This window comes from Ideonella flava, from assembly GCF_051857595.1.
In the GTDB taxonomy this organism is placed as follows: Bacteria; Pseudomonadota; Gammaproteobacteria; order Burkholderiales; family Burkholderiaceae_C; genus Ideonella.
The window spans coordinates 166,855-282,197 of the sequence record NZ_JBPZHD010000007.1 but is presented as its reverse complement, the minus strand read 5'-3'; the positions used below and the strand labels follow the sequence as shown (position 1 = coordinate 282,197).

The 115,343-nt window shown below is 69.3% G+C and carries 94 protein-coding genes (2 of these 94 only partly in view); 27 read left to right on the top strand and 67 right to left on the bottom strand.

Features of this window, described 5'->3' with window-relative positions; translation table 11 throughout:
• The 14 genes from ACS5PM_RS17105 to ACS5PM_RS17040 form a co-directional block, all read right to left on the bottom strand.
• Positions 1-26: the start of an aminotransferase class I/II-fold pyridoxal phosphate-dependent enzyme gene (locus ACS5PM_RS17105; protein ID WP_439388863.1), read on the bottom strand. 1,177 nt of this gene lie to the left of the window's left edge; 26 of the gene's 1,203 nt are visible here — the first part of the coding sequence; its start codon is at positions 24-26; its stop codon lies beyond the left edge, outside the window.
• Complete coding sequence (gene bioD, locus ACS5PM_RS17100; protein ID WP_439388862.1) at positions 23-700, bottom strand: dethiobiotin synthase; 678 nt, start codon at positions 698-700, stop codon at positions 23-25. Before bioD ends, ACS5PM_RS17105 begins: the two co-directional genes overlap by 4 nt.
• Entirely contained in the window at positions 690-2,063 is a 1,374-nt protein-coding gene (gene bioA / locus ACS5PM_RS17095; RefSeq protein WP_439388861.1) for an adenosylmethionine--8-amino-7-oxononanoate transaminase, read from the bottom strand. Before bioA ends, bioD begins: the two co-directional genes overlap by 11 nt.
• Positions 2,063-2,464, bottom strand: coding sequence for an aspartate 1-decarboxylase (gene panD, locus ACS5PM_RS17090; RefSeq protein ID WP_439388860.1), 402 nt, complete (start codon positions 2,462-2,464; stop codon positions 2,063-2,065). The genes bioA and panD overlap by 1 nt, the downstream gene beginning before the upstream one ends.
• 31 nt (positions 2,465-2,495) lie before the next feature.
• On the bottom strand, positions 2,496-3,425 hold the full coding sequence (locus ACS5PM_RS17085; protein ID WP_439388859.1) for a pyridoxal-phosphate dependent enzyme: 930 nt from the start codon (positions 3,423-3,425) through the stop codon (positions 2,496-2,498).
• Between the two features lie 21 nt (positions 3,426-3,446).
• Positions 3,447-4,466 carry a biotin synthase BioB gene (gene bioB / locus ACS5PM_RS17080; protein WP_439389020.1) on the bottom strand — a complete coding sequence of 340 codons (1,020 nt, stop codon included), beginning with the start codon at positions 4,464-4,466 and terminating at the stop codon, positions 3,447-3,449.
• 8 nt (positions 4,467-4,474) lie between these two features.
• Positions 4,475-5,314 (bottom strand): pantoate--beta-alanine ligase, encoded by an 840-nt coding sequence (gene panC, locus ACS5PM_RS17075; protein WP_439388858.1) that lies wholly within the window; start codon positions 5,312-5,314, stop codon positions 4,475-4,477.
• A gap of 16 nt (positions 5,315-5,330) precedes the next feature.
• Positions 5,331-6,197, bottom strand: a complete 867-nt coding sequence (gene panB, locus ACS5PM_RS17070) for a 3-methyl-2-oxobutanoate hydroxymethyltransferase (RefSeq protein ID WP_439389019.1) — start codon at positions 6,195-6,197, stop codon at positions 5,331-5,333.
• Positions 6,198-6,384: 187 nt separating this feature from the next.
• A complete protein-coding gene (locus ACS5PM_RS17065) occupies positions 6,385-7,527 on the bottom strand; it encodes a hypothetical protein (RefSeq protein ID WP_439388857.1) in 1,143 nt (380 codons plus the stop codon).
• A gap of 19 nt (positions 7,528-7,546) precedes the next feature.
• Positions 7,547-8,611 carry a hypothetical protein gene (locus ACS5PM_RS17060; protein ID WP_439388856.1) on the bottom strand — a complete coding sequence of 355 codons (1,065 nt, stop codon included), beginning with the start codon at positions 8,609-8,611 and terminating at the stop codon, positions 7,547-7,549.
• 27 nt (positions 8,612-8,638) lie between these two features.
• Positions 8,639-9,751, bottom strand: a complete 1,113-nt coding sequence (locus ACS5PM_RS17055) for a S49 family peptidase (protein ID WP_439388855.1) — start codon at positions 9,749-9,751, stop codon at positions 8,639-8,641.
• 68 nt (positions 9,752-9,819) lie between these two features.
• On the bottom strand, positions 9,820-10,188 hold the full coding sequence (locus ACS5PM_RS17050; protein WP_439388854.1) for a Rieske (2Fe-2S) protein: 369 nt from the start codon (positions 10,186-10,188) through the stop codon (positions 9,820-9,822).
• Complete coding sequence (locus ACS5PM_RS17045) at positions 10,181-10,846, bottom strand: HAD-IA family hydrolase (RefSeq protein WP_439388853.1); 666 nt, start codon at positions 10,844-10,846, stop codon at positions 10,181-10,183. The genes ACS5PM_RS17050 and ACS5PM_RS17045 overlap by 8 nt, the downstream gene beginning before the upstream one ends.
• Positions 10,843-11,841 (bottom strand): RluA family pseudouridine synthase, encoded by a 999-nt coding sequence (locus ACS5PM_RS17040; protein ID WP_439388852.1) that lies wholly within the window; start codon positions 11,839-11,841, stop codon positions 10,843-10,845. Before ACS5PM_RS17040 ends, ACS5PM_RS17045 begins: the two co-directional genes overlap by 4 nt.
• 688 nt (positions 11,842-12,529) lie before the next feature.
• Between ACS5PM_RS17040 and ACS5PM_RS17035 the strand changes: the two genes are divergently transcribed.
• Positions 12,530-15,517, top strand: coding sequence for an Rne/Rng family ribonuclease (locus ACS5PM_RS17035; RefSeq protein ID WP_439388851.1), 2,988 nt, complete (start codon positions 12,530-12,532; stop codon positions 15,515-15,517).
• Between the two features lie 64 nt (positions 15,518-15,581).
• Here ACS5PM_RS17035 and ACS5PM_RS17030 read toward each other — a convergent pair whose 3' ends face one another.
• Positions 15,582-16,010 (bottom strand): hypothetical protein, encoded by a 429-nt coding sequence (locus tag ACS5PM_RS17030; protein ID WP_439388850.1) that lies wholly within the window; start codon positions 16,008-16,010, stop codon positions 15,582-15,584.
• A gap of 262 nt (positions 16,011-16,272) precedes the next feature.
• Here ACS5PM_RS17030 and ACS5PM_RS17025 point away from each other — a divergent pair, with 262 nt between their 5' ends.
• The 3 genes from ACS5PM_RS17025 (at position 16,273) to arfB (ending at position 20,575) form a co-directional block, all read left to right on the top strand.
• Positions 16,273-19,404 (top strand): S8 family serine peptidase, encoded by a 3,132-nt coding sequence (locus tag ACS5PM_RS17025; RefSeq protein WP_439388849.1) that lies wholly within the window; start codon positions 16,273-16,275, stop codon positions 19,402-19,404.
• A 150-nt stretch (positions 19,405-19,554) separates the two neighbouring features.
• The gene (locus tag ACS5PM_RS17020) at positions 19,555-20,049 is read left to right on the top strand and encodes a single-stranded DNA-binding protein (RefSeq protein WP_439388848.1); all 495 of its coding nucleotides are present in this window, start codon (positions 19,555-19,557) and stop codon (positions 20,047-20,049) included.
• A 127-nt stretch (positions 20,050-20,176) separates the two neighbouring features.
• Positions 20,177-20,575 carry an alternative ribosome rescue aminoacyl-tRNA hydrolase ArfB gene (arfB, locus tag ACS5PM_RS17015; protein ID WP_439388847.1) on the top strand — a complete coding sequence of 133 codons (399 nt, stop codon included), beginning with the start codon at positions 20,177-20,179 and terminating at the stop codon, positions 20,573-20,575.
• Positions 20,576-20,590: 15 nt separating this feature from the next.
• Here the strand turns inward: arfB and yihA are convergent, their stop codons facing one another.
• Positions 20,591-21,274 carry a ribosome biogenesis GTP-binding protein YihA/YsxC gene (yihA, locus tag ACS5PM_RS17010; RefSeq protein ID WP_439388846.1) on the bottom strand — a complete coding sequence of 228 codons (684 nt, stop codon included), beginning with the start codon at positions 21,272-21,274 and terminating at the stop codon, positions 20,591-20,593.
• A gap of 53 nt (positions 21,275-21,327) precedes the next feature.
• On the opposite strand from yihA, the gene ACS5PM_RS17005 reads away from it, so the two are divergent.
• From ACS5PM_RS17005 to msrQ, 5 genes are all read left to right on the top strand, one after another.
• Positions 21,328-21,957: a c-type cytochrome gene (locus tag ACS5PM_RS17005; protein WP_439388845.1), complete on the top strand. Its 630-nt coding sequence runs from the start codon at positions 21,328-21,330 to the stop codon at positions 21,955-21,957.
• A 267-nt stretch (positions 21,958-22,224) separates the two neighbouring features.
• Positions 22,225-24,285: a cytochrome c biogenesis protein ResB gene (locus ACS5PM_RS17000; RefSeq protein ID WP_439389018.1), complete on the top strand. Its 2,061-nt coding sequence runs from the start codon at positions 22,225-22,227 to the stop codon at positions 24,283-24,285.
• A complete protein-coding gene (ccsB, locus tag ACS5PM_RS16995; protein ID WP_439388844.1) occupies positions 24,282-25,640 on the top strand; it encodes a c-type cytochrome biogenesis protein CcsB in 1,359 nt (452 codons plus the stop codon). The genes ACS5PM_RS17000 and ccsB overlap by 4 nt, the downstream gene beginning before the upstream one ends.
• Before the next feature lie 108 nt (positions 25,641-25,748).
• Positions 25,749-26,750: a protein-methionine-sulfoxide reductase catalytic subunit MsrP gene (gene msrP, locus ACS5PM_RS16990; RefSeq protein WP_439388843.1), complete on the top strand. Its 1,002-nt coding sequence runs from the start codon at positions 25,749-25,751 to the stop codon at positions 26,748-26,750.
• A 118-nt stretch (positions 26,751-26,868) separates the two neighbouring features.
• A complete protein-coding gene (msrQ, locus tag ACS5PM_RS16985) occupies positions 26,869-27,537 on the top strand; it encodes a protein-methionine-sulfoxide reductase heme-binding subunit MsrQ (RefSeq protein WP_439388842.1) in 669 nt (222 codons plus the stop codon).
• On the opposite strand, the gene ACS5PM_RS16980 is transcribed toward msrQ, so the two are convergent.
• Entirely contained in the window at positions 27,524-28,312 is a 789-nt protein-coding gene (locus ACS5PM_RS16980; protein WP_439388841.1) for an isocitrate lyase/PEP mutase family protein, read from the bottom strand. The genes msrQ and ACS5PM_RS16980 overlap by 14 nt on opposite strands.
• Positions 28,313-28,421: 109 nt before the next feature.
• Between ACS5PM_RS16980 and ACS5PM_RS16975 the strand changes: the two genes are divergently transcribed.
• Both ACS5PM_RS16975 and ACS5PM_RS16970 read left to right on the top strand, forming a co-directional pair.
• Positions 28,422-29,471 (top strand): cation diffusion facilitator family transporter, encoded by a 1,050-nt coding sequence (locus tag ACS5PM_RS16975; protein WP_439388840.1) that lies wholly within the window; start codon positions 28,422-28,424, stop codon positions 29,469-29,471.
• 67 nt (positions 29,472-29,538) lie between these two features.
• A complete protein-coding gene (locus tag ACS5PM_RS16970) occupies positions 29,539-30,303 on the top strand; it encodes an intradiol ring-cleavage dioxygenase (protein WP_439388839.1) in 765 nt (254 codons plus the stop codon).
• 27 nt (positions 30,304-30,330) lie between these two features.
• Here the strand turns inward: ACS5PM_RS16970 and ACS5PM_RS16965 are convergent, their stop codons facing one another.
• From ACS5PM_RS16965 to ACS5PM_RS16935, 7 genes are read right to left on the bottom strand one after another with little or no spacing between them, the layout of a single operon-like run.
• Positions 30,331-31,371, bottom strand: coding sequence for a glycoside hydrolase family 5 protein (locus tag ACS5PM_RS16965; RefSeq protein WP_439388838.1), 1,041 nt, complete (start codon positions 31,369-31,371; stop codon positions 30,331-30,333).
• A gap of 32 nt (positions 31,372-31,403) precedes the next feature.
• Positions 31,404-33,620 (bottom strand): GDSL-type esterase/lipase family protein, encoded by a 2,217-nt coding sequence (locus tag ACS5PM_RS16960; RefSeq protein WP_439388837.1) that lies wholly within the window; start codon positions 33,618-33,620, stop codon positions 31,404-31,406.
• On the bottom strand, positions 33,617-35,392 hold the full coding sequence (locus tag ACS5PM_RS16955; protein WP_439388836.1) for an ABC transporter ATP-binding protein: 1,776 nt from the start codon (positions 35,390-35,392) through the stop codon (positions 33,617-33,619). Before ACS5PM_RS16955 ends, ACS5PM_RS16960 begins: the two co-directional genes overlap by 4 nt.
• On the bottom strand, positions 35,389-36,645 hold the full coding sequence (locus ACS5PM_RS16950; RefSeq protein WP_439388835.1) for an AGE family epimerase/isomerase: 1,257 nt from the start codon (positions 36,643-36,645) through the stop codon (positions 35,389-35,391). Before ACS5PM_RS16950 ends, ACS5PM_RS16955 begins: the two co-directional genes overlap by 4 nt.
• A 2-nt stretch (positions 36,646-36,647) precedes the next feature.
• Complete coding sequence (locus ACS5PM_RS16945; RefSeq protein WP_439388834.1) at positions 36,648-37,553, bottom strand: carbohydrate ABC transporter permease; 906 nt, start codon at positions 37,551-37,553, stop codon at positions 36,648-36,650.
• Complete coding sequence (locus tag ACS5PM_RS16940) at positions 37,550-38,458, bottom strand: carbohydrate ABC transporter permease (protein ID WP_439388833.1); 909 nt, start codon at positions 38,456-38,458, stop codon at positions 37,550-37,552. The genes ACS5PM_RS16945 and ACS5PM_RS16940 overlap by 4 nt, the downstream gene beginning before the upstream one ends.
• A complete protein-coding gene (locus ACS5PM_RS16935) occupies positions 38,455-39,669 on the bottom strand; it encodes an extracellular solute-binding protein (protein ID WP_439388832.1) in 1,215 nt (404 codons plus the stop codon). Before ACS5PM_RS16935 ends, ACS5PM_RS16940 begins: the two co-directional genes overlap by 4 nt.
• A 219-nt stretch (positions 39,670-39,888) precedes the next feature.
• Between ACS5PM_RS16935 and ACS5PM_RS16930 the strand changes: the two genes are divergently transcribed.
• The 3 genes from ACS5PM_RS16930 to ACS5PM_RS16920 all read left to right on the top strand — a co-directional run bounded on the left by ACS5PM_RS16930 (position 39,889) and on the right by ACS5PM_RS16920 (position 46,620).
• Positions 39,889-40,962: an ABC transporter ATP-binding protein gene (locus ACS5PM_RS16930; RefSeq protein WP_439388831.1), complete on the top strand. Its 1,074-nt coding sequence runs from the start codon at positions 39,889-39,891 to the stop codon at positions 40,960-40,962.
• Positions 40,963-40,980: 18 nt separating this feature from the next.
• Positions 40,981-43,479, top strand: coding sequence for a glycoside hydrolase family 2 protein (locus tag ACS5PM_RS16925; RefSeq protein ID WP_439388830.1), 2,499 nt, complete (start codon positions 40,981-40,983; stop codon positions 43,477-43,479).
• Positions 43,480-43,581: 102 nt separating this feature from the next.
• Positions 43,582-46,620, top strand: coding sequence for a TonB-dependent receptor (locus ACS5PM_RS16920; RefSeq protein WP_439388829.1), 3,039 nt, complete (start codon positions 43,582-43,584; stop codon positions 46,618-46,620).
• A 123-nt stretch (positions 46,621-46,743) separates the two neighbouring features.
• Here the strand turns inward: ACS5PM_RS16920 and ACS5PM_RS16915 are convergent, their stop codons facing one another.
• Positions 46,744-48,141, bottom strand: coding sequence for a GH1 family beta-glucosidase (locus ACS5PM_RS16915; RefSeq protein ID WP_439388828.1), 1,398 nt, complete (start codon positions 48,139-48,141; stop codon positions 46,744-46,746).
• A gap of 130 nt (positions 48,142-48,271) precedes the next feature.
• Between ACS5PM_RS16915 and ACS5PM_RS16910 the strand changes: the two genes are divergently transcribed.
• Positions 48,272-49,279, top strand: a complete 1,008-nt coding sequence (locus ACS5PM_RS16910) for a LacI family DNA-binding transcriptional regulator (protein ID WP_439388827.1) — start codon at positions 48,272-48,274, stop codon at positions 49,277-49,279.
• Between the two features lie 25 nt (positions 49,280-49,304).
• Here the strand turns inward: ACS5PM_RS16910 and ACS5PM_RS16905 are convergent, their stop codons facing one another.
• From ACS5PM_RS16905 to ACS5PM_RS16875, 7 genes are all read right to left on the bottom strand, one after another.
• The gene (locus ACS5PM_RS16905) at positions 49,305-49,625 is read right to left on the bottom strand and encodes a type II toxin-antitoxin system RelE/ParE family toxin (RefSeq protein WP_439388826.1); all 321 of its coding nucleotides are present in this window, start codon (positions 49,623-49,625) and stop codon (positions 49,305-49,307) included.
• Positions 49,622-49,933, bottom strand: coding sequence for a YlcI/YnfO family protein (locus tag ACS5PM_RS16900; protein ID WP_439388825.1), 312 nt, complete (start codon positions 49,931-49,933; stop codon positions 49,622-49,624). Before ACS5PM_RS16900 ends, ACS5PM_RS16905 begins: the two co-directional genes overlap by 4 nt.
• 50 nt (positions 49,934-49,983) lie before the next feature.
• Positions 49,984-51,141 (bottom strand): acyl-CoA dehydrogenase family protein, encoded by a 1,158-nt coding sequence (locus ACS5PM_RS16895; protein WP_439388824.1) that lies wholly within the window; start codon positions 51,139-51,141, stop codon positions 49,984-49,986.
• A gap of 10 nt (positions 51,142-51,151) precedes the next feature.
• Complete coding sequence (locus tag ACS5PM_RS16890) at positions 51,152-52,012, bottom strand: enoyl-CoA hydratase family protein (RefSeq protein ID WP_439388823.1); 861 nt, start codon at positions 52,010-52,012, stop codon at positions 51,152-51,154.
• Positions 52,013-52,079: 67 nt separating this feature from the next.
• Positions 52,080-52,550 (bottom strand): MarR family winged helix-turn-helix transcriptional regulator, encoded by a 471-nt coding sequence (locus ACS5PM_RS16885; RefSeq protein WP_439389017.1) that lies wholly within the window; start codon positions 52,548-52,550, stop codon positions 52,080-52,082.
• Between the two features lie 50 nt (positions 52,551-52,600).
• Positions 52,601-53,347 carry an SDR family NAD(P)-dependent oxidoreductase gene (locus tag ACS5PM_RS16880; protein WP_439388822.1) on the bottom strand — a complete coding sequence of 249 codons (747 nt, stop codon included), beginning with the start codon at positions 53,345-53,347 and terminating at the stop codon, positions 52,601-52,603.
• Positions 53,344-55,764 carry a bifunctional salicylyl-CoA 5-hydroxylase/oxidoreductase gene (locus tag ACS5PM_RS16875; RefSeq protein WP_439388821.1) on the bottom strand — a complete coding sequence of 807 codons (2,421 nt, stop codon included), beginning with the start codon at positions 55,762-55,764 and terminating at the stop codon, positions 53,344-53,346. The genes ACS5PM_RS16880 and ACS5PM_RS16875 overlap by 4 nt, the downstream gene beginning before the upstream one ends.
• 128 nt (positions 55,765-55,892) lie before the next feature.
• On the opposite strand from ACS5PM_RS16875, the gene ACS5PM_RS16870 reads away from it, so the two are divergent.
• Positions 55,893-56,720: a class I SAM-dependent methyltransferase gene (locus ACS5PM_RS16870; protein ID WP_439388820.1), complete on the top strand. Its 828-nt coding sequence runs from the start codon at positions 55,893-55,895 to the stop codon at positions 56,718-56,720.
• A gap of 95 nt (positions 56,721-56,815) precedes the next feature.
• Positions 56,816-59,200 (top strand): DUF6600 domain-containing protein, encoded by a 2,385-nt coding sequence (locus ACS5PM_RS16865; RefSeq protein WP_439388819.1) that lies wholly within the window; start codon positions 56,816-56,818, stop codon positions 59,198-59,200.
• 33 nt (positions 59,201-59,233) lie between these two features.
• Here ACS5PM_RS16865 and ACS5PM_RS16860 read toward each other — a convergent pair whose 3' ends face one another.
• A complete protein-coding gene (locus tag ACS5PM_RS16860; RefSeq protein ID WP_439388818.1) occupies positions 59,234-60,655 on the bottom strand; it encodes an FAD-binding oxidoreductase in 1,422 nt (473 codons plus the stop codon).
• Positions 60,656-60,771: 116 nt separating this feature from the next.
• Between ACS5PM_RS16860 and ACS5PM_RS16855 the strand changes: the two genes are divergently transcribed.
• Together ACS5PM_RS16855 and ACS5PM_RS16850 are read left to right on the top strand one after the other, a co-directional pair.
• Positions 60,772-61,464, top strand: coding sequence for a winged helix-turn-helix transcriptional regulator (locus tag ACS5PM_RS16855; protein WP_439388817.1), 693 nt, complete (start codon positions 60,772-60,774; stop codon positions 61,462-61,464).
• Between the two features lie 138 nt (positions 61,465-61,602).
• Positions 61,603-62,724, top strand: coding sequence for a lactonase family protein (locus tag ACS5PM_RS16850; protein ID WP_439388816.1), 1,122 nt, complete (start codon positions 61,603-61,605; stop codon positions 62,722-62,724).
• Positions 62,725-62,733: 9 nt separating this feature from the next.
• On the opposite strand, the gene ACS5PM_RS16845 is transcribed toward ACS5PM_RS16850, so the two are convergent.
• Complete coding sequence (locus tag ACS5PM_RS16845) at positions 62,734-64,740, bottom strand: PEP/pyruvate-binding domain-containing protein (RefSeq protein ID WP_439388815.1); 2,007 nt, start codon at positions 64,738-64,740, stop codon at positions 62,734-62,736.
• A 165-nt stretch (positions 64,741-64,905) separates the two neighbouring features.
• On the opposite strand from ACS5PM_RS16845, the gene ACS5PM_RS16840 reads away from it, so the two are divergent.
• Positions 64,906-67,611: a DUF3857 domain-containing protein gene (locus tag ACS5PM_RS16840; protein WP_439388814.1), complete on the top strand. Its 2,706-nt coding sequence runs from the start codon at positions 64,906-64,908 to the stop codon at positions 67,609-67,611.
• A gap of 2 nt (positions 67,612-67,613) precedes the next feature.
• Here the strand turns inward: ACS5PM_RS16840 and uvrA are convergent, their stop codons facing one another.
• The gene (uvrA, locus tag ACS5PM_RS16835) at positions 67,614-73,250 is read right to left on the bottom strand and encodes an excinuclease ABC subunit UvrA (protein ID WP_439388813.1); all 5,637 of its coding nucleotides are present in this window, start codon (positions 73,248-73,250) and stop codon (positions 67,614-67,616) included.
• A 153-nt stretch (positions 73,251-73,403) separates the two neighbouring features.
• Between uvrA and ACS5PM_RS16830 the strand changes: the two genes are divergently transcribed.
• Complete coding sequence (locus ACS5PM_RS16830; protein ID WP_439388812.1) at positions 73,404-74,516, top strand: ABC transporter substrate-binding protein; 1,113 nt, start codon at positions 73,404-73,406, stop codon at positions 74,514-74,516.
• Between the two features lie 48 nt (positions 74,517-74,564).
• Here ACS5PM_RS16830 and ACS5PM_RS16825 read toward each other — a convergent pair whose 3' ends face one another.
• The 23 genes from ACS5PM_RS16825 to ACS5PM_RS16715 all read right to left on the bottom strand — a co-directional run bounded on the left by ACS5PM_RS16825 (position 74,565) and on the right by ACS5PM_RS16715 (position 94,939).
• Entirely contained in the window at positions 74,565-75,491 is a 927-nt protein-coding gene (locus ACS5PM_RS16825; RefSeq protein WP_439388811.1) for a carbohydrate kinase family protein, read from the bottom strand.
• A gap of 47 nt (positions 75,492-75,538) precedes the next feature.
• Positions 75,539-76,603, bottom strand: a complete 1,065-nt coding sequence (nagZ, locus tag ACS5PM_RS16820; protein ID WP_439388810.1) for a beta-N-acetylhexosaminidase — start codon at positions 76,601-76,603, stop codon at positions 75,539-75,541.
• Positions 76,596-76,991, bottom strand: coding sequence for a holo-ACP synthase (gene acpS / locus ACS5PM_RS16815; RefSeq protein ID WP_439388809.1), 396 nt, complete (start codon positions 76,989-76,991; stop codon positions 76,596-76,598). Before acpS ends, nagZ begins: the two co-directional genes overlap by 8 nt.
• The gene (locus tag ACS5PM_RS16810) at positions 76,988-77,782 is read right to left on the bottom strand and encodes a pyridoxine 5'-phosphate synthase (RefSeq protein ID WP_439388808.1); all 795 of its coding nucleotides are present in this window, start codon (positions 77,780-77,782) and stop codon (positions 76,988-76,990) included. The genes acpS and ACS5PM_RS16810 overlap by 4 nt, the downstream gene beginning before the upstream one ends.
• Positions 77,779-78,576 carry a DNA repair protein RecO gene (recO, locus tag ACS5PM_RS16805; RefSeq protein ID WP_439388807.1) on the bottom strand — a complete coding sequence of 266 codons (798 nt, stop codon included), beginning with the start codon at positions 78,574-78,576 and terminating at the stop codon, positions 77,779-77,781. Before recO ends, ACS5PM_RS16810 begins: the two co-directional genes overlap by 4 nt.
• Positions 78,577-78,580: 4 nt before the next feature.
• On the bottom strand, positions 78,581-79,540 hold the full coding sequence (gene era / locus ACS5PM_RS16800) for a GTPase Era (protein ID WP_439389016.1): 960 nt from the start codon (positions 79,538-79,540) through the stop codon (positions 78,581-78,583).
• Positions 79,541-79,566: 26 nt separating this feature from the next.
• Positions 79,567-80,259 carry a ribonuclease III gene (gene rnc, locus ACS5PM_RS16795; RefSeq protein WP_439388806.1) on the bottom strand — a complete coding sequence of 231 codons (693 nt, stop codon included), beginning with the start codon at positions 80,257-80,259 and terminating at the stop codon, positions 79,567-79,569.
• Positions 80,260-80,299: 40 nt separating this feature from the next.
• Positions 80,300-80,692, bottom strand: coding sequence for a DUF4845 domain-containing protein (locus ACS5PM_RS16790; RefSeq protein WP_439388805.1), 393 nt, complete (start codon positions 80,690-80,692; stop codon positions 80,300-80,302).
• A 32-nt stretch (positions 80,693-80,724) separates the two neighbouring features.
• Positions 80,725-81,690, bottom strand: coding sequence for a signal peptidase I (lepB, locus tag ACS5PM_RS16785; protein ID WP_439388804.1), 966 nt, complete (start codon positions 81,688-81,690; stop codon positions 80,725-80,727).
• Positions 81,691-81,718: 28 nt separating this feature from the next.
• On the bottom strand, positions 81,719-83,527 hold the full coding sequence (lepA, locus tag ACS5PM_RS16780; protein WP_439388803.1) for a translation elongation factor 4: 1,809 nt from the start codon (positions 83,525-83,527) through the stop codon (positions 81,719-81,721).
• Between the two features lie 552 nt (positions 83,528-84,079).
• The gene (locus tag ACS5PM_RS16775; RefSeq protein WP_439388802.1) at positions 84,080-85,558 is read right to left on the bottom strand and encodes a DegQ family serine endoprotease; all 1,479 of its coding nucleotides are present in this window, start codon (positions 85,556-85,558) and stop codon (positions 84,080-84,082) included.
• Between the two features lie 68 nt (positions 85,559-85,626).
• Positions 85,627-86,688, bottom strand: coding sequence for a MucB/RseB C-terminal domain-containing protein (locus tag ACS5PM_RS16770; RefSeq protein WP_439388801.1), 1,062 nt, complete (start codon positions 86,686-86,688; stop codon positions 85,627-85,629).
• A gap of 20 nt (positions 86,689-86,708) precedes the next feature.
• A complete protein-coding gene (locus ACS5PM_RS16765) occupies positions 86,709-87,350 on the bottom strand; it encodes a sigma-E factor negative regulatory protein (RefSeq protein WP_439388800.1) in 642 nt (213 codons plus the stop codon).
• Positions 87,351-87,386: 36 nt separating this feature from the next.
• Positions 87,387-87,998, bottom strand: a complete 612-nt coding sequence (rpoE, locus tag ACS5PM_RS16760; RefSeq protein WP_439388799.1) for an RNA polymerase sigma factor RpoE — start codon at positions 87,996-87,998, stop codon at positions 87,387-87,389.
• Positions 87,995-88,495, bottom strand: a complete 501-nt coding sequence (locus ACS5PM_RS16755) for a hypothetical protein (RefSeq protein WP_439388798.1) — start codon at positions 88,493-88,495, stop codon at positions 87,995-87,997. The genes rpoE and ACS5PM_RS16755 overlap by 4 nt, the downstream gene beginning before the upstream one ends.
• Positions 88,496-88,523: 28 nt before the next feature.
• Complete coding sequence (fabF, locus tag ACS5PM_RS16750; protein ID WP_439388797.1) at positions 88,524-89,768, bottom strand: beta-ketoacyl-ACP synthase II; 1,245 nt, start codon at positions 89,766-89,768, stop codon at positions 88,524-88,526.
• A 25-nt stretch (positions 89,769-89,793) separates the two neighbouring features.
• Positions 89,794-90,033 (bottom strand): acyl carrier protein, encoded by a 240-nt coding sequence (acpP, locus tag ACS5PM_RS16745; RefSeq protein WP_324153546.1) that lies wholly within the window; start codon positions 90,031-90,033, stop codon positions 89,794-89,796.
• 71 nt (positions 90,034-90,104) lie between these two features.
• On the bottom strand, positions 90,105-90,854 hold the full coding sequence (fabG, locus tag ACS5PM_RS16740; RefSeq protein WP_439388796.1) for a 3-oxoacyl-ACP reductase FabG: 750 nt from the start codon (positions 90,852-90,854) through the stop codon (positions 90,105-90,107).
• A complete protein-coding gene (fabD, locus tag ACS5PM_RS16735) occupies positions 90,851-91,789 on the bottom strand; it encodes an ACP S-malonyltransferase (protein ID WP_439388795.1) in 939 nt (312 codons plus the stop codon). The genes fabG and fabD overlap by 4 nt, the downstream gene beginning before the upstream one ends.
• Positions 91,790-91,843: 54 nt before the next feature.
• Positions 91,844-92,848 (bottom strand): beta-ketoacyl-ACP synthase III, encoded by a 1,005-nt coding sequence (locus tag ACS5PM_RS16730; RefSeq protein WP_439388794.1) that lies wholly within the window; start codon positions 92,846-92,848, stop codon positions 91,844-91,846.
• Positions 92,845-93,954, bottom strand: a complete 1,110-nt coding sequence (gene plsX, locus ACS5PM_RS16725; RefSeq protein ID WP_439388793.1) for a phosphate acyltransferase PlsX — start codon at positions 93,952-93,954, stop codon at positions 92,845-92,847. The genes ACS5PM_RS16730 and plsX overlap by 4 nt, the downstream gene beginning before the upstream one ends.
• A 106-nt stretch (positions 93,955-94,060) precedes the next feature.
• Complete coding sequence (rpmF, locus tag ACS5PM_RS16720; protein ID WP_439388792.1) at positions 94,061-94,243, bottom strand: 50S ribosomal protein L32; 183 nt, start codon at positions 94,241-94,243, stop codon at positions 94,061-94,063.
• Positions 94,244-94,393: 150 nt separating this feature from the next.
• Positions 94,394-94,939, bottom strand: coding sequence for a YceD family protein (locus ACS5PM_RS16715; RefSeq protein WP_439388791.1), 546 nt, complete (start codon positions 94,937-94,939; stop codon positions 94,394-94,396).
• 47 nt (positions 94,940-94,986) lie between these two features.
• On the opposite strand from ACS5PM_RS16715, the gene ACS5PM_RS16710 reads away from it, so the two are divergent.
• Both ACS5PM_RS16710 and ACS5PM_RS16705 read left to right on the top strand, forming a co-directional pair.
• Positions 94,987-95,616: a Maf family nucleotide pyrophosphatase gene (locus ACS5PM_RS16710; RefSeq protein WP_439388790.1), complete on the top strand. Its 630-nt coding sequence runs from the start codon at positions 94,987-94,989 to the stop codon at positions 95,614-95,616.
• A complete protein-coding gene (locus ACS5PM_RS16705) occupies positions 95,613-96,401 on the top strand; it encodes an SAM-dependent methyltransferase (protein ID WP_439388789.1) in 789 nt (262 codons plus the stop codon). Before ACS5PM_RS16710 ends, ACS5PM_RS16705 begins: the two co-directional genes overlap by 4 nt.
• A gap of 12 nt (positions 96,402-96,413) precedes the next feature.
• Here ACS5PM_RS16705 and ACS5PM_RS16700 read toward each other — a convergent pair whose 3' ends face one another.
• Positions 96,414-96,767 (bottom strand): VanZ family protein, encoded by a 354-nt coding sequence (locus tag ACS5PM_RS16700; RefSeq protein ID WP_439388788.1) that lies wholly within the window; start codon positions 96,765-96,767, stop codon positions 96,414-96,416.
• On the bottom strand, positions 96,764-98,242 hold the full coding sequence (locus ACS5PM_RS16695; RefSeq protein ID WP_439388787.1) for a DEAD/DEAH box helicase: 1,479 nt from the start codon (positions 98,240-98,242) through the stop codon (positions 96,764-96,766). The genes ACS5PM_RS16700 and ACS5PM_RS16695 overlap by 4 nt, the downstream gene beginning before the upstream one ends.
• Before the next feature lie 111 nt (positions 98,243-98,353).
• Between ACS5PM_RS16695 and rfbB the strand changes: the two genes are divergently transcribed.
• The 4 genes from rfbB to ACS5PM_RS16675 are packed head-to-tail and all read left to right on the top strand — an operon-like array spanning position 98,354 to position 102,597.
• A complete protein-coding gene (gene rfbB, locus ACS5PM_RS16690; protein ID WP_439388786.1) occupies positions 98,354-99,418 on the top strand; it encodes a dTDP-glucose 4,6-dehydratase in 1,065 nt (354 codons plus the stop codon).
• Between the two features lie 7 nt (positions 99,419-99,425).
• A complete protein-coding gene (rfbD, locus tag ACS5PM_RS16685; protein WP_439388785.1) occupies positions 99,426-100,307 on the top strand; it encodes a dTDP-4-dehydrorhamnose reductase in 882 nt (293 codons plus the stop codon).
• On the top strand, positions 100,304-101,383 hold the full coding sequence (locus ACS5PM_RS16680; protein ID WP_439388784.1) for a glycosyltransferase family 4 protein: 1,080 nt from the start codon (positions 100,304-100,306) through the stop codon (positions 101,381-101,383). Before rfbD ends, ACS5PM_RS16680 begins: the two co-directional genes overlap by 4 nt.
• On the top strand, positions 101,374-102,597 hold the full coding sequence (locus ACS5PM_RS16675) for a glycosyltransferase (RefSeq protein ID WP_439388783.1): 1,224 nt from the start codon (positions 101,374-101,376) through the stop codon (positions 102,595-102,597). Before ACS5PM_RS16680 ends, ACS5PM_RS16675 begins: the two co-directional genes overlap by 10 nt.
• Here ACS5PM_RS16675 and ACS5PM_RS16670 read toward each other — a convergent pair.
• From ACS5PM_RS16670 to ACS5PM_RS16640, 7 genes are all read right to left on the bottom strand, one after another.
• Entirely contained in the window at positions 102,587-103,669 is a 1,083-nt protein-coding gene (locus ACS5PM_RS16670; RefSeq protein ID WP_439388782.1) for a glycosyltransferase, read from the bottom strand. The two genes, ACS5PM_RS16675 and ACS5PM_RS16670, sit on opposite strands and share 11 nt — an antisense overlap.
• The gene (locus ACS5PM_RS16665) at positions 103,666-105,486 is read right to left on the bottom strand and encodes a polysaccharide pyruvyl transferase family protein (protein ID WP_439388781.1); all 1,821 of its coding nucleotides are present in this window, start codon (positions 105,484-105,486) and stop codon (positions 103,666-103,668) included. Before ACS5PM_RS16665 ends, ACS5PM_RS16670 begins: the two co-directional genes overlap by 4 nt.
• Positions 105,476-107,428 carry a glycosyltransferase gene (locus ACS5PM_RS16660; protein ID WP_439388780.1) on the bottom strand — a complete coding sequence of 651 codons (1,953 nt, stop codon included), beginning with the start codon at positions 107,426-107,428 and terminating at the stop codon, positions 105,476-105,478. Before ACS5PM_RS16660 ends, ACS5PM_RS16665 begins: the two co-directional genes overlap by 11 nt.
• A gap of 159 nt (positions 107,429-107,587) precedes the next feature.
• Positions 107,588-108,565, bottom strand: a complete 978-nt coding sequence (locus ACS5PM_RS16655) for a right-handed parallel beta-helix repeat-containing protein (protein ID WP_439388779.1) — start codon at positions 108,563-108,565, stop codon at positions 107,588-107,590.
• A 62-nt stretch (positions 108,566-108,627) separates the two neighbouring features.
• Positions 108,628-109,899: a hypothetical protein gene (locus ACS5PM_RS16650; protein ID WP_439388778.1), complete on the bottom strand. Its 1,272-nt coding sequence runs from the start codon at positions 109,897-109,899 to the stop codon at positions 108,628-108,630.
• A complete protein-coding gene (locus tag ACS5PM_RS16645; RefSeq protein WP_439388777.1) occupies positions 109,896-114,440 on the bottom strand; it encodes a glycosyltransferase in 4,545 nt (1,514 codons plus the stop codon). Before ACS5PM_RS16645 ends, ACS5PM_RS16650 begins: the two co-directional genes overlap by 4 nt.
• A gap of 453 nt (positions 114,441-114,893) precedes the next feature.
• Positions 114,894-115,343 carry the 3' portion of a right-handed parallel beta-helix repeat-containing protein gene (locus ACS5PM_RS16640; protein WP_439388776.1) on the bottom strand. It continues 552 nt past the right edge of the window, so 450 of the gene's 1,002 nt are visible here — the last part of the coding sequence; its start codon lies beyond the right edge, outside the window; its stop codon occupies positions 114,894-114,896.

The following is a 115,343-nucleotide window of genomic DNA, read 5'->3' as shown; positions in this document are numbered from 1 at the left end:
CCGTCGAATTCATCAAGCCAGGTCATGCAAGGGCAGGAAAGTTCAGTTCGATGTTTCGCGGATCCGGCGAAGGCGACCAGGGGACGTCGCCCAGGAGCGGAGCGCCAAGGCATTGGCGCAGCGTCGCGAGGTTCTCGTCGGCGCAGGCCATCTGCGGATCGACGCGGTTGGCGATCCAGCCCGCGATCTGCAGGCCATCGGCGCGGATGGCCTCGGCGGTCAGCATCGCGTGGTTCAGGCAGCCCAGGCGCAGGCCCACCACCAACACCACCGGCGCGCCCAGCGCTCGCGCGAAGTCGGCCAGCGTCTCACCTTCGTCATTGAGCGGCACGCGCCAGCCCCCGGCGCCTTCGACGACCAGGGCGTCGCTCATCTCGGCCAGCGCCTTCGCAGGCGCCAGCAGATCCGCCACACGGACAGTGACGCCGGCCCGGCGCGCGGCGAGGTGTGGCGACAAGGGCTCGGGCAGCGACACCGGGTTGTCGAGCTCGGGTGCCACCGCCAGCGTCGAAGCCGCGCGCAGTGCCAGCACGTCCTCGCTGACCAGTCGGCCCTCATGCTCGATCAGTCCGGCGGCGACCGGCTTCATGCCGACCACGCGGGCGTGACGGCGTGCCAGCGCGTGAAGCATCGCGGCGCTGCACAGCGTCTTGCCGACCCCGGTGTCGGTGCCGGTGACGAAGAAGATTTCAGACGCCATCGACGGTGCCTCGCTCGTTCGCCACCGCACTGCCCTGCTCTTCTGCCAGCGTAGCCTGCAGCGCCGCCAGCGCGCCGCGCGCCAGCTGTTCGCCTTCGGACTCGCTGATCACGTAGGGTGGCATGGCATACAAGGTGTGCCCGATCGGCCGCAGCACGAGCCCTTGCGCGAGCGCGTGGCGCGCATACCGGCGCGCGAAGTCCGGCAGGCTGGTCGCGATGTCCCAGGCGAAGATCATTCCCCGCTGCCGGGCATGCCGGATCCGAGGATGGGCCGACAGCGGAGCGAACTGCGCAACCAGCCGTTCGGCCGTCACCCGGTTGCGGGCGATCGCATCCGTCTGCTCGATCAGGTCCAGCGTCGCGAGCGCCGCGCGGCAGGCCAGCGGGTTGCCGGTGTAGCTGTGCGAATGCAGGAAGCCCCGCGCCACCTCATCGTCGTAGAAGGCGGCGTAGACGGCGTCGGTCGTCAGCACGGCGGACAAGGGCAGCGTGCCGCCGGTCAGGCCCTTGGACAGGCACAGGAAGTCGGGGCGGATGCCGGCCTGCTCGTGGGCGAACAAGGTGCCGGTGCGGCCGAAGCCGACGGCGATCTCGTCGAGCACGAGGTGGATCTCATGCTTGTGGCACAACTCGCGCAGCCGCTTGACGTACAGCGGGTCGTGCATCGCCATGCCCGCCGCGCACTGCACCAGCGGCTCGGCGATCAGCGCGGCCGTCTCGTGGGCATGGTCCGCGAGCCACGCATCCAGCGCCGCGGCCGCACGCTCGGCCACATCGTCCGCGGACTCGCCGGTCATCGCTTGGCGCGCATCGGCGCTGGGCACGATCGCCGCCAGCCGCACCAGCGGCGCATAGGCCTCGCGGAACAGCGCGATGTCGGTCACCGCCAGCGCGCCCACCGTCTCGCCGTGGTAGCCGCCGGCGATGCCGACGAACTTGCACTTCTGGGGCCGGCCTGCATTGCGCCAGTAGTGCGCGCTCATCTTCAGCGCGATCTCGGTCGCGCTGGCGCCGTCGCTGCCGTAGAAGGCATGCCCCAGACCGGTCAACACCGACAACCGTTCGGACAGCTCGACCACCGGCGCATGGGTGAAGCCCGCCAGCATCACATGGTCCAGCGTGTTCAGCTGGTCGACCAGCGCCGCGCGGATGCCGGGATGGTTGTGGCCGAAGAGGTTGACCCACCAGGAGCTGATGCCGTCGAGGTAGCGCCGGCCTTCGTGGTCATGCAGCCAAACGCCCTCGGCGCGGGCCACCGGGATCAGCGGCTGCGCGTGCGCGGCGTCGTGCAGCTTCATCTGCGTGCACGGGTGCCACACCGCCGCCAGGCTGCGGCGGCGCCAGTCGTCGTTCAAGCTCATCAGGCTTCGTCGGGTTCCACACCGGACTGCGGCCCGGCCGGCTCGTGCCGCACTTCCTTGATCCGGTTGCCTTCGTCGACGAAGACCAGCTTCGGCACATGCTCGTCCACCTTGTCGTCATGCACCGAGGCGAAGGCCGCGATGATGACCAGGTCGCCCACGCTGGCGCGGCGCGCGGCCGAGCCGTTGAGCGAGATCACGCCCGAGCCGCGCGGCGAGGCGATGGCATAGGTGATGAAGCGCTCGCCGTTGCTGACGTTCCAGATGTGCACCTGCTCGTTGGGGCGGATGCCGCTGGCTTCCAGCAGGTCCTGGTCGATGCCGCAGGAGCCCTCGTAGTGCAGCTCGCAGTGGGTCACCGTCGCGCGGTGGATCTTGGCGTGCAGAAAGGTCTTGAACATGACGGCAAGGCGGCCGCGGGGCCGCTGAAAGCTAACGGGAAAGAGATGCGGACCAGGCCAGCAGCTGCGCCGCGGTGACGGTGGCCCCGCCGCAGACGACGACCAGCAGGTCCTCGACGCCAGCGAGCGCCGGATGCGCGGAATAGGCCGGCGCGAGCGCGGCACCGCAGGCTGGCTCGACGACGAGCCGGTGGTCGTCCATGAAGCGGACGCAGGCCTCGACCGCCTCGGCGTCGCTGACCACCAGCGAGGTCAACGGATGCTCCCGTGCCAGATCGAAGGCCCGCTGGCAACCCTGCTTCGCGCCCAGCGAAGTGGCGATGGAGGTGATGGCCGGCAGGCTGACGCGCTCATCGGCCGCCAGGGCCGCATGCAGTGACGCCGCGCCTTCGGTCTCGACGGCGAACACCGGCACCTGGCCCAGGCCATTGCGGCGCAGGCCCTCGATGACGCCGGCCAGCAGCCCGCCGCCGCCCACCGCCACCAGCACGCCGCCCGGCCTCACGCCAGCTGCGGCGACCTCGTCGATGAGGGTGGCGTGGCCCGGCCACAGCAGCGGATCGTCGAAGGGGTGGATGAAGGCGTCATGCGGGCCCAGCAGCGACTGCGCGAGGGCGTTGGCCTCTTGCCAGGAGTCGCCATGGACCGTGACCTCGGCACCCTCGGCGGCCAGCAACTCGCGCGCTCGGGCCGTGCTGCTGGTGGGCACGACCACCCGAACCGGCACGCCGAGGCGCCGGCCGGCATACGCCACCGCCAGGCCGGCGTTGCCGCCCGACGAAGACACGAAGCGTTTCGCACCCCGCTCCAGCTGGGCCTGGCAGGCTGCGCCGATCCCCCGGATCTTGAACGAGCCCGGCGGCTGCAAGGCCTCCAGCTTCAGCCAGACGCGGCGGCCGCCGAGCGCACGCGACAAGGCCGCGGATTCGACCTGCGGCGTGTGCAGGTGCAGTGGCTCCATCCCCCGCCTTTCGGGTAAGGGTCAGCCCTGCAGCGCGTGGCGGGCGCGCAGGCCCAGCCGCGACAGCAGCGCGCGGTCGCGCTCGACCTCGGGGTTGCCGGTGGTCAGCAGCTTCTCGCCGTAGAAGATGGAGTTGGCGCCGGCGACGAAGCACAGGGCCTGCAGCGCCTCGTCCATCTGCTGCCGGCCGGCCGACAGGCGCACCCGCGCCTTGGGCATGGTGATGCGGGCCACGGCGATGGTGCGGACGAACTCGAACGGGTCGATCTTGTCGGTGTCGGCCAGCGGCGTGCCTTCGACCCGCACCAGCTCGTTGATGGGCACCGACTCGGGATAGGGCTCGAGGTTGGCCAGCTGCGTGATCAGCGCGGCGCGCTCGGCGCGGCTCTCCCCCATGCCCACGATGCCGCCGCAGCAGACCGACATGCCGGCCGCGCGGACATGGTCCAGCGTGTCGAGCCGGTCCTGGTAGTCGCGCGTCGTGATGATGCGGCCGTAGGCCTCGGGCGCGGTGTCGAGGTTGTGGTTGTAGTAGTCCAGGCCCGCGCCCTTGAGCGCCTGCGCCTGGCCTTCGCTCAGCATGCCGAGCGTGCAGCAAGCTTCGAGGCCGAGGGACTTCACTTCGCGCACCAGTTCGGCGACCTTCTCGATGTCGCGGTCCTTGGGCTCGCGCCAGGCGGCGCCCATGCAGAAGCGTGTCGCGCCGGCGGCCTTGGCGGCCTCGGCCGCCTCGCGCACCGCGCCGGCATCCATCAGCTTGCCGGCCTCGACGCCGGTGTCGTAGTGCACCGACTGCGGGCAGTAGCCGCAGTCCTCCGGGCAGCCGCCGGTCTTGATCGACAGCAGCGTGGCCAGCTCGACCTCAGTCGGATCGAAGTGCTCGCGGTGAACCAGTTGCGCGCGGTGCATCAGCTCGGTCAGCGGCAGCGCCAACAGCGCTTCGACGTCGGACACCTTCCAGCGGGCGTTCGGCGCCGCGTCGGCAGGCTTCGGAGCACGGTGCAGGCGCACCGGTTGTTCGGCAGTCGTTACTTCGGTCATGGTCGTGGTCAACATTCGACGTTGTCGATCAGTCGCGTGGCGCCCAGTCGCGCCGCGCCCAGCGCCACCAGGGGCTCGTGGCCCAGGCGCTGTTCCTCGGTCGGCGGCAGCAGGTCGCTGCGCCGCCGCAAGGTCAGGTAATCGGGCTTCCAGCCGCGCTGGCTCAGCTCATCCATCGCGGCCTGCTCCAGCGCTTGCAGCGTGGTGTCGCCGTCGCGGCATTTGTCGGCCATCGTGCGCAGGGCATACGGCAGCGCCACGGCCTCGGCCCGCTCGTCTTCGGCCAGGTAGCCGTTGCGCGAGGAAAGCGCCAGGCCGTCGTCGGCGCGCACCGTGGGCGCCCCCACGACCTCGATAGGCAGCGCGAACTGACGCGCCATGTCGGTGATGACCTTGAGCTGCTGGTAGTCCTTGCGGCCGAACACGGCGACCGCCGGCTGCACGCACTGGAACAGCTTGAGCACCACGGTGCAGACGCCGGTGAAGAAGCCGGGGCGGAACTCGCCCTCGAGGATGTCGGCCAGGGCGGGCGGCGGGGCCACCTTGTAGGCCTGCGGCTCGGGATAGAGCTCGGCCTCGTCGGGCGCGAAGACGAAGTTGCAGCCGGCGCCGGTCAGCAGCTCGACGTCACGCGCCAGCGTGCGCGGGTAGCGGTCGAAATCCTCGTGCGGCAGGAACTGCAACCGGTTGACAAAGACGCTGGCGACCACCGGGCCGCCCCAGCGCTTGGCCTCGCGTACCAGCGACAAGTGGCCTTCGTGCAGGTTGCCCATCGTGGGCACGAAGACGGTCTGGTTCTGGCGCGCCAGGATTCGCCGCAGCTCGGCGATCGTGTGGATGACTTGCATGAAGAGAAGAAAGGCGTCAGTAGCCGTGGACGGTTTCGTCGGGGAATGAGCCGTCTTTCACCGCGGCCACGTAGGCAGCCACGGCCTGCGCGATGCCCAGCCCCGGGGCATCGGCGGCGCTGCCCGGCAGGCGGGTGAAGTCGCGCACGAAGCGGGGCCGCTTGCCGGACGTCAGGCCCAGCATGTCGTGCAGCACCAGCACCTGGCCGGTGGTGCCGGCGCCGGCGCCTATGCCGATCGTCATCAGCTGCGGCAGTTGTTCGGTGATGCGGCGGGCGAGCGTGGAGGGCACGAGTTCCAGCACCAGCATCGCGGCACCGGCCTCGGCCAGCGCGGTGGCGTCGGCTATCAGCACCTGGGCTGCGGCCTCGTCCCGGCCCTGCACGCGGTAGCCGCCGATCGCATGCACGCGCTGCGGGGTCAGCCCGAGGTGGGCGCAGACGGGAATGCCGCGCTCGACCAGGAAGCGCACCGTGTCGGCCGTGTAGCCGCCACCTTCGAGCTTGACCATCTGGGCACCGGCGCGCATCAGCGCCGCCGCCGAGGCAAAGGCCAGCTCCGGACTCGACTCGTAGCTGCCGAAGGGCATGTCGGTGACGAGGAAGGCGCCGCGCTTGCCTTGGGCCACCGCACGGGTGTGGTATGCCATCTGTTCCACCGTCACCGGCAGCGTGCTGGTCTCGCCCTGGATCACGTTGCCGAGCGAATCGCCGACCAGCAGGATCTCGACCCCGGCGTCGTCCAGCACCCGGGCGAAGGTGGCGTCGTAGGCGGTCAGCATCGTCAGCTTCTCGCCGCGCGAGGCCGCCTCGCGCAGGCGGGGCAGCGTCATCGCAGGGCGGGTGGCCGGGGTGTTTTCGGCTGGCGCGGAGTGAACACTCATGGTCGGGAAGGTGAGACGGTCGGCGCGGGCGGAGCCCAGCTTGCTGCGACGCAGCAAGGGGCGCATTCTGCCTGCAACGCCTGAACGGGCACCGGGCTTGTCCCCAGGCAACGCTCGGCGTTGAGCGCAGGCTCGCACTCTGCCACCTTCGCGCCGGGTGCGCTCGCGCGGCGTCGCGACGATGCCTCTACTGCTCGATCAGCTTCAGCGTGATGCCCCGGGCGGCCAGGCGGCGAGCCACCCGCTCGGCCTCGGCCTGGTCCGGCAGCGGCCCGACGGACAGGGCGTCGCCCTCGGGCGTGCCGATGACGTCCATGCGCAGGCGGGAGCCCGTCTGGCCCATGGTCGACAGGACGGACTGCAGTTGCGTGGCCTGGTTGCGCAGGACCGCGGGGTCGCGTTGAGGAGCGCCGACGAGGCGGAAGCTGGTCGGCCCGGCGGCGCGGGTCTCCTGGCCCTCCACTGGCACGCCGGTCCCGACGCGCGGGCCGCGCCCGCCGGCGGCGGTGCCGGCATGGGGCAGATCGGCCGGCGTGAACAGCGGCGGATCGGACGGCGAAGGGGCGAACGGCTTGGGTGCGGGCGCGGTGGCGCGCGGCATCACCGAGCCGACCGGCGGCGCGCCGGGCGCGGTGGCGACGGTTTCATTGCGCGGCGCCGTCGCGACGATGGGCGCCTGCGGGCTGCGCTGCACGCCTGCGGGCCACAGTTGCTTGAGCATCCAGCCCGCGAGCAGCACCGGCACCGTCAGCGCCAGCGCCAGCAGGCCCATCTTCGGCCGGCTCAACAGGCGGTGGCCCACGACGCCGGTGACCTCGGCCGAGCCCGCGCCGCGACCGATGAGCAGGCGCAGCGGCTGCCGCCCGCGCCCGCGCTTGAGGGCCACGGTGAGCAGGTGGATGGGCCGGGTCTGGGCGGGATCCCAGCCCTTGGCCACCGGCACCTTGCGAAGCGGCCATTCGGGCGCGCCGGGCCGGTCGTCCCAGCCCTGCGCCAACGCCAGCGCGACCACCTTCTGGCGCGACAAGCCCGGCAGGAGCGCCAGGTCGTCGAACATGGGAAAGCGTGCGGGCGCCCCATCGCCCTGGGCCACGGGCGGCGAGAACGGCAGGCTCACGACGCCATAGCCCCCCAGCTGACGCCGGCCTATGCGGCGCGCGAGCGGATGCTTGTTGTGCCACGACACGACCTGCGCGGCCAGCACCCGGCGCGGCGAAGGCAGCCCGTGCGCGCGACCCGCATGCACCCGCGCCGGCACGTGCGTGCGCGCCGCTGCCGAACGCGTGTGACGGACGCGCGGTGGCTTGGCGGGGGCGTCGGTGGCGCTCACGATGGTCCGCAGGGCTTTCTCAGAACTCCATCCACTTCATGGGCACGCCCCTTCGGGCGAGCACCTCCGCCAGGCGCTCGGCGTCCGCCTGCGTCGGCAGGGGCCAGATCGTCACGACGTAACCCTGGGGCGACGGCATGACCTGTGCCTGCATAGGCCCCAGGGCGGGACCCAGCAGTCGACGCACCTGCTGCAGAGTAGCCTCTGCCGACTCCTGTTTCTTCGCCGGCGCCGAAATGAGGGCGTAGTGCGGCTCGGCAGGGACGGGCGGCATGTCCCGGTCCGGCATCGGGCGGCTGGCCGGCGACGAGGCCTCGCCTGCGAGCCGCCTGGGCACGAGGGGCACGCTGGCAGGTGCCTGCGGCACGCCAGCGGCGCCCGAGGCGCTGGCGTCGGCCTCGCCCGTGGCCGAAAGGGCGGAGGGCGGGGCGGCAGGCACCAGGGCAGAGGCTGGCTTCGGCACCGCTTCCGGCCCCCGGGCCTCGGCTGCGGCGCGCGGCTGGGTCGCCGCCCGCCCCTGCATGAACGCCGCCGCAAGCACGGCGCCGGCCAGCAGCAAGGCCGCGCCGGCAGCCAGCGCCACGCGAGGGCGGCTCAACTCCCGGTGGCCCCAGATCTCCTTTCCAGCCGGCGCCAGCAGCAGCCGGCGCGGCGAAATGCCGTGAGGACGGGCGTCGCTGACCGCTGCCGTCAGCAGGTAGCGCGTCTGCGGGGCAGGCTCGCTGGAGCCGTCGGCCCGCGCGACCTCGCGCCTGGCCCAGTCGGCCGGCCCGGGCGGCTGCTCCACGCCATGCCGGGCCGCGAAATCCAGCAGGGCCTGATGCGACAGGCCGGGCAACAGCCGCGGCTGTTGGAACAGCGGATGAATCTCACCGGGTCGCGCGCCCGGCGCAGCGCTCGGCGCATAGGGCAAGGCGACGATCCCGACGCCGACCACCTCCCGGGCGGAGATGCGCCGGGCCAGGGGATGTCGGTGCTGCCAGTCCCGCACCCGCTCGACGATGCACCGCAGTGCCTCCTCGCCGGATCCTTCGGCGGGCGACGCCAGCACCGGCGCTTCGCCAGGCAAGGGCAGGTCGACCATCGCGCGCCGCGGGCCGATCCGCCCGCCTCAGCGCAAGGGGGCGAGGTTGCGCAGGGTGCGCACGGCCCCTTCTCCGATCGAGGCGCCGAAGCGCTTGGCCAGGCGTTCCGCGACGTTCTCCTGGGGCGTGTAATCGACCACGTCCTCGTAGCCGACGACCTCGCGCGCCACGTAATCGAGGTTGCCGAACTGGTCGGCCAGGCCGAGCTTGACCGCCTCCTCGCCGTTCCAGAACAGGCCGGAGAAGGTCTCGGGCGTCTCCTTCAAACGGCTGCCGCGGCCTTCGCGGACCACCTTGATGAACTGCTGGTGGATCTGCTCCAGCATGGCCTTGGCGTAGGCCGTCTGCTTCGGATCGGCGGGCGAGAAGGGATCCAGCATGCCCTTGTTCGCGCCTGCGGTCAGCAGGCGCCGCTCGACGCCCAGCTTGTCCATCAGGCCGACGAAGCCGAAGCCGTCCATCAGCACGCCGATCGAGCCGACGATGCTGGCCTTGTCGACGTAGATCTCGTCGGCCGCGACCGCGATGTAGTAGGCACCGGACGCGCAGGTCTCTTCGACCACGGCGTAGACCTTCTTCTTGTGCTTGGCCTTCAGGCGCTTGATCTCGTCGTTGACGATGCCGGCCTGCACCGGGCTGCCGCCGGGCGAGTTGATGCGCAACACCACGGCCTTGGCGCCCTCGTCCTCGAAGGCGCTGCGGATGGACGACACCAGCAGCTCCGCGCTCGCATCGGTGTCGGCCGCGATCTCGCCGCGCACCTCCACCAGCGCGGTGTGCGGGCCGGCCGGCGCGGAGGGATGGCCGCCGCGCTGCGTGGCCAGTGCCCAGACGATCGCCAACACCAGGCCGAACCAGCCCAGCCTGAGGATGAGGTTCCAGCGACGCGCGCTGCGCCGGTCGCGCAGCACCTCGGACGAGACTTGCCTCAGCAGGCTTTCCATGCCCGTCAGCGTGTGAGCCGCATCGGCCGGCGCGGGTGCAGCCGCTGCCGCTGCAGGGGCGGGCGCAGGAGCCGGGGCCCCAGCCGGCTCCGGTGCCGTGACGCGCTCGCTCGTGACGGGGCTGTCGGCGGGACTGTCGGCGCGGCTGTCGGGATGTTCGGCCGGTTCGCCCGCAGGGTCGTTCGGAAGGCTCATCGAAAGCTCGAAAAGGGGTTCGTGGGAAGGGCAACGAGGGGGAAGACGGGGGCAGGCGGGCCGCGAACTCAGTCGAAAACGACGGGCCGGATGTCCGGGCTAGGATACCAATACACCTGCCCCTCGCGCTCGACGACGTCCAGGGCCATCAGGCGCTCGCCGCGGCACGGGCCGGCGATGCAGTGGCCGTCGGCCGGCTCGTAGGTCGCGCCGTGGATCGAGCAGATGATCCAGCGCTTGTCGAGATCCAGGAACTCTCCCGGCTGCCAGTCGAGCTCGGTCGGCACGTGGGCGCAGCGGTTCATGTAGGCCACCACCCGCCCGTCGAAGCGCAAGGCAAAGGCGCGGGCCGGCTGGCCCCACAGCAGCACGTCGAACAGCACCGCCTTGCCGCGTTCGTCCAGGTCCGCACTGGCGCAAAGGGGTTGTTCAACCATGGGTGAGAAGCCATTCGTGGAGTTCGCGGGTCGAATGCACGACGGCCACGGGCGACAGGGGCTGGAACGACTCATGGTCGTGGGCACCGAAGCTCACTCCTAGGCAGGGTGTGCCGGCGTTGACCGCCATCTGCAGGTCGTGCGTGGTGTCGCCCACCATCAGCGTGCGCTCCGGCTCGACGCCCAGCTCGGTCATCAGCTCCTGCAGCATCAGCGGATGGGGCTTGGACAGGGTCTCGTCGGCGGTGCGGCTGGCGTCGAAGACGCCGCGCAGCTCGGTCGTCTGCAGCACCTCGTCCAGCCCGCGGCGGGTCTTGCCGGTGGCCACCGCCAGCAGGTGCTGGCGGGTCTTCAGTGCCTGCAGCATCTCCAGCGTGCCGGGGAACAGGGTCAGCGCATGCTGGCTGCCCAGGTAATGGCGCCGGTAGGCGGCGCCCAGCTCGCCATAGCGCTCGGCCGGCAGGCCGGGCACGGCGTACTCGAGGGCATCGCGCAGGCCGAGGCCGATGACGTAGGCGGCCCTTGCGGCGTCGGGCACGGGCGCCCCGATGTCGGCGCAGGCCTGCTGGATGCAGCGCACGATCAGGGCGGTGGAGTCGAACAGGGTGCCATCCCAGTCGAAGGCGATGAGGTCGAAGCGGCGTTGACGGGAGCTCATGAATCGAGGGGGCGCAGACAGCCCAGAAGTGTCCGGCATTCGGTGGGCAAAGACGCCTCCAGCTCGATGCGCTCCCCGCTGGCGGGGTGATCGAAGGCCAGGCGGCGGGCGTGCAGGAACATGCGGTCGAAGCGGCAATCCGGCACCGCGCGCCCCGTGGCCAGCGCCTTGTTGAGCGCGAAGACGCCGTACTTGTCGTCGCCGGCGATAGGGTGGCCCTCGGAGGCCAGGTGGACGCGGATCTGGTGCGTGCGGCCCGTCTTGATGGTGACGTCGAGCAGGGTGAAGCCGGGGGCGGGGGAGGCGAAGGCCTCGACGACCCGCACCAGCGAGATCGAACGCTGGCCCTGCTCGTGGTCTGCCGCGACGGCCCTGACGCGCCGCTCGCCCGCGGCGTCCAGGTACTTGTGCAGCGCGACGTCGACCACCTTCTTGCTGGCCGGCCAGGCGCCGCTGACCAGCGCGGCGTAGGTCTTGCCCGTCTCCCGCTGGCGGAACTGGTCCTGTAAGGCGGTGAGCGCGCTGCGGCGCTTGGCCAGCATCAGCAGGCCCGAGGTCTCCTTGTCGAGCCGGTGGACCAGCTCGAGGAACTTCGCCTCCGGCCGCGCGCGGCGCAGCTGCTCGATGACGCCGAAGCTGACGCCCGAGCCGCCATGCACGGCCACGCCGGCCGGCTTGTCGATCACCAGCAGGTGGTCGTCCTCGTAGACCAGCGGAAACTCGCGCGGCGGCGCCGCCTCGGCGGCCCGGGCCGGGTCCGGCGCGGCCTGGCGCACCGGCGGCAGGCGGACCTCGTCGCCCGGTTCGAGCCGGGTATCGGCCGCCGCCCGGCCCTTGTTCACCCGCACTTCGCCCGAGCGGATGATGCGGTAGACGTGGGTCTTGGGAACACCCTTGAGCTCGCGCAGCAGGAAGTTGTCAAGGCGCTGGCCGGCCGACCGTTCATCGACCACGACGCGCCGTACGGCCGGGCCGGCGGCGGAAGGATTTTCCACTGGCTCGGTTTTGGCCTTTATAATGGTCTGCGCCACGATTGAGCCGTAAGTGCTTGATTTTCAAGAGTTTACCCGGGCACCGAGGGTCATGCGTGGCGGCAGGCGGAGTTTGACGCCTGCTTTTTCATAGGTGATGCAACGCATTCACGCGCCGTGGAATGGCGAGCCCCAAAGCGGCTCGCCGGCCTGGGCGCCGAATGCGGCAGAGAAACATCGGACGTGCCGCCCTGCCCTCGTTTGTGCAGGGATCCACCAAAGGTTTTTGGCATGAGACGCCGGGCGCCATCCGCTGCCCGGCGGCTCGAAGCCAGCGACAACAACAAAGCGCTGCTCGCGCAATGTGCCTCCTCCTTCCCCTGGACGACTGCCCCCTGGCCCCGGCGATGAAACGCCGGAGCGGCCTCGGCGTGCGGCCGTCCGGACGCCGGCCTCGCGTGCCGACAGGGGGCCGGGCATGAGAACCGAGCCGCGTCAGCCTGCCGTCGCACGCGCCAACGCTGCCCCGCTCACGCCGCCTACGGCGGCATAGCGCACCGGCAGTCCAGGGCGATTCCTTCTCCCGGCCCAACCGTCGTTTCCCGTGCATCGGTCGAGGCATCGGCGGGTTTCGCGTTCGGCGAGCCGCCCGAGGCCTCATGGGCTCGCGCCCGGTCCGTCGCTTCGGACCGGGTGCCGATGAGGAGTGCACATGAAGCGAATGCTGATCAACGCGACGCAGCCGGAAGAGCGGCGTCTCGCGATCGTCGACGGCCAGAAACTGCTCGATTTTGAAACCGAGATCGAGGGCCGCGAACAGCGCAAGGGCAACATCTACAAGGCGGTCGTCACGCGGGTGGAGCCCTCGCTCGAGGCCTGTTTCGTCGACTACGGCGAGGATCGCCACGGCTTCCTGCCGTTCAAGGAAATCTCCCGCCAGTACTTCAAGGAAGGCGTCTCGGTCCGTGACGCCAAGATCCAGGACGTCATCTCCAACGGCCAGGAACTGCTGGTTCAGGTCGAGAAGGAAGAGCGAGGCAACAAGGGCGCGGCGCTGACCACCTTCGTTTCGCTGGCCGGCCGCTACCTCGTGCTGATGCCCAACAACCCGCGCGGCGGTGGCGTCTCGCGCCGCATCGAGGGCGAGGACCGCGAGGAGCTCAAGGAGAACCTCGACCAGCTCGAATATCCCAAGGGCATGTCGCTCATCGCCCGCACCGCCGGCATCGGCCGCTCGGCGGCCGAGCTGCAGTGGGACCTGAACTACATGCTCAAGCTGTGGGACGCCATCGACGGCGCCTCCTCGGCCGGCAAGGGCGCCTTCCTGATCTACCAGGAGTCGTCGCTGGTGATCCGCGCGATCCGCGACTACTTCACCGCCGACGTCGGCGAGATCCTGATCGACACCGACGACATCTTCGAGCAGGCGCATCAGTTCATGAACCACGTGATGCCGGAGACGGCCAATCGCGTGAAGCGCTACCGGGATGACGCGCCGCTGTTCTCGCGGTTCCAGATCGAGCACCAGATCGAGACCGCCTTCAGCCGCACGGTGAACCTGCCGTCCGGCGGCGCGATCGTGATCGACCACACCGAGGCCCTGGTCGCTGTGGACGTGAACTCCGCCCGCTCCACCCGCGGCGGCGACATCGAGGAGACGGCCACCCGCACCAACCTCGAAGCCGCCGACGAGATCGCCCGCCAGTGCCGGCTGCGCGACCTCGGCGGCCTGATCGTCGTCGACTTCATCGACATGGAGGAGTCGAAGAACCGCCGCGAGGTGGAGCAGCGCCTGCGAGACGCCCTGCGCCAGGACCGCGCCCGCGTGCAGTTCAGCTCGATCAGCAAGTTCGGCCTGCTGGAGCTCTCGCGCCAGCGCCTGCGCCCGGCCCTGTCCGAAGGCAGCCACATCACCTGCCCGCGCTGCAACGGCACCGGCCACATCCGCGACACCGAATCCTCGGCGCTGCAGATCCTGCGCATCATCCAGGAAGAGGCGATGAAGGAGAACACCGCCGCCGTGCACGTGCAGGTGCCGGTGGAGGTGACCTCGTTCCTGCTGAACGAGAAGCGCACCGAGATCACCAAGATCGAGCTCAAGCAGCGCACCACCGTGCTGCTGGTGCCCAACAAGCACCTGGACACGCCGAACTACAAGCTCGAGCGGCTGCGCCACGACGACCCGCGCCTGGAGAACCTGCAGGCCAGCTACACGATGATCGAGGAGCCGGACGAGGAGGTCTCGATCTCTCGCCGCGAAAAGGCCAAGGCCAAGCAGGAGCCGGTGATCAAGGGCGTTCTGCCCGATCAGCCGGCGCCGGTGGCCATGGCGCCGACCCCTGCCCCCGCTCCGGTGGCTCCGGCGCCTGCCCCTGAAGCACAGCCCCAGTGGGCGCGTACGCCGGCGGCCGCACCGGCCGGCGGCGGCTTCTTCGGCTGGCTCAAGCGCGTCTTCGGCGGTGCCGAGCCGGCTCCGGCGGCGGCACCCGCCGCGGCGCCGGCGGCGCCCGCGGCAGAGCCTTCGGCCCGCCCGGGCCGCGAGGGCCAGTCGCGCGAAGGCGGCCGTGACGGTCGAGGCGACCGAAAGGGCGGCCGCCGCGGTGAGCGTGGCGGAGAACGCGGTGCAGAGCGTGGCGAACGCAGTGACCGCCCGGGCCGCGATGCGGCTCGCGATTCCGGCCGCGAGGCCGGCAAGCCGGCGGGCGAGGCACGCCAGGGTGGCCGCGGTGAAGGCGGACGTGAAGGCGGACGTGAGGGCGGCCGCGAAGGCGGCCGCGGTAGCGAGGGCCGCCAGGAAGGACGTCCCGAAGGCCGCCAGGACCGCCGCGACGGGCGTGGCGGCGAAGCACGAGGCGAAGCACGAGGCGAAGGGCGCGGCGAGCGGCGTGACAACCGTCGCGGCGCGAACGCGCCGGCGACTGCCGAGTCCGAGCGCGTCGAGTCCACCCAGGCCCTGCCCGCCGCGCGAGCCGAGGAAGGCGGCCGTCGTCCGCGCCCCGAGCGCGAACAGCCGGCCTCCACCGAGGTCGAACTGGTCGAAGGCCTGACGCCCGAGACCGCTGCCGTTGTCGCTGAAGGCGAGCAAGGCGAGCGCGGCGACAGCGAAGGCCGCCGCCGTCGCCGCCGCCGCGGCCGTGGCGGCCGCGACGAGGCGCGTGAAGGCCAGCGTCCGGAAGGCGAAGGCGAAGAACTCGCGCCTGAAGCCACCGCAGAGGCCGGTGCGCCAGCCACTGTCGAAGCGGCGGCGCCTGAAGCCCTCGCCGAAACGCAGGAGGCGCGTGAGCGCAGGGAGCCGCGCGAACCGCGCCCACGCCGCGAGCGTGAGGAGCGCCGCGAGCCGGTCGAACCGGCCCCGGCTTTCGCGCAGGAGACCTTCGCCGAGGTGGTCGCCGCCCCGGCACCGGCCGTGGCCGTGCCCGCACCGGCGCCCTCGCGACCGGTCGTCGAGCCGTACGTGCTGGCGTTGGACGAGTTGCAGCACATCGCCGAAGGCGCCGGGCTGACCTGGGTGAACTCCGACGCCGAGAAGATCCGCGCCGCACGGGAGGCCATGGCTGCCGAGCCCCGGCCGGTGCATGTGCCTCGCGAGCGCGTGCCCCTGGTGCTCGTCGACGAGGGCCCGCTGGTGCTGGTCGAGACCCGCAAGGACCTGAGCCAGCTGGACCTGCCCTTCGACCGACGCAACGCCAACAACGGCTGAGCCCGCTTCGGCTCCGCACGAAAACGCCACCTCCGGGTGGCGTTTTTCTTTCCGGAAGCGGTCCTTACATCACGGCCGGCGACGCCCGGCCCGCCGGCACGCAGCGGCCCGCGTCGCAGCGGGCGCCCGGGTCGGCCATCATCGAACAGTCGGACACGCGGCCCGATTGCTGCACATCCCGCTTGCGGGCCTGGTTGTACTGATCGACCAGACCGCGCAGCACGCCCTCGGACGTGCCCGCGCTGGACCACACCAGGTAGCCCTCCGGACCGCCGCAGGCCTTGTGCCCTATCGGCAAGGTGCGGCACTGCGCATTCGACGTGCAGGAGGCGTCTCCCACCACCTCGCGGATCCGCTGGTGCAGCGTTTCCGTGTCGCGTGCAGGCGCCGATGCGCCGGAAGCGGGCGGCGGCGGCGTCTGAGCCACCGCGCAGCCCGTCAGGACCAGCGGCACCACCCGGCGGACCAGCCGCCACCATCCATCACAGATCATCGTCGCGCTCCTTTCTTCCCGCTGGGCAAACGCCGTCCCCGTCCTTCGACTTAGGGGGAAAGTGTGGCACCCCCGGGCGATGTCCCTACCCCGCTGCGGCCCTAAGCGCTAGGGTCCGGGACGGCCGAATTGGAAACGGTCTCGACTGACCCGTGGCATTCGCCAGGCCAGCCTCCTTGTGCACGCTGTGATCCCGCGGCGGCCCCATCCGGGCCGCGCCTGCGGGCCTTGTTTTCTGCCCTGATCCACGAGGTATAGACACATGGCTTCACCCTTCAAGAGAGCTCCGGTCGGATTGGCTTGCCTGCTGGCCGTGGCCGCCGGCACGGCCCATGCGGCGGGCGCCCAGGCGCGCTCCTACATCGTCCAGCTGACCGAACCGCCGGCAGCCACCTACCGCGGCGGCGTGCCCGGACTGCCGGGGACGCAGGTGGCCGAGGGCCAGCGCCTGCGCGCCAACGCGCCGCAGGTGCGTGCCTACGTGGCCCACCTGGACAGGCAGCAGCACGCCGTCCTGGCCCGGCTGAAGAGCCCGGCGCGTGTGCTTCACACCTACCACTACACCTTCAACGGCTTTGCCGCCGTGCTGAGCGAGGCGCAAGCCCGGCAGCTGGCCAGGACGCCTGGCGTGCTGTCGGTCCACCTGGACACCAAGCGCGAGCCGGTGACGAACCACACGCCGCATTTCCTCGGCATGGACCTGCCCGGAGGCATCTGGTCGTACGCCCGCAAGGGCACCAAGATCCTCGGCGACGACGTGATCATCGGCATGGTGGACACCGGCTTCCAGCCGGAGAACTCGTCCTTCTACGACCAGGTCGACGCCAACGGGCGCCCGGTCAAGAACGGCGGCACCCTGGCCTACGGGCCGCCCCCTTCCGGCTGGACCGGCGCCTGCATCGCGGCCCCGGGTTTCGACCCGGCAGAGGCCTGCAACAACAAGGTCATCGGCGCGCGCGCCTACGACGCTTCGTTCAAGGCCTCCGGCAACCCGCCGGCCTGGTACGAGTTCCCGGGCGCCCCGCGGGACGTGGTCGGCCACGGCAGCCACACCAGTTCCACGGCGGGCGGCAACTCGGGCGCCTACGCGCCGGTGCACGGGCAGGATGTCGGCCCCATCTCCGGCATGGCGCCGCGCGCGCGGCTGGCCGAGTACAAGGTCTGCTGGAGCTGGCTCGACAGGGACTCGCTGTCCTACCAGAACAACTGCTGGGAAGGCGACTCCGTGGCGGCGATCGACCAGGCCGTGGCCGATGGCGTCGACGTCATCAACTTCTCCATCAGCGGCTCGCAGAACGACCTGATGGACCCGGTCGAGATCGCCTTCCTGAACGCGACGGCCGCCGGCGTCTTCGTGGCGGCGGCCGCAGGCAACTCCGGCCCCGGCCAGGCAGTGGCCCACCCCAGCCCCTGGCTGACGACGGTCGCGGCATCCACCCATGACCGCTACCTGACCGCCGACGCCATCCTGGGCAACGGCGACAAGTACCACGGCGCCTCGCAGTCGCACGGCGTGCCGACCAGCACGCTGATCCTGTCCACCGACGCCATCCCCAAGGGCGGCATCGAGGAAAACGCGCGCCTGTGCAAGCTCAACTCGCTCAGCCCGGAAAAGGTCGTCGGCAAGATCGTCGTGTGCGACCGCGGCATCAACGCGCGGGTCGAGAAGAGCCAGGAGGTGCAGCGGGCCGGCGGCGTCGGCATGATCCTGCTGAACACGCCGGCCGACCTGCCCGGCGGCGGTGCCACGACGCTGAACGACGACGCGCACTACGTGCCCACGGTCCACCTGCCTTTGGCCAATCGGGATGCGGTGCGCGACTATGCCGACGGCTCCAAGCCCAAGGCCGAACTCGGTGTCGCCGCGCAGGAGCCCGGCGTCGTCGCCCCGGTGATGGCCGAGTTCTCGTCACGCGGGCCCAACATGGCCACCTCTTCGGTGATGAAGCCCGACATCAGCGCCCCGGGCGTGGCGATCGTGGCCGCGGTCGCCGCCGCCCAGCCGGACCAGGCCTACCACGACGGCATCCTCGACGGCTCCATCCTCCCCGACCCGGCGGCCGACTACCTCGACGGCACGTCGATGGCCACGCCGCACGTGGCGGGCATCGCGGCGCTGATGAAGCAGAAGCACCCCAACTACTGGGGCCCGGCCTCGATCAAGTCGGCGCTCATGACCAGCGCCGGCCTGATCAAGATGGCCGACGGCACGACGGACACCCGCTTCGTCGGCTACGGCGCGGGCCACCTGAACCCCAACGGCGCCATCGATTCGGGCCTGATCTACCAGATCGACCCGACCGACTACTGGCGCTACCTGTGCGGCGAAGGCTGGATGCGCAATGACTCGCAGACCTGCCAGACGGTCGGCTCGATGAAAGCGAGCGACCTGAACCTCGCGTCGTTCAGTGCCGACGTCCCGGGGCTGATCACCTTCAACCGCACGGTGCGCAACCTCGGCAACTCGACGGTGACCTACAACGCCACGATCCAGGTCGACGGCTTCACCGCCACGGTCAACCCGCCGAGCCTGACGCTGGAGAAGGGCCAGAAGGGCCGCTTCCAGGTCAACCTGACGGGCAATGGCGCGGCGCTGAACGAGTGGAAGCAGGGGGCGCTGGTCTGGAGCGACGGCACCCACCAGGTGCGCAGCCCGATCATGGCGAGGCTCGTCTACATGACCGGCCCGACCAACCTGGCGAGCGCAGCCAACGCCGACACGCTGCGGGTGACCTTCCAGTTCGGCTACTCCGGCGACGTGAGCTACCAGTCCGACGGCCTGTATGCCGCCACCCGGAACGACGCAGTGGTGACCAAGTCGCCCGTGCGCGATGGCGACGCCGCCTGCAAGGCCAACGCCGCAGGCACGGTGAAGTTCACCTTCAACGCGCCCGGCAACACGGCGGCGGTGCGCTTCGCCACCTACGACGCCGACACCAACGGCAAGGGCAACGACGACCTCGACATGTTCGTCTACGACGCGGGCGGCAACCTGGTGGGCTCGAGCGCCGGAGCCACCGCCGAGGAGCGCGTGACGCTGATGTCGCCCACCGCGGGCGACTACACCGCCTGCATCCACGGCTTCGCGCCGGCGGACGGCGTGAGCACGCAGTTCACGCTGTCGTCCTGGGTGCTGACCCCGGGCGGCGACGTGCCTCTGCACGTGCGCGGCATGCCCACCAGCGTCGTGCCCGGCCAGTCGGCCAAGGTCAAGCTGGGCTGGCACGGCGCGCAGGACGGCACGCGCTACCTGGGCGCGGTGCGCGTCGTACAGGGCTCCGATCCGAACACCGGCGCCACGCTGGGCGTGACGATGCTTTCGGTCGAGCCCGGCATGACGCAGGGCGTGCGCGTGCCCAGCGCGCGCAAGTCGGCGCTGTTCCGGCAGCGATAGACCCCGCGGCGCAAGCACCAAGGAGAGGGAGGTCCTGCAAGGGCCTCCCTTTCTTCTTGGCGGGTGCCATCGGGCACAATTCCGGTTCGGACACCTCTTCTCGTCCACCCCTCTTCCCCCGATCCCCCGTTTCTTGCGCAGGAGCGCCCCATGGCCTCGATCAACAAAGTCATTCTCATCGGCAACCTGGGGCGCGACCCCGAGGTGCGCTACACCCCGAGCGGGGCGGCGGTGTGCAACCTGCGCCTGGCCACCACCCGCAACTGGAAGAGCCGCGACACCGGCGAGCGCCAGGAAGAAACCGAATGGCACTCGGTCGTGCTGTACGACCGCCAGGCCGAAGTGGCCGGCGAATACCTCAAGAAGGGCCGCCCCGTCTACATCGAGGGCCGCCTGAAGACCCGCAAGTGGCAGGACAAGGACGGCAACGACCGCTACACCACCGAGATCGTGGCCGACAGCATGCAGTTGCTGGGCGGGCGCGAGGGCGGTGGCGGCGGCGGGGACGAGGGCTACAGCCGCGACAGCGAAGGCGGCGGCTCGCCGTCGAGCCGGCCGGCACCGGCGCCTCGCGCACCCGCTCCGCGCCAGGCGCCCAAGTCGAGCGCGGGCATCGACGAGATGGATGACGACATTCCGTTCTAAATGGAGCCCCCACGGCCCCTGCCGGGGCCTGCCCCCCAGGGGGCTCGCGCAGCGGACCGGCAGAGCCGGATCCGCGCACGCCCTTGAAGGGGAGCGGCGCGCAGCGCGCTCCTGAATACGCGTAGCGATGCCGCCCACCATCCCTGAGCACGAGGTCGAGTTCAGTGCGGTTCGGGCGCAGGGGCCGGGCGGGCAGAACGTGCACAAGGTGTCGAGCGCGGTTCATCTGCGCTTCGATATCCGCGCGTCGTCGCTGCCGCAGGAGGTCAAGGACCGGCTGCTGGCCTTGGCGGATCAGCGCATCACCAAGCAGGGCGTGGTCGTCATCAAGGCCCAGACCTCGCGCAGCCAGGAGCAGAACAAGGTGGAAGCCTTGGTGCGCCTGGAAGAACTGGTGGCCCAGGCCTCGCACACGGAGCGCGCACGCCGGCCCACGAAGCCAACCTACGGGTCCAAACAGCGTCGCCTGAAAAGCAAGACGTTGCGCGCCGGGATCAAGGCGGGACGGGCCCGCCCCTCCGAATAGGAATCGCCGAGCAGCTCAGCCGGCGTGGATCCACGAATGGACGGTTTCGGCCAGGTCGTCCAGGCCCTGGCGCTTGGGCGCCGAGAACAGCAGCAGGCCGACGTCGCTGGCCTCGGTGGCCAGGTCGGCGAGGCCCTCCTGGCCCGCGGCCAGCGCGGCCGCCTGCTCCTTCTTGGAAAGCTTGTCGGCCTTGGTCAGCAGCACCAGCAGCTTCACCTCGCCGGTCGTCACCCGCGGCGCGACGAACTCGAGCAGCTGCCGGTCCAGCGGCGTGAAGCCCAGGCGGCTGTCCACCAGCAACACCACGCCGGCCAGGTTGCGGCGCACCTCCAGGTAGTCGGCCATCACCTTCTGCCACCGCAGCTTGGCGGTACGCGCGACCGTGGCATAGCCATAGCCCGGCAAGTCGGCGAGATAGGCATCGGGCGCTTCCTTGGGCCCAAGTTCGAACAGGTTGACGTGCTGGGTGCGGCCGGGCGTCTTCGACGCAAAGGCGAGTTGCCTGCGCTGCGCGAGCGCGTTGATGGCGGTGGATTTGCCGGCGTTGCTGCGGCCGACGAAGGCGAACTCGGGCAGGTCGCCCTGGGGCAGCTGGTCGAGCTGGCTCGCGGTGGTGAGGAAGCGCGCGCCGTGGGCCCAGGCCAACGCGGCCTTGGCTTGCTCTGTCGCCTCAGCCTGGGGGCGGGTGGTCGAAGTCATGGAGCATTGTAAAATCCGGCGGTTTTGTTCGAACAACCCCAAGGCCTGACCCGATGAAGACCCCTGCCGCCTTCGCCATCACCGTCGCCCTGGCTGCCACGTTGGCGCTGCCTGCGTATGCCAACGAGCCGGCGGTCGCGCCGAAGGCGGATCTCGCGAAGGGTCAGGCGCTGTCCACGAGCGTGTGCGCCGCCTGCCACACCAGCGACGGCTCGCGCGGCTCGCCGGCCAACCCCATCCTGCAGGGCCAGCATCCCGAGTACCTCGCCAAGCAGCTGGCCGATTTCAAGGCCGGCAAGCGAGCCAACCCGATCATGCAGGGCATGGCCGCCCCGCTGTCGGACGCCGACATGACGAACGTCGCCGCCTTCTACGCGGGCAAGCAGGCCAAGCCCGGCTTCGCCAAGCACAAGGACACGGTCGCGCTCGGCGAGAAGATCTACCGCGGCGGGATCCCCGACAAGCATGTGCCCGCCTGCGCCGGCTGCCACAGCCCGACGGGCGCCGGCATCCCGGCCCAGTACCCGCGCCTGGGCGGCCAGCACGCCGACTACATCGCCGCCCAGCTGCAAGCCTTTCGCGACCACAAGCGCCTGAACAACGCGCCCATGCAGCAGATCTCGGCCCAGATGAACAACGAGGAGATCGCGGCCGTCTCCGACTACATCTCGGGCCTGAAGTAGGCTCCCCCGCCCCCTAGGGCTCTTGCAGCCGCCCGGCCAAGCCGGATCCGCGCAAGTCCCTTGGTTGGCGAAGCGTCCCGCGACGAGGCCGGTCCCCTGTGACCGGCCTTTTGCTTTTCGCAAAGGCACACACCGCCACCCCGGGATAATCCGCCCATGAATGCCCCGACCGAGCTCGTCGAGCCGCTGGACACGCCGGACGCCACGAACCCGCCGCGCCCCCCCGCGACCGGCCGCTGGCGCGAAGCGCTGGAGCTGCTGTCGTCCATGCGCTTCGCGATCACCCTGCTGGCGGTCATCTGCATCGCCTCGGTGATCGGCACGGTGGTGCAGCAGAACGAGCCCTTCAACAACTACGTCAACAAGTTCGGCCCGTTCTGGGCCGAGGTGTTCGGTCGCTTCCAGCTGTTCACCGTCTACTCGGCGCCGTGGTTCCTGCTGATCCTCGCCTTCCTGGTCCTGTCGACCAGCCTGTGCATCGCGCGCAATGCGCCCAAGATCGTCATCGACCTGCGCAGCTACAAGGAGCATGTGCGCGAGCAGTCGCTGGCGGCCTTCCACCACAAGGCCGAGGCGAACCTGCCGGTGGGCCGCGAGGCCGCGCTGGCCCAGGTGGCCGGCGTGCTGGGCCGCAGCGGCTGGCGCGCCCGCGCCCAGGTGCGCGAGAACGGCACGATGGTCGCGGCGCGTGCGGGCCGGGCCAGCAAGATCGGCTACCTCGCCGCGCACTCGGCCATCGTGCTCGTGTGCCTCGGCGGCCTGGCCGACGGCGACCTCATCGTGCGGCTGCAGATGCTGTTCACCGGCAAGTCGACCTTCGACGGCGGCTACCAGTTCATCAAGGACGTGCCGGCCGAGCACCGCCTGCCGGCCGGCAATCCCACCTTCCGCGGCAACCTGATGGTGCCCGAGGGTCAGCGCTCCGGCGTGGCGATGCTCAGCATGCCGCAGGGCATGGTGCTGCAGGAGCTGCCCTTCGACGTCGAGCTGAAGAAGTTCATCGTCGAGTACTACGAGACCGGCATGCCGCGGCTGTTCGCCAGCGACATCGTGATCCACGACCACGAGACCGGCGAGGCGATCCCGACCACGGTCAAGGTCAACGAGCCGGCCATCCACCGCGGCATCGCGATCTACCAGAGCAGCTTCGAGGACGGCGGCTCGCAGTTGCAGCTGAAGGCCCTGCCGCTGACCACCGGCGGCGGTGCCTTCGACCTCAAGCTGCGCGTGGGCGACAACACCACGCTCGCCAGCAGCGACGGGCAGAGCAAGCTCACGCTGGAGATGACCGGCCTGAAGGTCATCAACGTCGAGAACCTGGCCGACGCCAGCAGCAAGCCGGACGGGGCCACCGATGTCCGCAAGGTCGATCTCGCCAGCACGCTGGACAAGCACCTCGGCGCGGGCATCAACCCCGACAAGGCCAAGACGATGCGCAACGTCGGCCCCGCCATCACCTACCGTCTGCGCGATGCGGCCGGCCAGGCCCGCGAATTCCACAACTTCATGGTGCCGGTGGAGCTGGACGGGCAGCGCGTCTTCCTGGCCGGTGTGCGCGATAGCGGCAACGAGAACTTCCGCTACCTGCGCATGCCGGCCGACGAGAACGGCAGCCTGGACGGCTGGCTGCGCCTGAAGACGGCCCTGAACGACACCGCGTTGCGCGACAAGGCGACCCGCCGCTACGCCGACCAGTCCACGCCCGAAGGCCGGCCCGAGATGAACGAGCAGCTGCGCGTCACCGCATCGCGGGCTCTCACGCTCTTCGCCGGCCTGGAGAACGTGCCGGGCACCAAGCCGGGCGAGAAGCTCGGCGGCCTCAATGCGCTCAGCCAGTTCATCGAGGTCAGCGTGCCCGAGGCCGAGCGCTCGCGGGTGGCGGAGGTGATGCTGCGCATCCTCAACGGCGCGTTGTTCGACCTGAACCAGCTGGTGCGGGAACAAGCCGGCCTGAAACCGCTCGAACCGGGCCCGGCGACGGAATCCTTCATGACCCAGGCCGTGCTTTCGCTGTCGGACAGCTACTTCTACCCCGCCCCGGTGCTGCTGCAGCTGCAGGATTTCACCCCGGTGCAGGCCAGCGTGTTTCAGGTCGCCCGGGCGCCCGGCAAGACATTGGTGTACATCGGCGCCGTGCTGCTCATCCTGGGCGTGTTCTTGATGCTGTACGTGCGTGAACGGCGGCTGTGGATCTGGCTGGCCGATGGCGAGCCGCCCGGCACCACCCGTTTGCAGCTGGCCATGTCCACGCCGCGCCGCACCCTCGACATCGACGCCGAGTTCGAAACGCTTCGCCAGCAGTTGCTGGCGGGAGGCCAGACCCCATGAACACGACCACCACCACGCTGGACCTGGGGCGCCCCAGCCTCATCGGCCGGCGCTCGACGCTGGATTGGGCCTTCGCCGCGATGGTGATCGCCGGTGCCGCCTATGCCTTCCGCCGCTACGGCGCCGCGATGGACGGCTACGAGAAGGGCATCCTGCTGGGCGCCGTGCCGGCCCTCATCGCCCTGGGCTGGTTCTGGGGCGCGCTTCGGCTGCTCGCCGTGGGCGTGGGCGCCGCCAGCCTGCTGGCCATCAGCCTTTATGCAGGCAAGACGGACAGCTTCGGCGCCGACCTCGCGGCCGGCAGCCAGGTGTTCCTGCTGAAGTACCTGCTGTCCAGCCAGAGCGCGATCCTGTGGATGGGCACGCTGTTCTTCATGAGCACCCTGTTCTACTGGGGCGGGCTGTTCAGCTCCAGGGGGAGCAGCGATGCGGCAGGCCTGCGCATAGGCTCCGGCCTGGCCTGGGCCGCCGTCTTCATGGCGCTCACCGGCACCATGGTGCGCTGGTACGAGAGTCACCAGATCGGCCCGATGATCGGCCACATCCCGGTCAGCAACCTGTACGAAGTCTTCGTGCTGTTCAGCTGGCTGACGACCCTGTTCTACCTGTACTACGAGTCGCACTACAAGACCCGGACGCTGGGCCCCTTCGTGATGCTCGTCGTCAGCGCGGCGGTCGGCTTCCTGCTCTGGTACACGGTGGCACGCGAGGCGCAGGAGATCCAGCCTCTGGTGCCCGCGCTGCAGAGCTGGTGGATGAAGCTGCACGTGCCGGCCAACTTCATCGGCTACGGCACCTTCGCGCTGGCGGCCATGGTGGCGCTGGCCTGTCTGCTGAAGACCGAGAGCTCGCGCGCGCTGTGGATAGGCCTCGTCGCCGTGCCGGGCATCGTGCTGGTGCTGATGGGGCTGTACGCCCTGGCCGGCGCGCCGGACGAAGCGATGAAGGGCGCGCTCGCCAAGGGCGGCCGCCTGCTCGGCGGCACCGTCGCCTTCTTCGCGCTGATGATCGGCCTGCGCAGCCCGGTGAACGCCCGCACGCCGGCGCTCGAGCTGATGGACGACCTGATGTACAAGGCCATCGCCGTCGGCTTCGCCTTCTTCACCATCGCCACCGTGCTGGGCGCCTTCTGGGCCGCGGAGGCCTGGGGCGGCTACTGGAGCTGGGATCCGAAGGAGACCTGGGCCCTGATCGTGTGGCTCAACTACGCGGCCTGGCTGCACATGCGGCTGATGAAGGGCCTGCGCGGCGCGGCCTCGGCCTGGTGGGCGCTCGGCGGGCTGGTGGTCACGACCTTCGCCTTCCTCGGCGTGAACATGTTTCTCTCGGGCCTGCACTCGTACGGCACCTTGTGACGGTTCGAGGCCGCGGCGGAACCCGCCGCGGCCCGTAAGGTCTCACGGGTCTGGACCGACCCACGGTGGAAGGTGTCCGCCGGACACCACGCCGTATCGAGAGCTTGCATGCACCTGCTGAAGGACCGCGGTTTCATCCACCGCACGCCGTCGGAAATCACGCCCCCCGCCGTCTACCACTCGCGGCGTGAATGGATGCAGCGGGCGGCCGCGCTGGGCCTCGCGCCCTGGGCCGCCTCCGGCGCCTTCGCCCAGGCGGGCATCCCACGTCCAGGCAAGCTGGCGCCGCTGCCCGGTGCGAAGAGCGCCGTGGCCGGCGCGCTGGTGATGGACAAGCCCACCGCCTACGCCGATGTCACCAGCTACAACAACTTCTACGAGTTCGGCACCGACAAGGCCTCGCCTGCGCACTACGCCGGCACGCTGAAGACCCGTCCGTGGACGGTCAGCGTCGAGGGCGAGGTGAAGCGGCCCAAGGTCTACGACCTCGAGGAACTGCTCAAGCTCGCGCCCATGGAGGAACGCATCTACCGCCTGCGCTGCGTCGAGGGCTGGTCGATGGTCGTGCCGTGGGTGGGCTACTCGCTGGCCGAGCTGATCAAGCGCGTCGAGCCCACCGGCAACGCGAAGTTCGTGCAGTTCACCACCTTGGCGGACAAGGCCCAGATGCCCGGCCTGCGCGCCTCGGTGCTCGACTGGCCCTACACCGAGGGCCTGCGGCTGGACGAGGCCATGCACCCGTTGGCGCTGCTCGGCTTCGGCCTGTATGGCGAGGTGCTGCCCAACCAGAACGGCGCGCCGGTGCGGATGGTGCTGCCCTGGAAGTACGGCTTCAAGAGCGCCAAGTCGATCGTGAAGATCCGCTTCGTCGAGAAGCAGCCGGTGAGCAGCTGGGAGCGCGCCGGGCCGGACGAATACGGCTTCTATTCCAACGTCAACCCGCAGGTCGACCACCCGCGCTGGAGCCAGGCCACCGAGCGCCGCATCGGCGAGGGCGAAGGCGGCTTCTCCAGCCTGTTCACCAAGCGCCGCCCGACGCAGATGTTCAACGGCTACGAGGCCCAGGTCGGGCAGCTCTACGCCGGCATGGACCTCAAGAAGTATTTTTGAAGCCCCCGCGCTCCCTTCCGGTCGCTGCCCCCCGGGGGCGCTTTTGCAGCGGACCGGCAAAGCCGGCTCCGCGCAAACGACTTGGTTTGGCCACCTTCGCGAGCGACGGAACAACTGCATGAACACTCTCGGCTCGAAGACGATCAACCGCTGGCTGGCCCACCCCGCGGCCAAGCCGGTGCTGTGGACCCTGCTCGCGCTGCCGCTGGCCTCGCTGGTCTGGCGAGCCTTTCAGGACGCGCTGGGGGCCAACCCGGCCGAGGCGCTGATCCGCTCGCTGGGCGACTGGACGCTGCGGGGCCTGGTGCTCACGCTGGCCATCAGCCCCCTGCGCCAGTGGACGGGCTGGCAGCAGTTGCTGCGCCACCGGCGCGCCATCGGCGTAGCCACCTTCTTCTACGCCACCCTGCACTGGCTCGCCTACGCGTGGCTGGACCAGGGCCTGGTCTGGGACGACCTGGTGAAGGACGTCGCCAAGCGGCCCTTCATCCTGGTCGGCACGACCGCCTGGCTGCTGCTGCTGCCGCTGGCCGCGACCTCGTTCAACCGCGCCATCAAGGCCCTGGGCGCCAAGCGCTGGCAGGCCCTGCACCGCGCTGTCTACGCGATCGCGGTGCTGGCCATCCTGCACTTCTTCTGGATGCGCTCGGGCAAGCACCTGTACGGCGAGGTCGCCGTCTACGCGGCCATCATGGCGGTGCTGCTGGGCTGGCGGGTGCGCGAGCGCTGGATGAAGCGCACGACGACGCCGGCGCCTCGCCGATCGACCGCCGTCACGCCCGGTTGAGGTAGTCGAAGGTCCCCTTGTCCAGGACCTCCTGCGCGGCCGACTTCAGCCCCTTCATCGCCGCCCCGTACAGCGAGGTCGCCAGGCTGATGCGCCTGACGCCCGCCGCTTCGAGCTCGGCCACGCTGAACGACTTGCCCGGGATGCCCACCATGAAGTTGACGGGCTTCTTGAGCGCACTGCACACCGCCCTCACGGCCTCCAGCGTCGGCAGGCCGGGGGCGAAGAGCACATCGGCACCGGCCGCCTCGTAGGCCTGCAGCCGGCGAATGGTGTCGTCCAGGTCGGGGCGGCCATTCAGGAAGTTCTCGCAGCGGGCCGTGAGCGTGAAGGGCCGGCCGAGGGCACGCGCGGCTTGCACCGCCGCGCCGATGCGCTCGACCGCCTGGCCGAAGTCGTAGATCGGCTGGCCCTGCTCCTGCGTCGCATCCTCGATCGAGCCGCCCGCCAGGCCGGTCTCGGCGGCCAGCCGGATCGTCTCGGCCACGATTTCGGGCGTGTGGCCGAAGCCGTTCTCCAGGTCGGCCGACACCGGCAGCACGGTGGCGGCCACCAGTGCGCGGGCGTGGGCCAGGGCATCGTCGCGGCCGATCTGGTAGTCGGTGCGGCCCAGCGCCATGGCGGAGGCGGCGCTGGAGGTGGCCAGGGCCTCGAAGCCCATGTCGGCCAGGATGCGCGCGGAGCCGGCGTCCCAGGGGTTGGGGATGACGAAGGCGCGGTCACGCTGGTGCAGGGCGGCGAAGGCGGCGGCCTTGTCGGCCACGGATGGGCTCATCGGGATCTCCTTGCGTTGTGGATGTGAGGGGCGGATGCTGCCCCGGCACGGCCCTTCCCGCTGGCCGGAGACGGACATCCACCTGCTGCCACATGGGACACTCGGCCGCATGGCTTCCTCGCACGATCACGGCCACGGGCATGCCCATGGCCACCACGGCCACGCCCATGGCGACCCCCAGCAGGCCGGTCGCGCCTTCGCACTCGCGATCGGGCTGAACGCGGTCTTCGTAGGGATCGAATTCGGCTACGGCCTGGTGGCCAACTCCACCGCCCTGCTGGCCGATGCCGGCCACAACCTGTCGGACGTGCTGGGGCTGCTCCTGGCCTGGGGCGCAGCCGTGCTGTCTCGCCGGCCGCCCAACGAGCGCTTCACCTTCGGGCTGCGGGGCAGCTCGATCCTGGCGGCGCTCGCCAACGGCACGCTGCTGTTCGTGGCGTGCGGCGGGATTGGGTGGGAGGCCGTGCGGCGCTTCGGCTCACCGCCTGCCGTCGCGACCGACGTGGTGATGGCGGTGGCGGCCGTGGGCATCGTGGTCAACGGCGCCTCGGCCTGGCTCTTCGCCAGCGGCAGCCGGCATGACATGAACCTGCGCGGCGCCTTCCTGCACCTCGCGGCCGATGCGGCGGTGTCTCTCGGCGTGGTGGTCGGCGGCCTCGTGATGCGCCAGACCGGCTGGTACTGGGTCGACCCGGTGCTGAGCCTGGCCATCGTGATCGTCATCCTGGCAAGCACCTGGGGCCTGCTGCGGACGTCGCTGAATCTGGCGCTGGCCGCCGTGCCGCCGCACGTCGACAGCGCCGCCGTGCGCAACCACCTGCAATCCCTGCCCGGCGTGACCGACGTGCACGACCTGCACATCTGGGCCCTGTCGACCACCGAAAGCGCGCTCACGGTGCACCTGGTGATGCCGGGCGGAGCACCGGGCGACGCCTTCATCGACGAGGTGGCCGCCGAACTGGAGAGCCGCTTTTCGATCCACCACAGCACGCTGCAGATCGAGCGCGGCGAGACCCGCCACGCCTGCCGGCTGCACGCGACGAACCGGCCTGCCGCGGCCCATCAGGATCACGATCACGCCCACGGGCATGACGACGGGCACGACCATGACCATGACCACGCCCATGGTCATGCGCATCCTCCGCACGAACACCGCTAGGCTCTACACGTTCCAGCAACGTGCCAGTCCCAGACTGCGCTCCCACCCCCGCCTGGAGGACGCGTCGATGAAGCAGCCGCCCGACACCACCCAGCCGCCCTCCCCCGCCCGGCGAGAGGCCCTGGGCGCCTTCGGAGTGCTGTCCGCGGCACCGCTGATGGCTCTGGCCAGCTCGGGCGATGCCGAGGCCGCGTGGGCCGAGCAGTTCGACGCCTTCGACTACGCCGCCGCCCGGACCTGCGCCCTCATCCCGCAGGAGACCGCCGGCCCCTACCCGCTGCTGGACGTGCTGGGCGACCCCAGGATGCTCCGGCGCGACATCACCGAGGGCAAGCCGGGCGTGGCGCTGGCGCTGACGCTCAAGCTGGTCAACGTGAACGCCGCCTGCGCCCCGATCAGCAATGCCGCGGTCTACATCTGGGCCTGCGACAAGGACGGCGTCTACTCCGGCTACCAGCAGCCCGGCCACGACACCCGCGGCCAGACCTTCATGCGCGGCATCCAGCTGAGCAACGCCAACGGCGTGGTGCGCTTCGCGTCCGTCTACCCCGGCTGGTACCCGGGCCGCATCACGCACATGCACTTCCAGGTCTACCTCAACGCCAACACCGGCGGCTCCGCCAGCGCGACCTCGCAGCTGGCCTTCCCGCAGAAGGTGACCAAGGCGGTGTACGACTCGGCGCTGTATGCGGGGCGCGGTCAGAACACCTCGGTCAAGGACTTCGAGCACGACGGGGTCTTCAGCGACGGCGTGAGCCTGCAGCTGTGCAAGACCAAGGGCGCGGTCGACACCGGCTTCGCGGCCAAGCTGCTGGTGGGCGTAGCGGCTTGAATCGGCCCCTGCGCCGCCTTCGCCGCCCTACTTCAGGTGCGGCTCCAGCCAGCGCATCTGCGGCTTTTCGCGCCCGTCGGCGGCCGGCTCCAAGGACATGAAGTAGTCGCCCCACAGCGGTCCGCCGGCCCACCAGAGCCAGCCGGCCCAGACATCCGTGTTGGACTGAAGGTAGGCCAGCGCCCCTTCCACGGCCTGCTCGCAGACCGGGTTGTTGCCGCCACCGATTTCGCCGAGCACCGCCCGGCGGCCGTTCTGGCGCAGCCATTCGGTGAAGGCCTTCAGCCGCTCGACGCCGATGGTCGGGCTGACGCACTCCGGATTGGTGCCTGAACCGTCCTTGTCGAAGTACTGGTGGACTTCGTAGAGCATGCGGCCGGCCGGGTCCTTCACGCGGTTCATCACCTCGGCGTTGGGCGTGCCGTACCAGGACTGGTGCCAGGTCCAGGCGCCGGTCCAGCCGTTGCCGGGCACCGAGACGAGGTTGTCGGCACCGGTGGCGCGGATGGCATCCAGTGCCGCCTGGGCGGCCGCCGCCCAGGTCTCGGTGGGCAGGCCGTGCGGCTCGTTCACCAGGCCGAAGAGCACGCGGGGGTTGCCCTTGAACTCCAGGGCCAGGCGGCGCCAGAAGTCGGCGAATGCGGCGATGGGGACCTCCGCCGTGCCGACCGTCTTCTCGCCCGCTTGACCGCGATAGGCCGCGTAGTTGTGCGGGTCCAGCATCACCGACAGACCACGCGCGGTGGTGCCGTCGACGAACTCGCGCAGGCGAGCCAGCTCGGCGGCATCGAACTCGCCGTTCAGCGTGGGCTGCAGCCGCTCCCAGCGAAAGCCGACGCGCATGAGGTTCATGCCCTTGGCCTGGTAGTAGGCGGTGCTCGCGACGGTGGGGTAGACGAAGTCCTTGCCCAGCACGCTGCCCGGCAGGTCCTTCTCGCCCCACTCGGCGCTGGACAGGCTGATGCCCCGCCATTCGAGCGGCGGGTGGGGGCGATGGGCGGCGCATCCGGCCAGTAGCGCGGCAACCACCAGGGCGACGGAGCCTCGGCCAGCGTTTCGGTGAGTCATCGGGTCTCTTTCACTTTCGTCTGCCGCGCGGGTCAACGCAGCACCTTGTCTTTCAGGAAGGCCACCAGTTCATCGGCCATCTGCTCATGCACGTCGATGCGGGGATGAGCCCAGGAGAAGGCCTGGAAGGTGTAGGTCCAGACCTGGGCATCGCCTTCGCCATGCAGGCGCTCCACGGCGGCGGCCAGGGCCTGCGGGATCGCCGGCCGCTCCTTCCAGGCCGACATGCCACCGATGAGCAGCACCAGCTTCGCGTCGGGGTAGCGGCGCCGGAGCTGCCGCACGAAATCGAGGTAGCGCCGGGCGAAGTCGGTGGCGAAGGGCTCGCCGCGCGAGGCAGGCAGGCCGTGGTCGTTCTGGCCGAGGTTGACCAGCACCACGTCGGGCGCACGCGGGTCGCGCGGCGCCACCGGCGCATCGGGCCGCGGGGCGACGCGGTCCCACACCTGCGGCATGAGGTACTCGCCCCAGGTGCGGGTGATGCCGATGCCGCTGACGGCGATGCCCACGTAGTCGGCGCCCAGGCGCTGTGCCGTGAGCGCCCCGTAGGCGCGCGTGCCGTCGTGCGTGGACAAGTCCTCGTACTGGTCGTCGCCCAGGTCGCCGTTGCAGGCGCCGGCGGTGATGGAGTCGCCGTAGAACTCGAGCTTGAGCGGCCGCGCGGCGGGCGGCTGCAGCAGGCGGCCGTCGTCGCCGAGCAGCAGGCCGTGGAAGGTCGCCTCGGCCATGGACCCTTCGGTGCGCTTGACGATGCGCAGGCTGTGCTCGCCCGGAGGCAGCGGGTCGCGCAGGCGCCAGTCGGCCGTGCCGGTGCCGACGGCGGACAAGGCCAGCACCTGCGGGCGGCCGTCGATCTCGACCGTGAAGTGGTTGAGGCCGCCGCGCGAGGGGGTGAAACGCAGCGCGAGTCGGGTCCCGGTGAATCGGGCGCGCAGCTCGCTGCCGCTCCAGGCCAGCAGGCGTGCGCCGCCCGAGGCATTGCCACTGCGACCCGTGAATCGCCACAGGGGGTCGGTGGCCTTCACGAGCTGCCAGGTGGGCGACGGCAACGGCGCCTCTTCGCGCACGAAACCCGAAGGCTGCAGCGCCGGCGGGTAGAGCCCCGCCGCCATCACCGAGAACAGGCTCGCCGGCCGCCCGCTGCCGGCCCATTCGTCGCGCTTGACGCGAACGTGCAGCAGATGCGCGCCGGGCAGCAGGTCGCGGCCCACCACGGTGTAGTGCCAGCCGAGGTAGCCCACGCGCTCGGGCACCTGGCCGCGCAGCGTGACTGCGGGGCCGTTGTCGATCCAGGCCTCCAGGTTGCGGTACTGCGCGCTCTCGGCATGGAAGACGGCAATCTCGCGCCCCCAGACGAGGAAGGTCGCTTCGGCATCGTCCGCCTTGGTGGTCCAGCCCGGCGCCTGGCCGCCCCGCTGCTGCGCCCATTCCGGATGCACCTCGCCACCCCGCACGAAGCCGCGGTTCAGCGAAGGCTTGAGCTGGTCGCCGGCGAACTCGCGGACGAACTCGTGCGCCCGGCCGTACGCCGATGCCGGCAGGGCTCCGGCCGCCGGGCCGACAGACGTGCGAGCGGCTTCGGCGAAAGCCTCGATCACGGCCTCGGCGATCAGGTCATGGCCGCGCTGGTTGGGATGCACCGGCTCGTCGTACAGCCGGTCCCAGCGTTCGTGGCCCGCGTCGGCGCGGCGCTGCATCCAGCGGCCGAAGTCGATCGCGGTGATGCCGTAGCGCGCGGCAAGTCCGGCCTGCAGTTCCACCGCATCGCGTTCGCGGTTGCCCTGCTGCGAGAGCAGCAACGCGACCACCGCAGGCGGCTTGGGTGCGGAAAGCAGGCGCCGCAGCAAGGCCTCGTAGCTGCTGCCCCGCACCTGCGGATCGAGCCATTGGTCATTGACGCCGAACTCGACGATGACCAGGTCCGGCGCCGCATCCAGGACATGGGACTGCAGGCGCTGGACGGCCGCGGCGGAATCGGTGCCGCTGACGCCCGCGTTCACCAGGCGCACCGGCCCGCGCTGGCCCAACCGTGCAGCGACCTGGGCCGCCCATCCGCGCTCGCGCGGCGGGTTCGCGGCATAGCCCGTGGTGATCGAGCCGCCGAGCGTGGCCACCGTGATCGGCTGTCCGGCATCGAGACGCTGCAGTACCGCCTGCAGCCGCGTGTCGGCCGCTGCGGCACTCGTGGCGGCTCCCGCGATCGTGAGGGCGCTCGCCATGGCCTGTGTCCACCTCCAAAGTTGTTTCATGGCTTGGCTTCGTCGTCCTGCCACAGGCGGCGGTACAGCTCGCAGCGGCCCAGCAGTTCGTCGTGCCGGCCCTGGTCCACGACGCAGCCGGCGTCCATCACGACGAGGCGGTCGGCGTTCGCCACCGTCGACAAACGGTGCGCGATGACCAGCGTCGTCCGCTCGGCACGCCCGCGTTGCAACGCGGCAAGCACTGTGCGCTCGCTGCGGCCGTCCAGCGCGCTGGTGGGCTCGTCCAGCACCAGCAGGCGTGGCTCGCGCAACAGCGCACGGGCGAGCGCGAGACGCTGGCGTTCACCGCCCGAGAGGCGATGGCCGTGGTGGCCGAGCGGCGTGTCCAGGGCCTGCGGCAATTGCTCGACGAAGCCGGCGCAGCCGGTGTCGCGCAGCACCTCCCACAAGCGCTCGTCGCCGATCGCGCGCAGGCCGAAGGCGAGGTTGTCCCGCACCGTGCCGTCGCCCAGCAGCGCGTCCTGCGGCACCCAGGCCACTTGACGACGCCAGGCCTCGGGCGCCAGCGTCGGCAGCGGTACATGGTCGATCAGCACCCGGCCGTGCTGCGGCTCCAGCAGGCCGCAGGCCAGCATCGCCAGCGTGGTCTTGCCCGAGCCGCTGGGGCCGACGAGTGCCACGGTCTGGCCCGGCTCCAGCGCGAGCGTGACGGCCCGAACGCCGGCCGTCGCGGAGCCGGACTCGTGCACCAGGCTCACGCCTTCGAAGCGCACGCGCCCCTGCAGGGCAGGTGGCCGCTCGGTGCCGGTGGGCTGCACCGGGGCATCGCGCAGCAGCAGGTCGAGCGAGCGGATGGCCTCGACCCCGCGATGGATCTGCGGCACCAGGTTCGCGAGTCCGAGCACCGAGTTCGTCAACGTGGCGAAGAAGCCCGACAGCAGCACCACGTCGCCCAGCGTCAGCGCGAGCCAGCCGGTGGCATACAAGCCCGCCGCGGCGAACAGGCACAGCGCATTCATGCCCTGGAAGCCGACCCACGCCAGCGCGCCGAACCGTCCACCGGCCTGGTCCAGCGCAAAGCCGGTGCGCGCAGCCTCGCCGATGTGGTTGTCCATGCGCTCCAGCTGTTCCGGCTCCAGGCCGTGGGCGCGCGTGATCGGCAGCAGGCGCGTCATCTCGGCGGCGCTGTTGCCCAGGGTCTCCACCGCTTCGCGGTGCAGGCGCTGGGCCTGCCCGAGCCGCTGGCGTGTGAACCACACCAGCGCGGCGGCCAGCGGCACGGTGCACAGGAACAACCACAAGAACTGCGGCGCCCGCCACGCCGTGACCGCCAGCGCCACCGCGATGCCGCTGCCGCAGCCGAGCACGCCGTCGGCCAAGGCCATGGTGAGCAGGCCGACGGACTCCACGTCGCGCAGCAGCTTGGTCTGCAGGGCCGCGGGCGATTGCTTCCACCACCAGGGCAGCGACAGCACCAGCAGCCGCTGCGCCAAGGCCATGCGCAACGAGGCCTCGACACTGCGCACCGCCTGGCTGACCAGACGCACGTACAAGCGGTGGTTCGGCAGGTTCTGCGCGATGAGCAGCGCCGCGCCCAGCGCCCAGGCCGCCAGCTCCGCGGGCGACGCATGGGCCGCCAGCATGTCGACGATGAAGCCGGTGATCACCGGCAGCAGCACGGCCGGGCTGTGCTTGACGAGGTAGACGAGCGCCGCGGCCACCAGCCGCGCCCGCTGCCCCGCGAACAAGCGGGCGTAAATGCGCAGCGCGGCGAAGGTGGAGTCGGCCGGCGCGGCGAAGGCCGCGAGCGTCGCGTTCATCGGGACTGCAGCCGCTCCATCATCTCGAGGCCGGCCCGCACGTGGTGGTAGGGGCACTCCCACGGGCCGGCCTTGGGCACGGCGTCGATCACGCGGCCTTCGGCGTCCAGCGTCTTGAACCAGTCGCCGCCCACCGGGTCGACGTGGTGGCGCTCTATGTATTGCCAGGCGTTCCAGGCGGCACGGGCATGGCGCGGGTCGCCGCCGTGTTGCCACGCATCCCAGAAGCCGACCACCGCCTCGGCCTGGCACCACCAGTGGCGACGGTCGTCGGTGACGCGGCCATCGAACTGGCCTTCGCCCAGCACGCTGCCGTCCGCGGCCACGCCGCGTTCGAGCACCGCATCGGCCGCCCGAAGCGCGAGGTGGCGGGTGCGCAGCAGCAGCCTGTCATCGCCCAGCAGCTCGGCGGCCCGCACGAGCAGCCACGCGGTCTCGATGTCGTGGCCGTAGGAGACCTGCGGCGTGAGGCATTGCCAGTCACGCGAGAAGAACAGGCCGAAGCAGCGCTGGGCCGGCAGCCAAAGCACGTCGAGGAACAGCTCCAGGATCTCGCGCAGCCGCAGGGCGATACGCCGGGAGCGATGGTGGCGATGCAGCTCTGTGAGCGCCTCCAGCACGTGCAGCATCGTGTTCATCGACTTCGGCGCGCGCGGCTCCTTGTCCGACAGGCGCGTGTCGCCCAGCACCGCCCACTCGCGTGAACAGCCCTCCCAGCAGCCGCCGTCGAACGGGTCGAAGACGTGGGCGTGGAGCAGTTCGAACAGCTGCAGCGCCCGGTCCAGCGCCGGCGTGATCTCGCCGGGCTCGGCGCCCTGCGCCGCATGGCAGGCGGTGAAGGCGTAGATCGCGAAGGCCTGGGCGTAGGTCTGCTTGTGGTCGGCGACGGTGAGCCCGTTCGCATCCACCGACCAGAACACCCCGCCGTGCACTGCATCCGTCTGCGGGCCGGTGACCCACTTCCAGGCGCGTCGCATGGCCTGTTCGCGGGCGGCGTCGGGCGCGAACCGTGCCTGGGCGCTGGCGAAGGTCCAGAGCAACCGGGTCGCGAGCACCGCACTGCGCGGCACGTCACGCGCGACCCCATCGTTGCCGCGGCTGCCGAGCAGCCGACCGTCGGCGTCGAAGATCGCGCGTTGCCACCAGGGCAGGATGTTGCCGGTGAGCTCGCTGCGCAGGCGGGCGGACCAGGCCGAGGCGAAGGACGGGTCGCCGAAGAAGGAAGCATCCGCGGACAGCACGCTCGTTTGCACGGTCATCCCTTGGTGGCGCCGGCGGTCAGGCCGTCGACGAACTGGCGCTGCAGCAGCAGGAAGGCGATCACGGCCGGCAGCGAGGCCAGCAGCGAGCCGGCCATCAGCACCGCCGCGCTCTGCGGCGAGAAGGTGAGGTTGCCGGCCATCTTGCCGAGCTCCAGCGGAAGCGTCATGTACTGCGCGTCATTGACGACCAGCAGGGGCCAGAGGAAGTTGTTCCACTCGCCGATCGCCACCGGGATGCCGATGGCGGCCAGCGCGGGCCGCAGCAGCGGCAGCACCACGCTCCACCAGGTGCGCAGCGTGCCGGCGCCGTCCATGAGCGCGGCGTCGACCAGCTCGTCGGGGATCGACAGGATGATCTGGCGGAAATAGAAGACGACGAAGGCCTTGGCCAGGCCCGGCACCAGCAGCGCCGCGTAGCTGTTGATCCACCCGAGCTGCGCCACCGTGACGAAGTTCGGCACGATCGTCACCTCCCACGGCACCATCATGCTGAGCAGCAGCAGGTTGAACAGCGCGCGGCTGCCGGGGAAGGGCCGCTTGGTCAGCACGAAGGCGACGAACGAGGCCGCCAGCAGGCTCACCGCAGTGACGAACAGCGTGACGAGCAGGCTGTTGGCATAGAAGCGGGCGAAGCCCCAGCCGTCGACGTTGACCTGGAAGACGCCGGGCTGCCGCTCGGGGTCGGCCGTGCTGCCGGCCCAGTCGGGGTTGTGGAAGTTCTTCAGCGTGGGCTGCTGGACCCAGAAGGTCGGCGGCTTGCGGATCAGCTCGGGCGGGGTCTTGAAGGCACCCGTGAGCATCCAGTAGTACGGCAGCAGCATGCTGGCGACCAACAGCCACAAGGGCAGGCGGGCGAGGCGCAGCCAGCGACTGCCGATCTCGTTCGGCAGTGAGCTCATTTACGCACCTCCGACCCGCCGCCAATCCGCATGTTGAGCCAGGTCAGCCCGAACAGGATGGTGGTCAGCACCCACGCCGCCGCCGAGGCGAGGCCCAGGTCCAGCTGGCGGAAGCCGTAGTCGAAGAGGTAGGTCACCAGCATCAGCGCCGAGTCCAGCGGGCCGCCGATGTTGTCCACCGTGCCGAACATCAGGTAGGGCTCGTAGAAGACCTGGAACGACGCGATCATCCCGGTGACCAGCACGTACAGCAGCGTCGGCCGCAGCATGGGCAAGGTCACGTGCCACAGGCGCTGCCAGTGCGTGGCGCCGTCGAGCGTGGCAGCCTCGTACAAGTGGCGCGGGATGGCGCGCATGCCGGCCACGAACAGCACCATGTTGTAGCCCACCACCGACCACACGCCGATCATCACCAGGATCACCATGCTCCACACCGGATCGCCGAGGAAGCGCGCCGGCTCCAGGCCGAACCAGGCCCGCACGCTGTTGAAAAGGCCGTAGGACTCGGAGTTGGCCATCCACTTCCAGGCCGAGATCGCGCCCACGCCGCCGGCCACCGAGGGCAGCAGGAAGGCCAGGCGCACGCACTGGTGCAGGCGCGACTGGCTGCCGAAGGACAGCGCCAGCACCAGGCCCAGCACCACCGCGATCACCGACACCGAGACCATGTAGGTGAAGGTGTTGCGAAGGGCCTGCCAGAAGCGCTCGTCGCCGAAGAGATCGGCGTAGTTGCGCGTGCCCACCCACACCGGCGCGGCGGTGGCGTGGTACTCGGTGAAGCTCAGCCACGCCGAGCGCAGCACCGGCCAGGCGACGAAGAGGGCGAACAGCGCGAAGAAGGGGGCGACGAGCAGCAGGTCGGCCCCGTGGCGGGCCCAGGTGCGGCGCAGCGAGGCGAGCGTCATCGGGGAAGGGAGCGCGTAAGAGGTCGGTTGAGCAGGGCGGCCGCGCGGGTCAACTCGGCCTGGGGGTCGGCACCGGCCAGCACCACCCGCTGCACCGCGCGGGTCAGCGCGTAGTCCAGCCGCATCCACCCGGGGCAGTTGGGCGGGCCTTCGGCGTCCTGCAGCTGCGCCAGCATGGCCTGCTTGCGGTCGGCTGGCATGGGCAGCGTGGCGATCTGGTCCTGCCGGCCCGCGGGCAGCCACATCAGCCCCAGGCCCGGCGCCGCCTCGACCATCTGCCTCGCCACCTCGGGCCGGTAGACGGTGCGCATGAAATCCAGCGCCAGCTCGATGTGCGGCGAGAAGGTGGTGACGCCGAGCGCCGTGCCACCGAGCAGCGCGGTGCGTCGACCCGACTCGCCGGCGGGCAGGGGCGCAGCGGCCCACTTGCCGGCCAGCGACTGGTGCAGCACGTCGAGCTGCGTCAGCTGCCAGGTGCCGGACTGGATCAGCGGGTAGGTGCCGTTTTCCAGGCCGCCGTCGGCATCCGGCCAGGAATCGGTCGGGGCCTGCAGGCGGCCGTAGAGGGAGGCGTAGAACTGCAGCGCGCGCACGGCCTGGGGGCTGTCGACCAGCGAGCGGCTGCATGTCGCGTCGTAGATCGCGCCCCCGGCCTGGAGGAGATAAGGGTAGTAGCCCACCCAGCTGGTGTTGCCCCACTGCTGGGCGAAGCCTCGCGTGCCCCTGGCGCGCAGCGACTCGATGGCGGACACGAACTCGCCCCAGGTGGCGGGTGCCTTCGGCAGCAGGTCCGTCCGGTAGAACTGCAGCTGCACGTGCATGTCGAACGGTGCCGCGTAGAGGGTGCCGTCGGGCCGGCGCACCGCCCGCATCGCGCCGGGGTTGGCGTACTGCTGAAGCAGGCGCACGAGATCCGGCGCGCGCTGGCCGAGATCCACCAGGGCGCCCTTGGTGCCCAGGTCGATGGCGTAGGTGGTGCTGCCGGTGATGAGGTCCGGCCCGCGGCGGCTGGCGAGCGCGGCCGAGTACTTGGTCATCGCGTCGGCCCAGGGCACGTCGCGCACCTCGACCTCGACGCCCGGATGCTCGGCCTTGAACACCTGCACGGCCGACTGGATCAGGCGTGGCGTCTTGTCGTCGCCCACCATCCAGAGGACCAGCCGCCGCGCCTCGGCGGCGTGCGCGGCGGGCACCGCTGAAGCGATCAGCAAGGCGAGCGCAAGGCGGACAAGGGCGGTTCCCAACGCAGAGGACAGCATCTCAGTTGTTTAGTAAACGACAAGATTATCGGCAGCCCATGAAAGTGCACAAGTCCCCTGGCCGGGGAGATTGGCTAGCGTTATCCCTGAGTGACGGTCGTTAAACAGCAAAACAAACTACGCAACAACGAAACTGTTTAGCTCTCCGGTGTTCCGGAGCGGAGCCTGAACGTGGCCGACCTGGCACTGCAGAACATCGAGAAGACCTACGGCGCCGGCAGCGTGCGGGTGCTTCATGGCATAGACCTGTCGGTGCGCGACGGCGAATTCATGGTCTTCGTCGGACCTTCCGGCTGCGGCAAGTCCACCACGCTTCGCCTCATTGCCGGCCTGGAGGACATCAGCGGCGGCAGGCTCAGCATTGGCGGCCGTGTCGTCAACGACGTTCCCGCGGCGCAGCGCGGCGTGGCGATGGTCTTCCAGAGCTATGCGCTGTACCCGCACATGACGGTGCGCGAGAACCTCGGCTTCGCCCTCAAGCTGGCGCGCATGCCCCGCGGACGCATCGAAGAGGCGGTGACGCGTGTCTCGCGCATCCTGCAGCTCGATGCCCTGCTCGACCGCAAGCCGGGCGCTCTGTCCGGCGGGCAGCGCCAGCGCGTGGCCATAGGGCGGGCCATCGTGCGGCAGCCCGAGGTGTTCCTCTTCGACGAGCCGCTGTCCAACCTCGATGCCGCGCTGCGAGTGCAGATGCGCACGGAGCTGGCACGCCTGCATCGCGAGCTGGGCACGACCATGGTCTACGTCACCCACGACCAGGTCGAGGCGATGACGCTGGGCCAGCGCATCGCCGTCTTCAACCACGGCCGCATAGAGCAGTGCGGCGAGCCGCTGGCGCTGTACGAACGACCGGCCAACCGCTTCGTCGCCGGCTTCATCGGCAACCCGGCCATGAACTTCGTGCGGGCACGAGCCACCGGCCCCGGGACGGTCGAGCTGGCCGACACCCCTCTCGAGGTGCCGCACACCGGTGGCGACATGCCCGCCGAGCTGATGGTCGGCATCCGCCCCGAGCACATCACGCTGGCGCCCGTGGGCCACGGCATTGCCGCCCGTGTCGACCTGGTCGAGCACCTGGGCAACGAGCAGATCGTGCACCTGCTGCTGCCTGGCGAGGAGCGCCTGGTCGCACGCATCACCGCCGACGGGCCACAGCCGCGCCCGGGCGAAGCCGTGGGCCTGTGCTGGCCCGCGGATCGCATGCACCTGTTCCGTGCCGACGAGGCGGGAACGCGCCTGAACTGACTTCCACCCCATCCATCCATGACCCAAGACACCCTGACGGATCTCCACCACGGCTGGCAGCTGGCCGAAGCGCCCAGCGGCGCCGACCACGCCACGCTGAGTGCCCTGCCCGAGGCGGCGTGGACGGCAGCTGCCGTGCCGGGCAGCGCCCACGGCGCCCTGCTGGCCGCAGGCCGCATCCCCGACCCCTTCTTCGGCACCAACGAAACCGAGGTGCGCTGGGTCGGCGAGCGCGCCTGGGCCTGGCGGCTGCACTTCGACGTGGACCAGCTGGCGCCGCACGAAGACCTCGTCTTCGAAGGGCTGGACACCTATTGCAGCGTGTGGCTCAACGGCCTGCCGCTGTTCAGCTCGGACAACATGTTCGTGCCGCAGCGCGTGGACGTTCGCAAGCGCCTGCGCCGCGGCCGCAACGAGCTGATGCTGCGCTTCGACCCGCCGCTGGCGCGCGCCCGCGAGCAGGAGGCGGCGCTGGGCCGGCGCCAGCTGTGGAACGGCGACAGCGCGCGGCTGTATGCGCGCAAGGCGCAGTACCACTTCGGCTGGGATTGGGGCCCCGAGCTGCTGACCTGCGGCCCGTGGAAAGCGGTTCGTCGTCATTCGTGGCAGGTGCGCATCGACGATGTGCCATGCCGCCCGCGGGTCGACGTGGCAGCACGAACCGCCACCGTGCGAGTGCGGACGGCCCTCGCCGGCGACACGGCCGGTTTGCGCGTCGAGCTGGAGCTGCTGGATCCGCAAGGCCGCAGCGTGGCCCGCGCCACACACGCCGCCGAGGCCGACGGTGCGACGCTGTCGGTAGCCGATGCTCAGCTGTGGTGGCCGCGCGGCATGGGCGAACAGCCGCTGTACACACTCGTGACCCGCGTCACCGGCGCGGCCGGCACGCTCGCCGAGGATCGCCGTCGCATCGGCCTGCGCACGCTGCGCCTGGTGCAGGAGCCGGTTCAGGGCGAGGGCGGCAAGAGCTTCTTCTTCGAGGTCAACGGCCAGCCCTTCTTCGCCGGCGGCGCGAACTGGATCCCCGACGACAGCCTGCTCGAGCGCATCACCCCCGAGCGCTACCGCGAGCGCGTCGCGCAGGCGGCCGAGGCCAACATGACGATGCTGCGGGTGTGGGGCGGCGGCATCTACGAGGACGATGCCTTCTACGAGGCCTGCGACGAACTCGGCCTGCTGGTCTGGCAGGACTTCATGTTCGCCTGTGGCATGTACCCCGCCCACGACGCCTTCCGCGCCAGCGTGCGCGACGAGGCGCGCGCCGCCATCAAGCGCCTGCGCCATCACGCCAGCCTCGCCCTCTGGTGCGGCAACAACGAGGACTATGCGGTCGCGGAATCCATAGGCGCCTACGGCCCGCACGCGCAACTCGACCGATTCGATGCGCGGGCGATCTACGAGAAGCTGCTGCCCGAGGTCTGCGCCGAGCTCGACCCGGACCGCACCTACTGGCCCGGCAGCCCCTACTCGCCCAACCCCACCGGCATCACCGGCTCGTCAGACGCCAGCGTGGGCGACCGCCACAGCTGGGAGGTCTGGCACCAGCAGATGCTGCCCTACCAGCGCTATGGCGAGGTGCAGGCGCGCTTCGTCAGCGAGTTCGGCATGCAGTCGCACGCCTCGCTCGGCGTGCTCGAATCGGTGCTGCCGGCCGACGAGCGCTTCCCCGAGAGCCGCACGGCCATGTGGCACAACAAGGCCGGCGGCAGCCAGCCGGATGGCCACCGCCGCCTCGCCGTCTACCTGGCCGACAACCTGCGCGTGGGCCCCACCCTGGCCGAGCAGGTGTATGCCACGCAGTTCGTGCAGGCCGAGGCGATGCGCTTCGCCTACCAGGACTTCCGGCGGCGTTGGCAGCGCCCGGGCGCGCGCGCCGTCGGCGGTGCGCTGGTGTGGCAGCTCAACGACTGCTGGCCTGTCACCAGCTGGGCGCTGATCGACTCTTCGGGCACGGTGAAGCCGGCCTGGCACACCATCCGGCGAGCGCTGGCCACGGTGGCCGTCGCTGCGCGCCTGGAGGCCGCCGGCGTGCGACTCGCCGTGATGAACAGCGCCGCCGAACCGCGCGCCATCAAGCTGCAGCTGCGGGTGTTCTCGTTGAGCGGACGCAGCATCCTCGACACCAGCATCGACTGCATCGCGCCGGCCTCGGTCACCTTCGAAACCCTGCACGCCCTGCCCGCGCTGGCCGAGCCGGTGATGGCGGAACTGCGTGCCATCGACGCGGACGGCGGCGCCGAGATCGCCCGCGACTGCGCCTGGGCCGAACCGTTCAAGTTCCACCGCCACGGCGGCGCGCGGATCGACGTCCAGGCGACGGACGCGGGCCTGCGAGTGGTGGCCGATCTCCCGGTCAAGGGCCTGTGGCTGCACGCCGACGGCGCGCGCTTCCTCGACAACTTCATCGACCTCGTGCCCGGCGAGCCGCGGCTGGTGGCGATCGAGGGCGGGCCCCTGGCGGCCGTTCACGTCGTGGCCCTGGACCACGCCGGCCGTGTCGTCGACCTGGCCCGCTGACAGGAGGGCGACAGGACCAGCCACAGATCCATCCCGAGCGAACCCAGAGCACAAGGCGCCGCAACGACGGCGCTCATTCCCCCCGAGAGAGAGGAGACAAAGATGAAGGTTCTACGCAGGACGACCCTGTCCCTGGCGGCGGCCCAGGTCGCCATGATGTGGGCGGGCCATGCCCTGGCCCAGGCGACCGACACGGGCAAGCCGGCCGACAAGGTCGAGACCGTCGTCGTCACCGGCCAGCGGGCGGCGCTGCAATCGGCGCAGAAGATCAAGCAGGAGGCGGAGGAGATCGTCGACTCCATCGTCGCCGAGGACATCGGCAAGCTGCCGGACCGCTCGGTCACCGAGGTGCTGCAGCGCGTGGTCGGCGTCACCATGGACCGCACGGCAGCGCGCAACGACCCCGTGCACTACTCGGTCGAGGGCTCGGGCGTGATCATCCGGGGCCTGACCTACGTCAGCGCCCAGCTCAACGGGCGCGAGACCTTCAGCGCCAACAACGGCCGCGGCCTGGGCTTCGAGGATGTGCCGCCTGAGCTGATGTCGCGCGTGGACGTCTACAAGAACCCCTCGGCCGAGCAGACCGAGGGGGCGATCGCCGGCCTGGTGGACCTGCGCACCGCCCTGCCCTTCGACTACCCGGGCTTCAAGGGCGCGGTCTCGCTGTCGGGCACCTACGCCGACCTGCAGGGCAAGTTCAAGCCCGAGGTGTCCGCCCTGATCGCGAACAGCTGGGACACCGAGTTCGGCAAGTTCGGCGTGCTGCTCGACGTGGCCCACTCCGAGGGCACCTCGCGCACCGACACCATCACCGTCGATCCCTACTACCCGACGACGACCACGGCCAACGGCGTGACGACGCCAACCGGCAACTGGTTCCCGCGCGACCTGAGCTGGCGGCGCCAGGAGTACGACCGCACCCGCGACGGCGCCTACGCGGCCCTGCAGTGGAAGAAGGGCGACATGGAGTCGTCCCTCACCTACTTCCAGTCGCGCTACAAGTTCGACATGCGAGAGTGGGCGGTCAAGGCCGAGGTCGACCCCTACTCGATCCTCATCGAGGACGCCACCTACGACGACGCCGGCCGGCTCGTCAAGGGCACGCTCAAGAGCAACGCCGACGGCATCGAGGTCGAGAACAACACCCGCTACTCGTCGCGCACCTCGCAGTCCGAAGACTGGGCGTGGAACTTCCGCTGGAAGCCGGCACCCGATTGGACCTTGACCTCGGACGTCCAGTACGTGACCTCCCGGACCCACGCGCTGGACTCGAATGTCGCCACCGGCGTGCTGATGCCCAAGCAGACGATCGACCTCACCGGTTCCATCCCCAAGGCCAGCTTCGACGCGTCCGACACCGAGTTCCTGAACAACCGGGACAACTACTACTGGGCCACGACGATGGAGCACCTGGACAAGGGTGAAGCCACGCAGAAGGCCTGGCGCGGCGACGTGCGCTACCAGTTCCAGGACAACCCCTACCTGACGGACATCCGCTTCGGCGTGCGCATCGCCGATCGCGACGCGCTGACGCAGAACTCCAACCCCAGCTACAACTGGGCCGCGGTGACCAAGGCCTGGGAGCGCGGCTGGTACGCGAGGGACCTGGCCTGGGTGAAGAACTACTCCGAGGCCACGCAGTACAACCCCTTCTCCAACTTCATGGGTGGCCAGGGCTCGGTGGCGGGGATGTACTTCCCCGACGCCTCGGTGGTCAACGGCTTCCCGGCCAGCTACGTCAGCCTGCACGACCACGTGAAGCCCCTGTGCACCGGCTGGGCCTGGGGCGGTGACGATCACTGCGGCTGGATGGGCTCGAACGCCAATCCGTACACCTGGGCGCCGGCGACGCTGGGCGGACCGATAGGCACCAACGACCAGCACGAGCGGACGACCAGCGGCTACACCCAGCTGCGCTTCGCCTTCGACGAGTTGCCGATGCCAGTGGAAGGCAACGTAGGCGTGCGCGTGGTGCACACCAAGAGCCAGGCCAACGGCTACACCACCCTGACGGCGGCGACGCCTCCCTCCGGGGCCGGCGGCGTCACGGTGCCGGTGTTCACGAGCTTCGCGGCCGCCGAATCGTTCGACAACGCCTACACCGATGTGCTGCCGAGCCTGAACCTGAAGCTGAAGGCGACGAACAGCCTGCAGTTCCGCCTTGCCGCCGCCAAGGCCATCTCGCGGCCCGAGCTCAGCAAGATGCAGGGCTACCTCGACTTGAAGGAGAACGTCGAGATCGACAACACCGACCCGAACAACCCGGTGGTGAAGTCGGTCAGCTTCACCGGCACGGCCGGCGGCAACCCGATGCTCAAGCCGACGCGCTCCACCCAGGAGGACCTCACGGCCGAGTGGTACTTCGCCAAGACGGGCTCGCTCACCTTCGCGGTCTTCAACAAGGACCTGAAGGACATCATCGTCGACCAGACCTACACCCGAACGGTCAGCGCCGACGATGGAACGCCCTACGACTTCGTCATCACCGCACCCGTCAACGGTGCCAAGGGCTACGCCCGCGGCATCGAGGTCGCCTACCAGCACTATTACGACAACCTGCCGGACTGGCTGCAGGGCCTGGGCGTGCAGATGAACTACACCTACGTCGACAGCAAGATGAAGCGGTACAACGCGGTGTACTCGCCGTACTGCTCGGCCGGAGCCGGGGCGGACAACCTGAACCTGTTCATCAACGGCTGCGACACCGACGGCCGCTCGTTCGGAGACACTCCGCTGCCCAACCTGTCGCGCAACTCCTTCAATATCGCGGTGTTGTACGACAAGGGGCCGATCTCGGCGCGCATGGCCTATTCATGGCGCGAGAAGTACCTGCAGGGCGTGGCGCTGAACTCTGACAACACCGGCCCCAACCAGCAGAACGGCCTGGACACCAACCCCGCCAGCAGCGGCTACGGCACCCACACGCTGCCGCTCGGCCTGCCGCTGTGGGGTGACAGCTATGGCCAGCTGGACGCCGGCGTGCAGTACCGCTTCGACGACCACCTGACCTTCGCGCTCGAAGGCCGCAACCTGACGAACGCGATGTACAAGCAGCTGATGCAACAGCACATCGGCACGTTCGGCCACAACTACTTCACCTCGGGCCGCAGCTACACCGTGTCGATGCGCTACTCGTTCTGAGCTCACGCCATCGGGCCGGGCCACGCGCCCGGCCCGAACGAGATTCCCGGATCTCATGTCGAACCTGACGTCGACTTCCCAGTGCGCCCGACCCTCGTCCGGCGCACTGCCTTTTCACGCTGATCAGCCCGCTGCGGCCCGCTGACGCAGGAAGGCAGCGTAGGCCAGCGCGCTGCGCTTGGGCGTGCGCCGCTGGGTCCCGAAATCCACGTGCACGATGCCGAAGCGGCGCTCGTAGCCGAAGGCCCACTCGAAGTTGTCCATCAACGACCAGATGAAGTAGCCGCGCACGTCCACGCCGTTGGCCATGGCGCGCGAACAGGCCGCGAAGTGGCGCTTGAGGTAGGACTGCCGCTGCGCGTCTTCGACCTGTCCGCCCAGCACCTGGTCCGCGCTCGACATCCCGTTCTCGGTGATGTGGATGGGCGGCAGGTCGGGGTAGCGCTGCTTGAAGGCTTCGAGGATGTCCTGCAGCCCTTGCGGGTGCACCTCCCAGTCCATCGTCGTGCGCTCGACCCCGGGGCGGTGGACCCACTCGAAGCTGTCCTCGCCGGTGGCGCGGACGACGGCGCGGCTGTAGTAGTTCAGGCCGAGGTAGTCGATGGGGCGCGCGATGGTTTCCATGTCGCCGGGCAGCACCAGCGGCTCGCTGCCTTTCCACAACTTCCACAGGGCTGCGGGGTACTCGCCCTTGAGCAGCGGGTCGAGCACCCAGCGATTCTGGTAGGCGTCGTACAGGTCGGCCGCGTGGCGGTCCTCCTCGGTCTCGGTGTCCGGATAGCCCGGCCCCACGTTGGCCACGATGCCCACCTGCGCGGCGGGATCGTTGGCCCGCAGCGCGGGCAGCGCCAGGCCGTGGCCCAGCAACAGGTGGTGCATGGCCTGCGTGCCCCAGCGCGTCACGTTGTGGCCGGGCGCATGGTGGCCGTTGCCGTAGCCCAGGTAGGCGGCGCACCAGGGCTCGTTGTGCGTGGCCCAGGCGGCCACGCGGCCGCGGAGCTCTCGGCTCATCAGGTCCGCATAGTCGGCAAAGCGGTAGGCCGTCTCGCGGTTCAGCCAGCCGCCGCGATCCTCCATCCACTGCGGCAGGTCCCAGTGGTAGAGGGTGACGAAGGCGCGCATCCCGCGTTCGGCCAGGCCGTCGAGCAGGCGCTTGTAGAAGTCGATGCCACGCGAATTCGGCCGGCCCTGCTCGTCCATCACGCGGGGCCAGGCGATGGAGAAGCGGTAGGCATCCACGCCCAGGGACTCCAGCAGGTCCAGGTCCTGCGGCCAGCGGTGGTAGTGGTCGCAGGCCACCTCGCCGTTCTCGCCCCGCGCCACCTTGCCCGGCGTGGCGCAGAAGCTGTCCCAGATCGATGGCAAGCGGCCGTCCTCGTGTGCAGCGCCTTCGATCTGGTACGACGAGGTGCCGACTCCGAAGACGAAGTCACGCCGGCGCATCGGCGAGCCGGCCGGGGGCGACACGAGTTCGGCGAGGGCGGCGAGGGCGTGCGGATCGACGGGCAGTGTGAGCGGCATGGTGGCGCGACCAAAATGTTTACTAAACTAAGCGGATTGTCGGGAGCGCCCGACGCAGCGTCAAGCAATCGCCCCAGGGCACGGTGCCAGAATGGCCCGCGCTCCGAACAGCGCCCACGACAACACAGGCATGGCCGATAAACAAAAGAGGAACGTCACGGTCCGCGAGCTCGCCAAGGCGGCCGGGGTGTCCATAGGCACTGTCTCTCGCGCGCTGCGCGGGCAGCCGGGCCTTTCGGAGCAGACGAGGGCCGACGTGCTGCGCGTCGCCCAGGAGCTGGGTTACGACACCGGCAAGCTGCACACCGGCAAGCCCAAGCGCATCCTGTTCCTCTACAACCGCGTGATCGGAGCACTGGCGACCAACCAGTTCTATTCGATCGTGCTGCATGGCGCCGAGACGGCCTGCCGCGAGGCGGGCGTGCAGTTGAGCCTGATGTCCGTCGCGCCGGGCGACGATGTCGCCTCCAAGGTGCGCCGCTTCGAATCCGATGCCTTGCTGAGCGCAGGCTACTTCGACAGCGACACGCTGGCCGCGATCCGGCAGTGCGAGCTGCCCCTGGTGCTGGTGGACCACTTCTTCGCCGGCGCCCACTGCATCAACGACGACAACCTGCACGGCGCCTGGCTCGCCACCAGGCACCTGCTCGAAGGCGGCGCCAAAAGGCCGGCGGCCATCTTCGGCCCGATGATCCACCACTCGGTCGCGCTGCGGGCCAAGGGCTTCCGCCGCGCGCTGTTCGAGGCCAAGCGCCTGTCCGACCCGGACTACGAGGTGACGCTGGACCCCGCGCTTTCGTACACGGACGCCGGCCGCGATGCGATGCGCCGCCTGCTGGCCCTGAAGCCGCGGCCGGATGTCGTCTTCGCCTACAACGACGAAACCGCCCTCAACGCCATCGCGGTCTGCCTCGAAGCCGGCTTGCGCGTGCCCGAGGACATCCGCTTCATCGGCTACGACGACATCGTGGCAGCCTCCCACAACAAGCCTTCACTGTCGACGATCCGCGTGGACAAGGAGATGCTGGGCCAGGTGGCCACCAAGGCCCTGATCGACGGCGACACCGCGCCTTGCGACACGCTGCTGCCGGTGGAGCTGGTGGTGCGGGACAGCTCGCGATCGGGGCGCACCCGCTGAGCGGAGCGTTCATCCCGGACCACTTTCAGCGGTAGTCGTGCTCGTGCTGGTCTCTGGCGGCGAGCAATACGACGTGAAGGTCGCGAATGGCGAAGAGCACGACGCAGCCTCCATGACCGAAGGGGACGATCAACTCCCGAAAATCCCTGTGCTCCTCGGATCGGCGACACGTATGCGGCGCAAAGGCGAGGATCCCCAGCGCGCGCTCTATCGCGTCTCGGAACCGGAAGATGCAGGTCTCGTCCGGTGTGTCGCTGGCCAGCTCACGCTGGATGATGTGTTCCTCGAGGCGTTCGATGTCGTCCTGGAAGGTGACCGTGGGGACAACGCGATAGCGGTCGCTCACCCGGCGGCCCGTTTGTTGCTCCTGGCCGCCACCGCCGCGCGGATGCGCCCCTGTGCCGCCTCGGCGCGCTGCTGCATTCCGGCCAAAAAGTCATCTGCAGTCATCACGCCCACACCCTTGTCAGCAGCGCGCAATGCCTTCTTGGCCCGGGCGATCGCCGCACCTTGTTCAGCTCGGAACTCGACCTCACGGCAGACGGCGCTTTCGATGAACTGCGTGAGCGATTCGCCTTTGCGCAGGACGGCCTCGGCGCTGGACTTGGTTTCGGGCGTGACCCGGATGGGGGGCAGGTTGGCGGTGCGGCTCATGGAGCCAATGTATAGCAAATGAGATACAGATCCAAACAGCAGCTCGCGACTCACGCCCCGTTCTTCAGGACATCCTTGCCGATGATGAGTTGCTGGACCTCGGTCGCGCCTTCGTAGATGCGAAGCGAACGGATCTCGCGGTACAGGCGCTCCACTGTCTCGCCGCTCCTCACGCCTTGCCCGCCCCAGAGCTGCACCGCGGCGTCGATCACCTGCTGCGCGCCTTCGGTGGCGAACATCTTGGCCATCGCGGCCTCGCGGGTCACGTTCTGGCCCTGGTCGCGCTGCCAGGCGGCGCGGTAGACCAGCAGGGCCGCGGCGTCGAGCGTGGTGGCCATTTCGGCCAGCTTGGCCTGCGTGAGCTGCAAGTCGCCGAGCACGCCACCGAACATCGGCCTCGTACGGGCGCGTGCAAGACCCTCCTCCATCGCGCGGCGGCCGAAGCCGAGCGCGGCCGCGGCCACGCTGGTGCGGAAGACGTCGAGCGTGCGCATCGCGACCTTGAAGCCCTCGCCCGCTGCGCCCAGGCGATGGGACAGCGGCACGCGGCAGTTCGTGAAGCGCAGGCGCGCCAGCGGATGCGGCGCAATCACGTCGATGCGCTCGGCGACCTCGAAGCCGGGCGTGCCGGCTTCGACCACGAAGGCCGAGATGCCGCGTGCGCCGGGCGCCTCGCCGGTACGGGCGAAGACGACGTAGACGTCGGCGATGCCACCGTTGGAGATCCAGGTCTTCTCGCCGTCGAGGATGGCCATGTCGCCTTCGACTCGGGCCGCGCACTGCATCGCCGCCACGTCGGAACCGGCCTCGGGCTCGGACAGCGCAAAGGCCGCCAGTGCGTCGCCAGAAGCGACCTTCGGCAACCAACGCGCCTTCTGCTGAGCGGTGCCCGCCAGCGAGATCGCCCCCGAGCCCAGGCCCTGCATCGCGAAGGCGAAGTCGGCCAGGCCGCTGTGGCGGGCCAGCGTCTCGCGCGCCAGGCAGATGGTGCGGGTGTCTATCGTTTCGCCGGCGCCGCCGAACTCACGGCCCGCGACGGCGTGCTTCAGCCAGCCGGCGTCGCCGAGTTGCTTGACGAGCTGGCGGCAAGTCGCGTCGAGGTCGTGGTCGCCGTGCACGTCGCGCACGGTGGCTTGTGCCCATTCATCCAGCGCCAGACCAAACTCGCGGTGCCGCGGCTCGAAGAAGGGCCAAACAGTACGGTCCATTTCATCTGCCTCAGTTACCTTCGAAGGCGGGTTTCTGCTTCGCGACGAAGGCGCGGTACGCCCGACCGAAATCCTCGGTCAGCATGCACAGGGCCTGCGCTTGCGCCTCGGCCTCGATCGCCTGCTCGATGGTCATGCTCCACTCCTGGTGCAGCATGGTCTTGGTGATGCCGTTGGCGAAGGTCGGCCCGGCTGCCAGTTGCGCCGCCAGCGAGTGGGCCTCGGCCTGCAGCGATTCAGGCGCGACGAGGCGGTTGAAGAAGCCCCAGCGCTCGGCCTCTTCACCGCCGAGGGCGCGGCCGGTGTAGAGCAGCTCGGACGCGCGGCCCTGGCCGATGAGGCGCGGCAGGATCGCGCAGGCGCCCATGTCGCAGCCGGCGAGGCCCACGCGGTTGAAGAGGAATGCCGTCTTCGACCGCGCCGTGCCGAGGCGAAGATCCGAAGCCATCGCCAGGATGGCGCCGGCGCCGGCGCACACGCCGTCGATGGCCGCCACGATGGGCTGCGGGCAGGCGCGCATGGTCTTGACCAACTCGCCGGTCATGCGCGTGAACATCAACAGCTCGGGCGCCTTCAGGCGGATCAGCGGACCGATGATCTCGTGCACGTCGCCGCCGGAGCAGAAGTTGTCGCCCGCTCCCTGCAGCACGACCACATGCACGTCCGTGGCGAAGCGGAGGCTAGCGAACAGGTCGCGCAACTCGGCATACGAATCGAAGGTCAGCGGGTTCTTGCGCTCGGGGCGGTTGAGCGTGATCGTGGCCACGCCCTCGCTGGCCTGCCACTGGAAGTGGCGCGCCTGGTAGCCGGCCAGCTCGCATCGGTTGCCGGCGGCGAGCGACGGGTCGACACGGTCGGTGTCATCGGTCATGCGGCCCCCTTGGCCCTGCGGGCCGTCCCCCCGAGGGGGCATTCGCCCTTGAGGCGGCTCTTCGTGCTCATGCGTTGTTCTCCTGAGACTGTGACAGGTGCACCCGCAGGCGCCCCAGCAGTTCATGCAGTTCGTGCTTCTGCGCCGGGACCAGGCCGCCCAGCAGCTCGATCACCCAGCCCTCGTGGATCTGGGCCACCTTCTCGAAGGCCTTGCGGCCCGCCGGCGTCAGCGCGACCTTGAAGGACCGGCGGTCGCCGGCATCGGTCTCGCGCAGCACCAGGCCCTCGGCCTCGAGGTCATCGGTCAGCGCGGTCACGTTGCCGCCGGTGACCATGAGGTAGCGCGACAGCGCGCTCATCCGCAGGCCCTCGGGCTGCCGGTAGAGCTGCGCGAGGTAGTCGAAGCGCGCCAGCGTCATGCCGAACTGGGTGCGCAGGCGGCGGCGGATCTCGTTCTCGATCTGCGTGGTGCAGGCGAGCAGGCGCAGCCAGACCTTGAGCGCCTGGTGATCGGCATCCCCTACGCGCGCCTCCATGCCGATCTGGTCGTCGTCGAGCAGCGGGATCACCGCGGCGATGGCTTTCTTCACGTGGTCTCCCCTCCGCAGACGGCGATGGCCTGGCCGTTGACCGAGGCCGCACCGGCCGAGCACAGCCAGCGCACGGCCGAGGCCACTTCCTCCGGCTGCACCAGCCGGCCCTGGGGGTTGGACTGGGTGAAGCCGGCGCGCGCCTCGGCCTCGCTGCGGCCGGTCTTGGACATCACGTTGGCGATGCCTTCGCGCACGATGTCGGTCTCGGTGTAGCCGGGGCAGACGGCGTTGGCGGTGGCGCCGCTCTTGGCCAGCTCCAAGGCAAGCGAGCGCGTCAGGCCCAGCACGCCATGCTTGGCGGCGACATAGGCCGAGACGTAGGCGTAGCCCTTGAGGGCCGCGGTGCTGGCGATGTTGACGATGCGGCCGTGCGCGCCGGCGGCGACGATGTCGGGCAGTGCGGCGTGGCAGCAGCGGAAGGGGCCGCTGAGGTTCACGTCCAGCATGCGTTGCCAGAGCTCGGGCGTGGTCTTGCCGAAGGGGGCTGTCTGCACGGCGCCCGCGTTGTTGACCAGAGCCATCACGGGGCCCTGGGCGAGGCGTGCGGCGACGAAGGCGGCGCCCACCGAGTCGGCATCCGTCTGGTCCATCGCGACCGCGAAGGCATCCAGCTCGGCAGCCAGGGCGGTCGGGGCCTCGCGCCCGGTCAGCGTGAGCCTCCAGCCGTCCTCGGCCAGGGCGCGGGCGACGGCGGCGCCTATGCCACGGCTGGCACCGGTGATGAAGGCGTGGCGGATCATTGGCTTCGCTCGGCGCTGGGCCGCCCGGAAACGACCGATCCCGCTGGGGGGGACCGGTCCGAAGAACCGCTGGTGGCCACCTGCGTCAAGCTCGCGCGTTCGCGCTGGATCAGGGTTTCCATCTGCGACTTGCCGGACCGGTACTGCACGGGCCAGTCGATGGCCGTGTAACCGATCTTGGCCGCCTCCTGCAGCGTCCATGCCGGATTGGCGAGGTGGGGCCGCGCGACGGCGCACAGGTCGGCGCGGCCCGCCGCGATGATGGAGTTGACGTGATCGGCCTCGCTGATCGCGCCCACCGCGATGGTGGCGATGCCCGCCTCGTTGCGCACGCGGTCGGCGAAGGGCGTCTGGTACATCCGGCCGTAGACGGGCTTCTGCTCGGGACTGACCTGGCCGGAGGAGCAATCGATGAGGTCCGCGCCCGCCGCCTTGAAGGCCCTGGCGATCTCGACCGCGTCGTCCGGCGTGATGCCGCCTTCGACCCAGTCATGGGCGGAGATGCGAACCGACATCGGCTTGTGCTGCGGCCACGCCGCGCGGACCGCCGCGAAGACCTCGAGCGGGTAGCGCAGGCGCCTTTCCAGCGTGCCGCCGTACTCGTCCTCGCGATGGTTCGTCAGCGGCGAGATGAAGGCCGACAGCAGGTAGCCGTGCGCGCAGTGCAGCTCCAGCCAGTCGAAGCCGGCCTCTTCGGCCCGTTTCGCGGCAGCGACGAACTCCTCGCGGATCTCGTCCATCTCGACCGGAGTCAGCGCGTATGGCACGGCCGTCACGCCCGGTTCGTAAGGCTGCGCCGAGGCCGACACGACGGGCCAGTTGCCCTGGGCCAGCGGCCGGTCCGCGCCCTCGCCCACCCACGGCTCGTTGGTCGAACCCTTGGGGCCCGAGTGGCCGAGCTGCATGCCGATCTTCGCGTCCGAATGGCCGTGCACGAAGTCGACGATGCGCTTCCACGCGTCGCGCTGCTCGTCGTTCCACAAGCCCGGGCAGCCCGGCGTGATGCGCGCCTCGGGGCTCACGCAGGTCATCTCGGCGAACACGAGGCCGGCGCCGCCGAGCGCCCGCGCGCCGAGGTGCACCAGATGGAAGTCGCCCGGGATGCCTTCGACGGCCGAGTACTGCGCCATCGGCGAGACGACGACGCGGTTCTTCAGCGTCAGGCCGCGCACCGTGTACGGTGTGAACATGGGCGGAACGGCGTGGCGATCGGGCGGCTCGGCCAAGCCGGCACGTGCGGCTATCCAGCGCTCGTAGCCCTCGAGCCACTGCTTGTCACGCAGGCGCAGGTTCTCGTGGCTGATGCGCTGGCTGCGCGTGAGCATGGAGTACATGAACTGCTCGGGCTCGAGCTGGTCGCAATAGCGCTCGCCGCAGTTCTCGAACCACTCCATCGCGTTCCAGGCGGCGTTCTGCAGCTTCAGCACGTCGACCCGGCGCTCGGCCTGGTAGTTGCGCAGCACGTCGGCGATCTCTTCGGCGCCGACCTCGGTGTGGTTGCCGTGGTCGCGGAACTGCCTGGTCAGCTCGATCGCATCCTCCAGCGCGAGCTTGGTGCCCGAGCCGATGGCGAAGTGCGCGGTGTGCACCGCATCGCCCATCAGCACCACGTGGCTGCGGCCGTTGAACATCGACCACTGCTGGCAGGTGATGCGCTGGAAGTTCAGCCACGCCGAGCCGCGCAGGTGGCGGGCGTTGGTCATCAGCTTCTCGCCCTGCAGGTTGGCGGCGAAGAGCTTCTCGCAGAAGGCCACCGAATCGTCGGCCGAGGCCTTGTCCAGGCCGTGCGCGAGCCACACGTGCTCAGGACACTCGACGATGAAGGTCGAGGTGGTCTCGTCGAACTTGTAGATGTGCGCCTGGAACCAGCCGTGTTCGGTCTTCTCGAACAGGAAGGTGAAGGCGTCGTACAGGCGCTTGGTGCCGAGCCAGATGAAGCGATTGGGCCGCGTGACGATGTCGGGCTTGAAGACGGCCGCGTGCTGGGTACGCACCCTGGAGTTGATGCCGTCGCTGGCGATGACCAGGTCGGCCTCCGGGTAGTCGGCGTCGGACTCGGCCTCGGTCTCGAAGACCAGCTTCACGCCCAGCTGCTCGCAGCGCGCCTGCAGGATGTTGAGCAGCTTCTTGCGGCCGATGCCGACGAAGCCGTGGCCGCCCGAGCGGATCACCCTGCCCTTGATGTGCAGCTCGATGTCGTCCCAGTGGTTGAACGCCTGCTCGATCTGGTCGGCAGTGGCGCGATCCCACTGGCGCATGTGCTCCATCGTCTGGTCGGAGAACACGACGCCCCAGCCGAAGGTGTCGTAGGGGCGGTTGCGCTCGACGACGGTGATGTCGTGGGCCGGGTTCTGCTGCTTCATCAGAAGCGCGAAGTACAGGCCGGCCGGGCCGCCGCCGATGCAGACGATCTTCATGGATTCACCTCTGAAATTACTTTAATTGTGAAACATTCAAGTGTCAACCAGTTTGACCGGGGCAGGAGTACAGTGCTTGCTCCCTCCTCGCGGAGGGACGTCGCGCCGCGACTGGAGGGTCAAGAAAAATGAGCCTGAGCGAACAGGATCGCTTCAACCGTGAGTGGTTCGGCCATCCCTGGGCCATCGACGGGCTGGCGCGCCAGCAAGGCTTCACCGACGAGGGCGAACGCGCCGCCTACTGGCGCCTGGCCGACGACATGCGCGGCCGCTCGATCCTCGACATCGGCGTCGGCCCGGGCCGCACGGTCACCCTCTTGCGCTCGCTCAGCGACGACTACGTCGGCATCGACTACCTGCAGGAAATGGTGCAGGCCGCGCGCGAGCGCCATCCCTTCGCCGACCTGCGGCTGGGCGACGCACGCGACCTGCAGGACTTTCCGCCGGGCCGCTTCGACCTCGTCGTCTTCAGCTACAGCGGCATCGACCTGGTCAGCCGCGAAGACCGCGCGCGGGTGCTGGCCGAGGCCTGGCGCGTGCTGGAGCCGGGGGGCACGTTCTGGTTCTCGACCCTGAACCTGGAGGGCCCGGCCTACCGCTACCGGCCTTGGCGACCCTTCGCTCCGCGCCGGCCCAGCCGAGCGCTGGGCTGGCTGCGCTACGGCGTGCAGCGGGCGCAGTCCTTCGCGCCCGTCCCCCGACGCTGGCGCGACTACCGGCGCGTGGTGCCGCTGGCGCAGCAAGGCGATGGCTGGGCCCTGGCGCCCTTCTTCGGCGGCGAATGGCGGGTGCTGACGCACTACGTCACGCTGCCCCGGCAACTGGCCGACCTGGACGAGGCGGGCTTCGCGCCCGGGCCCGAAGTCTTCGAGGACGCCCGGGGCCGGCGAGTAACGTCCGGTGAAGACCTGCACCAGGTGCTGGCGTTCAACATCCTCGCCCGCAAGCCCGGCTGAGGTTCTTGCGAACCCCACAGGAACGGCGTTTGCCGGTGTTCCGGTCGTGACCCGCCGCGCTGCGTCGCAGGGCCGGGTGCGTGTCCGGAGGGCACATGAACAACAACGCCTTTTCGCGGAGCCGGCGCTGGCTGGCCACCGTGGCCGGCCTGGTGCTGGCCTTGTTTGCGCTGCAGGCGCAGGCCGATCCACCGGGCCGGGCCGCGCGGCTGGCCTACCTCAGCGGCAATGTCAGCTTCGCCCCGGCGGGCGAGGATGATTGGGACCAGGCCGCGATCAACCGGCCCATGACCACCGGTGACCGCCTCTGGGTCGAGAACGGCTCGAGGGCCGAGCTCCAGCTGGGTGGCACCACGGTGCGCGCCGGCGATGCGACCGCCGTGTCGCTGCTCAACCTGGACGACGACATCGTCCAGCTCCAGCTCACCGAGGGCCGCCTGCAGGTGCGCGTGCGCCGGGTCGAGCAAGGCCAGACCGTGGAGGTCGACACCCCGCACCTGGCCTTCCTCCTGCGCGAACCCGGCGCCTACCGGATCGACGTGGATCCCGACGGCCGCGCCACCACCATCGCGATGCGCGAAGGCCAAGGCGAGGTGAGCGGCGAGGGCGTCGCCTACTGGGTGCAACCCGGGCAGGTGCAGCGCTTCATCGGCGACGCGCAGCCGGACGAAACTTTCTCGAACGCGGCGCCGCCCGACGACTTCGACGCCTGGGCGGGCACGCGCGAGCAGCGTGTCGTGCAGTCCGTCTCGGCCCGCTACGTGTCGCCCGACGTCATCGGCTACGAGGACCTCGACGACGACGGCAGCTGGTCGGTGGACGTGAGTTACGGCAACGTCTGGTACCCCCGCAGCGTGGCGGCGGACTGGGCGCCCTATCGCCATGGCCACTGGACATGGGTCGACCCCTGGGGCTGGACCTGGGTGGACGACGCCCGCTGGGGCTTCGCGGTCTCGCACTATGGCCGCTGGGCGCACATCCGCGGGCGCTGGGGCTGGATCCCGGGCCCGGTGCGAGAGCGCGCCTACTACGCGCCGGCCCTCGTCGCCTTCGTCGGCGGCCCGAACTTCTCGCTCAGCATCTCCACCGGCGGCGTGGGCGCCGGCGTGGCGTGGTTCCCGCTGGGCCCGCGCGAGGTCTACCGGCCCGCCTACCAGGTGAGCCCGCGCTACTTCGAGCGGGTCAACATCAGCAACACGGTGGTCAACAAGACGGTGATCAACAACGTCTACATCAACAAGGTCACCAACATTACCTACGTGAACCGGCGCGTGCCCGGCGCGGTGGTGGCGGTGCCGCGCAACGCCTTCGTCGAATCGCAGTCGGTCTCCAAGGTGGTCGTCAAGGTGCCGAAGACGGTGATCGAGGGCCGCGAGGTCATGGCCGTGGCCCCCGTCGCGCCGACCGAGCGGAGCATCCACGGCGGCCTGGCGAAGGCCAGCGGCAAGCCGCCGGCACAGGCGTTCACGAGGACCGTCGTGGCGCGCACGCCGCCACCGCCGCCGAAGCCTGCCTTCGCCGTCGTGAAGGCCCGGCTCGACGCGCAACCCGGCAAGCCGCTGAACGACGACCAGCGCAAGGAGGTGCGGGCCGCGCGCGGCGCCGCCACGACGACTGCCGCCGGCGCGGAGCCGGCCGCCGGCAGCACCCAAGCACCGCAGGTGAAGGTCGTGACCGCCGACAAGGCGCCGGCGCCCAAGCCGCTCGCCCGGGCGGCGTCGGGCCCGAGGACCGGTCAGGCAGCGAACGAGTCGCGGCCCGGCGCGACCGCCCGTGACAACGACGGTGCAGCCTCCGAACCGCGCCGGCGCGCCTCGGAGCCCGGACAGGGACGTCGCACGCAGGAAGAGCGCGAACCGGGTGCCGCCGCTGCGGCGGGCGAAGGCGCGCAAGGCGCGTCCGCCCCGCGTGGCCGCGGCACGAAGCCGGGACGCCGCGGCGCATCGGACGCCGCTGGCGAGACCCCGGCTGCCGCCAGCGCACCGGGCACACGGCCGCCGCGCGCGGATCGCCGCCCGGCCCCCGCCGAAGGCGCGGCCTCTGCCGCAGAACCGCGGGCGCCGAAGGCCCCTGGCGCGGCCCGAGAAAGGCCGGAGGGCGCGTCCGCGCCGGCCACCCGCCCACCGCGCGCGGAGCGCCGACCGCCTGCCACGGAAGGCGGCGCCAGTGCGGAAGAAACCCGCCCGAACCGGCCCCCCGCTGCAGAGCGCCGAGCGCAACGCGACACCGGCACGCCGCAGGAGTCGGCTCCGCCGCGCGACAGCACTGCGCAGGAATCCCGCCCGCCGCGCCCTGCCGCGGCCGAACGGCCCCGTCGCGAGCCGGCGCCCGCAGCCACGCCAGGCGCAACGCCGACCGCGCCGCCCGCCACGGCCGAGGAGCGCCAGGCCGCCCGCGCCGCGAGGAAGGCCGAGCGGGAACAGCGAGCCGAGCAGGCCGGCGAACGCGCCAGCGACGGCAAGCGCCAGCGCAACGAGTGACGTGACGGCCGTGGCCCCTGCGGGCCGCGGCCCTCAGCCGCTGACCCGCTTGGTGTGGTTGAACAGGCCCTCGGGGTCGAAGCGGGCCTTGAGGGCCGCCAGCCGATGCAGGGTCGCCGGGCCGTAGGCGGCCGCGATGCGTTCGGCACCATCGTCCTCGGTCAGGAAGTTGACGTAGGTGCCTCCGGTCGAGCAGCCTCGCGTGGCCTCGAAGGCCGCGCGGGCCCAGGCGATGTTGGCCGCGTCGTCCTCCGGCTTCTCCCAGGATCCGGCGATGTTCAGCACATAGGCCGCGTCGCGGTTGCCCACCGGCGAGTGGCCGGCCGGCAGCTCGTTGAGCGCGCCGCCGATCTGGAACATCAGGATGGCCGAGTGCGGCGAGACGAGCTTGCCCAGGTGCTCCACCGCCAGGTCGGACAACTCGGCGCTGACGCGCGGCAGGTAGTGCGACTTCCAGTAGTAGCGGCGGCCCTTGGGCTGCGTCGCGTCGAGCAGGCTCTGCATCTGCGTGTAGGGCCGGCGGGTGACGATGTCGGCGACCGGCTTGCCGACGCCGCGCAAGGTGTTCACCAGCCGCTCGCCCTCGGCGAGGTCGCCCGAATGGCAGATGAAGATGGCCGCGATGAACTGGCCGTGCACCTCCTTCGGCAGCCAGGGCGCCGGGGGTGCCCTGCGCAGCACCGCCACGCTGGTCAGCTCGCGCGGCGCGGCGGCGCTGAACTCGCGGTAGGCGTCGAGCACCTGCCGCGCATCCTCGCCTCGCCAGGCCAGGGCGCCACCGTAGATCTCCGGCCCGCAGGGGAAGAGCCGGTAGTCGAACGAGGTCACGATGCCGAAGTTGCCGCTGCCCCCGCGCAGGGCCCAGAAGAGCTCGGCGTTCTCGTCGGCCGAGGCACGGACGATGTGGCCCTCGGCGGTGACGACCTCCAGGCCCAGCAGCGTGTCGCAGGTCCACCCGTGCTTGCGGGTGAGATAGCCGAAGCCGCCGCCCACGGTGAGCCCGGCAATGCCGGTGGCCGAGACGAAGCCCATCACCGCCGCCAGTCCGTGCGCCTGGGTCTCGCGGTCGAGGTCGGCCAGCGTGCAGCCGGCCTGCGCGCGGGCGCTGCGGCCGCGCGGGTCGACGAAGACGCCGCGCATCAGCGACAGGTCGATCATCAGTCCGCCCTCGCACACCGCGAGGCCGGCGATGTTGTGCCCGCCACTGCGAACCGACATCAGCAGGCCGTGCGCGCGGGCCAGGCGCACGGCCTGAACCACGTCGACCGTGCCGGTGCAGCGCACGATGAGGCCGGGCCGGCGGTCGATCATCGCGTTCCAGACCTTGCGGGTCTCTTCGTAAGCTGGGTCGTCCGGCGCGAGCACGGCGCCCTTGAAGCCGGCCTTGAAGGCTTGCAGGTCTTCGGCGGACAGCGCCGCGGTGTTGCCATCCAGGCGCTTGAGTTCAATCGTCATCAGTCACTCCAATCGGTATGTCGATGGTCGCAGCATGCGCGTGACGCCACCCCCGGGCCAGTCCAGAATCTGAAGCGTTGGTCCCTCAGCCTAGGGACTGCCCTGGGGGTGGCGCTATGGACGAAAGCTATGGCCAGTACTGCGCCGTCGCGCGCAGCGCCGAGGTCCTGTGCGAGCGGTGGACGCCGCTCGTGGTGCGCGAGCTGCTGTGCGGCAGCCGGCGCTTCAACGACCTGCACCGCGGCGTGCCGCGCATGTCCACCAGCCTGCTGACGCAGCGGCTGCGCCACCTCGAGGACTGCGGCATCGTGAAACGCGTGGCCGCCGGCAAGGTCTGGGAATACCAGCTCACCGAGGCCGGCGAAGCGCTGAGGCCGGTGGTGATGGGCCTGGGGCACTGGGGCGCGCGCTGGGTGCGCGGCCAGCTTCGCGACGAAGAGCTGGACGCCGGCTTGCTGATGTGGGACATGCGGCGCTTCGTCCATCTCGACCAGCTGCCTCGCTACCCGGTGGTGGTGCACTTCCGCTTCCGTGATACGCGGCCGGCGGACCAGTTGTGGTGGCTGGTGCTCGAAGCAGGCCGGGCCGACCTGTGCCTGCAGGACCCGGGCCGCGAGCTGACCCTGGTGGTCGACAGCACGCTGCGTGCGTTGACCGAGGTGTGGGTCGGCGACAGCACCCCGGCGCAGGCGCTGCGGTCCGGCGATCTCAAGGTCGACGGCCCGCCGCGCGAGGCCGAGCGCCTGTGGAGCTGGCTGGGCACCAGCCTGTTCGCGCCCACGCGGGCCGAGGCCGGAAGCGTCGCGTGAGTCGGCGCCGAGGGTGCCTGCCTTACAGGGCTGGCGGCTCGGAGCGTGGGGGGTGGTGGCGGTAAGCCGCGAGAGGCGGCGACCGACCACTGGCGCGGGCCATGAAACGCCCGACGCCACCCACCCCAGGAGATTCGAATGACCCCGATCCGCCGCCGCCCCATCCTCGCCGCCCTCGCGCTCGCCGTGTCCGCCGCCGCCCTGCCCTCGCTGGCCCACGCCGGCCTGCGCTCGGGCATGGTCTTCACCAGCAGCAACGATGCCGCCGGCAACGAGCTGCTGGTCTATGCCCGCAGCCCCGAGGGCGGGCTGATGATGACGGCCCACGTCCCCACCGCCGGGCTCGGCAGCGGCGCCGGCCTGGGCTCGCAGGGTGCGGTGACGCTGAGCCGGGACGGCCGCCATGTCTTCGTCGTCAACGCGCAGAGCAACACCGTCTCGACCTTCGCGCTCGATGGCGACGAGCCGCGACTCGTCTCGACCGTCGACTCCGGCGGCCTGCATCCCATCAGCGTCTCGGAACACGGCGGCCTGGTCTATGTGCTGAACGACGGCGGCGAAGACAACGTCGCGGGCTTTCGCAACCGGCACGGCATGCTGAGCCCGGTGGCGGGCAGCGTGCGCGGCCTTTCGGCGGCCGGAGGCGTCGGCCCGGCACAGGTGGGCTTCACCACCGATGGCGATGCGATCGTCGTGACCGAGAAGGCCACGGCCAAGCTCACCAGCTACCGGGTGAACCTCGACGGCAGCCTGCGCGCCACGCCGGTCATCACCGCCTCGCCCGGCCTGACGCCCTTCGGCTTCGCCTTCAACAGCCGGAACCGGCTGGTGGTGAGCGAGGCCCAAGGCGGCGGGGTCGGCGCCAGCACCGTGTCGTCCTACCGCTTCGACAACCATGCGCCCGAGATGCCGGTGGTCGTCAGCGCCGCGGTGCCTGACACGCAGAGCGCCGCCTGCTGGGTCGCCATCACGCCGAACGGCCGCTGGGCCTACGTGACCAACGCGGGCAGCAGCAGCGTGAGCCGCTACCGCATCGCGCCCGACGGCGGCATCACGCTGGCCGAAGCGGCGGCAGGCATGACGGGCGAAGGCTCCTCGCCGGCCGACGTCGCCACCTCGGCCGACGGGCGCAACCTGTACGTGCGCAACGGCCGTACCTACACGCTGTCGAGCTTCGCGATCAAGGCCGACGGCAGCCTGGCGGAACGGCCGGTGACGACGGGGCTGCCCACGACGGCGGTAGGCATCGCCGCGAATTGACGCGTGTAGTCAGAGCACCTTGCGCTCGACGAAGGGGCGCGCCTGCAGGACCACGATGCGGCCCTGCGGGTCGATGGCCCATTCGATGTCCTGCGGCGCGCCGCCCAGGAGTTGGGCGAGCTGCCGGCCCACGCGGGCCAGGCTTCGCACCTGCGCCTCGCTGAGCACCTCGCGCGCAACCGCGGCTTCGAGCGGCCTTTCGCTCACGCCGCCGGCCGCGTCGAGCTTGAGCTCGGCGCTCTCCTGCGAGCGCGAGAGCCGCCGCACCGCGCCGCTGCGTGACTCGAACATGGACTGCTCGGCCACGCGCCGACCTTCGACCACCTTGATGCCGATCCCGCGCTTGGCCGACACGTAGACCACGCCCTGGTGGGTGGCGTCGAACGGGTCGCGCGTCACCATCACGCCGGCCGACACCGAATCCACCGCCCGTTGCACGAACACCGCCATCGCGACCTGGGCGTCGGCGATGCCGGCCTGGCGGCGGGCTTCCACCGCCTCGGCATTGAAGACCGACGCCCACACCGTCTTCACCGCTCGCGCCAGGTCGGCCTCGCGGGTGACGTTGGGCACCGTGGTGTACAGGCCGGCGCCGCTGAAGTTCGGCAGGTCTTCGGAGTTGGACGAGCTGCGCACGAACACGCCGGCCGCGCCCAGTTGCGCACTCCAGGCGGAACGCCACGGCGCGCTCAAGGCATCGTCCAGCGGCAGCTCGACCAGGTCGCGCCGCAGCGCCTCCAGGGCCTGGCGCCGCACGGCCCGGCTGCGCTCGAAGCCTTCGGTGGCAAAGGCGGCCGCAATGCGGCGCGCCACGTCCTCGCGCTGCATGAACTCGCGGTGGGCGGCAAACGGGATGCAGAAGCCATCGGGCACCGGTGCCACGCCCCCCAGCCGGCCGGCACGCCGCGCGGCCTCGACCTGGCCCAGCCGTGCGGCCTTGCCGCCGCAGGCATCGGCACGCGTCGCGTTCAGCTGACCCAGCGGCAGCAGCGCGCGCTGGGTGAGGTTGGGCGGCCGGACCGCGGCCACCGCGGCGTTCGGCTTCCTGGCCCGGGCCAGCGCCGAGGCGATTTCGGCGGGCGCCGCCGGCGTGATCCCGTGCCCTTCATCGGCCACCTTCAAGGTCACCCACTGGCCGTCCAGCGGCTGGAGCGTTTCGAAGGCGCCCTTGAGGTAGGCATTCGGCACGTCCCAGCCCTTGACCAGCAGGTTGACATGCGACAGCACGGTCGAGGGCTGCGCGACGATCACGCCGGCCACCGGCGCCAGCGTCAGCGGCACCTCGCGCAGCACGACGATGTCCGTCGGCGCGATGTCCTCGCCCAGGTTCTCCGCCTCGATGTCGTCCACCAGCCGCAGGCGGCCGGTCGCCACGCCGGGGTTCAGCGCCATGAAGGCACGCTCGCCGAGGATCTGCGCTTCGGTCACCGCCTCGATGCCGGCCTGCTTCGCCGCGGCCTCCTGCTGCGCCGCGTTGGCCTTGAACCCGACCGGCGCGAAGAAGCGCTCGCCGACCTGCTTCAGGCTCAGCGCCAGCAGCTCGGGCGTCAGCAGGTCGCCTTCCCAGAACTCGATGAGCCAGCGGCCCAGCTCGGTGCGGTAGCCGAGCGTGCCGAGCACGAAGCGCCGGTCGGGCCGGCGGTAGAAGCCGGCGAGGGTCTTGTGGTCCAGCCCGGCGACCAGGAACCGGGCCCGCAGGAAGTCCTCGTGCAGGGGGTAGCGCCGTGTGTTGAGGAAGTACACCCGACCGGGCGACGAACGGTCGACCACGAACAGCACGTGCGGGACCGCCTGGAGCGTGCCGGGGGCGTGGATGCGCGCGAGGCTGTCGAACGCGGCCCGGTCGGGCACGCGCTCGAGATCGGCGGGCCCGCCTTGCGGCGCCGGTGCCATGGCCTGCCCGCGCCGCTGGGCGATGTAGGCGGACGGCTTCCCGGCCAGCTGGGCGTGAGCGCCGGCCGAGACGACCAGGGCGAGCAGGAGGGCGGCAGCCCAGGTGATTCGCGCGTGTCGCAAGCGGGTCCCTCATGTCGTTGTGCAGGAATGCGCATGTTGGCATCGGGCCTGGGTGCGACGGCGCTCCAAATGCACGTTTGGTGGACTTGGCACGTGCGCCTGGGGCGGGACAATCGCCCACCGGACGGCCTTCGACGAAAGGCCGGTCCATGAGGGAGGGATGTGATGGAAAAGAGAATGCGTGCGCTGGCCGTCGGGCTGGTTCGCCGTGGGTGGCGCAGCGTGCTGCTCGCGGCCGGGCTGGCCACGCTGGCCCAGGGCGCGGCCGCCGAAGCCCCGATGCACGCCGTCGGGCCCGCGCCGGCCTGGGTCGCGCCCGTGTGGCCCGAGGTAACGGCGAAGGCGCCGGCGGGGCAGGTCTCCGAGGGCGTGCAGTACCTGCTGCTCGACGAGCAGTTGCGGGTCGACGCGCAGGACAAGACGCGCTTCCGGCACCTCGCGTCCAGGGCGCTGAACGAGCGCGGGCTGGAATCGGTGGCCAACATCGAGATCCGCTTCGACCCGTCGTACCAGAAGCTCACGTTGCACTCGATCAACCTGCGGCGTGGGGCCCAGGTCATCGCCAAGCTGCCCACGGCGCAAGTCAAGGTGCTGCAGCGCGAGGCCGGTCTCGAATCCCTCATCTTCGACGGCTCGCGCACCGCCCACGTCTTCCTGGACGACGTGCGCGTGGGCGACGTGGTCGAGTACGCCTACAGCGTGCGCGGCAGCAACCCGGTGTTCGGCAACCGTCAGTTCGGCGGCTTCGAGCTGCAGTACAGCGTTCCGGTGGCGCGCATCCACGCCAGGCTCTGGTGGCCCACGTCGCGGCCGGTCCACTGGAAGCGCCAGAACGAGGCGCCCGAGCCGCGGGCCACGGCCTCGGGTGAGCACACGCTGTACACCTGGGACGAGCATGACGTGCCGGCGCGACCCAGCGAATCCGATGCGCCGCCCGGCTACGACCCGTACCCATCGGTCCAGTGGAGCGAGTTCGGCGACTGGCGCGCCGTGAGCGCCTGGGCCTTGCCGCTGTACCAGCTGCCGGCCCGCCCGGGCCCCAAGGTGCAGGCGGCGATCTCCCAGCTGGCCTCGGCCGAGGCCGCGCCCGAGGCTCGCCTGCTGGCCGCGTTGAACTACGTGCAGAGCCAGGTCCGCTACCTGGGCATCGAGGTCGGGCCGGGCTCCCACGCGCCGAATCCGCCGGAGACGGTGCTCGAACGCCGCTACGGCGATTGCAAGGACAAGACACTGCTGACCGTCGCGCTGCTGCGCGGGCTGGGCATCGCGGCCGATCCGGCGCTCGTGAGCACCCCGTCGCGCGAGGCCATCGAGCTGGACCAGCCCTCGCCGGGCTCGTTCAACCACGTGCTGGTACGGGCCCGCCTGGGCGACAGGCTGTACTGGCTGGATCCGACGCGCGCGCCGCAGAAGGGCGACATCGCCCGCGTGGTCCAGGCCGACTACGGCCTCGCCCTGGTCGTGGCCGCGGACAGCACCGGCCTCGTGCCCATGGCCGGCCCGCAGGCCCGTGCCGTGCAGCGGGAGATCCACGCCACCCTGGACGCGCGAGCCGGTGTCGGCCAGCCCGCGAGCTACGTCGTGACGACCACCACGCGTGGCGCCTCGGCGGATTCGATGCGTGCGTCGCTGGACGACCGCAGCCGCGATGACCTGCAGAAGCAGTACCTGAATTTCTACACCTCCAGCTTCGGCGCGATGGAGGTCACCGCGCCGTTCACCGTTTTCGACGACGCCCAGGCCAACGAGGTCTCGGTCAAGGAGCGCTACCTGCTCAAGGAGTTCTGGCAGCACTCCGATTCGAACCAGCGGCACGAGGGCAACATCGACGTGCCCGACATCAGCGAGTTCCTGCGCCAGCCCAGCAAGCTGGTGCGCAGCTCGCCCCTGGCCCGAACCCATCCGGTCGACCTGGTGCAGGTCACCGAGGTCAAGCTGCCCGAGGGCTGGACGATAGAGCCCCAGACCACGCGCATCGAGGACGCCGCCTTCCGCTACGAAAGGCGGGAACAGTGGGACGCCAAGGCCTCCACCCTGACGCTGACCGACCACTACCAGTCGCTGGCCGACCGGGTCGAGCCGCAGCGCCTGGCCGCCTATGCCGCCAAGCTGGAGGAGGCGCGCAAGGTCAGCGGCTACGTGGTCTACCAGATGGACGAACACGGCAAGAGCGCGCCCCGCGCCGCGTCCTCCAAGGCTCCGCCCGGCAGCATGGGCAGCGGCCCCCATTGGCTGCCCGCCGTGCTGGGCACGCTGGCGCTGGTCGCTTGGGTCGCGCTGGCGCGCCGCCTGTACAGGTGGGATCCGCCGGCAAGGGTGGCGCCGGCCGAAGACCTCTTCGCCCCCGGGCCCAGGGGCATAGGAGGCTGGCTGTTGCTGCCGGCCCTGAGCCTGCCCCTCGGCTTCGTCCGCATGGCCAACGACGTGCGAGCGCTGTTGCCTGGATGCTCGGTGGAAGCCTGGGCCGGCCTCACCGACCCCGCCAGCGACGCCTACCGCCCCCTGCTCGCCGCCCTCATCCTGTTCGAGGTGGTGTTCAACATCGGCCTGCTGGTGGCCTCGGGCATGACCACGCTTCTGTTCTTCCGCAAGCGCGCCAGCCTGCCGCGGGCGTTCATGTGCTTCCTCATCGGCACGGCCGTCGTGATCCTGGCCGACAACATCCTGAGCCCGCTCGCCGGCGGCGCCGACACCACGCCGCGCGAGTGGGGCGCCTATGCAGCGCTGGTGGTCCACAGCCTGCTCTGGTGCGCCTACTTCGCTCGATCCGAGCGGGTGCGGCGGACCTTCGTGCGCCGCCATGCACGGGCCCCTGCAACAGGGCCCGCGCAGGAAGAACCCGCGTCACCGCCGCTCGCCGGCGCGACCTGATCTCAGCGGGCCAGCACCGGCCTGAGCGCCTCGCCGGTGTGCGTGCCGGCCTTCACCACCTGCTCCGGCGTGCCGCCGCACACCACGCGCCCGCCGGCCGCACCGCCGTCGGGCCCGAGATCGACGATCCAGTCGGCCTCGGCGATCACGTCGAGGTCGTGCTCGATCACCACCACGCTGTGGCCGCCGGCGACGAGCCGGTGCAGCACGTGGATCAGCTTCTCGACGTCCGCCATGTGCAGGCCCACCGTCGGCTCGTCCAGCACGTACAGCGTGTGCGGCGGCTTCTGGCCGCGGCGCGTCACGTCGTCGCGCACCTTGCTCAGCTCGGTGACCAGCTTGATGCGCTGCGCCTCGCCGCCCGACAGCGTCGGTGAGGGCTGGCCGAGCGTGAGGTAGCCCAGGCCGACGTCCTTCAGCAGCTGCAGCGGGTGCGCGATGCCCGGCATGCTGGCGAAGAACTCGACCGCTTCGTCGACCTCCATCGCCAGCACGTCGCCTATGCTCTTGCCGCGCCAGCTCACCGCCAGCGTCTCGGCATTGAAGCGCTGGCCGTGGCACACGTCGCAGGGCACCTTCACGTCGGGCAGGAAGCTCATCTCTATCGTTCGCACGCCCTGCCCCTCGCAGGCCGGGCAGCGACCCTGGCCGGTGTTGAACGAGAAGCGCGCCGCCGTGTAGCCGCGGGCCTTGGCCTCCAGCGTCTCGGTGAACAGCTTGCGGATCTGGTCCCAGAAGCCGATGTAGGTGGCCGGGCAGGAGCGCGGGGTCTTGCCGATGGGGGTCTGGTCGACCTCGAGCACGCGGTCCACCGTGCCCCAGCCATCGAGCGCCGTGCAGCCGGCGAGGACGACGTTGCGCGGCGTGCCACGGCCCTTGCCCGCGACCAGCTGTGCGACGTTCTCCAGCAGCACGTCGCGCGCCAGCGTGGACTTGCCGGAGCCGGAGACTCCCGTCACCGCGACCAGGCGCTGCAGCGGGATGTCGACGTCCACGCCCTGCAGGTTGTGCAGGTGGGCGCCGCGCAGCTCCAGTCTCGGCGTCGTCGCGCTGATGGCGCGGCGCTCGTGCAGCGGATGCTTCAGCGGATGGGCCAGGAAGCGGCCGGTGAGGGAATCGGGATGCGCCGCCAGGTCCTGCGCCGTGCCTTGCGCAATCAGCCGACCGCCGCGCTTGCCCGCGCCGGGGCCGATGTCGATGATGTGGTCGGCGCGGCGGATGGTGTCCTCGTCGTGCTCGACGACGACCAGCGTGTTGCCTTTGCCGCCCAGCTTGTGCAGCGCGTCCAGCAGGATGCCGTTGTCGCGCGGGTGCAGGCCGATGGTCGGCTCGTCCAGCACGTAGCAGACGCCTTGCAGGTTGCTGCCCAGTTGCGCCGCCAGGCGGATGCGCTGCGCCTCGCCGCCGGAGAGCGTCGGCGCCGCGCGGTCCAGCGTGAGGTAGCCGAGGCCGACCTCTTCGAGGAACTCGAGGCGGTTGCGGATCTCGGTGATCACGTCGCGCGCGATCCCGGCCTCGCGGCCGACGAGCTGGAGCGACTCGACCCAGCCGCGCGTGTCCTTCACCGACCACTGCGCGACCTCGTGGATGCCCTTGTGCGCGAAGGTCACGGCCCGCGAGATGGGGTTCAGCCGCGCGCCGCCGCAATCCTGGCAGGGCTCGCCGGCCACGCCTTCAACCTCGGGCTCCTCGCTGGGGAAGCTCTGCTCGCGGCCCTTGTTGTCGTCGTCGCGCTTGCTGTCGTCGAAGGCCTGGCGCTGCTCTCGCGTGAGCGTGAGCCCGGTGCCCACGCAGCCGGTGCACCAGCCGTGCTTGCTGTTGTAGCTGAACATGCGCGGGTCCAGCTCCGGATAGCTCGTGCCGCAGACCGGGCAGGCACGCTTGGTGGAGAACACCGTCACCTGCCCGATGCGTGCGGTGCTGCCGCCGGCCGCCATGGTGCCCGCCAGGCCGTCCAGCGGATGCAGCAGGTGCAGCACGCCCTTGCCGAGGTCCAGCGCCTGGGCCAGCAGCGTGCGCAGCTCGGCTTCGTTGTCGGGTCGGATGAACAGGTCGCCGACCGGCAGCTCCAGCGTGTGCTCCTTGAAGCGGTCCAGGCGCGGCCACGGGTCCACCGGCAGGAACTCGCCGTCGACCCGCAGGTGGCTGTGCCCCCGGGCCTTGGCCCACTTGGCCAGGTCGGTGTAGACGCCCTTGCGGTTGACGACCAGCGGCGCGAGCAGGCCCACGTGCTGCCCGGCGTGGTCTCGCAGCAGCTGCGCCGCGATGCTCTCGGCGCTTTGCGGCATCACCGGCGCGCCGTCCTTGACGCAGTGCTGCAGGCCCAGCTTGACCCACAGCAGGCGCAGGAAGTGCCAGACCTCGGTGGTGGTGGCCACCGTGCTCTTGCGGCCGCCGCGCGACAGGCGCTGCTCGATGGCCACCGTCGGCGGGATGCCCCACACCGCATCCACCTCCGGCCGCCCGGCCGGCTGCACGATGCTGCGGGCATAGGCGTTGAGCGATTCGAGGTAGCGGCGCTGGCCCTCGTTGAACAGGATGTCGAAAGCCAGCGTGGACTTGCCCGAGCCCGACACGCCGGTGACCACGCTGAACTTGCCGCGCGGGATGTCGACCGACATCGACTTCAGGTTGTGCTCGCGGGCGTTGACGATGCGGATGGCGTCGTCCTCCGCGCGGCGCTCGCGGACCTTGCGGCCGAGGTAGGCGCCTTCGAGCTTTTCGCTCACACCGAGCGCTCCGTCGTACTCGCGCAGCGCCTTGCCGGTGTGGGAGCTGGCGTGGGCGCGGATCTCCTCGGGCGTGCCGACCGCGACGACTTCGCCGCCCGCGTCGCCCCCCTCCGGGCCCAGGTCGATCAGCCAATCAGCGGAGCGGATCACGTCGAGGTTGTGCTCTATCACCAGCAGCGAGTGGCCCACGTCCAGCAGCTTGCGCAACGCGCGCATCAGCTTGGCGATGTCATCGAAGTGCAGGCCGGTGGTGGGCTCGTCGAAGATGAAGAACTGACCCTTCTTCGCCACCGGCTGCCTCGGGCTGGAAACGGCCTCGGCCAGGTGCCCGGCGAGCTTCAGGCGCTGGGCCTCGCCGCCCGAAAGCGTGGGCACGGGCTGGCCGAGTCGCACGTAGTCCAGGCCGACGTCGACGATGGGCTGCAGGGTGCGCACGACCTCGCGGTCGTTGGCGAAGAGCTGCACGGCTTCGCTGACCGTGAGCTCCAGCGTGTCGGCAATGCTGAGCTGCCGGTCGCCACGGACGATCTTCACGTCCAGCATCTCGGCGCGGTAGCGGCGGCCATCGCAGTCGGGGCAGCGCAGGTAGACGTCCGACAGGAACTGCATCTCGACGTGCTCGAAGCCCGAGCCGCCACAGGTGGGGCAGCGGCCGTCGCCGGCGTTGAAGCTGAACATGCCCGCCGTGTAGCTGCGCTCCTGGGCCAGCGGCGCGACGGCGAAGAGCTTGCGGATCTCGTCGAAGGCGCCGACGTAGCTGGCCGGGTTGGAGCGCGCGGTCTTGCCGATCGGGCTCTGGTCGACGAAGACCGCACCGGCCAGGTGATCCATGCCGAGCAGTCGGTCGAACTCGCCCGGGGCCTCGGTGGCCTGGCCGAAGTGGCGCGACAGCGCCGGCACCAGCACGTCCTGCACCAGCGTCGACTTGCCCGAGCCCGACACGCCGGTGACCACCACCAGGCGCTGCAGCGGGAACTCGACCGAGATGTCCTTCAGGTTGTGCTCTCGCGCCCCTTCGAGCAGCAGGCGTGGCGTGCCTTCGTCGACGAAGCGCTTGAAGCCCATGCCCACCGTCTTGCGTGCGCCGAGGTAGGCGCCGGTCAGCGTGTCGGCCGAGCGGGCCTCGGCGGGCGTGCCGTCGAAGACGATCTGGCCGCCCCGCTCGCCCGGGCCGGGGCCCATGTCGATGAGGCGATCGGCGGCCAGCATCACCGCCGGATCGTGCTCGACCACCACCAGCGTGTTGCCCGCGTCGCGCAGGCGGTGCATGGCCTCGACGATGCGGTTCATGTCGCGCGGGTGCAGGCCTATCGAGGGCTCGTCCAGCACGAACATGGTGTTGACCAGCGAAGTGCCGAGCGCCGTGGTGAGGTTGATGCGCTGCACCTCGCCGCCACTGAGTGTTCGGCTCTGGCGGTCCAGCGTGAGGTAGCCGAGGCCGACGTCGCAGAGGTACCTGATGCGGGTGCGCACCTCGTCGAGCAAAAGCTTCAGCGCCTCGTCTCTCAGCGCGTCAGGAAGTGTCAGTTGATCGAAGAAGGTGCGCAGCCGCGTGATGGGCAGCAGCATCAGGTCCTGCAGGTGCAGGCCCGGCAATGCCTCGAGTTGCTCACGGCTCCACGAGACGCCGACCGGCATGAAGCGCCTGGACGGCGCGAGCACGCCGTCGGCCTCCTTCTTGCCGCCCAGGCGCCACAGCAGCGACTCCAGCTTCAGCCGGGCGCCGCCGCACACCCCGCACGGCGTGTAGCTGCGGTACTTGGACAAGAGCACGCGGATGTGCATCTTGTAGGCCTTGCTCTCGAGGTACTCGAAGAAGCGGCGCACGCCGTACCACTGCTTGTTCCAGTTGCCGTTCCAGTGCGGGGAGCCCTCGACGACCCACTCGCGCTGCGCGGGCGTGAGCTGGCTCCAGGCGGTGTCGCGCGGGATGCCGGCATCGCCGGCGTACTTCATCAGGTCGTCCTGGCACTCCTTCCAGGCCGGCGTCTGCAGCGGCTTGATCGCCCCGCTGCGCAGCGTCTTGCGTTCGTCGGGAATGACCAGGCCGAAGTCGACACCGATCACGCGGCCGAAGCCGCGGCAGGTGTCGCAGGCGCCGTAGGCCGAGTTGAACGAGAACAGCGCGGGCTGCGGGTCGCCGTAGCGCAGGTCGCTCTCGGGGCAATGCAGGCCGGTGGAGTAGCGCCAGTGGTCGGGTTCGCCTTCGTCCTTCAGGGCGTAGACCGAAAGGCGCCCGCTGCCGCGCTTCAAGCCGAGCTCGATGGCCTCCATGGCGCGAACCCGCTCGGTGTTCGAGAGGCGGAAGCGGTCGGCCACCACGTCGAGCAGCTTGCGCTCGCCGACCGTGCGCTCGGCCTGCACGCGGGTGAAGCCGCTCGCGGCAAGCCACTGCTCCACCTCTTCTGCCGAGGTGTTGGCGGGCAGCTCGACCGGGAAGGTGACCACCAACCGCGGATCGCCGGCCGTAGCCGCACGCTCCTGCAGGTCCGCGTAGATCGTCTCCGGCGTGTCGTGCCGCACGCGCAAGCCGGTCTGCTTGTCGAAGAGTTCGGCCGCCCGTGCGAAGAGCAGCTTCAGGTGGTCGTTGAGCTCGGTCATCGTGCCCACCGTCGACCGGCTGGTGCGCACCGGGTTCGTCTGGTCGATGGCGATGGCGGGCGGCACACCGTCGACCTTGTCCACCGCAGGGCGGTCCATGCGGTCGAGGAACTGGCGCGCGTAGGCCGAGAACGTCTCCACGTAGCGGCGCTGGCCCTCGGCGTAGAGCGTGTCGAACACCAGGCTGGACTTGCCCGAGCCGGAGGGGCCGGTGACCACCGTCATCTCCCCCGTGCGGATGTCCAGGTCCAGGTTCTTCAGGTTGTGCTGGCGCGCGCCGCGGATGTGGATGGTTCCGGAGGACATGGAAGGGTCACGGGCAGGGTGGAACCCTCTATGTTGGCATGGCGCCATGCCCTTTCGCCCCCGCAGGGGAAAGCGTGAAGAACGGCGCGACACCTTCGCCCGCATCGGGGCGGCTCTCTTCAAAATCGCGGCCTGCCAACCGTAGGAGACGGCATGAAGTCCACCTGGTGTCATTGGGTAGCCGTCGCTTCGTGCGCGCTCGCCTGCGGGGCCGCCTCGGCCCAGATCCGCATCGGCCAGACGGCCGGCTTCAGCGGCGCAGCCGCCGCCGGCGTCAAGGAGACCACGGAGGGCGCCAAGCTCTACCTCGACGCCGTCAACAAGGCCGGCGGCGTGGCGAACCAGCAGATCGAACTCATCTCCCTGGACGACAAGTTCGAGCCGCCGCTGGCGGCCGAGAACGCCCACAAGCTGATCGACCAGGGCGTGGTCGCCCTGTTCCTCACCCGTGGCACGCCGCACACGCAAGCCGTCGTGCCGCTGCTCGCACAGAACCATGTGCCCCTGGTCGCCCCTTCGACCGGCGCGATGGCGCTGCACCAGCCGGTCAACCCGTGGGTGTTCAACGTGCGGGCCACCTACCAGCGCGAAGCCGAGCGCGCCGTGCGCCACCTGAGCCTGATCGGCATGGAGCGCATCGCGCTGATCCAGGTCGACGATTCCTTCGGTGCTGATGCGGCCACAGGCGCGCTGGCCGGCTTCACCGCGGTCGGCAAGCAGCCGGTGGCACACGAGAAATTCGATCGAAACAAGCCCGACATGGCGCCCCTCATCCCGAAGATCGTCAAGTCGGACGCGCAGGCCGTGGTGTTCATCGGCTCCGGCAACATGGTGGCCGACGGCGTGAAGCTGCTGCGCCAGGGTGGCTCGCGGGCCCAGGTGGTGACCTTGTCGAACAACGCCTCGGCCGGCTTCGTCAAATCGCTGGGCGACTACGCCCGCGGCACGGTGGTGAGCCAGGTGTTCCCGTACGAGCGCTCGCTGTCGACCCCGATCGTGAAGGAGGCCATGGAGCTGGCGCACGAGCGTGGGATGAGCGAAGTCACGCCCGCGATGCTGGAGGGCTACGCCGCCGCCAAGGTGCTGGTCGAGGGCCTGAAGCGCGCCGCGCCCAACATCAGCCGCGAGAAGCTCAAGACCGCCCTCGAGGCCTTCAAGCGCGTCGACATCGGCGGGCTCGAGGTGAGCTACAGCTCGACGGACCACAGCGGGCTGGACTACGCCGATCTCTCCATCATCGGCGAAGACGGGAAGTTCAAACGATAGGCCCCCGCGGGGTGGGCTACCTGCTCGACGCGACGTGCGACGGCTGAATCAACCCAGTTCGGCGCGCCGTGGCAGGTCGGCGCCGCGCCGGCCGCAGGTGATGGCCGCGGCTCGGGCCGCGAAGCGCAGCACGTCGCTCCACGCGGTGGTGGGCAAGGCTCGCACCGCCGCCGGATCGAGCGCGCCGCGCTCGGCCAGCGCGACCAGCATCGCGGCCTGGAAGGTGTCGCCGGCACCGACGGTATCGACCACCGTGACCGGTACCGGCGCGACCTCCAGCGTGCCCGCGGCGAGGAAGGCCATTGCCCCGTCGCCGCCCCGTGTGACGACCACCGCGCCGGCGCCCTGCCCTCGCCATTGCGCCGCGAGCTCTGCCGGCGGCACGCCGGGGTAGAGCAAGCCCAGGTCCTCGTCGCTGATCTTCAGCACGTCGGTACGCGATGCCATCCACTCGATTGCCGCTCTCCAGCGCGCGAGCGAGGGCTCGACGTTCAGCCGCACATTCGGGTCGTAGGCGATGAGCGCGCTGCCTTGCCAGCGCTCGATGAGCGAGCGCTGCACGCCCGCCACCGGCTCGACGACCATCGCGTACGAGCCGACGTGGATGGCGCGCGTGCCTGCGGGCACCGCATCGAGCGCCGCTGGTGGCAGCACACGGTCGGCAGCCCCTTCACCGTAGAAGCTGTACGAGGGCACGCCCTGCGCATCGACCCCGACGAGACTGAGCGTCGTGGGCGCCTCGAGGCGTTGCACGGTGCCAGTGGCTATGCCTTCGCTCGCCAGGGCCTTCATCAGCCGCTCGCCGAGAAAACCGCGCGAGACACCGCCCAGGAAGGACACCGGCTGCCCCAGCCGCGCGAGGCCCAGGGCCACGTTGAAAGGCGAGCCGCCGATGCGCGCATCCAGCGCCAGGCCGGTGGGCGTTTCGCCGGCTGAAAACACGTCGAACAAGGCCTCGCCGCATACCACGAACATCGATCACCTTTCACTGCCTGAGGCTGGGCGCAGGCCGGCCCCGGGGCTCAGAACGCCAGGCGCTCCAGCGCGCGCTGATAGGCCGGGTCGTGCATCAGCTCGTCCCACGGCCACGGATCGGTGCGAGGCAGCAGCGCGATGCGCCGGGCCTCGCTGGCCGGCTCCGGCTGCCAGCGGCCAGCGGCCTGCGCCTCGGCCAGGCCTTCGAGCAGGGCGTCGACCGGCGCGCCGCCATCGACCTTGCTCTGGTTGCACAGCAGCACCAGGTCGCACCCGGCATTGAGAGCCTCGACTGCCGCCTCGCTCGCGCTGGCCGTGCGGCCGTCGATGACGCGGGCGCCTTCCATGCTGAGGTCGTCGCTGAAGACCGCACCGTTGAAGCCGATCTCTCCGCGCAGGATGTCCTGCAGCCAGACGCGCGAGAAGCCTGCCGGCCGCGAATCGACCTTCGGGTAGGTGATGTGGGCCGGCATCACGCTGGACAGCGTGCCGCCCAGCCAGTCGTAGGGCCGCACGTCGTCGGCCAGGAGGGCGCGGCGCGAGCGCGTGTCCACCGGCGCCGCCACGTGGCTGTCGGCCCGGGCGTGGCCGTGCGCGGGGAAGTGCTTGCCGCAGTTCGCCATGCCGGCCTGCAGCAGGCCATGCATCAGGCTCTTGGCCAGCAGCGAGACGACGCGCGCGTCGCGATGGAAGGCGCGATCGCCTATCACCTCGCTGCGGCCGTGGTCCAGGTCCAGAACCGGCGTGAAGCTGAAATCGACGCCGCAGGCACGAAGCTCGGTGGCAAGCACGTAGCCGGCGGCCGATGCGGCATCGGTGGCGCGCATCGCATCGCGCATCCACAGCTCGCCGAAGGCGCGCATGGCCGGCAGATGCGTGAAGCCATCCGTCCTGAAACGCTGCACGCGGCCGCCTTCGTGGTCCACGCAGACGAGCAGGTCGGGCCGGATCGACTTGGCCTCGGCCACGTAGGCGGTGAGCTGGGCGCGGCTTTCGAAGTGGCGCGCGAAGAGGATCAGGCCGCCGGTCAAAGGGTGGGCGATGCGGCGGCGGTCGTTCGCATCGAGCGACGGGCCGGCGGTGTCCAGAACAACAGGAGCGTGGTCAGTCATCTTGTTCCACGACGACGAAGCTGACCGCGTAGTCGCTCTCGTCGCTCAGGGTCACGTGGGCGCGCAGCCGGCGCGCGGCAAACCAGTCGGCCAGCTCGCCGTGCAGGCGGATGTAGGGCTGGCCGCTGGCGTGGTTGAGGATCTCGCAGGCACGCCAGCTCATGGGCATGTGCAGGCCCAGGCCGATGGCCTTGGAGAAGGCCTCCTTGCAGGAGAAGCGGGTGCCGAGGTAGGCCAGGCCGCGGGCCTCGACCTTGGCCCGCCGGTACTGGAACACCTTCATCTCGCCAGGACCGAGCACACGCTCGGGGAACTTGTCTCCCCGGCGCGCCAGCGTGGCGGCGATGCGGCGCAGGTCGCACACGTCGGTGCCGGTGCCGAAGATCATGCCGGGTGCTGCCCCATCTCGATGGCGCGACGGTAACCACGGATGGTGTCCGCATAGCCCAGCTCCAGCGCGTCGGCGATCAGCGCGTGGCCTATCGACACCTCGCTCACGCCGGGCACCTCGCGCAGGAAGGCAGGCAGGTTGTCGCGGTTCAGGTCGTGGCCGGCATTCACGCCCAGGCCGGCCGCCAGGGCCGCACGGGCCGCCTCGGCGAAGCGCCCGCGGACTTCGGCCTCTCGCGCAGTGCCGAAGGCCGCCGCATAGCTCTCGGTGTAAAGCTCGACGCGCTCCGCGCCGACGGCGCGGGCCAGCGGCATGGCAGCCGGGTCTGGATCCATGAACAGGCTCACGCGCACGCCGAGCGCCTGGCATTCGGCGATGAGCGGGCGGATGGTCTCGGCCTCCTTTGCCAGGTCCCAGCCGTGGTCGGAGGTGAACTGGCCCACGGTGTCGGGCACGAAGGTGACCTGATGCGGCCGCACGGAGCGGACGAACTCCATCAGGTTGTGCAGCGGGTTGCCCTCGATGTTGTACTCGGCCTCGGGCCAGGCCTTCAGGAGCGCGGCCAGGTCGTGTACGTCATGGGCCCGGATGTGCCGCTCGTCCGGCCGCGGGTGCACGGTGATGCCGTCGGCGCCGGCTTCGAGCACCATCGTGGCCGCTCGCGTGACGCTGGGCAGCCCGAGGTGGCGCGTGTTGCGCAGCAGGGCCACCTTGTTCAGGTTGACCGACAGGGCGGTGCGGCCTGCGCCGGCATGCTGGCCGGCTTCGGTGGCGACGAGTGGGTTCATGGCGTGTCGGCGCCGGCGTCCGGCGGATGGAGCGAGTCGACTAGCCGCTGCGCGTCGATCATCACGTCACGGGTGCGCAGCCGGGGCGTGCCCAGATGATAGTGAAGCAAGGCGCGCAGGGCCGCCTTGAGTGGTACCAAGGCTTCAGTGCAGGCGGCTTGCAAGGCTCCCATGGCGCTCTGATCCAGCGCCGTTTGCAAGCGCTGCAGCTGAGCGCCGCTGAAGGCAGCTTCCGAAGGGGCGGCTTCGATCACGCCGAGCTCGGGCCTGAGAAGGCAGGCATCGGAATCACCCACCGCTTGCAGCGTGCTGGTATAGCGGTCGAGTTGGGGCAGCAGGCCGATCTCGCGCAGCAGGACCAGCTCGAAGGCGCGCAGCGCGGCCTGGGTCAGCAGGTCCTGACCGGCGGCCAAGGCGGGCAGCGTGGCGGCGTAGGCATCGAACAGCAGCGGATGCGGATCTCCGCGGGCGACGAGCTTGATGAGCAGCTCGTTGAGGTAGAAGCCGGAGAACAGCGCCGCCCCGGTCAGCATCGGCGCGCCACCGGCCCATTCGGCGCCTCGCAGGGTCACTATCTCGGCATGCTCGTCGCGTGACGGCCGGCTGACCGAGGCGTTGATCCGCTGGAAAGGCAGCAGCGCGGCACGCAGCTGGGAGTAGGGCCGTTTGGCCCCCTTGGCGACCACTGCGATGCGGCCCTGGTCGCGGGTGAACAGGTCCAGGATCAGGCTGGTCTCGCTCCAGTCGTAGCGGTGCAGCACATAGGCTGCGCTGGCCGGGTTGCTGCGGGCCACGGCCTTATTCGTAGCCGTAGCTTCGCAGGTGCTCCTCGCTGTCGGCCCAGCCGGAGCGCACCTTCACCCAAAGCTCCAGGAAGACCTTGGCCTCCATCAGGCGCTCCATCTCCTGCCGGGCCTCGCTGCCGATGCGCTTCAGGCGCTCGCCCTGGTTGCCGATGATCATGCCCTTGTGGGCGTCGCGCTCGACGACGATGGAAGCGCTGATGCGGCGCCTCAGCCCCCCCTCTTCTTCCTCCCACTTGTCGATCACGACGGTGGAGGTGTAGGGCAGCTCGTCGCCGGTGAGGCGGAAGAGCTTCTCCCGGATGATCTCGCTGGCGAGGAACTTCTCGCTGCGGTCGGTGAGCATGTCCGGCTCGTAGTACCAGGGCTGCTCGGGCAGGTAGGGCGCGAGGATGCCGAACAGGCGATCGACGTCGGCCGCCTTGTGGGCCGACATCGGCACGTACTCGGCGAAGTGGTGGCGCTCCTGCATGGTCTTCAGCCAGGGCAGCAGGTCGGACCGGCGCTGCACGTTGTCGAGCTTGTTGGCCACCAGCACGACCGGCTTGTGCTTCAGCGCCTCGCCCTGCAGCAGCGACAGCACCTTGGCATCGTCCATGCCGAAGCGGCCGGCCTCGACGAGGAACAGCACCAGGTCGACATCGGACAGCGTGCCGACCACTGCCCGGTTGAGCGAGCGGTTCAGCGCGGCCGCGTGGCGGGTCTGGAAGCCGGGGGTGTCGACGAAGATGAACTGCGCCTCGCCGACGGTACGCACGCCGGTGACGCGATGGCGCGTCGTCTGGGCCTTGTTCGAGGTGATGCTGATCTTCTGGCCGACCAGGGCGTTCATCAAGGTCGACTTGCCGACGTTGGGCCGGCCCACGATGGCGATCAGGCCGCAGCGCTGGGGGCCGGCGGAGGCCGGTTCGGTAGAGGCAGGGGCGGTGTGTTCCACGCGGCGATTGTCCCGCAGTGGCGCCACGACCGGCGCCTTTGCGTTCAGGCGCGATCGCCCTCGGCGCGCTGGAGCTGGTCGAGCAGGGCCTGCGCGGCCTCCTGCTCGGCGGCGCGGCGGGACTTGCCCTCGCCACGGGCGCTGCGCTCCAGGGCCGGCACGCTGGCTTCGACCTCGAAGGTCTGGGCGTGGGCCTGGCCGCGGGTGGCGACGATCCGGTAGACCGGCACGGCGTGCTTGCGGGCCTGCAGCCACTCCTGCAACTCGGTCTTGGCGTCCTTGCGCCAGCTGTCCACGCCGGCGCCGGCGATGACCTCGCCGAACAGGCGAGCGACCAATGCGTGGGCGGCCTCGGCGCCCCCGTCCAGGTAGACCGCGCCTATCACCGCCTCCATCGCGTCGGCCAGGATGGAGGCACGCTGCGCGCCGCCGCCCCGGGCCTCGCCTTCCGACAGGCGAAGCACCTCGGGCAGGCGCATGGCCAGGGCGAGGCGGTGCAGGCTGTCCTCGCGCACCAGGTGTGCGCGCACGCGGGTGAGGTCGCCCTCATCGGAGCCGCCGAAGCGGTCGAACAACAGGCTGGAGACAGCGAGGTTCAACACCGCATCGCCCAGGAATTCGAGCCGCTCGTTGTGCTCGGCGCCGAAGCTGCGGTGGGTCAGGGCGCGCAGCAGCAGGTCGGGCCGGCGGAAGCGGTGGTCCAGTCGCTGTTGAAGCGCTTCGTGGCGGGGATCCATGGATTCGCGGTGCGGCCGCGCCGGCGCGGCCGCGAAACTGTCATTTGGTGCTGACAGTGTGCCGGTACTTGATCAGCAGGAACACCGGGTCCACGATTTCCACTTCCTTGTCATAGGCGAAGCTGACGCGGAAGCCATCCCCCACGGCCTCGATCTCGAGATCGTTGCCGCTGATCATGGAGTTCGTGTATTCGATCTGGCGCTGCTTGTCGAAGGCGCGGCGGATCTCGGGAACCGAACTCGGGCGCGGGTCGCTGCGGGCCACGCGGTCGACCGCCTGGCGGGTCGTGAGGAACTCCTGTACCGAGGGATACACGCGGATCAGCAGCAGCGCGCCGAAGGAAACGACGATGGCCCAGAACAGAAGGCCCATCAGGCTCAGGCCGCGTTGGCGCTGGCGAGAGGAAGACACGTTGGACAACGCACGGCTCATGAGGCGAGGAACTCCTTGACGCGGACAGCGGCTCAGTGGAACGAGCCGATCCGGCCGAGGTTACCGAAATTCATCCAGATCAAGAAGGCCCGGCCCACCAGATTCTCATCAGGCACGAAGCCCCAGTAGCGAGAGTCCTGAGAATTGTCACGGTTGTCGCCCATGACGAAGTAGTGGCCCGCCGGCACTTTGCAGGTCACACCCTCGGCGCTGTAGCTGCAGGCTTCGCGATAGGGGAACACCGTGATCGGCCTGAACGACTGACCAGGTCCCTTCTCGTGCTGGATGCGGTGTTCCACCTCGCCGAGCTTCTCGGTGAACTGGTCCATGTAGCGCATCCGGTCGTCGTCGTAGCCGTCGCCCTGCGGAGTGGTCACGACCAGTTGGCCGTTGATGCGCAGCTGGTGGTTGCCGTAGCTGACCGTGTCGCCGGGCAGGCCGACGACGCGCTTGATGTAGTCGATGCGCGGGTCGACCGGGTAGTGGAAGACCATCACGTCGCCGCGCTGCGGATCCTTGTTGGGGATGAGCTTGGTGTTCAGCACCGGCAGCCGGATGCCGTAGTGGAATTTGTTCACCAGGATCAGGTCGCCCACCTCCAGCGTCGGGATCATCGAGCCGGAGGGGATCTTGAAGGGCTCGAACAGGAACGAGCGCAGCAGGAAGACGACGATGATCACCGGGAACAGGCCGGCGGTCCAGTCGAGCCACCAGGGCTGCATCAGCAGCCGCGTGCGCGCATCGTCGACGTTGCCGTCGACCTGCGTGATGCCCTGCGACGCCAGCTGCGCGCGGCGCGCGGTGTCCTGCTGCTCCAGATGGCGCACCGCGGCCTCGCGCTGGGGGCGGAAGTACAGGCGTTCGGCGAGCCAGTAGAAGAAGGTGAACACCGACAGGATGAACAGCAGCAACGAGAAGTTGCCCACCCACTTGTCCATGTACCAGCCGCCGAGGTAGACGATCAAGGCGCCGTACAGGACGGCGGTGAGGTATTGCATGGGTTGTCTGTGCGGGAGTTGATCTTCTTCAGTCGTCGACCTGCAGGATGGCGAGGAACGCTTCCTGCGGCACCTCGACGGTGCCGATCTGCTTCATGCGCTTCTTGCCGGCCTTCTGCTTCTCGAGCAGCTTGCGTTTGCGGGTGATGTCACCGCCGTAGCATTTTGCCAGCACGTTCTTGCGCAGCGCCTTGATGTTCTCGCGGGCGATGATGTTGGCGCCGATGGCCGCCTGGATCGCCACGTCGTACATCTGACGCGGTATCTGCTCGCGCATCTTGGCGGCCACGGCGCGGCCGCGGTACTGGCTCTGCACACGGTGCACGATCATCGCCAGCGGGTCGACCCGCTCGCCATTGATCAGGATGTCGACCTTGACCACGTCCGAGGCGCGGTACTCCTTGAACTCGTAGTCCATGGAGGCGTAGCCGCGCGAGGCCGACTTCAGCTTGTCGAAGAAGTCCAGCACGATCTCGGCGAGCGGCAGCTCGTAGGTCAGCATGACCTGCTTGCCGTGGTAGGCCATGTTCAGCTGCACGCCGCGCTTCTGGTTGGCCAGGGTCATCACGACGCCGACGTAGTCCTGCGGCATGTACAGGTGCACCGTGACGATGGGCTCGCGGATCTCGCGGATGCGGCCGAGGTCCGGCATCTTGCTCGGATTCTCGACCTCCAGCACCGTGCCGTCGTTGAGCTCGACCTCGTAGACCACGCTGGGGGCGGTGGTGACGAGGTCCTGGTCGAACTCGCGCTCCAGCCGCTCCTGCACGATCTCCATGTGCAGCAGGCCGAGAAAACCGCAGCGGAAGCCGAAGCCCAGCGCCTGGCTGACCTCGGGTTCGTAGCGCAGAGAGCTGTCGTTCAGCTTCAGCTTCTCCAGCGCGTCGCGCAGCTGGTCGTACTCGCTGGCCTCGGTGGGGTACAGGCCGGCGAAGACCTGGGGCTGGATTTCCTTGAAGCCGGGCAGGGCCTCGGTCGCCGGGCCGGCGTTGTTCGGCAGCTTCTTTTCCAGCGTCAAGGTGTCCCCCACCTTGGCGGCCTGCAGCTCCTTGATGCCGGCGATGATGAACCCGACCTCGCCGGCCCGCAGCAGCTCGCGGTTCTCGCTCTTGGGCGTGAACACGCCCAGGTGCTCGATGGGATACACCGTGTTGGTGGCCATCATGCGGATTCGATCGGCCTTGCGCAGCTCGCCGTCCACCACCCGCACCAGCATCACGACGCCGACGTAGTTGTCGAACCAGCTGTCGATGATCATCGCCCGCGGCGGGCCGTCCGGGTTGCCTCGCGGTGCCGGCATGCGTTCGATCACCGCCTCGAGGATGTCGTCTATGCCCATGCCGGTCTTCGCCGAGCACGGGATGGCATGCGTCGCGTCGATGCCGATCACATCCTCGATCTCGGCCTTCGCGTTGTCGGGATCCGCCTGCGGCAGGTCCATCTTGTTCAGGACAGGCACGACGTCCACCCCGAGCTCGATGGCGGTGTAGCAGTTGGCGACCGTCTGCGCCTCGACCCCCTGACTCGCGTCCACCACCAGCAGCGCGCCCTCGCAAGCCGAGAGCGAGCGGCTGACCTCGTACGAGAAGTCGACGTGCCCCGGCGTGTCGATGAGGTTGAGGTTGTAGGTACGACCGTTCTTCGCCGTGTATTGCAGCGCCGCCGTCTGCGCCTTGATCGTGATGCCGCGCTCGCGCTCGATGTCCATCGAGTCCAGCACCTGCGCCTCCATCTCTCGATCGCTCAGGCCTCCACAGCGCTGGATGATCCGATCGGCCAGCGTGCTCTTGCCGTGGTCGATGTGGGCAATGATGGAGAAGTTGCGGATGTGGTCCATGGAGACTGCTTGCGACGCTTCAGGCCAGACCCGCGACAGCACGGCCGTCGCGTTGGAGGCTCATATCGCGAAGCGATGTGAAGGCCCGACAAGGGGTGGGCCAGAAACAAAAAAAAGGCACGTCCAAATTGGAGACGCGCCTTCCAACAAAACGTATGGCAACTGCTTGTTGGGCCTTCATTGTAGCCAAAAGGACCCCGCTGCAAGCCGCGTATTTCCTGGGTTCGCGCCCGTTGCGGGGTGCCAACAGCAAAATCCGTCCACAAGTTATCCACAGGCCGGTGTGCATACCTTGGGGACATCCTGAAGGCGCCCGCAACACGTCAAAGCGCTCACTAAACCGTGCTGCAGTGGCGTCCATTGTATGCGTACGTCGCTGCAATCGGGCTGTCGGCAGGTAAGTTTGCTGGCACTCACCAACATTGCATCAGATCGAAGGGCATTTTCAGCAAATTGCATGCCCAGCGATGGCCATCGCCTCGCTCCCACTTCGTGAAAAGACCCGCCAGCCCAGTCGGGCAGGCGGGTCCATGAAGCGGTGGGACGGCGGGGTCAGCGGTTCGGCCGGATCACCACGTAGTTGACCCATTCGCCGCGGCGGACCAGCAAGGTGACGGCCTTGCTCTTGTCCAGCTTGCCGACGACGGTACCGAACTGCTTCGTGTCGGCCACCTCGACGTTGTCTATCGACAGGACCACGTCGCCTTCGCGCAGCCCCGCGCGGGCCGCCGCCCCCTCGACGCTGTCGACACGCACGCCGCCACGCACCTTCAGCTCCTTGCGCTGCGCATCGGTCAGGTCGCTCACCACCAGGCCCAGCTGGGCCTTGCCCGCGGACGACGAAGGCGGGCTGCCCGGAGTCCCTGCAGCCTGCTTGTCGGCATCGAGCTCGGCGACGGTCGCCGTGACGTCCTTGTAGCTCTTGATCGTCGGCCGGAAGATCTGCAGCGTGACCTTGCTGCCGGGCTTGGTGGCGCCGATCATGCGCGCCAGGTCACCCGACTTCTCGACCGTGTGTCCGTCGACCTTGACGATGATGTCGCCGGCCTCGATGCCGGCCTTTTCGGCGGGCGTGCCGGCTTCTATCCCTTGCACGAGCGCGCCCACCGGCTTGCCCAGGCCGATGGACTCGGCCACCTCCTTGGTCACCGGTGCGATCCGCACGCCGATGCGGCCACGAATGACCCGGCCGCTGGCGCGCAGTTGATCGGACACGCGGATGGCCTCGTCGATCGGAATGGCGAAGGAGATGCCGGCGTAGCCGCCCGAAGGGCTGTAGATCTGTGAGTTGATGCCAATGACCTCGCCGCGCAGGTTGATCAGCGGCCCCCCGGAGTTGCCGGGATTGATCGCGACATCGGTCTGGATGAACGGCAGGAAGTCTCCGGTGTCCCGCTGCTTGGCGCTGACGATGCCGGCCGTCACCGTGTTCTCCAGGCCGAAGGGAGAGCCGATGGCCATCACCCACTCGCCGACCCTGAGCTTGCCGACGTCGCCGATCTTCACGGCCGGCAGGCCGGTCGCTTCGATCTTCACCACTGCCACGTCGGTGCGAGCGTCCGCCCCGATGACCTTGGCCTTGAACTCGCGCTTGTCGGTCAGCGTGACGATCAACTCGTCGGCGCCGTCGACCACGTGGGCATTGGTCATCACGTAGCCATCCGTGCTCAGGATGAAGCCCGAGCCGACGCCCCGCCTCGTCGGCACATCATCGTCATCGTCGTTGCCGCCGCCGCGCGGACTGCGGTTGTTGGGCATCGGGATCCCGAAGCGACGGAAGAACTCCTCCAGGCCCGGGTCGACCTGCGCGCCGCCGCGGCCCATGTTCTTGGCCTTCTCGGTCGTGCGGATGTTGACCACCGACGGGCCCGCCTGCTCGGCGAGGTCACTGAAGTCCGGAAGCGCTCGCGCCTGGGCTGCAGCGGGGACGGGCTGCACAGCTGCGAAAGCCGCCGCCAGCGACAGCGCCGCGGCGGCCATCAGGCCACGCGTCTTGCGGCGGCTGGCCATCGTGATGGCTTGGGAATGCATGAGTTCTCCTTGAGGAACAGGATTGACCTGGACGGCGGCCCTCACCGCCGGGTTGACTTCAACAGGCCCTAGCGCTTGCGTTCCAGGGCACTGACGAACTTCCGCAGGGTCTCTGTAGGCACGTCACCCATCACGGTGACCCACTGATCGTCGCGGCGGGTCCGCAGGGTGTGCGTGGCACCGATCGCACCCACGAACTCGGCTTGGTGCCGCTTCGCGTCAAAAGGTTCGACGAACAGCGATACATGCGTCAGGCCGTCCGAATAGATGGCCTGCAGGACCACCGGTTCCGACGCCCCGCCGCCCGGGTCCAGCGAACGCTTGGCGCACTGCACCGGCTTGAACCCCGATGGCAGGGCACCGAGTTGCCAGCCCTCGTTGTCGAGGCTGGTGGGAAGGTACGCAGGTCGGCGCACCCGATAGCCCTCGAGGTGGCGCACGCGTTCAGTCACGAGGGCCGGGCGCGCCTTGACTCCGATCGCGACTTCCGAGAACGTGGACCAGTCCAGCACCTGCCCGTTGGGTGCGAGGATGTCCGCCCGCAGCAGCAGGCCCGTCTGGCGCTCTGCCCACAGGCGCTGGCTGAAGCGCAAGGCATCGCGCGCCTTCAGCAGCACCACCTCGGCCTCAAAGCCGGCCACGCGGCCCACGCCAAGGGTCTGCAACTCGTACGACTCGGTGATGCGCTGCTCGACCGCGGACGGCAGCGCCAGGAAACCGGTACGCACGTCGCGTTGTTCGACCTCCGCCTGCCGGGCCTGCGGCCAGATCTTGTGCACCACGTCGTTGTGCCGAAGCACGGTCATCGCTTCGCCGCTCAGCATGTCGACCCGCTCGTACTGCTGGTCGGCGTCGAAGTAGTGCGCCACGCGCCACACGGTCACGCTGCCGGCATCGCTGGACACCAGCGTGCCTTCGTAGTTGCGCTGCTTGGCGGCCTCATGGACGCGCAACAGCCACGCGCGGCCATCAAGCGGGCGCGTGCCGTTGCCATCGGGTGCGGAGGCGGATTGGGCCCAACCCCATTGCGGCCACAAGCACACCGCCGCGAATCCGGCCAGGGAGGCCCTGCGGGCCCAGCTGACCCGGTACGCCCTCGCGGGCCGGCGGACGACGGCCGGCAAATGCATGCTCCGGGACTCGCGCTGGATCAACGGCCGTCCTGGATGACGGCCACCTGCCGCACGCCGCCGGGCACTGCCAGACTGGTGCTGCCGACGAACTGGCGGTGCGCATTCAGGTAGCGGTCCAGTTCAGGGTCGCGCACCATGGTGCCCATTTCCACCGTACCGGCGGGACCGCCGCCGACGGCGGACGCCGCGATCGGTTGCGGGCCGGCAGCGGCCAGCGGAAGGGTCACCACTTCGGCCTCGCGCGGATTCGTCAGGCTGCTCATCACCAGGACGCCGCTCACCATCACACCCGCCGCCATGGCCGCGGGCATGCCCCATCGCAGGCGCCTGGTGCCGCCGACAGCCGCCGTGGCGAGGGCCACGCCTGCGGCCGGTGCAGCCGGCTGCTGGCGCACCGGCGCCAGCACCACGGGCTCCTGGGCCAGCCGGGCTCGCAGGGCCAGCAGAAAGGTCTGGTCGTGCCCGGCATCACTTGCCAGGTCATCCGAGCGCATCGCGTCGCCGATCCATTGATAGGCATGCCAGCGTTCGCGCACCGCTGGCTCGTCACGCCAGGCGTCGAAGCTCGCCTGCGCTTCGGCATCATCAGCCTCGCCGTCGCACAAGGCCGACAGCTGCAGCCAGCGGCGGTCGTTCGGATCGTCAACAGGTTGAGTCATGGATGCAGCTCCAGGTCGGCGGATTGTGGCGTCGATTCACCAGCGCTCGCCGTCGCGCGTGTCCAGCAGGGGCCGAAGGCGTTGTGCGATCGCCTCGCGTGCTCGAAAGATCCGCGAGCGGACGGTACCGATCGGGCAATTCATCACGTCCGCAATCTCTTCATAGCTGAGGCCTTCGATCTCGCGCAGCGTGATCGCCTGCCGCAGATCCTCCGACAGGGCCTCGATCGCCGCGTTGACGGTCGACGCGATCTCCTTGCTGGCCAGCAAGGCTTCGGGCGTCGCCATGTCGCTTGGTTCCAAACCCCGGCGCGAAGTTTCGTCGTCGTCGTCGGTGCTTGCCATGGCCGCTTCCGTGACCAACGGATCCCGCTTGAGATCGACTAGCGCCTTCTTCGCGGTATTCACGGCGATTCGATACAGCCAGGTGTAGAACGCGCTGTCGCCCCGAAACTGGGGCAGCGCGCGATACGCCCGGATGAAGGACTCCTGGGCGATGTCCGCCACCAGGTCCACATCCCTCACCATGCGGCCGATCAGGCGCTCGATCCGCCGCTGGTACTTGACCACCAGCATCTCGAAGGCGCGAACGTCGCCTTGCTTCACCCGTTCGACCAGGGCGGCATCGACATCCGGACCGGGCGTCATCGCGGCCCCTCATCCGCCGCCAGGGCGGCCGCGGGCGCCGCTGGGGCACTTGCGCGCTTCAGGACAACCCGCAAGGCATGCCAGCGCAACGGCGCAGATCGGCGCTCGAGCGGCAGCCAGCTGAAACCCCGACTGCCGCGCGGGCGAACTCGCAACAGCGCAGATCCACCCAGGTCAATGGGAACCGACGGGCTGTCCAGCTCGATGGCACGGCCGGAGAAGTCCACCTCATACCACGTAGTACCGTCCCAGCGCAGGCTTCGGTTGCCGGCACGACCCTGACGGCGCCAGACGACAACGCAGGCCAGGGCAGCCAGCGCGAGTGCACTCGCCAGCAGGGTCCAGTGTCCCGAAACGCCGATCATCCGCGCGGCCTCGAGCCGCCAGTGCAGCCACGCCATCGGCACGGCCATGGCAACGCCAGCCAGGATGCTCGCGGCCAGATCCCACAGGCCGTGCCGTGAGACGGGATAGTCGACCGGGGGCGCGGCGCGCATGCGACGCGGGACCGTGCCGTGCGTGGCTTCAGATGCGGCCGAACACCAGCGTCCCGTTGGTGCCGCCGAAACCGAAGTTGTTCTTGGCCGCGATGTCGATCTTCATCTGGCGCGCGCTGTTGGCGCAGTAGTCCAGGTCGCACTCGGGATCCTGGTTGAAGATGTTGATCGTGGGAGGCGAGACCTGGTCGCGAATCGCGAGCACGGTGAACACCGATTCGATGCCGCCGGCACCACCCAGCAGGTGGCCGGTCATCGACTTGGTCGAGTTCACGACCAGCTTCTTCGCATGGTCGCCGAAAGCCAGCTTGATGGCGTTGGTCTCGTTCAGGTCGCCCAACGGCGTCGAAGTGCCGTGGGCATTGAGGTACTGCACCTGGTCCGCGTTGATGCCGGCGTCGCGCAATGCCGCCTTCATCGACCGCTTCGGACCATCCACGTTCGGTGCCGTCATGTGGAAGGCATCGCCCCCCATGCCGAAGCCCAGGAGCTCAGCGTAGATCTTCGCGCCGCGCTTCTTCGCGTGCTCGTACTCCTCGAGCACCATGACGCCGGCCCCTTCACCGAGCACGAAACCGTCGCGGTCCTTGTCCCAGGGGCGGGAGGCCGTGGCGGGGTCGTCGTTACGCGTCGACAGGGCGCGCGCCGCGGCAAAGCCGCCCACGCCCAGCAGTGACACCGTGGCCTCGGCGCCACCGGCCACCATCACATCCGCATCACCGCACTGGATCATCCGCGCTGACTGGCCGATGCAGTGCAGGCCCGTCGTGCAGGCGGTCACCACGGCGAGGTTGGGGCCGGTGAAGCCGTATCGGATGGCGAGGTGGCCCGAGATCATGTTGATGATCGAGGCGGGCACGAAGAACGGCGAGATGCGCCGCGGACCCCTTTCGAAGGTCAGCTTCGCAGTGGATTCGATTTCCGGAAGACCGCCGATCCCGGAGCCGATCATGCAGCCGATGCGCTCGGCCGTCTCCTCGGTCAGTTGATCGTTGGTCGGCAAGCCCGCGTCACGCACTGCCTGGATGCCCGCCGCCATCCCGAAATGGATGAAGCTGTCCATGTGCTTGGCTTCCTTGCCCGGGATGTACTCCTCGAGCTGGAAGTCCTTGACCTCGCCGGCGAACTGGCAACTGATGCCAGAGGCATCGAAGCGCGTGATCGGCGCAATGCCTGACTTGCCGGCCAGCAGGTTGGCCCAGCCTTCTGAAACGGTGTTGCCGACCGGGCTGATGAGCCCCAGGCCGGTGATGACGACGCGTCGACGGGTCATGCGATGGGGGCGCTGTGGAAGGCTCTCAGGCCTTGGCGTGGGCCTTGGCGTAGTCGATCGCCAGCTGGACGGTGGTGATCTTCTCGGCCTCTTCGTCGGGGATCTCGATGCTGAACTCGTCTTCGAGGGCCATCACCAGCTCGACGGTGTCCAGTGAATCGGCGCCGAGGTCGGCCACGAAGGCCTTCTCGTTGCTGACATCGGCTTCCGGGACACCCAGTTGCTCGGCAATGATCTTCTTGACGCGTGCTTCGATATCGCTCATGACTCCTCCAGGAGGTTGCGTAAAACGGGCCGGATTCTACGCTGGCAGGTTTCCAGCGCCGGCGGGGGAAATCAGGCCATGAACATGCCGCCGTTGACGTGCAGTTCGGTGCCGGTGACATAGCCTGCCTCAGGCGAGGCGAGGAAGGCGACCGCATGGGCAATCTCGGCCGGCTGGCCCAGGCGCTGCAGCGGGATCTGCTGCAGCAGCGCGGTCTTCTGGGCTTCTGGCAGGGCGTCGGTCATGTCGGTGGCGATGAAGCCGGGCGCGACACAGTTCACCGTGATCGATCGGCTGCCCAGCTCACGAGCCAAAGCACGGGTCATGCCTGCCACGCCAGCCTTGGCCGCTGCATAGTTGGCTTGTCCGGGGTTGCCCGAGGCGCCCACCACCGAGGTGATGTTCACGATGCGCCCGTAGCGCTGCTTCATCATGGGGCGCATGACGGCGCGGGACATCCGGAACACCGCCTTCAGGTTGGTGTCCAGGACCGCATCCCAGTCTTCGTCCTTCATCCTCATCGCCAGCGTGTCGCGGGTGATGCCGGCGTTGTTGACGAGCACGTGCAGCGCACCGTGCTCCTTGATGATCGCGTCGACCAGCGCATCGATGCCGGCTGCGTCGTTGACGTTCAGGCTCACGCCCTTGCAACCCGCGTGAGCGGCGAGCGACTCGCCGATCGCGGCGGCGCCTGCCTCGCTCGTGGCGGTGCCGACGACCTTCATGCCTCGCGAGGCGAGTTCCAGTGCGATCGCACGGCCGATGCCGCGGGAGGCTCCGGTGACCAGGGCAACCTGCCCTTGAATGGCGGTGGCGCTCATGCCAGCAATCCCTTCACTTCGGCCAGCGAGGCCGGGTCGAACAATGTCGCGGTGACGGCCTCTGCATCGATGCGCTTCACCGTGCCGGCCAGCACCTTGCCGGGCCCGCACTCGATCACGTGCGTCAGCCCACGCGCGCGAAGTGCCTGCACGACCTCGACCCAGCGCACCGGGCCGAAGGCCTGGCGGTACAGCGCATCGCGGATCGACGCCGGATCGGCGACCGCCGCGACGTCGACGTTGTTCACCACCGCGATCTGCGGCGGCAAAACCGTCACTTCGGCCAGCCGCGCCTTCAGGCGCTCGGCGGCCGGCTTCATCAAGCTCGAATGGAACGGCGCCGAGACCGGCAGCGGCAGCGCACGCTTGGCGCCCTTGGCCTTCAGCACCTCGCAACCCTTCTCCACGCCGGCCTTGCTCCCGGCGATCACGGTCTGCTTCGGATCGTTGAAGTTGACCGCTTCGACCACCTCGCCGCTGGCAGCAGCGGCTTCGGCACAGCCGGCGCGCACCGCATCGGCGTCCAACCCGAGGATGGCCGCCATCGCGCCCTGCCCGACCGGCACCGCCTCCTGCATGGCCCGCGCGCGCAGGCGCACCAGCGGCAGCGCGTCGGCCAGCGTGAGCGACCCGGCCGCCACCAGCGCGGTGTACTCGCCCAGGGAGTGGCCCGCCACGGCAGCGGGCGCGGCCCCGCCCTCGGCGAGCCAGGCGCGGTAGCAGGCGATGCCGGCCGTCAGCATGACGGGCTGGGTGTTGGTGGTGAGGTCCAGCTCTTCCTTCGGCCCCGCGTGAATCAGCGCGCCCAGGTCTTCGCCCAAGGCTGCGCTGGCTTCGGCCAGGGTCTGGCTCACGGCCGGGTGATCGCCCCAGGCGTCCAGCATGGCCACGGCCTGCGAGCCCTGGCCGGGAAAGACGAATGCAAACGAAGTCATGAGGACATCACCTTCATCGAGAAGCGAATCGGCGCAGCCGCGATGCGGGCCGCGTCAGAAGTCGAGCAGCACCGCACCCCAGGTGAAGCCGCCGCCGACCCCTTCGAGCAACAGCGTTTCACCGTGGCGGACCTGCCCGCTGCGCACGGCGTGATCCAGCGCCAGAGGGATCGAGGCGGCCGAGGTATTGCCGTGCTCGTCGACGGTCACGACCACGCGGTCCGGCGGCAGCTTCAGCTTCTTCGCCGTGCCTTGCATGATGCGGATGTTGGCCTGGTGCGGGATCAGCCAGTCGATGTCGGCGGGCGTGCGGCCGGCATCCTCGAGCACTTCGCGCGCCACCTCGTCCAGCACCCTGACGGCCAGCTTGAAGACCGCCTGCCCATCCATCTTCAGCAGCGGGTCGCCCAGCACCTGCCCGCCCGAGACGGTGCCGGGGGTGCACAGGATCTCCGTGTGCTGGCCATCGGCATGCAGGCGGGTGGAGAGGATGCCCGCAGTGGCGGACGCTTCCAGCACCACGGCGCCGGCGCCGTCGCCGAACAGCACGCAAGTCGTGCGATCGTTGAAATCCAGGATGCGCGAGAAGACTTCGGAGCCGATCACCAGCGCGCAGCTGACGGAGCCCGAGCGAATCATCGCGTCAGCCACCGACAGGCCATAGACGAAGCCGGAGCAGACCGCCTGCAAGTCGAAGGCCGGACAGCCCTGGATGCCCAGCTTGCGCTGGATGATGGTCGCGGTCGACGGGAACACCATGTCGGGCGTGGAGGTCGCGACGATGATCAGGTCGACGTCCTCCGGCGACCGGCCGGCGGCCTCCAGCGCGTGTCGGGCCGCGCCGACACCCAGGTCGCTCGCGTTCACACCCGGATCGGCGAAGCGGCGAGCGCGAATGCCCGTGCGCTCGACGATCCATTCGTCCGAGGTCTCCAGTCCGCGCTCCGCCAGCTGGGCCGCCAGCTCATGGTTGCTCACCCGCCGGTGGGGCAGCATGCTGCCGGTACCGGTGATGCGTGAATGGCGTTGGGATGGGGTTCGGTCGGGCTGGGAGTTCATGCGGCGGGGCGCACTGGCTCGTCGGCGGGCGGCGCGGAGGCGGCCTGCAAGGTCTCGACGATGCGCTCGTGCACCTGTTCGGGCAGGCGATAGCGGGCCGCATCATAAGCCCGCACCAGGGCACGGCCGAACGAGAAGGCATCGGCCGAACCATGGCTCTTGAAGACCAGTCCTTGCAGGCCCAGCAGCGCCGCGCCGTTGTAGCCACGGGGGTCGAAGCGGGCGCGGAAGTGCTTCAGCACGGGCAAGGCGACCACGGCGGCGAGCTTGGCCATCCAGTGGCGCTTGAATTCGGCTCGCAGGAAGCCGGTCAGCATGTGGGCGAGGCCCTCGCTCGTCTTGAGCGCGACATTGCCGACGAAGCCATCGCACACGACGATGTCGACGGTGCCGTTGAAGATGTCGTTGCCTTCCACGTTGCCGTGGTAGTTCAGCTGACCCGCGGCGGCGGCCGCGCGCAGCAGTTCGCCGGCCCGCTTGATGGTGTCGCTGCCCTTGATGGCCTCTGCGCCTATGTTCAGCAGGCCCACGGTGGGCTCCGGGTTGCCTTCGACGGCAGAGACCAGCGCGCTGCCCATCACCGCGAACTGCAGGAGATGTTCAGCCGTGCAGTCGACATTGGCCCCCAGGTCGAGCATGGTCGTGAAGCCGGGCCGCTCGTTGGGGATCACGGACGCGATGGCAGGCCGGTCGATGCCTTCCACCGTCTTCAGCACGTAGCGCGAGATGGCCATCAAGGCGCCGGTGTTCCCTGCCGAGATCGCCACGTCGGCGCGCGTGCGGCCCTCGGCGTCGGCCTTGAGCTGATTCACCGCGACCCGCATCGACGAGTCCTTCTTGCGCCGCAGCGCCACCTCGAGCGGATCGTCCATGGCGACGATCTCGGTGGCGGGCACCAGCGTGCACCTAGGCCAGTTGGCCGCGGGCTTCAGGGCATCGGCCGTGCCGACCAGCAGGAGTTCGGCATGCGGATGACTGGCCAGGAAATCCTTGCAGGCAGGCAGCGTGACCGACGGCCCATGGTCGCCGCCCATGCAGTCGACGGCGACGCGGACCCGCTCCAGGGGCGTTAGAGGAAGTGCGTGCGACACGTTCTGGAATGGCAAATGCCGCAGTCAAGGCTGCGGCATTGTGTTCGATTCGCCCGGATTCGCGAGGGGGCAGGCTCGCGCCGACCCGTCCACAGCGGCAGATGTCGGGCGACGGCCTTGGTCAGGCGTCAGCCTTGGTCTTCAGCACCTTGCGGCCACGATAGAAGCCCGTCGGGCTGATGTGATGGCGCAGGTGCACTTCGCCGGTGGTGGACTCGACCGCCGTGCCCGGCTGGGTCAGCGCATTGTGCGAACGGTGCATGCCGCGCTTGGAAGGCGACTTCTTGTTTTGCTGGACGGCCATGGAGAACTCCGATGCTGGGGGCACCGGTTCGGCCGGTGCAGCGAAAGCCTGCACGACGCACACATGGCGCGCACAGGGTAAGGAATTGGGAAAAGCCGGCGAGTATAGCACTGCGAGGACACCCCTCCAAGCGCGGGGCGAGGCTCGCCGCTACGCGCCGGGCTTCTTCTTCAGCCGCTCCAGGGCTGCGAACGGATTCGGCCGTTCTGGCGCGGCCGCATCCGGCTGCGAACTCTGCGGCAGGGGCTGGGGACAGACTTCGTGCCGCGGCACCAGCGGAAGGGCCAGCAGCAGTTCATCCTCGATCAGCTCGTGCAGATCGAGGTGGCGCGGGAGCTCCAGCACGTCGTCTTCGAGCTCCGCGTCCAGCGCCTCGGCTTCAGCGCCATCGCGCACGAAGCGGATCCAGCGGTCGATATCGAGCGGCTCGACCATCGGTTGCAGGCAGCGCTGGCAGCGCAGGCTGACGCAGGCCTGGGAGGTGAGATGCAGCCAGATCTCCGGCTCGCCGCCGGTGACCGGGCGCAACCTTCCTTCGGCCTGCCAGTGGACTGTTGAGCCAGCCGGCTCGACATCCAGCACGAGATCGGCCAGGCGCCCCAGCGCACCGAGGGGGATTTCGCCGGTGAGGTCGCCTGCGGCTGTGGCAAAGGCACCGAGCTCGAGGCGGCGCGGGTCGATGGGGCGAGCGTTCATCGGGCCAGTGTACGGCGAGGCTCCGGACGCGATGGGACAATGGGTCGATGATCGACTCCCTGCCTGCAGCAGCAGCGCCGCGCCTCATCCTCGGCTCGACTTCGCGCTATCGGCGTGAGCTGCTCGATCGCCTGAGGATGGCCTTTGAGGTGATGGCACCGCAGGTGGACGAAACGCCCGCGGCCCAGGAAGCTCCGTCCGCCCTGGCTCAACGCCTGGCCCTGGCCAAGGCGCGGGACGTGGCGGCTCGCTGCCCTGGCGACGTCATAGTCATAGGCTCCGACCAGGTGGCGGATGTCGACGGCGAGCCGATCGGAAAACCGGGCGGCCACGATCGGGCGGTTCAGCAGTTGCGGCGCATGAGCGGCCGCGAGATCGTCTTCCAGACGGCCGTGGCGGTCGTTCGCCCGTCCACCGGCTTCGAGCAATCCGCCCTGGTGCCCGTGCGCGTTCGCTTCCGTCAGCTCGACGACGACGAGATCCAGCACTACCTGCGACTCGAGCAGCCCTACGACTGCGCGGGCAGCGCGAAATGCGAGACGCTGGGCATCGCCTTGCTTCGCGCCATCGAATCGGACGACCCGACCGCACTCGTGGGCCTGCCGCTGATCCGCACGTCCGAGCTCTTGCGCCAAGCCGGCCTGGATCCGTTGCGCGGGGCGGGCAGCCAGGCATGACGCCGGAAAAGTCGCGTCCGGGTCGCCTGGTCCTCGTTCCCAACACCCTCGACCTGGGCGCCACGCCGGAGCCGCTGGACACGGTGCTCACTGCCCAAGCCGTGCGCAGAGCGGCGGAACTCCGCCACTGGGTGGTGGAGAACGCCAAGACGGCACGCGCCTTCCTCAAGCGGGTCGACGTGGTGCAACCCCTGGTCACGCCGCTGCAGTCGCTCGACATCCGCGAGCTCCCCCGCCTGCGCAAGGGCAGCGGCGACAGCGTCGAGGAAGCCGAATGGAAAGCCTTGTTGGCGCCCGCCCTGGGCAGCGAGGCGATCGGGCTGCTTTCGGACGCCGGGCTCCCCGCGGTGGCCGACCCCGGCGCGGCCCTGGTGGCGGCGGCGCACCGCCTGGGCGTGGTCGTCGAGCCCCTGGCAGGGACCAGTTCGCTGACCCTGGCGCTGGCCGCGAGCGGCCTGAACGGGCAGCGCTTCGCCTTCGAAGGCTACCTGCCCCAGCAGGCCGCCGAACGGACGCACAGGGTGCGTGAGCTCGAGCAACGCTCGCGGCGAGAGGGGCAGACGCAGCTGGTCATCGAGACCCCCTACCGCAATGAATCGCTGCTCCAGGCGCTGTGCCAGGTGCTGCAACCGAGCACCCGCCTGTCAGTGGCGTGCGGCTTGACGTCCGTGGGGGGCTGGTGCCGGACACAGGCCGTAGGGGCCTGGCAGCGCGAGCTTCAGGCGTCGGCACGCACACCCATGCCTGCGGACCTGCCGGCTGTCTTTCTCTGGCTGGCGGGCTGACAGTCCCAGGCCTCAGGGACTGCCCAGGAGCCAGCGTCCGGCAGCGATGCCCAGGGTATCGGCCAGGACGTCTGCGGCCGATGGTTCACGGTCCGGCGTGAAGGATTGCGCCACCTCGATGCCGATGCCGAAGGCGACCAGACCCAAAGCCAGCGCCCAGGACGGACGAAGCCCGGCCCGCCTGCCGATCGCCCACAAGGCCATGAAGGCCAGGGCATGTCGAAGCTTGTCGGCCTGCGGAAACCAGTCGGCCCCCTGGCCGCTGGGCCAAAGGGCGATCACGAGGATGCCGATCAGCGCGGCCGCGAAGGCCAGGCGCCAAACACCAGTCGCGCGGGCGATGCGCGTGGCCAGCGGCCCGATCAAGCCTTGACGGCGCCGCCCAGCAGGGCTGCGACCTTGCGCTTGGCACGGATGTTCGGCGTCAAGCGGCTGGGCGCGGGGGCGGCGGGCGCGCTGCGCTCCCAGGTGGCCGGGCCGTCGGTGGGCGCCGGTTCGTACGGCTTGTCGAAGAAGGGATCGCGCGACGCCGGGCGTGCCTCGGGGCGCCGTGAAGGGGCGGCAAACGACGCAGCGGCCGGGCCGGCGCTGCGGACTTCGCCCCGGCTGCCGCGTTCGCCTTCGCCCGACGGGCGTCGCCGCGGCCGGTCGTCGTCCATTTCGAGCGGATCGAGTTCGATCTTCTTCTTGATCAGCTTCTCGATGTCGCCTATCAGGCGTGTGTCGTTGCGCGTGACCAGCGTGATCGCCAGTCCCGACGCGCCGGCCCGGCCAGTGCGGCCGATGCGGTGAACGTAGTCCTCGGCATTGAACGGCACGTCGAAGTTGAACACCGCAGGCAGATCCGCGATGTCCAGGCCCCGCGCCGCGACGTCGGTGGCGACCAGCAGATCGACCTCGCCGGCCTTGAAGGCGGCCAGTGACTTCAGGCGCTCGTCCTGCGACTTGTCGCCATGCAGAGCGGAGGTGCGCATGCCGTCACGCTCGAAGGAGCGGGCCAGGCGTGCCGCTCCCAGCTTCGAGTTGACGAAGACGATGGACTGCGAGATCGAGCGCTCGCGCAGCAGGTGCAGGACGGCGTGCCGCTTGTCCTCGTCGGCCACGCTGTAGAAGCGCTGCTCGACGGTGGAGGCGGTGGCATTGGGCCGAGCGACCTCGACCAGCACGGGATCCTGCAGGTAGCTGGACGCGAGCTTCTTGATCTCGGGCGAGAAGGTGGCGGAGAACAGCAAGGTCTGGCGCTGCTTCGGCAGGTAGCTCAGGATGCGTTGCAGGTCGGGCAGGAAGCCGATGTCCAGCATGCGGTCGGCCTCGTCGAGCACCACGTACTCGACCTGGTTCAGCACCGCGTTCTTCGCCTCGATGTGGTCGAGCAGACGGCCCGGGGTGGCGATCAGGACCTCCACGCCGGCCTTGAGCTCCAGCGTCTGCGGCTTCATGTCCACGCCGCCGAAGACCACGGCGGCGCGCAGGTTGGAATGCTTGGCGTAGCCCTTGACGCTGTTCGCCACCTGATCCGCCAGCTCGCGAGTGGGGGCCAGAACGAGAGCCCGCACCGGGTGGCGCGCGGGGGAGGCGCTCGAATTCTCGTGCCGCAGCATCTTCTGCAGCAGCGGGATGGCGAAGGCCGCGGTCTTGCCTGTCCCCGTCTGTGCTGCTCCCATGACATCGCGCCCGGCCAGGACGATCGGAATCGCCTTGGCCTGGATGGGCGTCATGGTGGCGTATCCCTGGTCGTCCACGGCACGCAGGAGCTTGGCGTCCAGCGGCAAAGTGTCGAATCGGGCAGGAGGCGGGCTGACGGCGGCATCAGCCGCGGCAAGCTGGGGGTCGGAACTCATCGACCACCATTATCGCCGCGGCGGTGGGCAGCTACACTTGACAATTTCCGGCCAAAGGTCGGGCTATTTCGAGAAAAGCCGTCACCAAGGCTTTCAACAAGGGACCTGGCCATGATTTTCGTCACTGGCGGCGCCGGCTTCATAGGCAGCAATTTCGTGCTGGATTGGCTGGCCGAAAGCGATGAAGGGGTCGTCAACCTCGACGCGCTCACCTACGCAGGCAATCTGCGCAACCTGGAGGCGCTGGCCGGCGACAAGCGGCACGTCTTCGTGCAGGGCGACATTGCCGACCGCATGCTGGTCGATCGCCTGCTGGCGGAGCACCAGCCCCGCGCCATTGTCCACTTCGCGGCTGAGAGCCACGTCGACCGCAGCATCCACGGCCCGGCCGAGTTCATCCGGACCAACGTGCAGGGCACCTTTGCCTTGCTGGAAGCCACGCGCGGCTATTGGAGCGCGCTGAGCGAGCCGGAGCGTTCGCGCTTCCGCTTCCACCACGTCAGCACCGACGAGGTCTACGGCAGCCTGGCTCCGGGCGAGCCGGCCTTCACCGAAACGCATCCCTACGAGCCCAACAGCCCCTACTCGGCGAGCAAGGCGGCCAGCGACCACCTCGTGCGGGCCTGGCACCACACCTATGGCCTGCCGGTGCTGACGTCGAACTGTTCCAACAACTATGGGCCTTATCACTTTCCTGAGAAGCTCATCCCGCTGATGATCGTCAACGCGCTCGCCGGCAAGCCGCTGCCGGTGTACGGGGACGGGCAGCAGGTTCGCGACTGGCTGTATGTCGGCGACCACTGCAGCGGGATCCGAGCGGTGCTCGAGGGTGGCCGAGTCGGCGAGACGTACAACATCGGCGGCTGGAACGAGCTGGCAAACATAGAAATCGTCAGGACGGTCTGCACCTTGCTGGACGAGCTGCGTCCCGATCCTGACGGGCCGCATGAGCGACTCATCACGCACGTGGCCGACCGCCCGGGCCACGACCGACGGTATGCCATCGATGCCCGCAAGATCGAGCGCGAACTGGGCTGGAGGCCTCGCGAGACCTTCGCATCAGGCATCCGCAAGACCGTCAGGTGGTACCTGGACCACCCCGATTGGGTGGCTGACGTCCTGAGCGGCAGCTACCGCGAGTGGATGCAAAGGAACTACGCCGAGCGCCGCGCCTGACGGGACGATGAAGATCCTGCTGCTCGGACCGAACGGCCAGGTGGGCTGGGAGCTGCAACGCTCCCTGCAACCTCTGGGGGAGGTGCTTGCCCTCGACCGGCATGAAGGCGCCGACCTGTCGCAACCAGCAGCGCTTGCCGCCACTGTGCGCGCGCTGGCGCCCGATGTCATCGTCAATGCGGCGGCCTACACCGCCGTCGATCGCGCTGAGGGCGAGGTCGAAATGGCCCGCGCCGTGAACGCGGCGGGTCCCGCGGTACTTGCGCGCGAGGCGGCGGCACTGGGCGCGTGGCTGGTGCACTACAGCACCGACTATGTCTTTGACGGCAGCGGCGACGAACCCCGGGACGAGCAGGCTTCCACAGGTCCTTTGAGCGTGTATGGCCAGACGAAGCTCGAAGGCGAGCAGGCCATGGCGGCAAGCGGCTGCAAGCACCTCATCTTTCGCACCAGCTGGATCTACGCCACGCGCGGCGGCAACTTCGCCAAGACCATGCTGAGGCTGGCGAGCGAGCGCGACGAACTCAAGGTCGTCTGCGACCAGGTCGGAGCGCCGACTTCAGCTGAGCTGGTAGCCGACGTGACCGCCCATGCACTGCGCCGCGCCCTTGGAAATCCGGCCGTGGCCGGCCTCTATCACCTGTGTGCAGCGGGCCATACCACCTGGTTCGACTACGCTCGCCACGTCATCGAAAGGGGCCGGGCGGCCGGCTTGCCGCTACGCGTGCAGCCGCAGTCCATCGTGCCCGTCCCTAGCAGTGCCTATCCGACGGCCGCTCGCCGCCCGCTGAACTCCAGATTGCGGTGCGACAAGCTCAGGCAGTGCTTTGACCTGCACTTGCCGCCGTGGCAAACGGGCGTCGAGCGCATGCTGGCTGAAATCCGATGAGATTCCTCGTCTTGCCATTCGTCCTGTCGGTGCTGTTCACCTTCGTGGTGCTGCGCCTTTTCGGCGGTCACGTGCTGTGGAGCAACCACAGTTCGCTGAACGACCCCCAGGCGTTGCATGTGCATCCCGTGCCGCGCCTCGGCAGCATCGGCATTGCGCTCGCATTGGGTTTCGGCGTGCTTCAGATCATCTGGACCGCACCGTACCTCACGGGTCCCCAGCTGCAGCTTTTCGGGGCGGCGCTGGCCGCGGCGTCGATAGGTCTGACCGAGGATCTCACCGGCTCCGTGACCGTCCGGCTGCGCCTTGTCTGGGTCACTGCCGCTGCGGTGCTGGCGAGCTTCATCGATGGCGTGCGGGTGCAGCACACGGATCTTTCATGGCTGGACTGGGTTCTTGCCAATTCCGGGCTCGCGTCGGTGCTGCTGACGGCATTCATCATCACCGGCCTGACGAATGCCTTCAACATCATCGATGGGCTGAATGGACTGGCGTCGGCCTGCGCGATGATCATCCTGGCGGCCATCGGCTATGTCGCGTTCCTGGTCGGCGACATGTGGGTGGCCGCCTTTGCGGCCGTTTCCCTGGGCGCCGTGGCGGGCTTCTTCATCTGGAACTATCCCGGCGGCTTCATATTCCTGGGCGACGGCGGAGCCTACCTTTGCGGCTTCGTCGTCTGCGTCCTCGGCTTGCTGCTTCTGTCGCGCAACCCGGACGAGGTCTCCCCGATGTTCCCCCTGCTGTTGTGCATCTATCCCATCGCGGAGACCTGCTTTTCGGTGTACCGGCGCGGGCTGAAGAGCAAACCTGTCAGCCGCCCCGACCGGGGACACTTGCACAGCCTGCTGTTTCGGCGGCTCGACTCGCGACTGGGGCGCAAGCTCGGCAATACCGAGCGCCGGCGCAATTCCGTCACCACCCCCTACCTCTGGGCCCTGTGCCTGGGCTCTGTCGTACCCGCCGTGTTCATGTACGACAACTTCTGGGCGCTGCTCGTGACCATCTGCGCGTTCGTGATGGTCTATCTGGTCTTGTATCGCAGCATCGTCCGGTTCAGGGCCCCCAAGTGGCTTTGATCGAGCCGCATGCGGGCCATCGTCGCCGCCGCATCCTGCTGCTGACACCGCGCTGGCCGTACCCGATCACGGGCGGGGACCGGCTTCGCATCTGGCATCTCGCGCGCGAGGTGTCGCGCCTGCACGAACTCACCCTGCTGAGCTTTTGTCAGACCGAAGCCGAGATGAATTCGCCGCTTCCAGCGGATGGCGTCTTTTCCTCGGTCCACCGGGTTCTCCTGCCCAGGTGGCGCTCGTGGGCTCAGATGCTGATGGCGCTGCCGACGAGAAGCCCGCTGCAGGTCGCCTACTACCGCAGCGCCGCCTTCGGCCAGGAGGTTCAAAGGCTGGAACCGACGCACGACCTCTTGTGGTGCCACCTGGTCCGGATGGCGCCGTACGCCGCCGTTGGCAACCGTCCGCGATGGCTTGAAATGACGGACGCCATCTCGTTGACGATGAGCAGGGCTGCGCAGGCCCTGTCGTGGTGGAACCCCGTCCGGCTGGCGTTCGCGATGGAGGCGGTGCGCCTGCGCCGCCTGGAGATCGAAGCCGCGCGCCGCTTCGATCTCGTGACCGTGGTCTCGACAGTAGACCGAAACGCCATCGACGTGGCTGCGCCGGCCTCTTCGAAGCTGGTCGTCGCGCCCAACGGCGTCGATGCCCCCTCTTTGCCGACATCCCGTGTTGGCGGCCGTGCGCTCGGTGTCGCCTTCCTTGGGCGCATGGATTCGGTGGCCAACCGCGACGCATTGCGCTATTTCACGCGTGAAGTCTGGCCGGCAGTCCTCGCGATCGAGCCCCAGGCACGCCTGCACGTGATCGGTCATGTTCCGGCGCGCGAGGCCGCACGCCTGGGTCGCCAGGACGGTGTGTTGCTCCACGGCATCGTCCCCGACCTTGGACCGGTACTGGCGCAATGCCGGGTGGGCGTCTGCCCCGTCCGCATCGGCGCCGGTGTTCAGAACAAGCTGCTCGACTACATGGCGCACGGGCTGGCCGCGGTGACGTCTCCCATCGGACTCGAGGGCCTGGATGCCGTGCCCGGGAGACACCTTCTGGTGGCGGAAAAGACCGGCGACTGGGTGGCCGCCATCACCGTGCTTCTTCAGGACGACCGGGTGGCTGATTCGATCGCCCGAGAGGGGCAGGCGCTCGTGCAACTCACCCGCCGCTGGCCGGAATCACTGTCGCCGGCCCTGCACGCAGTGGACCGGCTCTTTTTCACGTCTTGAGTTCGAGGCTCTTGAGCAGGCGAGTCACCTCCTGCTCGAGCTGACGGTTGAACGATTCTGCCGAGGCAGCAGGACAGCCCTGCATCCGCGCTTCGCCGAGCGCCTGCCGAAATGCTTCGGGGAAGGTCTCGTCGCGATAAAGATGCAAGTGCCGGAAGCGGCGCATCTGCCGGAACGCGCCTATGTCGGTGGCCAGCACCGGCCGGCCGCACATGCGCGCCTCCATGACCGGACGTCCAAAGCCCTCGGCACGCGAGTGGACCCATACCAGGTCCGCATCGCTGAACTCCTGGACCGTAGCCTCCAGATTCAGGCGCGGCAGCACGCTGACGCGGTCGCGCCATGCCGGTGGAAGCAGAGCCAGGCGGCGCCTGGCCAGATGCGCCTCGTCGCCGAAGCCCAGCACGCGGACTTCGATGCTCTCCTCGAGGGGCACGTCTCTCAGCAACCTCAATGCGCCGCGAAAGTCCTTGTTGCTTCCCGCCCCGCTGCACAGCAGTATCGACAGCCCTTGTCGTTGGCGCCTTGCCCGCTGACGCGGCCTGGCGAGCGCCGCCTCGAAGGCATAGAACGGATTGGCCCACAGGAACTTTTCGCACCGCCGGTAGCGCCGCACGCGCTCGATCTGACGCATCGTGTGCCGCGAGACGACGGCCACCGGCCCCCCCATCCAGGCGTGCCAGGCCTGGCACACCTTGATGTATCGCGCGGCCAGCCCGCTGGCATCCCGACGGTTCGGGATGAAATCATGGATCACCAGTATGGAGCGGCCTGTCAGCGCATCCAGCAGGCTGCCCGAGTTGTAGGCGTACACCGTGAGCCGGCAACCCATGCAGCGGGCGGCGATCGGCGCCACCAGTTGCTCGAAGAAGACGAACAACGCGTTCTGCAACGCCGAAGGCAGCAAACCGACCCAACGCGGCGCGCGCAGTTCGCGGTGGGCGACGCCGACTCGCTGAAAGCAGGCTTCGAGCTCGCGCGCGTAGACCGGGATTCCGCGGGGCTTGATTCCGGCAAAGAAATTGAAGACGAGCACCCGTGTGGCGTCCCCCGAGCGGGCAAACCAGCTCACCACCATCGCCTTTCCTGACGTGGCCGCCAGGGCGCGACGGACAGCAGCCTGTCCTGCTCGATGGGTTTCCGAGGCAGCGACTCGCTGGTGGGCAGCCTGGGATGAACCTTGTCCCCGGGCTGCAGGCGAAGAGGCTCGCCTGCTTCCAGTCCGACAGAAAGCAGGTAATCGTGGTACTTGGTTCCGTCGCCCGGGACGTCGGACGTTCCATCCGTGACAGTGAACCACTGCGCGGGTACGCCATAGGCGTGGCTGACGATGAGTCCATGCAGGGAGGAACTGAGGACGCGTTCGCACGAGCAGATCTCGTCGATGAAGGCCTCGATGCCCTCGTAGCCTTCGCGCAGCACGCCGATCACCCGCACGTCGCCTTCGAACTGCAGTTGGCCCTCGTGGGCATGGTGGAGCACGACCCCGAGAGCATGACGCCGAGCGGCCTGGCGAGGCTGGTAGAACCGCGGCAGCAACACCGCCGGGTCGCCGAGAATTTCGGGGGCTGCGCCGCCGCACTCCGCGACCAGCCGTGCCGTCAGCGGCCCTCGCACGGCAAGGTAGTGCGCACGCGGATTGAGCCGGTCCGACATGCGCGGCGTGCCAGTGCCCCACACCGTGGTGCCATCGAGCGCGAAGCGGATCGTCGAGCCGATGGCCAGCGCGCCCTCTCCCTTCGGGCAGTGAACCGGCGGCAGGCCGGTGAACTTCTCGACCAGGTAGGGATTGAGGATGTCGCCGAAATTGCCGGGGTACGGACTCTCCATCCACCAAAGCCGAGGACGCCGGGCCAGGCGGACCCGGGCCTTCTTCGCGCGAAGCTCGAGGCCGATCCGCAGTTGCCTCGATGCCGCCCAGCGCCGGTCGCCCTCGGAATCGCCCCGCTGCAGCCTTGCCGCGATAGCCTGGGCCGAGAACGCGTCGCCGGCTTGCAATGCGACGTCCAGGCGGAATCTCGACAAGTGATCCGCCGCCTGGTCCGACGGCGGAAGGCGTGACAGGATCCGCTCGGCCTCTTCCAAGCGGCCTTCCTTCTGCAGGCCGCGGGCCACGCGGTAGGCCAATGCCTCGTCCTGCGGATCCGCCTGCTGCGCCTTGCGAAGGAAGAAGCTGGCCTCGACTCCGTTGCCGTTCTTCAGGGCCTGGGAGGTCTCACGCAGGAACAGGGCCTTGCGCCGCGCCGGCGAGAACAAGTCGACTTCATGCTGGGCCGCCTCGTCCTTGAAGCGCCCCGCTTGGCCGCTGCGGCCGAAACGGAACAGGACTCCAGCAGCGGTCGCGTCGTCAAGCTGGACCCAGGATGGCGGCATGACCGCGATCGCCGGAGCCTGCTCCAGCCGGACCCAGGCTTCCTGGATGAACCAGTCGTCGGTGGCCGTTCCGGCGAAGGTGCTCTCAGCCTCTGCCATCAGCTGCAGGAACCGCCGTGCAGTGGCCGTTCGACCGAAGTAGAGGATGGAGGGCTGGATCACTCGAGGCAGGGCCACCGGGTCGAAGTGGCGCATGTCCCGAAAGCCGCGAAGGAAGAACCCGAGATCGGTCGCGGCGCCGACATCCGGCAGCGGTGCCAGGAGGCGGCAGTCGACGTCGACCCACCACACGGGACGCTCGAAGCGCGCATGGCAGTCGGCGATGAATCGCACCTTGTGGCGACAGGCATCTATCCAGCTCGTGCCAGGCGGCAGTTCGACACGCACCACATGGCTGTCGACACCCAGGCGCTCGCAGTCCTCGCGAAGCAGCGCGGCCGCGCGGTGGTAATACTCTTCGCCATAGGCGAAGCTGACGAGCATCGGGCGGGCGGGCCCGGGGTTCTCAAGCGGCATCGTCGAGCCTCTGCAGTCCGGAGATGCGCGCTCTCGCACGTTCGAATTCGGGCTTGCGGCTGATGTAGACCGCATGCCAAGGCTTCACCGGCCCCACGAAGTGGATGATCCGGGCATCGGCAGTGTCGTCCTGGCGCGGTGCCGCGTTCCACCGGCTCTCCAGGGCGACGTAGCGGTCCCGGGCGTAGGCGTTTAGGGCATCCTGGTCGTTCATCGCGGCGTGAGCCACCAGGGCTAGCATGAACGCGGTCGCCCCCTCGGCTCGCATGCGATCGAGATCCATGACCAGCACTCCGGCGTTGAAGGCACGGAAGGTCATCGGCCCCTGGCCGTGCAGCCAGTGGCGGACGCGTTGCGCCTCTTCCCACGGCTGGTGGCCCAACGCGTGGTAGAGCATCTGCACTCCGAACCTCGTCCCGGGAGAGGAACTCGGCTTCGCCGCCAGCGGATGCCCGCGCAAGTCCATCCTCCACAGCGGCGCGATGTCACCCACTACGACCAGATCGACGTCGAGATACAGCACCCTGTCCAGGTTCGGGAGCAGTTCGGGCAGCAGCAGGCGATCGAGGGTCGAGACCGTGGTATGGCTGATGAGATGCAATCGTTCGCCGTAGTCGGCGTCATCGAAGGGATAAAAGTCGATGCGTGCGCGGCCTTTGAACGAGGCTCTGCAGGATGCCCAGTCCTCCTGCGACAGGCCGCGCGAAAGCACATGGAAGCGGAACGGAAGGCTGCCGGAGTCGAGGCACGAGTCGATGACGACTGGCAATGCATGAAACAGGCGATCGTCGACCGCCAGCGCCACCTGGATTTCCTCGTCCGTGCCCGGACCGGGCGCGCCCAGGTTCGCCCGAGCCCTGATCGCGGCGGCTGTCTCGTCGGCCCGCAGCCCTGCCGGCCAGGGGGTGAGCGTTGCCGGCGAAGGTGGCTCATGGGGGGCGCAGCGGCGCCGCAGCTCCTCGCGCATGCCTTGCACATCGCTCTGGCCTTCGCGCAGGGCGGCGGCCAATGCGGACACCACCATGCCCGGCGCACATCCACCCGAGTCCGTCCACAGGCGTTGCCTGGGCTCGGCGGAGATGGCCGTGGACGATGCCGGCCCGCTGAGGTAAGCGTCGACGCCGCGCTCCCGAAGCAGCCACCAGGAGACCACATCCCGGGCCCCCAGCGGCTGGTGCCGCCGCAGCGCAGCGACCGTTTCCTCGTCCAGCGCGGCGGGATCGCGCACATGCAGGCCGACGACCAGCACGCGATCCCACGCCTTAAGCGCCTCGCCCCAATGGGGACGCGAGAGTCCGTCGAGCAGGCCGTCCGCCAGGACGACAAGCTCGTCGGCGACGCTGTCCGTGTGCCCCTTGGCAGCCACCAGGGTGGCGAAGGTCGGGCCCTGCGGACTCCGCCAGCGGAACCAGCGCCCGCCGGCAGCGCCGTCCGCCAGCTCCCGGGCCAGCCGGACTGCGGGGCCGCTCGCACGCCCCGCCCCCTGCAACCCAAAGGGAGGCAGGGCCGTCACGGCAACTGCATGGGCCCTGTCCCCCGCAGCCCGAGTGAACTCGAGCCGACCCAGGTCCTGGCGCAGGCTTTCGGCCGCCTTCAGGGCCGGGGTCGACTGCGGAGCATGCGACTCGGCGAGGGGCTGGAGAGCTTCCAGCACATCCACCCGGGCATAGTCGACCGCGTGGCGCCACAACGGCTCCAACGTCGCCCACGCGACAGGAACATCGGCCCGGCGGGACTGTGCCAGTGCCCCAGCAGCGTCTCCGCCCTGCGCCAGCGCGACCTCCAGGCGCAGGGGCCAGAGTCGTTCACAGGCCGCATCCGGATCGGCCCGGTCCAGCAGCACGCGAGCCAGTTCGTGGAATCCTTCGGCGCAGGCGACCGCCGCAGCGGAGGCGGCTCCCCATCCCGGTACGCACTCGCCATCCATGGCGGCATGTGCCACACCACGCGCGGCCTGCTTCTTCCCTTCAGCGAGCAAGGCCTGGGTTTCAAGCCAGGCGGGGTGTGAACCACGCATGAGTCTGTCTGTCCATGAGGCCCAGGCCGGGGGACCATGTTCCTGCCGCCACCTGGCGGACCCCGGTCCGCCCGAACCTGTCCTTCAGTTAGACACGACGCGCGGTTTCGCGAAGTCGTCCTTGGCACACCAGCCGCGGGGGGTCGCCGCGGCGCTGATGTCGATCAGCTTGCTGTTGCGCGAGTCCGACTGGGTGTTCCCCTGCTGGCGGTTGCCCGTGGAAGGACACTCACCCAGCTTCTTGGTGCAATCCTTGCGCGCATCCTTGTCGCAGAACCACTCCTCGATCACCGGAGCGTCTTCGACTTTCTTGAATCGGTTGTTCTCGATGACGTTGTCGTTCGAGCGGTCGCGCAGCTTGATCACCGAACCGCAGGCGTCCTGGAATGTGTTGCCCTTGATCCGGTTGCGCGACGAGAAGTGCGCCAGGTAGATCGCATGGAGGCCCCCGCACTGCTTTGCCTCCTTGTTGCGTATCGTCGCGAAGAAGTTGTCCTCGACGACGTTGTCCTGCGAATTCACGAAGCGGATTGCCGCCGTGGAGAGTTCGCTACTCTTCAGGTCGACGCTCCCGATGTGGGAGAAGACGTTGCGCCGGATCGTCGTGCCCGAATTGAATTTGTCGACGGCGTCGCGGTTGCCTTCCAGGCTGATGGCAGTGGCGTAGCCGCGAATCTCGAGTGCCTGGATGGTCAGGCCGGTGCGCTGGCCCTTGTCGCTCTTGAGCAGCAGCCATGTTCGATGGTCATCGTCGCCTACGAAGGTAGGAAAGTCCTTCGGCTCGCTGGCCGCGCCGATCACGGTCACCTCGCGCCCCAGGCGGGCGCCATCGAGTACGACGGCCTGTCCCTTGTAGGTGCCCGTGCCCACCACGATGCGCATGGCCTCGCTCTTGCCTCGGGGATCCGACAGTGCCAGGTCGAAAGCGCGGCCCAGGCTGGCCACTGCGGAAGCGGGGGTGCGGCCGTCGCGCGCGTCATCGCCATTGGTCGCCATGTGGATGTCGGCCGCGACGGCGCTCCCGCATGCCAGGACTGCGCCCATGCAGGCCAGCCAGCCCATGCGAGCCCAAGCCCGCGCTCCAAGCCTCAATGCAGTCATCTGGAAAGCTCCATTCACTAAGGTCAAAGGCGGCGCATCAGTTCGCATGCCGCCTGGGAAGATTGTCCATCCGCCAGGGCCCGCAGCAGAGCGTCGAGCACCCGACGGGGCGGCGAGACGTGCCCGGCGCCCCAGTCTCCGATCTCGATACAGAGCTGTTCGTTCCGGAGCGATCCGCCGGCCAGGTCCTGGGCCGAAAAGCCGTTGGCCATGGCATAGGGCTGGAGGTGATTGCTGAGGTGGAAGGCATCCCCACGGTTCTGCAGGTAGATCACGGGATGCGGGCTGCCCTTGGGAACGCGCGTCAGGTCGTGGGTGACCCCGGCCGCCTCGAGCATGCGTGCGACCTCCGCAGGGCGCGAAGGCTTGCCGACGGCATCGCGCACGCCCGAGGCGCAGCGGGCATAGGCCGACGCCGAGTTGAGGTAGTAGCGGCTGATCGAGGTCTGCGGGTTCCATACCAGCGCGGCCGCCGGGGAACGCAGGTGCTCGAGGACCGCGAGGCTGGCAAATCCTGCTCCGGAGCCCCCGACGAGGATCAACGGCCTTTCCTGCGACTGCGCGGCATCATCCAGCAGCGCCGCTATCCGTTGCGGCAGGTCGGGCCATTGCTTGGATCCCGCGTACCAGGCCAATGTCAAGGCCGGATGGAGGGCCAGCATCGGGTCGGACACGGCGATCAGGTCCAGATCCAGGTCCGATGCAAGGCGCACGCCGGAGAACAGGGGGACGGCTCGCACGGAGCGCTGGATCGCTGCGCTGAAGCACACCAGCAGGACCTGACCCTTGCGGGGCGTGCGCGCCACTTGCGTGAGGAAATCGAGCGTGTGATGGCCATCGAGCGGGTAGCGATTGATTCCTGCCGCCTGAAGCAGCGCTTGCCCGGAAGCGCCCTCGTCGTGGTCACGCACCGCGACATTCCACGGACTCAAGTCGTAGCCCCGCTCCGCCCCGACGATGGCTTCGCTCGGGCGGAAGGCCAGGTCGGACGTGCCCGCGCGCCGGACGAATCCCAGGGCGTGGTAACGCTCGCCGGGTATCAGGTTCCCGAAGTCGGCGCCGGATTCGCGGCTGTACCACCGCACGGTCTCGCGCTCTCGCCCGCGCATCAGGTAGAAGGCGTATTCCCAGGGGCCCGGGGCTTCCGGCCCCTGGACCGACGCCCGCAGCCCGGTGCCCGTGCGGACCAGTTGGACGCTCCATGGCAGATTGCCCGGATGGTCGTCCGCCAGCGGCTGGTCCGGCGCCGGGGCCGGGGCCGGGCGGTCGATCGGTGCCTTTTCGCCACCGCTCATGAAACGACCCTGTCCGGCTGTGCCAGCGGGCCGGCGATGTTCGCGGCGTGTCCGGGCAGCATCGACGAGGCCTGTTCCTGCCGCGCGTCCAGGGCGCAGCATGCGTCGATCTGCGACAGGACGACGCACTCGGCAAAGCGGGACTCGACATAGGCCGCGTTGCACGCGCGATAGGCCGCGACCTCTTCCTCGCTCGCTGTCGACTGGGCGAGGATACGCTGCGCCATGGCCTGGATGCTGCCGACGATCCAGTCTGCAGGGTAGATCCTGTCGGCCCCCAGCCAGTCCAGCGTGGTCGGGATGGCGCCCGATGCGGCTCCGTCAGGCAGGGAAAGGTGGAATGACTCGTGGTCACTCACGGAAATGACGTAGCCGATACGGCGATAGAACGCCGCCATGTCGTCTCCGAAGGGCTCGAAGTCGACCGCGCCCGCGAGCTGGGGGTCCTCGGCAGCGCGCCGGTACTGTGCCTCGAAGAAAGCCATCTCTTCTGGCCGGTTGCGCATCCAGCCGTACTCCTCAGGGCGGCGCCCCTTGATCAGCAGGCGGAAGCGCGGGTCGCACTGCCGTAGCTGCGCGACGAGATCCAGGGCCAGGTCCAGCCGCTTCATCCGCGGCGTGATGCCCACCAGGCCCACGACCGGCAGGGGCATCCCGGAAGGCAAGGGCCCCCGGAGGTCGTCGGACACGTAGTTCGGCACGACGGTACAGCGCTCGGCCGGCCATTGGTAGCGCTGAACCGCCGCTTCCAGAATGTGCCGGCCCACGAAGATGAACTGGTCGACCGCCGCGTGGCTCACGCCGGCGGCCAGCGGAGATCGCAGCTCCTGTGCGTGAAAGCGCACGACGAGGCGCTGGCCTGGCCTCTTGTGGCTGGCGTACCAGACCGCATTGCCGAGGCACCACTCGCAGAAGACCAGGTCCGCCTGCTCCAGCAGCTCGGCGCTACGTACCGGATCGTGCTGGTTGTGCCCGGACCAGGAGTCGATCAGCACCCGGTGGCCCTGGCGCTCCCAGTGCTCCATCACGGCGCGCAGGAACTTCAGGTCATGGCCGGCCACGAGGATGGTCGCCGGCGCAGGCTTCGCGGTCACGCCGGTCAGCTCGGCCGGCCTGAACCGGTTCATCACCACGGCCTGGAGCCTGAGGCGGGACAACACCTGGATCGCCGCCTCGCCCTTCAGGCCGGGTGCCGTGACGACTTCGACCCGCACCAGGCCGTCGGCCGGCGATATCTCCTTGCCCACCTCGACCAGCGGCACATGCGCGCCACGCTCCACAGCTCGCGGTAGCCAGCACATGCCCATGCCGTCACGCTGGTTCCAGCAGGTGCTCAGGAGCAGGTCCTCGTAGAAATGCTCGTCGTCCTCAACGGCATGCTCGGGCGTCAGCAGGCCGAGCCATTGGCAGTTTCGCTCGGCCAGCAGCGCCTTCAGGTCGGCGCCGTCGAGCAACACGGCGTCCTCACGGGCCGGACGTCCCGTGTCGATGCTTCGCGCGACGACCAATGCCGGGGGGAAAGTCTGGCGACGCACCGCCGCCCAGGTCTCGTCATCGAGCCGGTCGCAGACGAGCGCATAGCGAGCCAGCTCCGGGGCGCGGACGCGCAGTCCGGCAGTGCGAAGCGCCTGGACCAGGCGGTGGGCAGCCGTGTGGGCACGCAAGACCTCACGCAAGGGCGGCAGGATGGCGTCGTGGCGAGCGGCCTCGTCCTGGAGCCACTCGCTCAGCCAGCGCGCGGCTTCTTCTGCGTTCGAGACTGTCCTCACCGTGCCGGCCATGGTCTCTTCGACCCCGCGGCCGGCGCTGCTGAGCAAGGCCGTGCCCGATGCCGCGATCTCCATCACCCGGCGCGAAAACATCGTCGGCGACTTCTCCACCGAATTGACGTTCAGGTGCACGGCGTGCGACTTGTACGCCTGCACTACGTCCGCGTAGTCGAGGCCGCCCTTGACGAACGGACTCAGGCGATCGGGAAAGTGGTACGGGCTGTCGGCGCGGAAATGCTGGCGGTCGTAGATGGTCAGCCCGAGTTGAGCGGCAGGCAGCAGCAGCTCGTCCAGTTGCCTGCTGCGCTCGGCGTAACGCTCGCCGTAGTAAGAACCTGCGTAGCACACGTCGTGCGACCAGGGACGGCTCGAGGGCAGCGGGTTGTGGATGCGGGGCTGCGCGAAGAACGGCAGCGCCGAAGCCGTGCGCGCATGGGTGCCCGGCGTGGCGAGGTAGCGGACGATGCAATCGCTGTCCGTGGTGAAGACGTGGTCGAACAGGGCAGCCGTGCGCTCGAACCGGCTGAAGTGGACCGGGTCCTCCTTGTTCCAGAACATCGTGGGGATGCCTTGCGACCGGCAGTGTTCGACCAGGTCCCGCAGGGGCGCGATTTCCTCGTCGGAGTAGTAGCCGACCCGTCTGGTCCAGCTGCCGTCATTGCCTTCCCAGGCCGACTCCACCAGCAGCGCGTCGATGGGCTGGTGTTCGAGCAACTCGCGCCATCCGTCCGGCGTGGGGCGAACGACTGCGATGTCGGGCCCCAAGGAGTCGGTGGTGAACCGGTCGGCGATCAGGCCCAGACGCAGCGCCGCGAGCTGCGCCGCTGGATGGTCTGCCTCCTCTGCAGCGACCAGGGCGGCGGACTGACGTGCTGCCTCTGCATATGCCTGGAGCAGGGTCCGTCCGGCGACGTCCCAGGTCCTGTGCTTGACCACCCAGCGGCGGCCGGCGCGGCCCAGCCGCTCACGCAACCCGGGGTGCTCAATCAGCTCGCCCAATGCGCGGACGAGATCCTGCACGTCGTCCTTTCGGAAGAGCATGGCTCGGTCCTGTTCGGCCCCTGCGAATTCCAGGTGGGGCGAGACGTCCGACAGCAGCACCGCCTTGGCCATCGCCATGGCCTCCAGCGGCTTCAATGGCGAGACCATCTCGGTGACCACCGAGCCGCGTCGCGGGCAGGGCATGATGTCCATGCAGCTCATCAAGCCCCGCACGCGTGCCCTCGGCACACGCCCCGTGAAGCGCGTCCGCGACTCGATGCCCGCGGCCTGGACAGCCTTCTTCAGCGCGGGCAGGGCCGCGCCGTCGCCCACTATCAGCAGGTTGAAGCCGATGCCTTGCGCATGGACAACGCCCAGCGCCTCGACCAGCAGGTCCAGCCCCTCGTAGGCCACCACGCTGCCTGCGAACCCGATGGTTGGTACGCCGGCGTCAAGCCCGAGATCAGCCACCAGCGCCAGGTCGCGTTCGACGGGCGCGAACTCGTCGATGTCGACGCAGTTCGGAAGCAGGTCGATCCGGTCCCCCTCCACGCCCCGCGCGACGAGCTCGTCTTTCAGTTCGGATGTGATGGCCAGTACCCTGTCGGCCTCTCGCACGACGACGCCTTCGAGACGCACGGCCAGCTGATATCGGTCCGTCGACTCCCAACCCTGGCGGTCGGACGCTTGGGTCACCTCCCACAAGCCGCGCACTTCGTACACAAAGGGCAGGCCCAGGCGGCGCGCCGCGATCAGCGCGGCCAGGCCAGTGACGTGGTTGGATGCGGCGTGGATCACCGAAGCCCGCTGGCGCAGGGCCTCCCGGGCGAACGCATCGGCGGCGGCCGCGATGTAGTGATCCAGGGGCAGCGTTTCGAGATCTGGTCCCGGCGTGAACACGTAGGGAACGCCGGACTGCGAGACGCAGAGACGGCCCTGCGCCCTGGCCGCGCCCGCAGCCCCCTTGGCATCCCAGGGGAAACCGGGGCGCGTGGCGACCACCATGTCCACGCCGGCCCGGCGGCTGCCGGCCGCCACGCCATGCGTGCGCGTGGAGTAGCCGTTGGTCAGATAGGGCATCGCACTGTGCACGCAGTACAGAACACGATCCGGATTGACCACCAGGTTGGAGTTCGGTTGCCGGGGCGGGATCGCCGGCCCCACGGTCATCAGCCGGTGCAGGCCATCCAGCATGGTCACCAGCCTGCGCTGAGGCGCAGAAAGGCGATCCGCGGCCAACCCCGCCATCGCCTGGCGAGCCATCTGCACGTGCCCCCGTTCGAAGTAGGCGGCCCGAGCGAACGCGTAGGCGTTCTCGATCGTCGGCGCGGTAGCAGCCAGCCGCTCGAGCTCTTCGTACGACTTTCGCGGCACCGTACTGGACGCTCGGACGCCGGCGCCCTTACCGGCAGGCAGGGAAGCCGGCGCGGCCACGGTCGACCCGGTGGCGCGCCGAAGCAGGCCGCGCAAGACACTCGCGGGCGCTATCAGCACGGACCCGACGCGAAAGCGCCATGACCGGCGGACTGCTTCGAGCTCGCCGGAGGTCGCCGCCAGACTGGCCCGAAGCTGTTCCAGGGACCGACGGTCCCTGACCTGCTGCTTCTGCAGTTCTTCGATGGACTTCTTGTACCGCTTCTCGCGCGCCACCAGCCCGTCATACCGGACCTGGAGGATCCGCAACTGGTCGCTGACGGTCTCGACTGGCGAATCGGGCGACTCAGCACCAGTGGCGCTCGACGACATGTTCTCGCTCATCGCGAACTTGGATTGGTAGTGTTGAAGCGGCATCAGCTGCTGCAGACGCCATGGAAATTTCGCAGGGGCCGGCGAGTGCTCGAGGGCCTCGGGCGCCACCGGCACACGAATCACCTCTTGGACGGGGGTGTTTGCGTCGGTTGTTCACGCCGTGGCTTCGTGGTCGGCCACTTTCCAGGGACCTGTCACTCTTCGCGCATCGCCCGGGTGTTGCGCATTATCCAGGAAAGGCCGGAGCGCTGACCTGCCCACGGCGGCAGGCCCAGCCCCCCGGCCGCAGCGGCAGGCAGGCTACGCAAACAGTCGCCGATGACGGGTAGAACAAGCCGATCTGGTCAGCATGGCGGTCCCGGCGGTTCTCGGCGAACACCCTTGGACACAGAGAATGGCGGGACGATGGCCCGACCGGGCCGCGGGCATGGACGCGCCATCAAGATCGCAAGGAAACGCCCATGCTGCACAAGTCCGTCTGATCTTGTGCGCTCTTCAGTTGTCAGCAACGATGCGAGGCGCGGAGGCGCCGCCCGGAGGCAGGGGGCAAGCCGGGATGTCCGAGGCGCCGACATGGCGCTGGATGTATTTCACCGCGGACCGGGAGGCTTGGTCGACTCGATTGCCGCGGAACACGTTGCCCCAGGAAGGGCACTCCTGCTTGTCCCTGCGGCAATCAGCCTGCTTGCGGCTGTCGCAGAAAGAGTCGACGAACAGCGAATGACCGGACTGGTGTTCAAAGCTGTTGCGCTCGACCTTGTTGAAGTTCGAGCGGTCGCGGACCTTGATGGTGTCACCGCAACCACCCCTGAACACGTTGTCGACGATCTCGTTGTTGGATGCGCCGCCCGCCATGTAGATGGCATGCAAGCCATCGCATTTGTCGATGTTCGCGATGTTGACGAACGTGTTGCCGGCGATGCGGTTGTCGCGAGAATTGGTCAG

Coding starts and splice junctions, on each gene's coding strand:
- bioD (WP_439388862.1), bottom strand. CDS start 700: ATGGCGTCTGAAATCTTCTTCGTCACCGGCACCGACACCGGGGTCGGC.
- bioA (WP_439388861.1), bottom strand. CDS start 2,063: ATGAGCTTGAACGACGACTGGCGCCGCCGCAGCCTGGCGGCGGTGTGG.
- panD (WP_439388860.1), bottom strand. CDS start 2,464: ATGTTCAAGACCTTTCTGCACGCCAAGATCCACCGCGCGACGGTGACC.
- ACS5PM_RS17085 (WP_439388859.1), bottom strand. CDS start 3,425: ATGGAGCCACTGCACCTGCACACGCCGCAGGTCGAATCCGCGGCCTTG.
- bioB (WP_439389020.1), bottom strand. CDS start 4,466: ATGACCGAAGTAACGACTGCCGAACAACCGGTGCGCCTGCACCGTGCT.
- panC (WP_439388858.1), bottom strand. CDS start 5,314: ATGCAAGTCATCCACACGATCGCCGAGCTGCGGCGAATCCTGGCGCGC.
- panB (WP_439389019.1), bottom strand. CDS start 6,197: ATGAGTGTTCACTCCGCGCCAGCCGAAAACACCCCGGCCACCCGCCCT.
- ACS5PM_RS17060 (WP_439388856.1), bottom strand. CDS start 8,611: ATGGTCGACCTGCCCTTGCCTGGCGAAGCGCCGGTGCTGGCGTCGCCC.
- ACS5PM_RS17055 (WP_439388855.1), bottom strand. CDS start 9,751: ATGAGCCTTCCGAACGACCCTGCGGGCGAACCGGCCGAACATCCCGAC.
- ACS5PM_RS17050 (WP_439388854.1), bottom strand. CDS start 10,188: ATGGTTGAACAACCCCTTTGCGCCAGTGCGGACCTGGACGAACGCGGC.
- ACS5PM_RS17045 (WP_439388853.1), bottom strand. CDS start 10,846: ATGAGCTCCCGTCAACGCCGCTTCGACCTCATCGCCTTCGACTGGGAT.
- ACS5PM_RS17035 (WP_439388851.1), top strand. CDS start 12,530: ATGAAGCGAATGCTGATCAACGCGACGCAGCCGGAAGAGCGGCGTCTC.
- ACS5PM_RS17030 (WP_439388850.1), bottom strand. CDS start 16,010: ATGATCTGTGATGGATGGTGGCGGCTGGTCCGCCGGGTGGTGCCGCTG.
- ACS5PM_RS17025 (WP_439388849.1), top strand. CDS start 16,273: ATGGCTTCACCCTTCAAGAGAGCTCCGGTCGGATTGGCTTGCCTGCTG.
- ACS5PM_RS17020 (WP_439388848.1), top strand. CDS start 19,555: ATGGCCTCGATCAACAAAGTCATTCTCATCGGCAACCTGGGGCGCGAC.
- arfB (WP_439388847.1), top strand. CDS start 20,177: ATGCCGCCCACCATCCCTGAGCACGAGGTCGAGTTCAGTGCGGTTCGG.
- yihA (WP_439388846.1), bottom strand. CDS start 21,274: ATGACTTCGACCACCCGCCCCCAGGCTGAGGCGACAGAGCAAGCCAAG.
- ACS5PM_RS17005 (WP_439388845.1), top strand. CDS start 21,328: ATGAAGACCCCTGCCGCCTTCGCCATCACCGTCGCCCTGGCTGCCACG.
- ACS5PM_RS17000 (WP_439389018.1), top strand. CDS start 22,225: ATGCGCTTCGCGATCACCCTGCTGGCGGTCATCTGCATCGCCTCGGTG.
- ccsB (WP_439388844.1), top strand. CDS start 24,282: ATGAACACGACCACCACCACGCTGGACCTGGGGCGCCCCAGCCTCATC.
- msrP (WP_439388843.1), top strand. CDS start 25,749: ATGCACCTGCTGAAGGACCGCGGTTTCATCCACCGCACGCCGTCGGAA.
- msrQ (WP_439388842.1), top strand. CDS start 26,869: ATGAACACTCTCGGCTCGAAGACGATCAACCGCTGGCTGGCCCACCCC.
- ACS5PM_RS16980 (WP_439388841.1), bottom strand. CDS start 28,312: ATGAGCCCATCCGTGGCCGACAAGGCCGCCGCCTTCGCCGCCCTGCAC.
- ACS5PM_RS16975 (WP_439388840.1), top strand. CDS start 28,422: ATGGCTTCCTCGCACGATCACGGCCACGGGCATGCCCATGGCCACCAC.
- ACS5PM_RS16970 (WP_439388839.1), top strand. CDS start 29,539: ATGAAGCAGCCGCCCGACACCACCCAGCCGCCCTCCCCCGCCCGGCGA.
- ACS5PM_RS16965 (WP_439388838.1), bottom strand. CDS start 31,371: ATGACTCACCGAAACGCTGGCCGAGGCTCCGTCGCCCTGGTGGTTGCC.
- ACS5PM_RS16960 (WP_439388837.1), bottom strand. CDS start 33,620: ATGAAACAACTTTGGAGGTGGACACAGGCCATGGCGAGCGCCCTCACG.
- ACS5PM_RS16955 (WP_439388836.1), bottom strand. CDS start 35,392: ATGAACGCGACGCTCGCGGCCTTCGCCGCGCCGGCCGACTCCACCTTC.
- ACS5PM_RS16945 (WP_439388834.1), bottom strand. CDS start 37,553: ATGAGCTCACTGCCGAACGAGATCGGCAGTCGCTGGCTGCGCCTCGCC.
- ACS5PM_RS16940 (WP_439388833.1), bottom strand. CDS start 38,458: ATGACGCTCGCCTCGCTGCGCCGCACCTGGGCCCGCCACGGGGCCGAC.
- ACS5PM_RS16925 (WP_439388830.1), top strand. CDS start 40,981: ATGACCCAAGACACCCTGACGGATCTCCACCACGGCTGGCAGCTGGCC.
- ACS5PM_RS16920 (WP_439388829.1), top strand. CDS start 43,582: ATGAAGGTTCTACGCAGGACGACCCTGTCCCTGGCGGCGGCCCAGGTC.
- ACS5PM_RS16915 (WP_439388828.1), bottom strand. CDS start 48,141: ATGCCGCTCACACTGCCCGTCGATCCGCACGCCCTCGCCGCCCTCGCC.
- ACS5PM_RS16910 (WP_439388827.1), top strand. CDS start 48,272: ATGGCCGATAAACAAAAGAGGAACGTCACGGTCCGCGAGCTCGCCAAG.
- ACS5PM_RS16900 (WP_439388825.1), bottom strand. CDS start 49,933: ATGAGCCGCACCGCCAACCTGCCCCCCATCCGGGTCACGCCCGAAACC.
- ACS5PM_RS16895 (WP_439388824.1), bottom strand. CDS start 51,141: ATGGACCGTACTGTTTGGCCCTTCTTCGAGCCGCGGCACCGCGAGTTT.
- ACS5PM_RS16890 (WP_439388823.1), bottom strand. CDS start 52,012: ATGACCGATGACACCGACCGTGTCGACCCGTCGCTCGCCGCCGGCAAC.
- ACS5PM_RS16885 (WP_439389017.1), bottom strand. CDS start 52,550: ATGGAGGCGCGCGTAGGGGATGCCGATCACCAGGCGCTCAAGGTCTGG.
- ACS5PM_RS16880 (WP_439388822.1), bottom strand. CDS start 53,347: ATGATCCGCCACGCCTTCATCACCGGTGCCAGCCGTGGCATAGGCGCC.
- ACS5PM_RS16875 (WP_439388821.1), bottom strand. CDS start 55,764: ATGAAGATCGTCTGCATCGGCGGCGGCCCGGCCGGCCTGTACTTCGCG.
- ACS5PM_RS16870 (WP_439388820.1), top strand. CDS start 55,893: ATGAGCCTGAGCGAACAGGATCGCTTCAACCGTGAGTGGTTCGGCCAT.
- ACS5PM_RS16865 (WP_439388819.1), top strand. CDS start 56,816: ATGAACAACAACGCCTTTTCGCGGAGCCGGCGCTGGCTGGCCACCGTG.
- ACS5PM_RS16860 (WP_439388818.1), bottom strand. CDS start 60,655: ATGACGATTGAACTCAAGCGCCTGGATGGCAACACCGCGGCGCTGTCC.
- ACS5PM_RS16855 (WP_439388817.1), top strand. CDS start 60,772: ATGGACGAAAGCTATGGCCAGTACTGCGCCGTCGCGCGCAGCGCCGAG.
- ACS5PM_RS16850 (WP_439388816.1), top strand. CDS start 61,603: ATGACCCCGATCCGCCGCCGCCCCATCCTCGCCGCCCTCGCGCTCGCC.
- ACS5PM_RS16840 (WP_439388814.1), top strand. CDS start 64,906: ATGGAAAAGAGAATGCGTGCGCTGGCCGTCGGGCTGGTTCGCCGTGGG.
- uvrA (WP_439388813.1), bottom strand. CDS start 73,250: ATGTCCTCCGGAACCATCCACATCCGCGGCGCGCGCCAGCACAACCTG.
- ACS5PM_RS16830 (WP_439388812.1), top strand. CDS start 73,404: ATGAAGTCCACCTGGTGTCATTGGGTAGCCGTCGCTTCGTGCGCGCTC.
- ACS5PM_RS16825 (WP_439388811.1), bottom strand. CDS start 75,491: ATGTTCGTGGTATGCGGCGAGGCCTTGTTCGACGTGTTTTCAGCCGGC.
- nagZ (WP_439388810.1), bottom strand. CDS start 76,603: ATGACTGACCACGCTCCTGTTGTTCTGGACACCGCCGGCCCGTCGCTC.
- acpS (WP_439388809.1), bottom strand. CDS start 76,991: ATGATCTTCGGCACCGGCACCGACGTGTGCGACCTGCGCCGCATCGCC.
- ACS5PM_RS16810 (WP_439388808.1), bottom strand. CDS start 77,782: ATGAACCCACTCGTCGCCACCGAAGCCGGCCAGCATGCCGGCGCAGGC.
- rnc (WP_439388806.1), bottom strand. CDS start 80,259: ATGGATCCCCGCCACGAAGCGCTTCAACAGCGACTGGACCACCGCTTC.
- ACS5PM_RS16790 (WP_439388805.1), bottom strand. CDS start 80,692: ATGAGCCGTGCGTTGTCCAACGTGTCTTCCTCTCGCCAGCGCCAACGC.
- lepB (WP_439388804.1), bottom strand. CDS start 81,690: ATGCAATACCTCACCGCCGTCCTGTACGGCGCCTTGATCGTCTACCTC.
- lepA (WP_439388803.1), bottom strand. CDS start 83,527: ATGGACCACATCCGCAACTTCTCCATCATTGCCCACATCGACCACGGC.
- ACS5PM_RS16775 (WP_439388802.1), bottom strand. CDS start 85,558: ATGCATTCCCAAGCCATCACGATGGCCAGCCGCCGCAAGACGCGTGGC.
- ACS5PM_RS16770 (WP_439388801.1), bottom strand. CDS start 86,688: ATGCATTTGCCGGCCGTCGTCCGCCGGCCCGCGAGGGCGTACCGGGTC.
- ACS5PM_RS16765 (WP_439388800.1), bottom strand. CDS start 87,350: ATGACTCAACCTGTTGACGATCCGAACGACCGCCGCTGGCTGCAGCTG.
- rpoE (WP_439388799.1), bottom strand. CDS start 87,998: ATGACGCCCGGTCCGGATGTCGATGCCGCCCTGGTCGAACGGGTGAAG.
- ACS5PM_RS16755 (WP_439388798.1), bottom strand. CDS start 88,495: ATGCGCGCCGCGCCCCCGGTCGACTATCCCGTCTCACGGCACGGCCTG.
- fabF (WP_439388797.1), bottom strand. CDS start 89,768: ATGACCCGTCGACGCGTCGTCATCACCGGCCTGGGGCTCATCAGCCCG.
- acpP (WP_324153546.1), bottom strand. CDS start 90,033: ATGAGCGATATCGAAGCACGCGTCAAGAAGATCATTGCCGAGCAACTG.
- fabG (WP_439388796.1), bottom strand. CDS start 90,854: ATGAGCGCCACCGCCATTCAAGGGCAGGTTGCCCTGGTCACCGGAGCC.
- fabD (WP_439388795.1), bottom strand. CDS start 91,789: ATGACTTCGTTTGCATTCGTCTTTCCCGGCCAGGGCTCGCAGGCCGTG.
- ACS5PM_RS16730 (WP_439388794.1), bottom strand. CDS start 92,848: ATGAACTCCCAGCCCGACCGAACCCCATCCCAACGCCATTCACGCATC.
- rpmF (WP_439388792.1), bottom strand. CDS start 94,243: ATGGCCGTCCAGCAAAACAAGAAGTCGCCTTCCAAGCGCGGCATGCAC.
- ACS5PM_RS16715 (WP_439388791.1), bottom strand. CDS start 94,939: ATGAACGCTCGCCCCATCGACCCGCGCCGCCTCGAGCTCGGTGCCTTT.
- ACS5PM_RS16710 (WP_439388790.1), top strand. CDS start 94,987: ATGATCGACTCCCTGCCTGCAGCAGCAGCGCCGCGCCTCATCCTCGGC.
- ACS5PM_RS16705 (WP_439388789.1), top strand. CDS start 95,613: ATGACGCCGGAAAAGTCGCGTCCGGGTCGCCTGGTCCTCGTTCCCAAC.
- ACS5PM_RS16695 (WP_439388787.1), bottom strand. CDS start 98,242: ATGAGTTCCGACCCCCAGCTTGCCGCGGCTGATGCCGCCGTCAGCCCG.
- rfbB (WP_439388786.1), top strand. CDS start 98,354: ATGATTTTCGTCACTGGCGGCGCCGGCTTCATAGGCAGCAATTTCGTG.
- rfbD (WP_439388785.1), top strand. CDS start 99,426: ATGAAGATCCTGCTGCTCGGACCGAACGGCCAGGTGGGCTGGGAGCTG.
- ACS5PM_RS16680 (WP_439388784.1), top strand. CDS start 100,304: ATGAGATTCCTCGTCTTGCCATTCGTCCTGTCGGTGCTGTTCACCTTC.
- ACS5PM_RS16665 (WP_439388781.1), bottom strand. CDS start 105,486: ATGCCGCTTGAGAACCCCGGGCCCGCCCGCCCGATGCTCGTCAGCTTC.
- ACS5PM_RS16655 (WP_439388779.1), bottom strand. CDS start 108,565: ATGGGCTGGCTGGCCTGCATGGGCGCAGTCCTGGCATGCGGGAGCGCC.
- ACS5PM_RS16650 (WP_439388778.1), bottom strand. CDS start 109,899: ATGAGCGGTGGCGAAAAGGCACCGATCGACCGCCCGGCCCCGGCCCCG.
- ACS5PM_RS16645 (WP_439388777.1), bottom strand. CDS start 114,440: ATGCCGCTTCAACACTACCAATCCAAGTTCGCGATGAGCGAGAACATG.